Source organism: Nonomuraea sp. NPDC049750, from assembly GCF_040659625.1.
In the GTDB taxonomy this organism is placed as follows: domain Bacteria; phylum Actinomycetota; class Actinomycetes; order Streptosporangiales; family Streptosporangiaceae; genus Nonomuraea.
Genome location: NZ_JBFANB010000014.1, coordinates 113,916 through 227,558 on the forward strand (window position 1 = coordinate 113,916; position 113,643 = coordinate 227,558).

Consider the following 113,643-nt stretch of genomic DNA (forward strand, 5'->3'; position numbering starts at 1 on the left):
GGCCGTCGCGTTGTCGCCCTCGATCGTGGCGCGCAGCCAGGACAACAGGTCGTAGGTCAACGCTCTCCCTCAGTCGGCCCCGGCATAGGTCCAGGCGCCCTCGTGCCGGACGAAGCGGCTGTGCTCTTCCATGGAGCCCGCCTCGCCGTTGTCGGTGTAGTGGGCCCGGAATCGGACGGTGCCCTCGGTGGAGACGACGCTGCCCCCGGTGGTCTCCAGGATCTCCAGCCGGGTCCAGCGTGTCCCCCGGTCGAGGTCGAGCCGGGCCGGGCGGGCCGCCGGATGCCAGGTGCGCAGCAGATATCCGGCGTCGCCGACGCTGAAGGCGCTGAACCGGGACCGCATGAGCGCCTCGGCCGTGGGCGCGGCGGCGAGGCCGCGGTGCAGCCGCCCGCAGCACTCCCGGTAGGTCGCCGGCAGCCCGCATGGGCACGGGGCTGAGGCGGATTTCGAGTCACGTCGCGGCACGCCTCTCATTCTGCCCGGTGCCGGGGACGGTCAGCGCCCGCGCAGGATCAGGCGCAGTTGTCTGCCGGTCCGCTTGCGCCGGAACGCCTCGCGTTCGTTTGCCTGGGGGAAGGGCTCGTCCGGGACGGGCGTCCCGAGGAAGGCGCACAGTGGCTCCCATCCCTCCCGGACGTCGAAGACCAGCAGCCGCGCGGCCGGAATCGCCGCCTGGACCTCGGCGAGGTGCCGTTCGAAGACCTTCATGGCGTACGCGGGATCGTCGACGCGGCCGTCGAAGACCCGGTCCATGACGGTCGCCCTGGCCATGCGCGGGTACAGGGCGAAGTCCGGCGCCCGGCGCGCCACCAGCCACCGGATGACGCGGCGGCGGATCGGCATCGGGCGGCGTTCGGCCAGGGCGCCGGCGAAGATGGTCTGGCTGACGCTGTCGTACCACCGGCGCGGGTCGCGGACGGTGAGGATGATCTTCGCGTCGGGATAGTGCTCGGCCAGCTCCCGCCAGTAGGAGGCGGCGGGCCAGTCCACCGCCGACTGGAAGCCGGTGAACATCTCGTCCCAGTCGCGGGCGCGGCCCTCCCCCACGTCGAGCCACTGGCGGACCCGGTACGGCTCGGCTATGACCGTGGACATGTGGTAGCAGGGGCCGTACCCCAGCCGGTCCAGCGCCGCCTTCAGCGACCTCGTCCCCGTTCTGCCGAATCCCGCGCCGATCACCTTCACCTCGCGCTCCCTCCCGCCTCTGATCGGCCTCTGATCCGCGGTGCCTACCGTCGCAGTGGACGACAAGCCGGTTATATGACCAGATACATGTCGCAGCCGACCGCCGCAATGGTGAGGAGCCGACCATGCTGTTCCCGCATCCCCTTCTCGACGCGCTGCGGGACTCGCCCGGCGGCGTGGCGTTCGAGCACGGGTCCCGGACCGTCTCACGGGGTGAGCTGCTGGAGATGATCCGTAGGCTGGCCGGCGCGCTGGCCGATGCCGGGCTCGGGCCCGGCCGGGGTGTCGCCATCCGGACCGCCGTCTCGCCGGAGGCGTTCGCCGCGCACATGGCCGCGCACGCGCTGGGCTGCCGCGTCGTGGGCGTCCGGCCCGGTTACCCGGCCGCGCAGCTCGCCCACGTGCTGGGGATGGGGGTCGACGTCCTGATGGTCGACGGGTCGCTTCCCACGCTGGTCGGCGGGTCGAGCGCGATGCCTGAGGGGCCACTCGACCGGTTCAGCGCGGTACCTGTGCCGGCCGACCGGTCGAGCGCGGTGCCCGAGGGGCCGCTTCCTGTCCTGTCCTTGGCGGAGTTGCTGGCGCGCGCCGACGACGGCCGCCCCCTCGCCGTCACGGCGCGTCCGGACGACGTGGCCGCCCTGACCTTCACCAGCGGCAGCACCGGTCGGCCCAAGGGCTGCGCGATCACCTACCGCGCGCTGAGCGAGCACTGGGCGTGGCAGCCCCGCGTGTGGGGCCCGGTCGCGGTGGCGCTCGCCGAGTCGTTCGGGCGCTACCTGCTGTTCGGCACCCTGGCCAGCATGGTCGTCATGGAGTTCCTGGCGCCGTGCCTGCTGGGCGGCGGGACGGCGGTGATCCCGGAGGACGACGGGCGGCCGGTCTTCCCGTACGCGATCGAGCGCCACCGGATCACCGGCTCCATCATCACCGTGCCCAGGCTGTACCAGATGCTCCGGCTGCTCAAGGATGACCAGGTCGACGTCGGCAGCCTGCGCGCGCTGATGGTCTCCGGGTCTCCGCTCAGCCCGTCCCGGCTGGCGGCGGCGGTGGAACGGCTCGGCCCGGTCGTCTACCAGGGCTACGGCCAGACCGAGGCGGGCAACATCGCGATGCTCACGCCCGCCGACATCGCCCGGGGCAACGTGGCCTCGGTGGGCCGGCCGCATCCAGGGGTCGAGATCAGTGTCCGGGACGAGGCGGACCGGGAGGTGGCCGCGGGAGAGACCGGCGAGATCCACGTACGCAGCCCGTACCTGATGTCCGGCTACTGGGGGCAGCCGGAGGAGAGCCGCGACACGCTGCGGGACGGCCGGCTGCGCACCCGCGACCTGGGATACGTGGACGAGGACGGCTTCCTGTACCTGGTCGGCCGGACCCGGGATGTGATCATGGTGAACGCGATGGTGGTGTACGCGGGTCCGATCGAGCGGGTGCTGGCCGCCCATCCCGACGTGGACGAGGCGTACGTGGCCGGGGCGCCGGACGAGCTGACCGGCGAGGCCGTACACGCCTTCGTGGTGCCCGCCACCGGGCGGACCCCGGACCGCGACGCGCTGACCGCCCTGGTACGCGCCGAACTCGGCGACGACAGCGTGCCCCGGACGATCACGGTGGTGTCGGCCGTCCCGGTCGCCGCCAGCGGCAAACCGGACAAGCGCGCCCTGCTGGACCGGCCCGGCGGGCGGATGCTCTGAGCATTCTCTGAGAATCGCCCGCCAACACTGAGGTCGTCCGTTTCATGACATCGCTCGTTTCATGACATCGCTGTGACGGAGGCCTACGTGCCGGACAACGCCCTCGACTACCTGGTGATCGGCGCCGGCCCGGCGGGGCTGCAACTGGGATATTTCCTCGAAAAGGCGGGCCGGTCGTACCTGATCCTGGAAGCCGGTCCCACGCCGGGCACGTTCTTCCGCACCTTCCCGCGCCATCGCACGCTCATCTCGATCAACAAGAGGTACAACGGAACCTCCGACCCGGAGCTCAACCTCCGGATGGACTGGAACTCCCTGCTGTCGGACGACCCGGACCTGCTGTTCACCCGCTACAGCGACCGCTACTTCCCCGCCGCCGACGACATGGTCCGCTACCTCGCCGACTACGCCGCCGCGTGCGGCCTGCGGATCGTCCATGACGCCCGCGCCGTCCACATCACCCGCGCACCCGCTGTGGGCCCTTTCCGGGTGACCGACGAGCACGGCCGGACGTACGAGGCGAAGCGCCTGATCGTGGCGACCGGGGTCAGCCGGCCCAACATCCCGGAGATACCGGGCATCGAGACCGCCGAGCCCTACGGCACGGTCGCCACCGACCCGGCCGATTACGTGAACCAGCGGGTGCTCGTCATCGGCAAGGGCAACTCGGCCTTCGAGACGGCGGACAACCTGGTCGAGACCGCCGCGGTGATCCACGTCGCGGGCCCGAACTCCGTACGGATGGCGTGGCGCACTCACTTCGTCGGCCATCTGCGCGCGGTCAACAACAACTTCCTCGACACCTACCAGCTCAAGTCCCAGAACGCGGTGCTGGACGGCTCCGTCAAGCGGATCGAGCAGCAGGCCGACGGCTCGTACCTGGTGGCGGTGAGCTTCGCCCGCGCCGACGAGGTCACCAAGGACATCCCGTACGACCGGGTGATCGTCTGCACCGGCTTCCGGTTCGACGCCTCGATCTTCGACGACGGGTGCCGTCCGGAGCTGATGATCCAGGACCGGTTCCCGGCGCTCACCCCCGCCTACGAGTCGGTCAGTGTGCCCGGCCTCTACTTCGCCGGGACGCTGACGCAGTCCCGCGACTTCAAGCGCGGCACCAGCGGGTTCATCCACGGCTTCAGGTACGGCACGCGCTCGCTGCACCGCGTCCTGGAGCACAGGTACCACGACGTACCGTGGCCCGGCCGCGACCTCGCGGCAGAGCCGGAGGCCATGGCCGCGGCGGTGCTCGACCGGGTCAACCACTCCTCGGCGCTGTGGCAGCAGTTCGGGCTGCTGGCCGACGTCATCGTCCCCGACGGCCGGGGCGGGGCCCGCTACCTGGAGGAGTTACCGGTCGATCTGGAGGGCTCGCCGATCGGCGACGCCGGCCACTTCGCGATCACCCTGGAGTACGGGCCGGAACACGACAAGGTCGACCCCTTCGACATCGCGGTCGGCCGGATCCGGCAGAGCGACTCCGCCCGCGCCCACGAGGGCCACTACCTGCATCCGGTGGTCCGGCATCACCGGCCCGGCGCCCCGGCCGCCGTCCACCACATCACCGAGAACCTGGAGAACGACTGGACCTCCCCGGAGGTGCACGTCGCGCCGCTGCGAGCCTTCTTCGCCCGCCAGGCCGCCTCGGTGCCGGCGTGATGGAGACGCCGGGCGAGTTCGAGGCCGGCGAAATGGACACGCCCGGCGATTTCGAGAACGGCGGTATGGACACGCTCGGTGAGTTCGAAGCCGCCGCCCGCGCGCGTCTCGACCCCGCGCACTACGACTACTTCGCCGGCGGGGCCGGTGACGAGGTCACGCTGCGGGCCAACGAGGCGGCGTTCGACCGGCTGGCGCTGGTGCCCCGGGTGCTGCGCGGCGCCGGGAAGCTCCAGCTCGGCGTCACCCTGCTGGGCAGCCGCGCGGCCATGCCCGTGCTGGTGGCGCCGACCGCGTTCCACCGGCTGGCCGACCCCGAGGGCGAGCGGGCCACAGCGCGGGCCGCCGCCACCGCCGAGACGATCATGATCGTCTCCATGGCGTCCACGGTCGCCGTCGAGGACGTGGCCGCGGCGGCGCCGGGGGCCAAGCTCTGGTTCCAGCTCTACATCCAGCCGGACCTGGCCTTCACCGAGACCATCGTCCGGCGGGCCGAGGCGGCCGGCTGCACGGCGCTGGTCGTCACGGTGGACTCCCCCACCCTGGGAGCGCGGCCCCGGGACCGGCGCAACGGCTTCCACGACCTGCCCGAGGGCCTGTGCTGCGAGAACCTGCGCGACGGCGCGCGGGTGCGGCCGATCGTCATGTCACCGGAGATCTCCTGGGCGCACCTCGACCGGCTCAGGGAGATGACCGCGCTGCCGATCGCGCTCAAGGGCGTCGCCCATCCCGCCGACGTACGCCTGGCGCTCGACCACGGCGTCTCCGCGCTGGTGGTCTCCAACCACGGCGGCCGGCAGCTCGACACGGTCCCGGCCGCCGTCGACCTGCTGCCGGACATCGTGGCCGCCGTCGGCGGAACCGTCCCGGTGCTGCTGGACGGGGGTGTGCGGCGCGGCACCGACGTGCTGAAGGCGTTGGCGCTGGGTGCCGCCGCGGTCGCGGTGGGCCGCCCGGTGATCTGGGGGCTGGCGGCGGACGGGGAGCGGGGCGCGGGGCGGATGCTCAGCCTGCTGCGTACGGAGGTCGAGCGGGCGCTCACCCTGTGCGGCTGCGCGTCGATCGACGAGCTCGAACCTGGGATGGTGCGACGGCCGTGGTGACCGGGGTTTTGACGGGGGCTTTTACGGGGGCTTTGGCCGCAGTGGCCGCGGCGGTCGCCGTCGTCGCGGTCCTGAGCCTGCCGTGGTGGCTGCCGGGCCGGGTCGTGGCACTGCGCGTACGGGTCTTCAACCGGGTCAACGGGGACGAAGGCATTCCGGTGCCCGGCGATCTGGTGGGGATCGAGCGGTTCAAGGAGGTCTACTCCCATCCGGCGGCCGCTGGCCGGAGCAAGGGCGCCGCACTGTCGGACCTGTTCTGGTACTGGCTGGCGCCCGGCCCCGAGATGCACCAGGAACACCTGGAAGCGGGCGAACGGTATGACGCCGTCGCCCGGGCCACCCGCGGCTTTCTCTCCATCCCGCGTACGGAAGCGGAGGAGCTGACCCGCCGCTGCGTCACCCGAACGCTGCGGGAGGCGGGCGGGCTGGTCCGGCTGCGCGACCTGATGATGCCGCTCTGGGCGGAGTTCTCGTACGAGCTGGTCTTCGGCAGGCCATGCCCGCGCACGGCCCGCGACCTGATCGCCGGCAACGCGAACGACGTCGTCACCTCGCTCAAGTGCTGCGGGCTGCGGCACATGGACCGGCGCGACCGGCTGACCCGGTATCTCATGGACCGGCTGCCCCTGGTGCGCCAGCCGCTCCCCGACGGGTTGTCGGCCCGGGAGCAGGCGCTCTACCTGCAAGGGGCCTTCTTCAACACCGCGGTGGTCCAGCTGTCGGAGGCCATGGCCCACCTGCTGATGGTCCTCGCCCAGCACCCGGACGTACAGGCCAGGGCGTTGACAGGCGGTCCGCGCTACCTGGACCAGGTGATCGCGGAGACGCTGCGGCTCTACCCGCTCTTCGGCATCGCCCATCGCGTCACCACCGGCGACATCCCGCTGGACGAGCGCACGGTGATCCCGGCGGGCTCGGTGCTGTGCTTCAACTACCCGGAGTTCCACCGCGCGGGCTTCACCGACCCTGACCACTTCGACCCCAGCCGCTTCGACCCGGCCCACCCCCGCCCCCACCGGACCGCGGTCCGTGAGCTCAACCACATCCCGTTCGGCATCGCCGCCAATCGGCCGTGCCCGGCCTGGCGGCTGGCGCCGATCGCCATGCGGGTCGCGGCGGAGGAGATCCTGCGCCTGTACGCCCTGGACTCCACCGCCTCCCACACCCGGTCCCTGCCCAACCGGGGACCGTGCCTGCTCACCCCGCGCTACGCCCGCAGGATTGCCGCCCACCGGCCGCTGCTGCTGTTCGTGCGGTTCAGGGACCGCTGGGAGGACGTCTGGCGCAGCCTCGTCCAGCTCGTCCTCGGCACGTACATGGTCTGGGACGCGCGCAGGCAGCGGCTGTGCGAGCGCCACTTCGCGGACGACGGCCAGCCGGTCGCCCACTGACCGTCCCGCCCAGCCGATCACCCGCTGACCGCCCCAACCGACCCGCCACCCAACCGATCGTCCCGATTGTCCTGATCGTCCGGATTACGAGCGGAGGAATGGTATGCCCACGATGGCCCTGGTCGCCGCCGGTGACCCGAACCTCGAACTGATCCTCAAGGTGCTGCCCGCCCTGGTCGTCATCCTGCTGACCGCGGGCGTGTGCGGCCGGCTGGCGCTGATGGTCATGCAGCCGCGGGTCCTCGGCGAGATGGTGGCCGGCGTCCTGCTCGGCCCGACCCTGTTCGGCTGGCTGTTCCCGGAGGCCCAGGCCGCCCTGTTCCCCAAGGAGGTCCGGCCGGTCCTGTATGTGCTCAGCACCATCGGGCTGACGCTGTACATGTTCCTGGTCGGCGCCGGGCTGGACCACAGCGCGCGCTCGCCGGGCGAGGTCCGCCGGGGCTCGCTCCTGGCCGTCTCGGGCATCCTGCCCTCCCTGCTCCTGGGCTCCTGCACCGGCCTGCTCCTGTGGGACGTGCTCTCCCGCCCGGACGTCAGCCGGTGGGAGTTCGCCCTGTTCGTCGGGGGCGCGCTGTCGCTGACCGCCTTCCCCATGCTGGCCAGAATCCTGTACGAGCGGAAGCTGGAGAACTCCCCGCTCGGCCGGCTCACGCTGATCGCGGCCTCCATCGACGACGCCCTGGCGTGGTGCATCCTCGCGGTGCTGTCGGCGGTCCACCTCGGCTCGGGCCCCGGCGGCGCCCTGCGCACCATCGGCCTGGCCACGATCTTCGCGCTGGTGATGCTGACAGTGGTCGCCCGGCTGCTGCGTCCGCTGGGCCGCGGTCTCGCGCGAACCGGCCGGCTCGGCCCCGGCGCCATGTACGTCGTCATCCTCGTACCGCTCACAGCGGGCTGGCTCACCGACTGGATCGGTGTGTACTCGGTTTTCGGCGGCTTCCTCGCCGGACTGACCATGCCCCGCGATCCGGCGTTCCGTCAGGTGCTGCACGGCCGCATGATGGACGTCGTCTCGACGCTGCTGCTACCGGTCTTCTTCACCTTCTCGGGGCTGAACACCCATCTCAACGGCATCGCCGGGGGCGCCATGCTGCTGGCCTTCGCGCTGATCCTGGTGGCGGGCTTCAGCGGGAAGTACTTCGGCTGCTCGCTGTCGATGAGGGCGATGGGCTTCAACTGGCGCGAGTCGTACGCGGTGGGCGCGCTCATGAACGCCAGAGGGCTGATGATCCTCATCTTCATCAACATCGGCCTGGCTCAGGGCATGATCACGCCGGAGCTGTTCGCCATGCTGGTGCTCGTGGCCATCATCACGACCGCGGGCGCCCTGCCGCTCTACAAACTGGCGCTGCCCGAACGCCTCGAGCAGGCCAGGAGAACCGACCCCGAACAGCCCCGCCCTCTGGAGGAGCAGACAGCCGCCGCCCGGCCCACCATTTCCTGAAATGTCAACACTTGTCGGGACCCTGGTAATTCTGCGGCGGTGATGCAACGGTTGATCCGTGGCTGGGACATCGAGTACAGCCGGCTCCCCCGCCCGTCGGCTGCTGCTCGTGGAGGATGACCGCGAGCTCGGGGGCATGTTGGTGAACCTGTTCACCGACGAGGGCTACACGGTCGACCTGGCCCTGGAGGGGCAGCGTGGCCTGCACCTGGGCCTGAGCCGCGCCTACGACGCCATGATCGTCGACCGGGGTCTGCCGGTGGTCGACGGCATCGACCTGCTGCGGCGGCTGCGCAGGCAGGCCGTCACCGTGCCGGTGCTCGTCCTGTCCGCCTTCGGCACGGTCGCCGACCGGGTCACCGGGCTCGACGCGGGCGCCGAGGACTACCTGGTCAAGCCGTTCGAGATCGACGAGCTGCTGGCCAGGGTACGGGCGCTGCACCGCAGGAACCTCGACCAGGCCGGGCTGCTGCCCGTCGGCGCGGGCTGGCTGGATCCGGAGGCCCACACCGTACGGCTGCCGACCGGCGAGCAGGTGACCCTGTCCGGCCAAGAGGCGCGGCTGCTGCACGCGCTGGCGATCCGGCCGCGGCAGGTGCACACACGCGCCTCACTGCGACAGCGGGTCTTCGACGGCGCCCGCACCGATGCGATCGTGGACACCTACGTCTACTACCTGCGCGGCAAGCTGGGGGCGGGCATCGTCAGCACCGTACGAGGCGTGGGCTACCGCCTGGGTGAGCTGTGAGGGAGCAGCCGGCCGCCGATCCGGAGCGACGCCCGCTCCTCCGGGGTCGCCGCCGGGACACCGTGTCCGATCCGGAGCGACGCCCGCCGCTCCGGGGTCGCCGCCGGGACACCCTGGACGATCCGGAGCGACGCCTGCTGAACCGGGCCCGCCGGCGGGTCACCGTGCAGGTGGCGGGCGCGATCTCGGTGGTGCTCGCGCTCTTCGGGGTGATGGTCTACTGCGTCACCGTGAGCGACCAGAGCGCCTCCGCACGGCGTGACCTGGCCGCCGCGACGCAACACGGCTCCATCGCCCACCCGCCCCCCTGCGTCTGGCTGTTCGAACTGCGCGACGGCACCGTACAGGCCTCTCCCGGCGCACCGGCGGCGCTCCCCCTGCGCACCGCGCTGTATCTGGCCGCCGCCGGCGGCGAACCGCAGGTCACCCGGGCAGAGCTGGCCGGGCAGAGCTATCTCGTACGCACTGAGCGGCGCGGTGACGTGGCGACCCAGGCGGCGATCGACCTTCGCTACCAGGCCGCCGAACGGCAACGCCTGCTGCGCACGATCGCCGCCGCCGAGCTCGCCGGGCTGCTGGCCGCCCTGCTGATCGGCCAGGTCCTCGCCCGCCGGGCGATCGCGCCACTGGGCGAGGCCCTGGCCCGCCAGCGCAGGTTCGCCGCCGACGTCAGCCACGAGCTACGCACCCCGCTGACCCGTCTGCACACCCGCGCCCAGCTCGTGGCCCGCCAGCTGCGGCGCGGCACCGACCCGATCCTGGTCATCGACGAGGCCGACCAGCTGGTCACCGGCAGCCGCCAGCTGGGCGAGGTGGTCGAGGACCTGCTGGTGTCGGCCCAGTTCAGGCAGCTGCGCCGGCCGTTCGTAGCCGTGGACCTGGCGGCGCTGGCCGAGGAACTGGCCGTGGCCGAGGCGGCCCGCGCGGCGGCGCGCGGCGTGAGGATCGAGGTACACCGCCAGGGCCTCGACGCCCACACCGTGCGCGGGGCGCAGTCGGCGCTCCGCCGGGTGATCTCCGCCCTGCTGGACAACGCGCTCGGCCACACGAGTGCGGGCGGGCACATCTGGATGACGGTCGTCGGCGGCCCGGAGGTGGTGGAGCTCACGGTGCGGGACGACGGGGTGGGCCTGGATCCGGCCGACTCCGAGCGAGTGTTCACCCGGTTCGTCGGCCAGGGATTCGGGCTGGGGCTGGCCCTCGTACGGGAGGTGGTGGACGGGCACGGCGGCACGATCACGGCGGACGGGCGGCTGGGAGCCGGCGCGGTGTTCACCGTCCGCCTCCCGGCCGACCCCGACGTCACGCACCGCCCGCCGCCCAGAAACGAGCCCGCCGAACCCACCGAGCCTGCCGACCGCTCCCACCGCCCCCACAGCTCCGACCGCTCCGACCGCGAGCCTGAGCGGCGATTCTGATCGGCGCTCTCAGGATCGGTCAGCGGCGCGAAGCTTTCAGGATCCGGTCAGCGTACGAAGCCGTTGACGATCAGCGGCAGGGACGCGTCCAACCCGGCGACGTTGAGCACACCCGCGTCCCTGGGCTCGCCGATCGAGTAACCGGCGGCGGTCATCGCCACGACCACCACGCGGGCGTCCCGGTTGATCTGCCGGCGGTAGCCATCGAGCGCCTGCGTCGGGTGGGAGCGGCCGGCCCACGTCTCGTTGTCGGTGAAGACGATGATCCCGTCCACGTTCATCCGCTCCTTGGCCGCCCAGGTGAACGGCAGCGACAGGTCGGTGCCCCCGCCCGACGGCTCCCAGGAGGCGAGCTCCCGCAGGTTGGTGCGCGGTGTCACCTTGGAGGCGTGCACGGCGGTGTCCACGTCGATGACGTGCACGTTCTCCTCCATGCGGGCGAGCATGACGGCCAGCGCGCACCCGACCTCGTACGGCGACCCGACCGGCGACCCGCCAACGGCGACGCGGTTGCTCCAGCTCATCGACCCGGACGAGTCCACGGCGACCAGCAGCCGCTTCCCGGTCGGTGCGACGTTGCCGAAGGACAGCTCGTACGTCTGCTCCAACGCGTCCAGGATCGCCGGGACCGGCGTCCACGTCTGGACGTCGGCGCGCGGGTTGGGCTGGGCCCGGCCGGAGGCGTAGACGCGCATCGCGAGCCACGCGTCCATCGGGTGGATGCGGGCACGCAGCAGCGCCGCCCGGTCCGTCAGTCGGGCCACGGCGCGCCGGGTGGCCGCACCGAGCGGCGTCAGCGTGCCGAGACGGGTCATGCGGGCCAGATTTCGGATGAGCGCGGTCATCCCGACCGTGTCGACCAGGGCTTCCCACACCTTCGGCTCGCGCAGCATCGCGTCCGGCAGGAACTCCCACGGCACCCGCGACTCGTTCACGACCCGGATCGCCTCGTCGGCGCCCGTGACCGCCTTCGCCGCGAGGAACCGGTCCACGGCGGGCAGCATTTCGCGAGCCCGCTCGTCGGCGACGTTCCCGGCGATCCACCCGAACAACGCCTTGCGCTGCTCGTCGTCGGCGACCGGATGGGCCACCCGCAGCACGTCCCGCAGGCTGAACGCCTCACCCTGCGGCGTTCGGCGCTGGGCGGCCTTGCACGCCTTGAACGCGACGTCGTCGGCGCTCCCGGTGAGGAACCAGGAGCCGAGCGCCGTCCGCAGCGACCGGCCCACCACAGGCGAGGTGCCGCGACCGGTCGCCTTGCCGCCGAGGTTCTTGTAGTAGCCGAAGAACTGCGCGAGATGGTCGGTCGTACGCGCCACCTTCGCCAGCGCCACCTTCGCGGCCTGGCGGGTATCGGCGTCGCCCTTCGCGTACGCCGCAGCGAGAGCGAACAGGGCCGGGCGCTGCTTCGGGGCGCGGGGCGGGCGAGCCGCCGAAACCTCCGTCAGCAGAGCGACCACTCGCGGTCCGTCCTCAGCGATGGCCTGGAACAGCACGCCCGCGTTCTCCGCAGTCAGCTTGTCCTCGCCGACGTAGTAGGTGCCGCCGGATGTTCCAAGCAGGATGAAGGTCTTCAACACGCTCCCAGATATCCTTGCTGACGACATAACCACCAGCGCTGTTCTGGATTTGATCATTGCGACCGGGGATTGGGCGAGTCTGCGGAGTCGAGATCGTAGAGTACGTTGCGAGTGGATCGCGGGACATGGATATGTCCTCCCTCTAAAGCTGGCGGCGCTAAAGGGCGTCTACTCAGCACCGTCTGGTGGCAATTGATTGGCGGCGGCGCGCGTTCGTGCCCACCTGCGCAGGGCAGCCTGGCGAATGCGCTCTTTGTGTTCTGACGTCTTCGGCTTGCCGGTCAGGGCGGCGCTTCGTACGGCGCGCTCGGCTTCGGAGAGAACACGCCCGCGAGCCCAGCCCGGCCTACCTCGGTTGGCCTCCTGCACGCGCTTCAGATGCTCTTGCTGTGCAGGACTGCGCTCCATCGAGTGCGCGACCGGCATTGCCCGTTCAAGCAGCACTTCGCGACGTCGCTCCAGGATGTCCGGCGCCCAGTCATATCCGCGTTGATTCTGGGGCAAGTTGGCGACGTGCTCCGGTGATTTCTTCCGCCCCTTGAGCGCCTCCGAGATCGCCAGCCGCCGCTCAGGATGCCGACTGATCGCTAGCGACTGCTCACGGCGACCCCCAACCCAGCGCGCCCGTTGGGCGAGGGAGATCTTCAGCCGGGTTTCAGCAGATGCCCCGTGGAGCCCCTCGCCGCCATCGGTCCGGTTTGCGAGAACCACGCCCGCAGCGCGATGCTCGGCGATCCATCGCCGCTCAGCTTCGCACCAGTCACCAGTACCCTCTTCGAGAATCGACACGGCTGGTGCGAGCCCGGCCAGCCGCAGCGCCCGAATCCTCTGGGCCTTCTTGCTGTCAGTCCTGTCGTTCAGGTGTTCCCGGATCCGGACCCGCAGTCGGATGGTCTTGCCGACATAGAAGACAGCGCCGGTCAGCGGATCTGTCAGGGCATACACGCACCAGACGTAGCCGCCCGCAGCGTTCTTCACCTGCGTCTGGCCTGGGATGGGCTGAGACTGCGGCGTGGCGACCGTCGAGACAGCGGCAAGGGGATCACGCGCCATGGCGTCCTCCAAGTTCGACCCGCATGAGCGGATGTGGATATGCGAAAGGGGAGCGGATGACGACGTTCGACCCGCTCCCCTTGCTCGTCAGTCCTGCCGCAGGCACGGATGTGGAGATTCCAACCGGCTTCAGGTCGCAAGCGACCCGACAGGACTCGAACCTGTTATGCCAGATAACCGATCAGATTCGACCCGCGCCAACGGCAGGACTGACGAGCGATCAGGTCGGGAACCGGCACGGATGTGGGGATGCCCACCGGTGTTCAGGTGCTCTGCCGGCTGAGCTACCGAAGCCGAAGCCCCGGGCAGGACTCGAACCTGCGACCGCCCCATTATGAGTGGATAACCGACAGGACTTCGACCCGCGCCGGCACCGGACCTGACCAGTTCATCGGGCCGAGAGATGACGCGGATGTGGCGACGAGCACCGGTGTGATCTGGTTCGAAGAGATGACCGACGCCCTTCGACCCGCGTCCTGTCCGGGTCCGATGAACTGGTTCACGCTACCGATCAACGTGCCGCGCCACACCTGATCATCGGGCACGAGCGCTCGCAAGGAGCTCAGGAGGTTCCGTCCAAGCCCGCGAGCAATCGCTCGATCTCCGAGGCATCAGGCAGACTCTCCACCATCGGCGGCAGAACTGGGAGGGCGTCTCGCTCATCGACAGCCGCAAGCTGTGCGGCATCAGGCGGCAGTACGGAGCGAATCGCCTCAACGCAGCGGTTTTCGGCCTCAGCGCGGATGTTGAGCGCCTTGAGGGCGGAAAGTTTGGCCTCCTGGCGTTCTTCTTCCCACTCGCGCGCCTCTCGGGCGATCTCGAGGGATCGTTCCTTCCTGTGCGGATCGGACAGATCGCGGATGAGCTCTTCGGCCATGAACTCGTCCAAGGCGCGCCAGTCACCGCCCGGCGGAGCCGGCGCCCGAACCAGGGAACGGAAGTTCTGGACGGCCTGATCATGCGCCCTGTGCGCGCTCCCCGCCCAGATCCTTGCACCGGATGCCTGTGACCTGGCCAGCTCCACGCTGCGGGCGAAGTCCGACAGCGCGTCGGCGCAGGCACGATAGGCGGTCGCGAGTCTGGTCGTCTCCGCGTGGATCTCCACCATGATCTCGTGAAAGTCGGCGTCATCACCGTCTCGCACCCGCAGACCGGCGCTCCCATCGGCCGCCGCGTCGAACTGGCTGCCGTATTCGGCTGTGAGTTCGGCGTCATACTCCAACGTGGAGACCGCCAGGCGAAAACGAGAGACGTCATCAGGGATGGGATCGCCCTCCATGTCCAGGACGCTCCAGTCCAGATCCTGGGCAGGCGGGACCGGCTCCGGCATCGGATAATCGAATTTCTTCAGCTCGCCGGATAGCTGGCCTGTGTACAGATCCGCGCCAAGGCGCCCGGCGACCGAGCCGAACACGTCGAGGGCCCGTTCGAGCAACTTTTCCACCGTGATCCGAGACCTGGACGTCACAGCGAGGAGCTCGCGTACGGCCGCGTCGATCGGCGGGGAGCATGCGAGTCGTATCAGTTCGGTGATGCCGCCGATCGCCGGAGCGGACATCGACCGGGGATTCCGCTGCCAGCTGTCCCTGGCGATCCTCAGGTACCACCAGATCTCGCTGAGCGCTTTGGGGAGCGCGGCGCTCCTCGCATTGATCCGGGCGGCCGCGAGATAAACCGCCGCCGACTCGAGCGGACGACGGAGCAGGAACAGCAGGTCTGCCAGGCCCAGGGCGAGGCTCTCGTCGTTCGGATCGAGCCGGAGCCCTTCCCGGTACGCGCGTTCGGCCCCGGCCCAGTCGTTTCCAGCGCGCGCCACGTCGGCGAGCGTCAGGTAGGCGATCGGATCCTGCGGATCGGCTTCGACCGCCGCCTCGGCCGTGCGCCGCGCGTCGTCGATCCTGAAGACCGCCAGCTGACACTGCGCAAGCACACGGAGTGTCCATACGCCCGCCGGATCCAGTCGTGCCGCCTCCGTCGCCTCCCGGAGAGCGGCGGCGTTCCGGTAACGGTCCAGGAGCATGGAGGCCATCAGGCCATGCGCCCACGCTTCGTGTGGGTCGAGGCGCAGCGCGGCCTTCACGGCGTCGTGGGCTTCTGAACTCCAGAACTCGTTCAGTTCGGAGCGGGCGTTCAGCAGGCAGACGGCGCGCAGGCAGAGAGCTTCGTACGCGGTGTCCTCCGAGGCCAGCGCGGGACCCAAAGCCTTCGCCGCGTCTCGCCATCTCCCCAGCTGTACGAGGTTGCGTGCGGTCAGAAGCGCCTTCTGACCATCGTTCATGCCATGCCCCGCTGCCTGAGGTAGGCGAGGAGATCATCGAACTTGCCGGCGGAGTCGGCGAACATCACCACGTTGCGGGCGTCCTGCAGCCACGGCCCGATCGACGATTTCACCTCGGCGAACGCCTGATCGAAGTCGGCCATCCGGATCGGCCGTACCTCCTTCGTACGGACCGAGTCCAGCATGGCGTGCTCGGCCGCGGTGTCACAGAGGTAGGCCAGATCGGCGCCGGAGAAATGCCCGCTGCGCCGGACCAGCGTGGCGATCTCGATGCCTTCGAGAGGCCGGTCACGCAGGTGATACCGAAGGATGGCCTCGCGCGCGGAATCGTCGGGCGGGGCCACCAGCAGCAGGCGGTCGAACCGTCCCGGCCGCAGCAACGCGGTGTCCACGTCCCACGGATGGTTGGTCGCGCCCAGCATGAAGACGCCGTCGTTGGCGCTCTTCACCGAGTCCATCTCGGTCAGCAGCTGATTGACCGTCCCGCGCATCGCGGTGCTCGTCCGCAGATGCGTGCGCTTCTGGCCGAGCGCGTCGATCTCATCGAAGAACAGCACGCAGGGCGCGTTGCGGCGGGCGATCTCGAACATCTCATGCAGGTTGCGTTCGCTGGAGCCGATCCACATGTCCAGGATGTCGGAGATCGAGACCGCGTAGAAGCGCGCCCCCAGTTCCCCGGCGATGGCGCGAGCGAGAAAGGTCTTGCCGCATCCCGGAGGTCCGTACAGCAGGAGGCCACCAGGAAGGCTACGGCCATAAAGGCGACGCATTTCCGGATTGCGCATGGGAACGAGGAATGATGCCTCCAGGCGCTGTTTCACCTCTTCCAGCCCACCGACGTCCGACAAGGTCATGTCAGGCCGCTCGGCCTCGCCATCCGGAAGAACCCCGGGATCCTCGATCAGGGCGGGCTGGACGATGCCTGCTACCTCGCCCTCCGCGGCGTCCCAGTCAAACTTGGTCTTTCCCGATTCGGCCTTTGCCGCTTTCGCGGGCTCCGCTGGGGCCGACACGCCACGCAGACGATCCGTCGCCCGGGAAAGGACGGCAAGCGCCTCGGCGTTGCCGGGATCACGTTCCAGAGCGGCGGAGCAGTGCGCCAGCGCGGCCACCGAATCCCCCTGATCGACGAGCAGGCCCGCGACATGAACACGGAGAGGCACATCGTCTGGGCGGTCCTCCACCGCCACGAGAAGACTCCGCACGACAGCAGACAACCCGTCATTCTCCATGGCATCCCCCGAGGAATCGAAAACGCCGAGCTGCGCATATGCAACGGCCCGCCCCAAATCCGGAATAGAGTACATCGCCTGACCTTGAGGAGTTCAGGGAATTCCGTCGACGCGGGCTCTGCCCGATTCCTCACGGGCCAGGTCGATGGAGGCCTCGCCGACCGGGCTCGAACCGGCGTCCACCCGGTCTCAGAGCCGGGCGCTCTACCACTGAGCTACAGCAAGGCCATGCCATCGTGCGAGGCACCGCCGACCAGGCTCGAACCGGCGGCCGCCCGTACGAAGAGTCAGGCGTTCCACCGCTGAACCAAGCGGGCCGCCTCTCAACCTAATCGATCATCTCCACCGGCACCACGGATTAATGGCGACCGGGTTCGATTCATGGGGCGTCCTTGATCGGCAGGTCGCTGACCACCACCCCGGAGGCCAGCCCGCGCGTGGCGTCGTCGGCCAGTTCCGGCTTGACGTGCTTGCCGCTGAACACCCCGGCACGGCGCAGCAGCCCCGCCCAGACCGGGTCGGCGATGCTCACCCCGTGCACCAGCTCGGGCGTCGGCCGGAAGACGGCCACGCCGCGCCTGGGCGCGGGCGCCGTCCAGCCGGATCTTTCCGGATCCAGCCTCGCCGTACGGCACGCCGCCTCGACCTGGGTCCGCGTGCAGTCCGCGCTTCCGTCCAGCACCTCCCACGGCAGCGGCAACGCCGCCCACACCGCGGTATTGGGGTCGACGTCACCGCTGTGCCAGGCGACCAGGTCGCCGGCCATCAGTCGCATCGCCTTTCCCGGGCAGGCCACCTCCAGCAGGTCGAGCGCGCCGAGCGAGGCCAGAGACGCCAGCCAGCCGGAACGGGCCGCGTTGTAGGCGGTGGCGAGGTTGTTCCACGTGCTGGAGTCGTCGCCCCGCCGTACGATCATCGTTGTCCGGTCCGTGCGCGGGTTCCACCGCTCGCGCAGCAGGTCGGCGCTGTGGCGCATGACCGCCGACCACTGGCCCAGCAGCCTGCCCCGCTCCTGCTCGCTCAGGCGTTCCAGCACGTCCGGGGAGGTACGGACCTGAGCGATCAGCCACCAGTCGCTGTCGGCCGTACACCGCTCCAGCAGCATCGCGGCGATCTCGTCGAACGGATTCTCCCGCCCCGACAGGCTGAACTCCCGGCGCAGCTTACGCCGGGCTGTGAAGTAGGCCACGAAGCACGCCGCGTCGGCGTCGGCCAGGAAGCGCTCCAGCGGGATATCGGTGCCGAACCCGGTGACGCCCACCATGAGCAGGCGACGCTTGTCCTGCTCGATGCCGAGCGTGGCGGTCTTGGCGGCGATCCGGCGCAGCATCCGGAAACGACGGTTGTACTGCCGTTTGGACAGCTCCATGCCCGCCGTCTCGCGCGCGTCGCGGTTGAGCCGGTCGGCCAGGAAGTCGGTGCGCTGGGGCGTCCAGCGGATGTCGCGTCCCATGGCCGCGGCGAACTCGAGCAACGACTCCGGATCGTCCGGGTCGACCTCCACGGTCCGGTCGAACAGCCGGGTGGCGGCGGCGACCTGCCGGGCACCGCCGACCGGCCGGGCGTAGTCGGCGGACATCGAGGAGAACCAGCCCTGTCGACGGGCCGAGTGCTTGGCCGCCCGCTCCAGCAGCACCCGCTCACGGCGCGACACGCTCCCGTCCAGGGCCCGCAGCACCAGGTCGGCCACGTCCTCGGGCCGGTATCGACGATCCAGCGAGCCGTGCAGCTCCACCAGGACTTCCCGGCGGGCTGGAACGCGGCCGTCGGCCTCGCGATACTCCATGATCCCATCATCCACGTCCGCGCCATCCCGCCTCAAACGATTTGCCGGCGCGCGGGCCGGACCCGATGTCCGCCAAGCCCTGACCGTGTGACCGGAGGTCGTCCGGCACCGGTTCCAGAGATTCGGCAAGCCACTCTCATGACCAGGAAAGGTGGCCGGGTCGTTCCAGGGCGGATCACGACAAGGCTGAAAACCTCCCCGTGGGAGATGCAGTGACCCGCTGTCCGATCACCGCACGGAGGTGCGCCATGACGATCAACGCCAATCTCGACAAGCTGCTCGACAAGGCATTCGAGAAGTACGACCTGGAGAAGCTGCCCACCGCCCCCGTGAGCGCGCTCGCCGGGGTGAGCGACGCCGACGCCGAGTCGCTGGCCAAGGCGTTCAACATCAAGACCATCGGCGATCTCGGCCGCAACAAGCACTTCCGCGCCGCGGTGGCCATCGTCAACCTCGTCGACGCCGCCAAGTAGCGGTGCGCCGTGAAGACGCCCTGTCCATCTTGGGCGTGGGCGGGGCGTCTCAGCTCACAGGGCGCCTCGACATCCCAGGGGGACTCTGCTCACAGCGGGTGTCTCGGGCTGACCGGGTCGGTGTCCACATCCGGCCACCCGTGATCGCCGACCGCCATCTGGCGCCCGTGTGGCCGCACCAGCGACGCACACATGAGAAGAGGCCCGCTCCTCATGACGAGTAACGAGCCTCTGGCCTGCGGCAAGCGTGGTGGGCGATACTGGGATCGAACCAGTGACCTCTTCGGTGTGAACGAAGCGCTCTCCCGCTGAGCTAATCGCCCGCCCTGCGGCCCCTTGCGGCGCCGACGGGAAAACCATACCGCACTCCGGGACCAGGTGGCGAAGCGGCGGGAGGCGCGGAGGGCGATTCGGGGAAAGGGTGCGGTTGCCCATCGGCGTGACGGCTCGTTGGCATACCATCGTCGTGTTCCGGTAGGTGCCGATCGTGATCTTTTCTCAAGGAACGTTCTTGGTGGGCCCCCCGGAACAGGCTCCACGAACACGCAAAACCCTTGTAAATACGACCCGATTGATGCCGTTTAGCCAGGTAGATGCCTAAATGTCCAGCTGTGATGTGCGTTACAGAAGGGCCTAGGAGCGGAATCTTTCCTACAGGTTTCTTCGTTCCGCGTGATAGCTCAGGACGAAGTCCGTCAGAGCAGTGATAGCCCCGAAGAGGGGACCTTCGACGAAAAGGTTTGGCTGACGATGAACAGCACCACCGTCTCCGCCGAGCTTGGCCTTCGGCTTGTGGTCCCCGACCGTACTACCGTCCCCCTGCTCGCCGGACTGAGTTACACGGCCGACGACCCGTACGCCATCCGCATGGCCTTCCACGTAGGGAACGACGAACCGGTCGAGTGGATCTTTGCCCGTGAGTTGCTGACAGTTGGCATCGTGAGACGCGTCGGCGACGGCGACGTGCAGGTATGGCCCGCACGCGCCGACGGCGAACGCACCCTGCACATCAGTTTGACCTCGCCGTTCGGCCAGGCACTGTTCGAGGTGCCGCTGGCGCCGCTGACCGAGTTCCTCCACCGCACCTACGAGAAGGTGCCCGCCGGCCGCGAGACCGACTTCATGGACCTCGACGCCGAACTCACCAATATGCTCTGGCCGAGCTGACTTCTTTTCGATCTTTTACGGCAGAGCACGGTGGGCCCCACCCTCCACACAGGGCTGGGGCCTGTCCAGGGGCACGCTCCTCCGGTGGAGGTGGCCGGGCGCCGTTACGTGCGCATTCTTGACCCCGGTCCGGGGATTGGGCCGGGGTCTCATGATTTGTGCGGGGCCGCCCGGGGTCTGATCATTAGGTCGGGGTCCCGGTGAACGCGTGCCCGAGGTCCGCGCCAGAGACGACATGACCATAGACGGTATGTCGGGTTCCTGATGGTTTGCTGGGATTATTGGGTGATCTCGGTCAGAGCCGCCTTCATTCTCGTAATCTCGATGCTCTGACCCGAGTAGACGTCTCTCGCCATGCGCCTCATCGGCTGGTCCGTGCCGGCGGCGAGCTCTTCGCCGGCCATCTTCAGGGCGCCCCCGTGGTGTCTGACCATGAGTTGCAGGAACAGGCGGTCGAAGGCGGCCGCGCGGGCCGCCCGCAGGGCGTTCATCTCCTCCAGGGTGGCCATGCCGTAGCCCTCGGGGCCGTGAGAGTGCTCGGCGGGGACCGGGCGGCCGAGGGAGGCGAGCCAGGAGGACATGACGGTGATCTCGGGACGCTGCGCACTGGCGATCTGCTCGGCGAAGCGGCGTACGGCCGGTGTCGTCGTACGGTCCTTGACCAGGCCGGTCATCTCCAGCGCCTGCCGGTGGTGCGGGATCATGCCTTCGGCGAAACGCACGTCGGCGGCGGCCGGGGCGGGCGGCGGCTGGCCGAGGCGTTCGCCGGGCGTGGCCGTGCGGGCGGGGCTGCCCGGGCCCTGTGGGACGATCACCGGAGCGTCGGTGCCGATCGCGGACGGCTGCTCCGCCTCCTGGGCGCACGCCGACAGCACGGGCAGCACGAGTGCCGCCAAGACTGCGGGAATGAGCGCACGCGATCGGGACCTTTCTGACATAGCTTCCATAGTGACCCAGGAACGAGAGGGAAGTGCGTGATCTTCGGAAAGGTACGGGTGGCGGCAGCGTGCGCGGCACTCCTGCTGATGGCCGCGTGCAGCGCCGGTCCGCGAGGGGAGGATCCCTCCGGAGACGGGGGTGAGCCCCTCACCACCGCCCAGCCGACCGGTGACGCGAAGACGAGCCCGAACGTCGAACGGGTCGCCCACGTGCCCCGCACGGCTCCGCTCAACGGCGCCATGGACTGGAACACCGACCTGGCCTTCCAGGGCGACTACGCGTACGTGGGCAACTTCGGCGGGTTCTCGATCTACGACATCAGCGACCCGACCAAGCCCAAGACCGTCAGCCAGGTCGCCTGCCCGGCGCAGCAGAACGACGTCTCGATCTACGGCGACCTGCTGATCCTGTCGATCGACGAGCCGCGCAGCGACGAGAGCTGCGCCTCCACGACGAAGAGTCAGGCCTGGGAAGGGCTGCGGATCTTCGACGTCAGTGACAAGAAGAACCCGAAGTACGTCTCGGCCGTCGCGACCGACTGCGGCTCGCACACGCACACGATGATCCCCGACGGGGAGACGCTGTACGTGTACGTGTCGTCGCCCGGCCCCGAGCCGGAGTCGGACACGTGCCCGCCGCCGCACGAGCTCCTCCAGGTCGTGGAGATCCCCACCAAGGACCCCAAGGCCGCCAAGGTCGTGGCAAGGCCGAACTTCTTCCCCGACCGCGAGGAGACGGGCGCCGGGTGCCACGACATCACGGCGTTCCCGGAGAAGAAGCTGGCCGCGGCCGCCTGCTTCGGTGACGGCGTGCTGCTCGACATCTCCGACCCGGTCAACCCGAAGCTGCTCCAGCGGATACGCGACGAGGAGAACTTCCAGCTCTGGCATTCGGCGACGTTCAACAACGACGCGACCAAGGTGGTGTTCAGCGACGAGCTGGGCGGCGGCTCCGCGCCGACCTGCGACCGGGACACGCCGCGGACCAAGGGCGCGGACGCGATCTACGACCTCACCAATGGGCAGCTGGAGCGGCGCGGCTACTTCAAGATCCCGCGCGAGCAGGAGCAGGACGAGAACTGCGTCGCCCACAACGGCTCGCTCCTCCCGGTGCCGGGCAAGGACATCATGGTCCAGTCCTGGTATCAGGGCGGCGTGTCGATCTGGGACTTCACCGACTCCGCCAACGCCAAGGAGATCGGCTACTTCGATCCGCCCCCGTTCGACGGCGTCGCGGGGTCCTGGTCGGCCTACTACTACAACGGCTACATCTACTCCAGTGACATCCGGGGCGGCCTGGACGTCATCGAGATCAAGGATCCGCTGACCGACCCGGCCAAGCGGGTCAAGATGGACGACTTCAACGTCCAGACCCAGAAGTCCTACTGAGGCGCCGTGATGGTCCCCGCCCGCCAGTTGCTGTAGGTGGTGGCGAAGGAGGAGGCCAGCCGGATGTTCTCGTTGAGCGCGCGCCAGGACAGGTCGAAGAAGACCGGCCTGTCGCGCGGGTCCAGTGTGAGCTTCCAGGTGAGCTGGGTGTCGGCGAGGTCATCGACGGTCCACCCGCCGGTGATCTCCGAGATCTTGTCCTGCAGGGCCCGCGGGCCCTTGCTGGTCACCAGGGAGCCGGAGTAGGACCGCCCCTCCGCGCTGATCCGCGGCGTCAGGCTGATCACGTCGAGCAGGGCGCCGATGCCCGCGGTCACGGGGAGCATCTCGGCGAAGTAGAGCGCCGCCGACGCCTCCTTGCCCTTCACCGGCTTGCCGTCCAGGTAGACGGTCGGCGTGTCGGAGCTCTCTATGACGACCACCTTCCGGCTGTCGCCGACCGACTCGACCCGCATGTCGAAGTCCGTGGTGGTGTCATCGCTCGCGCCGAACACGAGCCGGCCCTGGGCCTGGCCGGCGTACGCGCTCTCGCTCAGGCCGCCCGAGTAGGTGAAGTCGGCCAGCGGCGTCACGATGGTCGCCGCCTCCACGGCCGCGACCAGCTCCGCGCGCCTGGCCGGCGGCGGGGGGACCATGGACTCGGCCATGCCGGTGGAAGGCGACGGTGTACCGGTGGCGGCGGCCGGTGTGATGGGTGCCCGGCCGGCCGCCCGCTCCCAGAGCAGCACCCCGCTGACCAGCAGCGCCGTCGCCGCCAGGCCCGCCCCGGCCAGCATCTTCCTGCGCGCCAGCAGCGCCCGCACGGGATGGATGGGCGGCGGCGGCCCGGCCACCAAGGTGTCGGCCGCCGCCAGCGCGCCCTGTTCGAGCACGTCGGCCTCTTCCGAGCGCCGGTCCTCGCCCAGCAGCTCCAGCAGGACGCCGCGCGCCGTGGGACGGGCCGCGGGGTCCTTGGCCAGGCAGCGGGCCACGATCCCGCGCAGCGGCTCGGCCAGATCGCCCAGGTCGGGCTCGCCCTGCAGGATCCGGTAGGCGACCGCGGCGATCGTGTCCCCGCCGAACGGCGCCTGCCCGGTGGCCGCGTACGCCATCGTGGAGCCCCAGGCGAACACGTCGGCCGCCGCCCCGACGGGCCCGTCGCCGAACTGCTCGGGCGCCATGTAGCGCGGTGTCCCGGCCAGCCCGGTCTTGGTCGCGGTGAGCCCGGCGAGCCGGGCGATGCCGAAGTCGATGACCCGCGGCCCGTCCTGGGCCATCAGCACGTTGCCCGGCTTGAAGTCGCGGTGCACCACGCCCGCCCGGTGGATGGCCGTCAGCGCGGTGACCGTGCCGATGGCCAGGCGGGTGAGGGGCGTGCCGCGCAGGGGCGCGACCTCCTCCAGGGAGGGGCCGTCGATGTACTCGCTCACGACGTAGGGCGGGTCGTGGTCGAGGTCGGCGGTGATCACCCGGGCCGTGCAGAACTCGGCGACCTGCCTGGCGGCGGCGAGCTCCCGCTGCGCCGTGCGATCGACGCCGCCCGCCACGCCGCCCGCCATCACCTTGATCGCCACTCGCTCGCCACCCGGCTTCTCGGCCAGGTAGACCACGCCCTGCCCGCCCTGCCCGAGCCGGCCCACGATCAGATAGCCGCCGAGCCGCAGCGGGTCGCCCGGCCGGGGTGTATCGACGGCCATCCGCTCAGGGGTTGAGGTCGGCGGCGGCGTGCTCGGCGAAGATCCGCATCGCCTTCGCGGTGATCGGCCCCGGGGCCACCGGCAGCTCGGTCTCGTCGACGAGCCTGATCGGCTGGATGTCGCGGGTGGTGGAGGTCAGAAACGCCTCCTCGGCGGTGTAGAGGGCGGACAGCGGTACGTCGGCCTCCTCGCCGCCGCACCATTGGAGCACCAGCGCCCTGGTGACGCCGGCCAGGCAGCCGGACTCGAGGGTCGGGGTGAGCAGCCGTCCGTCGCGGACGATGAAGATGTTGGAGCCGGTGCCCTCGCACAGGTTGCCGGCGAGGTTGCCGAAGATGGCCTCACCGCCGCCGCGCGCCTTGGCGTGGGCCAGGGCCTTGGCGTTGTCGCCGTAGGAGGTGCTCTTGACGCCGGCCAGGGCGCCGTTCTCGTTGCGCGGCCAGGGGACGACGGTGACGTTGGCGGTGCCGGGGAACGGCTTCTGCTCGTCGACGATCACGATCGAGGTGGTGCCCTGGTCGCCGCGGTCGGAGCCGAGGGGGCCCGGGCCGCTGGTGTAGGTGACGCGGATGCGGCCGAGCGGCCAGTCGGGGGCGGCGGCCAGGCACTTGCCGACGCCGTCCTCGATGGCCCCGAGGTCGGGCTCGGGCAGGTCCATGCGCTGAGCCGACAGCGCGAGCCGGTCGAGGTGCCTGGTGAGCGCGAACGCCTCGCCGTGCACGATCTTGATGGTCTCGAAGACTCCGTCGCCGACCATCAGCCCATGGTCGAACACCGAGACGGTCGCCTGCGCGGGGTCGATCAGTTCCCCGTTGACCCAGACAGGGATGGTCATCTATTTCCTCCTGAGGATGCCAGTGCGATGAGCCTGGACGCCTTCAGCTCGGTCTCGAGCCATTCACGCCGGGGATCGCTGCCCCAGGTTATGCCCGCGCCCGTGCCGAAGCGGATCTCGCCTGCTTCGATCCAGAACGTACGGATGCCCACAGCCAGCGCCGCCCGTCGACGGTCGGCGTCGACCCAGCCCACGGCCCCACAGTACGGCCCGCGCGGCTCCGGTTCGAGCTCATTGATGATGCGCAACGCGGACGACTTGGGCGCGCCGGTGACCGAGCCGGGCGGGAAGGTCGCCGCGAACAGCTCCGGCCAGCCCGCCTCCGGCGCCAGCCTGGCCCGTACGGTCGACACAAGGTGGACCAGCCCGGGATGCTCCTCGACGGCGCAGAGCGACGGCACCTCGACGGAGCCGACGGCGGCGATCCGGCCGAGGTCGTTGCGGACCAGGTCGACGATCATGACATTCTCAGCGTAGTCCTTCTCCAGCAGGTCGTCCGCCGTGGCGCCGGTGCCCTTGATCGGTCTTGACTCGATCAGGTCCCCCTCGCGCGACAAATACAACTCGGGCGAGGCCGACACCACGCTCAGTCCGGGCACCTGGACGACGGCCGCGTAGGGGGCCGGATTGCCGGTGGCCAGGCGGGCGGCCAGGGCCAGCGGGTCGGCGTCGTGGGGCAGCGGCGCGGTCAGGACGCGGCAGAGGTTGGCCTGGTAGACCTCGCCCCGCTCGATGTAGTCGCGGATGGCCTGGACCCCGCGCTCGTAGGCGGCCTGATCGAGGGAGCTGTGCCACCGGTCGGGGGCGGGGCCGTGCCACGGGGTCCTGGGGGTGGGCAGGGGCCCCTGGCGTACGTGGTCGAAGCGGGCGCACGTCACCTTGCCCTCATAGTCGACCACCACCGCCCACCAGCCGTCGCCGTCGAGCGCGGCCAGGTCGGTCGTCAGGTCGCGCAGGCCGGTGGCCAGGAGGTTGCCTACGGAGGCGAAGCCGTCGTACACACCTGCCATTCTCCCAGCAATCGGACGAACTCCCGCGCGGACGGCAGCGGCACTTCGGGCAGGGCCGCGTACACCTTGCGCGCCGGGACCAACCCCCTCAGGGGCCGCAACACCAGATCGGCGGGTACGGCCCGCGCCGCGAGCTCCGGCACCAGCGTCACCCCGAGCCCGGCGGCGACGCAGCCGAACTTGCCGGTCCATTCGGCCACCCGCAGCCCGCTGCGCGGCGTGAACCCGGCCGCGGCGCAGGCGGTGACGAGCAGCGTCGGCTGTCCGCGCGGCGCCGCCTCGATCCACGTCTCCTCGGCCAGGTCGCGCAGGTCCACGTCGGGCTCGGCGGCCAGCCGGTGCGCCCGCGGCAGCGCCACCAGCAGCCGGTCCTCGCGCAGCGGCACGATCCGGCCGCCGTCGGCGGGCAGGCCGGCGGGATAGTCGCTGATCACCGCGACGTCCAGCGCGCCCGCCTGCAGCCGCTCCATCAGCCTCGTCGTCAGCCCCTCGACCAGCCGCAGCCCGACCTCCGGCCGGCGCTCGGCGAACCGCTTGAGCGTCACGGGCACGAGATCGACGTTGGCCGTGGCGAACGCGCCCACCCGCAGCGTGCCGCCGCTGCCGCCGTGGATCGCGGTCAGCTCCTCGCACGCGCGGTCGAGCCGGTCGAGCACGGCGACGGCGTGCCGGTGCAGCGCCACTCCCGCCGGCGTCAGGCGTACGCCCCTGGCCAGCCGCTCGAACAGCGGCCCGCCGGTGGCCCGCTCAAGGGCGGCGATCCGCCGCGAGACGGCCGACTGGGTGTATCCGAGCAGCTCGGCGGCGGCGGTGAACGAGCCGCTCTTGGCCACCTCGTCGAAGAGGCGGAGCGCGACGGTGTCGAAGGCATTCGTGTCTGTCATGGCTGACATGCAATCTAGTCGGTGGTGGAATGCCTCGCATGTCAGTTAACTAGGGAACGTGATTGCATTTCTCGGACAGGGACGCATGGGCGTCCCCATGGCCCGGCGGCTCAGCGAGGCCGGGCATCAGGTGACGACATGGCGGCGCGGGACCGGTGTCCCGGTCGCCGAGGCGGTCGACGGGGCGGAGCTGGTCATCACGATGCTGCGTGACCCGGCCGCCGTGCGCGAGGTGCTGACGGCCGCGCTGCCGGGGCTGCGGCCCGGCGCGACGGTGGTGGAGATGTCCACGATCGGCCCGGAGGCGGTGCGGGAGCTGCGCGCGCTGCTGCCCGCCTCCGTGAAGCTGGTGGACGCGCCCGTCCTGGGCAGCGTCGCTCCCGCGGCCGACGGCACGCTGACCGTGCTGGCGGGCGGTGATCTGGCGGGCGTGCGCGACGTGCTGGCGGTGTTCGGCACGGTGCGCGAGTGCGGGCCGCCGGGGGCGGGCGCGGCGATGAAGCTCGCCGTCATGAGCGCCCTCGTGCCGGCCCAGGTGCTGCTGGCGGAGACCTACGCGTACGGGGAGGCGCACGGGGTGGACCGCGACGCCCTGGCCGAGGTGCTGTCGGCCACCCCGCTGGGCGTCCTGGCCGAACGCCTGCGCACGCCCGCCCCCGAGACCCGCTACGCGCTCGGCCTGGCGGCCAAGGACCTGACGCTGGCCGCCTGGCCGGGCGCCACCCTGGCCAGCGCGGCCCGCGCACGCCTGCAGGAGGCCGAGGCGGCCGGGCTCGGCGACCACGACGTGACGGCCATCGCCGCCCACGTAGGCGGGCGGCCCGCGCACCGGGCCGTGCCGATCAACCCCTCGACCGTGCCGGCCACGAACGGCTTCTACTCCCATGCCGTACGGGTGGGCGACATGCTGTACGTCTCGGGGCAGGCGGCCTTCGACTCGAACGGGCGGCTCGTCGGGGAGGGGGACATGGCGGCTCAGGCGGAGCACGTGTTCCAGTGTCTGGGACGGATTCTCGCCGATCAGGGGGCGGGGTTCGAGGACGTGGCGTTCCTCCGGACGTACCTGACGAACATGGACGATCGGGTGGCGTACGGGCAGGTGCGGCGCAAGTACTTCCCGGGGACGCCGCCCGCGAGCACGACGGTGGAGGTGTCGAAGCTGTTCATGCCGGGGCTGCTGCTGGAGATGGACGCGATCGTCGCGCTGCCGTAGCAGCGCGAGACCCGAAATACGGCGATAAATTACGCCAGGCGGCCCGTGACGGACTCGGCGGCGGCGACCACGCCGCCGTCGGCGACCAGGCGGACGGCGTACTCGATCTCCGGCGCCAGGAAGCGGTCGGGGCCTGGCCCCGGGACGGTCTCGCGCAGCGCCTTGACCACCGCGCCGGTGGCGGGCGCCGGCTCCAGCGGGGCGCGCAGGTCGAGGGCGCGGGCGGCGGTGAGCACCTCGACGGCCAGCACCCGGGTGAGGCCGTCGACCGACTTGCGCAGCTTGCGGGCCGCCGACCAGCCCATCGAGACGTGGTCCTCCTGCATGGCGGAGCTGGGGATGGAGTCCACGCTGGCGGGCGCGGCGAGCCGCTTGAGCTCGGAGACGATGGCCGCCTGGGTGTACTGGGCGATCATGTGGCCGGAGTCCACGCCGGGGTCGTCGGCCAGGAACGCCGGCAGGCCATGGTTGCGCGCCACGTCCAGGAAGCGGTCGGTGCGGCGTTCGGACATCGAGGCCAGGTCGGCGGCGACGATGGCCAGGAAGTCCAGTACGTAGGCGACGGGGGCGCCGTGGAAGTTGCCGTTGGACTCGACGCGGCCGTCGGAGAGCACGGCGGGGTTGTCCACGGCGCTGGCCAGTTCCCAGGTGGCGACGTTCGCGGCGTGGGCGATCGTGTCGCGGGCGGCTCCGGCCACCTGGGGGGCGCAGCGCAGGGAGTAGGCGTCCTGGACGCGGGTGCAGGCGGTCGGGTCGCGGTGGCTCGCCATGATGCCCGATTGATCCAGAATTTTCGTCATATTGGCGGCGGAGAGGGCCTGGCCGGGCTGCGGCCGGAGCGCCTGCAGTTCGGGGGCGAAGACGCGGTCGGTGCCCAGCAACCCCTCGACACTCATCGCGGCGCTCACGTCGGCGGTCCTGACGAGCATGGTCAGGTCGTCGATGGCCAGGATGAGCATGCCGAGCATGCCGTCCGTGCCATTGATGAGCGCGAGGCCCTCCTTGGCGGCCAGCTCGACGGGCTCGATGCCCGCCTGCTTGAGCGCCTCTTCCGCTGCGGTGATATTTCCGGACCCATCCCGTACGACGCCCTCGCCCATCAGCGTGAGCGCCACGTGCGCCAGCGGCGCCAGATCGCCCGAGCAGCCGAGGCTGCCGTATTCGTGCACGACCGGCGTGATGCCCGCGCTGATGAGCGCGGCCAGCGTCTTCGCGGTGGTCGGCCGGATGCCGGTGTGACCGGTGGCCAGGGTGTGCAGGCGCAGCAGCATGAGCGCGCGCACCACCTCGGTCTCGACCTCGGGACCGTTGCCCGCGGCGTGGCTGCGGACCAGCGAGCGCTGGAGCTGGGCGCGCAGAGCCGGGTCGATGTGCCGCGTGGCCAGGGCCCCGAACCCGGTCGAGATCCCATAGGCGGGCACCGGGCTCTCGGCCAGCTCGTCGACCAGCTGCCGGGCCGCGGAGATCGCGGCGATGGCGTCGTCGGTGAGCTGTACGGGGGCGCCGTGACGGGCCACCCGGATGACGTCGTCGAAGGTGAGGGGCTCTGGACCGACGTTCACGACTCCGTTGTCGCGCATGATGACTCTCCCGCTTAGGTAACCGGCGTATGTGATGTTAGCTCCTTACCGGCGAACGCAGCGGCCTGCCCCTCCCCGCCCTCGCCACTGGAGAACCGGGCGGCCCGCCCGTCCCTGGCCTCATCACCGGAGAACCGGTTGGCCAGCCCTTCCCTGACCTCGCCACCGGAGAACAGGGCGACCAGCCCTTCTCTCCCCTCATCGGTCAGCACCACGGCCCGTGGAACGGTGCCGTGCCGGTACCAGCCGCGCTCGAGCAGCGCCCCGGTCACCGCCGCGCCGAGAGCCCCGCCGAGGTGGGCCCGGCGCTCGGTCCAGTCCAGGCATTCCGGGGCGAACCGCCGCCTGGTCTTCCGTACCCCCGCCATGTCCACCCCGAGCCCCGCCAGCAGCCGCTCCCCCTTGTCCGTGACCTCCTGGTTCACCAGGAAACCGCCCTGGACCAGCTGGTCGAACAGCGCCACACCGGCCCGCCCGGCCAGGTGGTCGTAGCACGTACGCGCCTCCTCCAGCTGCCTGGCCTGACGCGACTGGCGCAGAGACCGGATGGGCGGCCGGGTGCTCACCCTGGCGAGCACCTCCAGCACCTCGGCGACCTCGTGGCCGGCCAGGCGGTAGTAGCGGTGGCGGCCTTGCCGTACGACGTCGACGAGCCGCCCGTCGAGCAGGCGGGACAGGTGCGCGCTCGCGGTGGCGGCGCTCACGCCGGAGAGCCTGGCGAGCTCCCCGGCGGCCAGCGCGCGACCGCCCAGCAGCGCGGTGAGAATGGCCGCCCTGGTGGGATCGGCTATGAGCGCCGCGACGGGCGCGATGTCGGAGTCTTGGGCGATGTATTCGGCGGCCATACTTGACGTTAACCCACGGACATTTCGCCGGCCGTCGAAGCATCGTCCCCTTCGGCCGCACCGGGCGCCCGGTTAGGCTGCGGGTGAGCCTAACCAGGGGGTCCCGTTGGCAGTCCCGTCGACAGCAGATACCGGCGTCTCGGCAGGAGTAGCCGACGCCTCGGCAGTGGGAGCCGGCATCGCGCTCGTCACTGGAGCGTCCCGCGGTCTGGGCGCCGTGATCGCCCGCAGGTTAGGCGCCGACGGCCACACCGTGGCCGTCAACTACTACTCCGAACACGAGAACGCCCGCCGGGTGGCCGCCGACATCCGCGCCGCCGGTGGATCGGCCGAGGCGTTCGCGGGGGACGTCACCGACGAGGCCGCGACGGCCGAACTGGTCGCCCAGGTCACCGACCGGCTGGGCCCCGTGGAGGTGCTGGTCCTGAACGCGACCGGCCCCCAGCCGAAGGTCGCGTTCGAGGATCTCACCTGGCAGACGCACCTGGACCAGCTCCACTTCTTCGTGAAGAGCCCCACGCTCCTCATCCAGGCGGCCCTGCCGGGCATGAAGGCACGGGGCCGGGGCCGCGTGATCCAGATCGGCTCGGACATCGTGGACCGCGCCCTGCCCGGCATGTCCGCGTACATCGCCGCAAAGGCCGCCCAGCACGAGCTCACCCGGGCATGGGCACGCGAGCTGGGACCGTACGGCGTCACGGTGAACCTCGTCGCGCCCGGCTTCATCCCCGTCGAACGGCACGCCGAGATCGGCGCTGAGGAGCTGGCGACGTACCGGGCGCATATCCCACTCGGCCGGATGGGCACGCCTGACGACGTGGCGGGCGCGGTGTCCTTCCTGGCTTCGGAGGCGGCGGCGTTCGTTACGGGAGAACGCATCACCGTCAACGGCGGCCACACCATCGGCTGACCCGGCCCTCGAGACGCTCGGCACGACGGCGAGCCCCACGGCCCGGCCCCTGTGCCGCCGCAGCGCGCTCCAGTCGCCACCACGCTTAGACGCTGCCCCAACCATTCCACGACCACGATCGACCCATGACAGACAACGCCACCAATCCCGCGCTCCTTGTCGCCGAAGCCGTCGACCGGTGCCTCACCATCGCCGAGACCTGGCTCGCCTGGGACGGCACCCCCATCGTGACCGACGGGGCCAACCTGTGGACCCCGGCGAAAGCCGTACGCCGCATCCAGGACCACCTCATCGACCACCTCGCCGAAGTCGAGGCGCTCCTGGCCGGCGCCACCCCGCAGGACGACCACTGGCACGGCCGGATGGTGACGCTGGAGGCCGACTGGGCCCGCTTCACGGAGCTGGACCTGGCGGAGGCCCGCTCCCGCTGGACCCGCCTGAGCCAGTCCTACGTGAACCGCTACACCACCGCCCCGGACGCCTGGGATCTACCGCGCTCCCCCAACTGGACCCTGCGCGAGATCGCCGAGCACGTGTCCGGGATCACCTGGTACGCCGAACAGGTGGGAACCCTCCGGTTTGGGGACTCGGCCAGGATTCGCTAGAGTTCTCTCGTCGCCGCACACCAGCGGAGACAACGCGGAAGTGGCTCAGTGGTAGAGCATCACCTTGCCAAGGTGAGGGTCGCGGGTTCGAATCCCGTCTTCCGCTCGGAGCTTCCGGCTCGGTGGAGTGGCCGAGAGGCGAGGCAACGGCCTGCAAAGCCGTCTACACGGGTTCAAATCCCGTCTCCACCTCCCAGGACGATTAGCTCAGCGGGAGAGCACTTCCCTGACACGGAAGGGGTCACTGGTTCAATCCCAGTATCGTCCACCATGCTCCATGGCAGACCTGCTCACGCAGGAGCCATAGCCCCAGCTCACGGCAACCGCCGAGAGTCTGGGGCTTCTTGTTGTTCCCGGTTGATCATGGTTGTTGTCCGTGCCTGCGCCGACGTTGTGCCGCACCGGGCCCGCCGGTTCGTAGCGGCGAGGGGAGCAGGACATTGACGCCGGCGGCCACCGCCAGGTCGCTCCGGCCCGCGCGCCCGCGCGGCTGCCGCGCAGCGACCTGGGCCAGATAAGAGATTGACTTTCCGACTGGATCCCGGGATCTGACACGCTGGAGACAGGTCCGATCTTGGCTCTGGTCAAACAAACCCGCACGGGTTACCATCCGGGAACACATCCGATGTATGCGGCCCTCAGGAGCTGTCATGCCGACCGCCACACCGATACGTCTGTGCGCCGCCCTCCTCCTGTGCCTTTTCCTCCTGCCCGCCCTGCCTGCCTCTGCCGCCCCAGCCACGAGCTGGACGATCTCCGCCTTACCCGGCGGTCCGGCGGCGGAGCTCTCGCTCGACCCCCAGGCGGGCAGCCTCACCTTCGCCGCGACCCGCCGCGGCGTCCGGGTCCTGGAGCCGAGCCCGGTCGGCATCGTCACCGAACGGGCCGACCTGTCCCAGGGATTGAGCTTCCTGCGTCGCCGCGACCGTCTGGTGACCGAGCACTACACCACCACGGTGGGCAAGCGGCTCAAGCGGTCGGCGCTCATGCGCGAGGCGACGTTCGCCTTCGCCAACGCCGCCGGCGCCCGGCTCGACCTGGTCGTCAGGGTCGCGCGGGACGGTGTCGCCTACAGGTACCGGCTGCCGGCCGACTACGGTCCCGTTCTGCGCGAGACGTCCGCGTACGCGCTGCCCCAGAACGCCACCGCCTGGCTGGCCCAGCACCGGCGCGACTACGAGAACCCGTTCGTCCAGTACACGGCCCTGACCGCGCCCGCGGCCGACTACATGGTGCCCGCGCTGTTCGAGACCGGCGGCGACTACCTCCTGATCACCGAGTCCGGCCTCGACGGCGGCTACTCCGGGCCGCGACTGGCGCACGAGGAGGGCACCGGCACCTACGCTCTGCGGCTCTGGGATGAGAAAGTGCAGGCCGGCCAGACCCCATGGCGGGTGCTGATCGCCGGGGACCTGGCCACGGTCACCGAGTCCACGCTGGTGGACGACCTCGCGCCCGATTCCCGGGTCCGCGACACCTCCTGGATAGCGCCGGGTCAGGTGCTGTGGACGTGGCTGGCGGGCGGCAGGGAGGCGGGGCAGAGCCTGGAGAAGCAGCAGGCGTTCGTCGACTACGCCTCGGCGCGCGGCTGGCCGTACGTGGCGGTGGACGCCGGGTGGTACTTCCTGAAGGACCAATGGGACGTCACCGATCCGAACTGGCCGACCACCAGCTGGATGCCGCGACTCGTGGAGTACGGGCGGGCCAAGGGCGTGGGGATCGTGGTCTGGATCCACTTCCGCGACCTGGACACACCGGAGGAACGCGGCCTGTGGCTGCCCACCCTGAGCCGCTGGGGCGTGCGCGGCGTCAAGATCGACTTCATGGACTCCGAGTCGCAGGAGCGGCTGCGCTGGTACGACGAGATCCTCCCGGCGACCGCGGCGAACCGGCTCCTGGTCAATTTCCACGGCTCGACCATCCCCAAGGGCATCCACCGCACCTGGCCGCACGTGATGACCATGGAGGGCGTGCACGGCGGCGAGAAGCGCACGCTCACCACCGCCCACCTCACCACCCTGCCCTTCACCAGGAACGTCGTGGGCTCGATGGACTACACGCCGATGGCCTTCCACCGCGCGGGGCGGCCCACCTCCGACGCGCACGAGCTGGGCCTTGCGGTGACGTACGAGTCCGGCCTGCAGGATCTGGCGGGCACCGTCGAGTCCTACCAGGCCAGGCCGGAGGCCGAACGCTTCCTCGAGCAGGTCCCCACCGCCTGGGACGAGACGCGTTTGCTGTCTGGCCGCCCGGCCGACCACGTGGTGCTGGCCCGCCGCAGCGGCGACCGCTGGTTCGTGGGGGCCGGGATCTCGGGCGCGGCGCGCACGCTCGACGTGCCGCTGAGCATGCTGCGCGGCCGATGGCTGGTCGAGGTCGTCCGTGACGGCCCGACCGGCCTGGTACGCGAGAGCCACGTGGTCAACGGGCCCCGCGGCCGGCTGTCGGTGCCCGTACCCGACGAGGGCGGATACGCCGCCGTCGCCTGCCGCTGGCATCCCCGGATCACGACCTGCGACCGCTAGACCTCCGATCAGCGCTCCACCCACACCTCCGATGTATAGGTTGCATTTTGATGAGAAAACGGTTTCTGGCAGGGCCGATCGTCCTGGTTCTCGGCGCGGCGCTGACCGTGGCCCCGGCCGTACCGGCGCAGGCTCGTGAGCCCGCCGCGGAGCCGTACACGCTCTGGTACGACGAGCCCGCCCCCGACACGAACGAGGGCTGGGAGACGCGGTCGCTGCCGATCGGCAACGGGGCCATGGGCGCGACCGTGTTCGGCGGGGTGGGAGCGGAGCGGCTGCAGTTCAACGACAAGACTCTGTGGACCGGCGGCCCCGGCGTGGCCGACTACAACTTCGGCAATTGGGACGCCCCGCGGCCCGGCGCGCTGGAGGCCATCAGGGAGCGGATCTGGAAGGAGGGCGGTATCCCGCCCGAGGACGTCCTGGCCGCGCTCGGGCTGAGGTCGGACACGCCGCGCCAGCGCCGGTTCGGCGCGTACCAGAGCTTCGGCGACCTGCGCCTGGCCTTCCCCGGCCTGCCCGAGCAGACCGGCGACTACCGCAGACGGCTCGACCTCGCGCGCGGGGTGGCGGGCGTGTCGTTCACGGCCGGCGACGTCCGCCACAGCCGCGAGTACTTCGCGTCCGCGCCCGCGGGCGTGATCGTGGCCCGGCTCGCCACCGACCGGCCGAGCGGCGTGACCTTCACCGCCGGCATCGCCGTGCCGGCCAACCGCTCGGTGAGCGCCACGGCCGAGCGCGGCCGGCTCACCGTGAAGGGGGCGCTGACGAGCAACGGGATGGCGTACGAGGCCCAGCTGCGGGTGCTCAACCAGGGCGGGAGCCGGACCGACAACCCCGACGGCACCGTCACCGTGACCGGCGCGGACTCGGTGGTCCTCATCCTCGGCACCGGCACCGACTACGCGGCCGACTACCCCACCTACAAGGGCGAGGATCCGCACGCCAAGCTCACGGCGCGGGTCGACGCCGCCGCGCGCCAGGGTTACGCCAGGCTGCTGGCCGCGCACCGGGCCGACCACGCCGCGCTGTTCGACCGGGTACGGCTGGATCTGGGGGGAAGCCTGCCCGCCATCCCCACCGACGAGCTGCTCGCCCAGTACGGCAACGGCGCGTCCCCGGCCGCCGACCGGGCGCTGGAGCAGCTCTTCTACCAGTACGGGCGCTACCTGCTCATCGCCTCCTCCCGCCCCGGTTCGCTGCCCGCCAACCTCCAGGGTGTGTGGAACCTCCAGGAGGCCCCGCCATGGCAGTCGGACTACCACCTCAACATCAACCTGCAGATGGACTACTGGCCCGCCGAGATGACCAACCTGGCCGAGCTCGCCCGGCCGCTGCACGACTACGTGAACGAGCTGCGCGAACCCGGCCGGGTCACCGCCAAGCAGATGTACGGGGCGCGCGGCTGGGTCGCCCACCACGCCTCGAACATCTTCGGCCAGACCGGCGCCTGGGACCACCCCGCCTACTTCTTCCCCGAATCGGGGGCCTGGCTGTCCGAGCAGCTCTACGACCACTACCGCTTCACGCTGGACGAGCGCTTCCTGAAGCGGACCGCGTACCCGATCATGAAGGAGACCGCCCAGTTCTGGCTCGACTTCCTGCGGACCGACCCCAAGGACGGCAGGCTCGTCGCCATCCCCAGCCGCTCCCCCGAGCTCGGCCCGGCCACCGCGGGGGCGTCGATGTCTCAGCAGATCCTCTTCCAGCTGTTCACCGACCTGCGTGAAGCCGCGGGCCTGGTGGGCGACCGGCAGCAGGCGGCCGCGGCCGCCGACTTGCTGGGCAAGCTGGATCCCGGCCTGCGGGTCGGCCGGTGGGGGCAGCTCCAGGAGTGGAAGGAGGACATCGACGATCCGGCTGAGACTCACCGGCACGTCTCCCACCTGTTCGCGGTGCATCCGGGGCGGCAGATCTCCCCGCGTACGACGCCGGAGCTCGCGGCGGCGGCCAAGGTCTCGCTCAACGCCCGTACCGACGTGGGCACCGGGTGGAGCAAGGCGTGGAAGATCAACTTCTGGGCGCGGCTGCTCGACGGCGACCGCGCGCACAAGCTGCTGCGCGACCAGCTCCAGACCAGCACACTGGCCAACCTGTGGGACACCCACCCGCCGTTCCAGATCGACGGGAACTTCGGCGCGACCTCCGGCATGACGGAGATGCTGCTGCAGAGCCACCTGGGAGCGATCGACCTGCTCCCGGCGCTGCCCGCCGCGTGGGCGGACGGCCGGGTGACGGGCCTGCGTGCCCGTGGCGCGCACACGGTGGGGGTGAGCTGGGCGTCCGGGCGGCTGTCGGAGGCCCGTCTGACCTCCGACCAGGGCGGCGAGGTCAAGCTCCGTAACGACGCGTTCCGGGGCGGGGTGCGGGTCACGGCGGGGCACGGTCGTCCGGTCGCGTACAAGGTGGACGGAGATACCGTGACGTTCCGGGCGCGGGGCGGTGATGACTACCGAATCGACGTCATCGACCGGTAGTGCGCCGGACGTCGGCACGGCATACGGCCGGGGCCGTCGCTAGGGGTGGGCGTCCTCTGGCGGGGGCCCGGCCTTGCGGCCGACGCCGACCATCACCCACGCCTTCTCCGGTCTCTCGGACTGGAAAGGGCTGTCGGGCCGCCACTCCCGGACGTACACCAGCCCGGGTTCGACCAGTTCGAGCCCGTCGAAGAAGGGCAGCACCGTCTCGCGCGTACGGGCGCCGCCCTCGGCGTGGCCCAGCATCCTCCGGTAGAGGGCGACGATCGGCTCCGCCACCTCAGGGCGGGAGTCGAAGACGACGTGCGTGATGACGATGTGGCTGCCGGCCGGCAACGCGTCACGCAGCTCGGCCACGTGCCGGAAGGGCTCATGGCTGTCCGGGATGTACTGCAGGACGCCGAACAACAGCACCGCCACCGGCTGGTCGAGGTCGATGACCGCCCGCAGGTCGGGGTCGGCCAGCAGTTCGGCGGGATGCAGGATGTCGCCCTTGACGACGCCGGTCCCGGCGCCTCGGGCCAGGATCGCGCGGGCGTGCGCGAGCACCACCGGGTCGTTGTCCACGTAGGCCACGCGGGCGCCGGGGGCCAGGGATCGGGCCAGTTCGTGGGTGTTGGGTTCGCTGGGGAGCCCCGAGCCCAGGTTGATGAACTGGGTGATGCCCTGCTCCACCAGAAACGGGATCACTCGTCCCTGGAACGCCTGGTGCTCCTGCGCCATGACCCGGACCTCCGGCGCGGTGGCCAGCACGGCCTCGGCCGCCTCCCGGTCAACGGCGAAGTTGTCCTTGCCTCCGATGAAGTAATCGTGCATCCGGGCGAGGTTCGGTGTGCTGGAGTCGATTCCTGCGATCCACCGGGCCTCGTCACTCATGCGGCGTCTCCTCCACGTGTCGAATAGCTCCTTGATTATGCCCAACAACAGCAAGCTACGCCCAACCCGTAAAGACCGGACATAGCGCATCTAACAGCGGTGATGAGATGGGCTCACGTTTGGGCCTTGTTGGAGTGGCGCGGGCGGCGGATGCTGGCGGCAGGCCCCCCAGCCGTGTGAGGTGTCCGTGATGCGTCGCCGATCCATCGCCGTCGTCCTCCTCCTTCTGACCGCCTTACTGGCGCCGCCGGGGGGAAGATCGTCGGCGGCGTCCTCACCGGCCACTCCGGGAGACAGGTCGGCGGCGGTCGCGGCGGAAGGCAGGTCGGCGGCGGCGGCGTCTGATGTGCGTGGGTTCGTCGACGCGCACAGCCACCTGTTCTCCTACGAGGCGTTCGGCGGCATGCTGCTGTGCGGGAAGCCCTTCGACCCAGGTGGCATCTCCCGCGCCCTGGCGGACTGCCCCGATCACTATCCCCATGGCGAGCTGGCCTGGTTCGAGAACTTCACCCGGACCGGCTCAGCGACCGGCACCCACGACCCGGTGGGCTGGCCCACGTTCCGCGACTGGCCGGCGCACGACTCGCTGACCCACCAGCAGGCGTACTACACGTGGGTGGAGCGGGCCTGGCGCGGCGGGCTCCGGATCATGGTCAACGACCTGGTGGCCAACCGCCAGCTGTGCGCGATCTACCCGCTGAGGAAGAACTCCTGCGACGAGATGACCACGATCAGGCTGGAGGCGCAGCGGGCCCGCGAGCTGCAGGACTACATCGACGCCCAGTACGGCGGGCCCGGACGGGGCTGGTTCAGGATCGTGCTCGACCCGGCCGAGGCCAGGCGGACGGTCGAGGCGGGCAAGCTCGCCGTCGTTCTGGGGATCGAGACCTCCGAGCCGTTCGGCTGCCGCCAGATCCTCGGCATCCCGCAGTGCACCCAGGGGCAGATCGACCGCGGGCTGGATGAGATGTACGCGCTCGGCGTACGGAGCATGTTCGTCTGCCACAAGTACGACAACGCCCTGTGCGGCGTGCGCTTCGACTCCGGCACCCAGGGCGCCATCGTCAACCTGGGCAACCTGCTCAGCACCGGCTCCTTCTGGCAGGCGCGCACCTGCACCGGGCCCGAGCACGACAATCCGATCGATCCCGGCGGAGTCCTGCCCGACCAGCTGGCCGGGCTGCTGCCACCGGGCGTCTCGCTGCCGATCTATCCCCCGGCGCCGCACTGCAACACCAGAGGGCTGACCGCCCTGGGCGAGTACATGGTCAAGGGGATGATCCGCCGGGGCATGCTGGTGGAGCTCGACCACATGAGCGCGAAGGCCGCCGGCAGTACGCTCGCCATCCTCGAGGCGGCCGGCTACCCGGGCGTGATCTCCTCCCACAGCTGGGCCGACCCGAGCTACTTCGACCGGATCTACGCCCTTGGCGGGATGATCACGCAGTACGGGCACGACGCGCGGGACTTCGTCGCCGAGTGGCGCCGTACCCAGCCGCTCAGGCAGGCGCACCAGATCCCCGGCTACGGCTACGGCCTGGACGCCAACGGCCTGGGCCGGCTGCCCGCGCCTCGTACCGGCAACGCCGCGAACCCGGTGACGTACCCCTTCACGTCCTTCGACGGAAGCGTTTCCCTGGACCGGCTGCGTACCGGCGATCGGGTCTGGGACGTCAACACGGACGGCGTCGCCAACTACGGCCTGGTGCCCGACTGGATCGAGGACATGCGGATCATCGCCGGCCCGGACATCGTGCGGGACATGGCCGCGGGCGCCGAGTCCTACCTGCGCACCTGGACGGCCTCCGCGGCCCACCGCATCCCCTAGCCCCATTACTGGGTACGGTCGTAGCGCATCACCACCACGCGGGAGTCGCAGGTGCGCGAGTCGGCGAGCCGCAGGTTGATCCGGTCCTCGCGGGGCACGAACAGCGGCTTGCCGCCGCCCAGCACGACGGGATGCACCGCGACGTGGTACTCGTCGATCAGGCCGTGGTCGGTCAGGGCGGCGGCCAGGCGGGAGCCGCCGGTCAGCAGCAGGTCCTTGCCGGGCTGCCGCTTGAGCTCGGCGACCTCCGCGGCGAGGTTGTCGCCGATGACCCTGGTGGCCCAGTCGGTCTCCTTCAGCGTGGTCGAGAAGACGATCTTCGGGGTGTCCCGCCAGATGGGCGCGAACCTGAGGACGTGCGGGTGGTTCGACATCGACTCGGCGTTCGGCCAGAAGTTCGCCATCCCCTCCCACACGCCGCGCCCGTACAGGAAGGTGTCGGATCTGTCGGTCAGCGCGTCGGAGTAGTCCGACAGCTCCTCGCCCATCTCGGGCCAGTCGAACTCGCCCTTCGGCCCGTCGATGTGGCCGTCGATCGACGTGTGCACCCAGTAGATGATCTTGCGCATGTCCCGCTCCTTCGCTCGGTGTTCTTCGCTTTCGTGGTGGAGTCGGAGTCGCGCGGCCGTTCTCTACATCCGGCCGGAAGTTTTTTCCTGGCTTCCGCGAGCCAGGGGCTTCAGGCCAGGAGTTGGCGGGCCGGCACTCATGCCAGGAGTTCGCGAGCCAGGGCTTCGCTCCACCACTGCTGGACCCGATCGGGCGACCAGCCACGTTCGGTGGTCAGCGTGGTGTAGACGTCGATGGTGCACAGGGCCGCGTAGATGTCGACGGCCGATCGTACGTCCAGCCCGTCCCGCAGCACACCGACCGGCCAGGAGGAGAACACCTGGACCCGGGTCTCGTCGCCCCGTCGGCGGGCGTCGCGGTAGGCCGCCGCCAGCTCGGGCTCGGTGCGACCGGCCTCGCGCACCAGCGTGATGACGTCGCCCGCGCGCTCGAACAGCCGCCGGTCGTAGGCGGCCATCGCCGCCAGTTGCCGCCGGGGGTCCGTCGCCGCGGCTTCCAGCTCGGCGAGCTCCCGGGCGACGTCGGCCGACAGGTCGGCGGCGTCCGCGAGGGCCTGGGTCAGCCCCGCCTTGTTCCCGTACACCGCGTAGACCGTCGGCACGGAGACTCCCGCCTCGCGCGCCACGTCGCGGACGGTCGTCGCCGCCCACCCTTGGGAGACGAAGAGCCGGCGGGCGGCCCCGGCGATGTCGGCCCGCGTCTCCCGCGCCTGCGTCGCCCGGCGCAACGAGTCGTAGCGGCGCGGCCCCGGCTCTGCACTCATGATTTCCCCGACTTTCCGCTGTTTATAATGAATATATGACAACGACTCGCGAAGGACAGCACCGCGAGCTCGGTGACGGCCCGTCGTGGCAGAGGTCCCCAGGAGGGAGACGGTCTGTCACGCCTGCGGGGACGCCCCCTCCGGAGGGAGAGGAGGCGAACGGTCGTGGACATCGCGCTAGTGGCCGCGTACGGCCTGGATCGCGGCGTCACGTGTGAGTGCGGCACCGCGGTCGTAGGCCGTGGTGAAGGCCGCCTCGCCGAGTAGGGCGCGGGCGCGTTCGGTGGGTCGCAGCAGGTTGTCGAAGCCGCTCAGGTCCGTCGTTCCCCGCAGTGCGGTGGCCAGGCCGAGCAGGTGGGCGGCGCGCGTGGGGTCGGCCTCGGCCAGGGCGAGCGCGGCGCGCAGGTGTGCCGCGCCGGCCAGGGTCGGCATGTCCACCGCGTCGGCGGCCAGCTCGATCGCGGTGTCGAGGAGCGGCCGGGCGCCGTCGGCGTCGCCGTCGAGCAGGGCGGCCATGGCCCGGTAACAGCCGGCCGACGCCCGAACCGGAGAGTGGAGGGCCATGGCCTCCACCGCATCGAGCTCGCGCCGGGCAGCTGCCCGATCGCCGCTTCTGAGCAGGATCTCGGCCCGCGCCAGCCGGATGTATTCGAGGCCTTCCTGCTTGCGCAGCTGCTCCGCGAAGTCCCAGGCCGCGAGCATGTCGCTCTGTGCCCGGTCGAGCTCGCCCAGCCGCGCGCGGGTGATCGCGAGGCCGGCCAGGATGGCCGCCTGATCTTCGAGGATGCTGAGCTCGCCGGCCAGGCGGAGCGCCTTCACCCGCGCGTCGATCGAGGCGCTCAGGTCGCCCTGGCGGGCGTGGTGCTCGGCGAGTACGCGTAACGCCGAGGACAAGGCCCAGCGTTCGCCGAGGGCCTCCAGTTCTCGGCGGGCCTCGTCCAGGAGGGTAAAGGCGTGAGCGACCTCGCCCTCGTACTCCGCCACGATCGACTGCGTCATCAGCGCCGTCGCGCGCTCCCAGCCGGTGAGCCCCGGCAGCAGCCGATCGGCCGAACGGGCGGCGCCCGCGGGATCGCCCAGCCAGATGGGCGCGAAGAGCAGCAGAACCCACCCCGACACCCCGCCGCCCAGCCGGTCACGCAGCTCCAGGCCGGTGGACATCGCCCGCTGGGCCGCCTCGACCGCACCGAGCCCGTGGTGGGCGAACGCCTCCAGCACCAGCCGCACCGGGCGCTGGGCCTCGGGCACCTCGCCGGGCAGGTCGAGGACGCCGCGCGCCCAGTGCATGCCTTCGAGGGACCTGCCCTCCAGGTACCAGAACCACCAAACGGCCGCGAGGAGCCGTACGCCCAGCTCCGCGTCCCCGGCCTCGGCCGCGAGCCTCATCGCGGCCAGGAGGTTGTCGTCCTCGGCCCGCAGCCGCGCCAGCCAGTGGAGCTGGTCCGCCTTGCGCAGCTCGGGGTCGGCGGTCTCGGCGAGCCGGAGGAAGTGGCGGGCGTGCCGGTCACGGACGGCCCGGTCCTGCCCGGCCTCGGTCAGTCTCGCCATCCCGTACGACCGGACGGTCTCCTGCATGCGGTAGCGCTCACCGGACGGCTCGACCAGGGACTTGTCCACCAGGGCAGTGAGGACGTCCAGCACGTCGGCGGTGTCCAGCCCACTGGCCCCTTCGATCGTGCCGTCGGCGGCATGCGGTCCGCTGACACCTTGGGGCGTGTCGGCGACATGTCCGCTCACCGCTTCGAGCGCGTCCAGCGTGGCGCCGCCGGGGAAGGCGGCCAGGAGCATCGCGAGTTCGCGTTCGCGGCCGGACAGCAGGTCCCAGCTCCAGTCCACGACCGCCTGCAGGGTCTGATGCCGGGGCAGTGCCGTACGGCTGCCGCTGCTGAGCAGGCGGAACCGGTCGTCGAGCTTGGCGGCGATCTGCTCGACGCTCAACGCGCGCATCCGCGCGGCGGCCAGCTCGATGGCCAGCGGCATCCCGTCGAGCCGTCCGCAGATCTCGACGACCGTGCCCGTGTTCTCCTCGTTCAGTACGAAGCCGGGGCGGACCAAGGCCGCGCGCTCGACGAAGAGCCGCACGGCCGGATAGGTCTGCGGATCCCGCACCGCGGCCGCCGGCCACTCCAAGGGCGGAATGGGATAGAGGCTCTCCCCCGCGATGGCCATCGACTCCCGGCTCGTCGCCAGGACGCGCAGGTCGGGACAGGCGCCGAGCAGCCGGTCGGCCAGGTGCGCGACGGCCGACACGACGTGCTCGCAGTTGTCCAGGACGAGCAGCACCCGCCGGCCGTCCAGCTCCTCGGACAGCCGGTCCAGCGCCTCTGCCAGCCGGTCCATGACATCGCGAGCCGGGGCATCGTGAGCCGCGGCCTCGCGGTCCGGGGCGTCACGGTCCGGGGCGTCGCGAGCTGGGGTGCCGCGAGCCGGGGTGCCGTCGGCGGGCGCGGGCTCGAACCAGCCGGAGTCTCTGGCGCCGATCGCCGTGAGCACCGCGTGGGCGACGTCGAGCGGCTCGGTCACCGCCGCCAGCTCGACCAGCCAGACGCCGTCGGGGGCGAGCTCGGCGGAGCGCTGGGCGACCTCGGTGGCCAGCCGGGTCTTGCCTGCGCCGCCCGGCCCGACGACGGTGACCAGGCGGGCGGCTTCCAGCGCCTTGGTCAGCTGCGCCAGCTCCTCCTCCCGGCCGACGAAGCTGGTCACCTGAGCGCGCAGATTGCTACGCCGGGTCCGACGGCGAGGCTGATGCCGAGGGTCGTGCCGGAGGAGGCTCAGGTGGACCTCGGCCAGCTCCGCCGACGGGTCGACGCCCAGCTCGTCGGCCAGGGTGCGCCGGGTCCGCTCGTAGGCGTCCAGCGCGTCCGCCTGCCGTCCGGCCGCGTACAGCGCCCGCATCAGCAGGCCCTGCAGGCGCTCGCGCAAAGGGTGGGCGGCGGCCAGTGGGCGCAGCTCGGTGAGGACGTCAGTGCCTTCGGCCAGTTCGAGCTCCAGTCGTTGTTCGGCGGCCGACAGGCGCAGCTCGGCCAGGCGTACTCCCTCGTGCGCGGCGAACGGCAGGTCGGCGAACTCCGCGAACGCGGGCCCGCGCCACAGTCTTTCGGCCGCTCGCAGCGCCGCGAGGTCGCCGGTGCTCACCAGCCTCTCGAAGCGTGTGACGTCGACCTCGACGGGCTCGATCGCCAGCCGGTAGCCGGGCGGCTGCGACTCGATGGTCGCGGCGCCGACCAACCGGCGGGTGCGGGAGACCAGGGCCTGCAGGGCGTTGGCGCTGCCCGCCGGCGGCTCATCGGCCCAGATGGCCGCGATGAGAACCTCCACCGGCACGACCCGGCCCGCCTCCAGCGCGAGCCTGGCCAGCAGCGCGCGCAACTTCGTGCCCGGGATCTCGATCGGACGGCCGTCGTCGGCCCGCGTCTCGAATGGACCCAGCAGCATCACACGCACGCCCCAAGCTTCCCACTCGCCGGGCGACGCCCGTCCACGACGCCAGCGGATGCCGGTCTTCGAGCCCAGCGGGTGCCGGTCGTCGCGCCGCGTTGACGTCAACCAGGTACCGGTCGTCGCGCCGCGTTGGCTTCCACCAGTCCTTCACCGGTGCTAGCTTTCGCCCCGTGATCCTGAATGTGGTCTTTCTGCTCGGGGCGCTGGCCTTGATCGTGGCCAACGGGATCTTCGTCGCGGCGGAGTTCTCCCTGGTGACGGTCGAGCGCGTACGGGTCCACCAGCTGGCCGAGTCCGGAGACCGGGGCGCGCAGGGGATCGAGGCCGCGGTGCGGCGGCTGTCGTTCCACCTGTCCGGGGCGCAGCTGGGCATCACCGTCACGTCGCTGCTGCTGGGCGTCGTGTCCGAGCCCGCCATCGCCGGCCTGCTGGAGCCGCTTCTGGGCGGCGTCCCCGCCGCTCCTGGCGTCGCCGTCGCCCTGGCGATCGTCATCTCCACGGTGGCGCAGATGGTCCTGGGCGAGCTGGTGCCCAAGAACGCCGCCCTGTCGAGGCCGATGGCCGTGGCCAGGATGGCGACGCCGCCGCAGCGGGTGTTCTCCGCCGCGTTCGGGCCGCTGATCAAGCTGTGCAACGCGGTGGCCAACGGCATCGTCCGATGGCTGGGGGCCGAGCCGCAGGAGGAGCTCGCCTCGGCCCGCTCCCCCGAGGAGCTGAGCCTGCTCGTACGCCTGTCGGCGGAGGCGGGGGCGCTCCAGCCGAGCACGGCCGCCATGCTCCAGCGGGCCCTGCGCTTCGGTGGCAAGATCGCGGCGGAGGCCATGACCCCCCGTACGGACTGCGTGACCATAGCCGGATCCACCAGCGTCGCCGAGTTCCTCAGGCTGGCCCGCCGCACCCGGCATCTGCGCATCCCCGTATGCGGTACGGAACTGGACGACATCCTCGGCGTGGCGAGCGTGCCGCGCGCGTGCGCGGTGCCGGAGCAGGAGCGGGAGCGGACGCCGGTGTCCGCGATCGTCCGGCCGGCGGTTCAGGTGCCCGAGTCGGTGAGCCTGGAGGTGGTCCAGGAACGGCTCAGCTCCACGGGCGTCGAGATGGCCGTGGTGATCGACGAGTACGGCGGCTTCGCGGGCGTCGTCACCGCGGAGGACCTGGTGGAGGAGCTGATCGGCGACATCGCCGACGAGTACGACCTGCCGGAGGAGGAGTCGGCGGAGCCCGAGGCCGCGCTGCTCGCGCCGGGCGCCTCGGTGAGCGTGCCGGCCGTGCTGACGGCGGACGAGGCCGAGGAACGTACGGGCTTCCGCATGCCCGAGGGGCCCTACGAGACGCTCGCGGGGCTGGTGCTGGCCCGGCTCGGCCGCATCCCCGATCCGGGTGACGAGGTGGAGGTGGGCGGGTGGACGCTCCGGGTGGAGGCCATGCGTAGCCGGCGGATCGAGCAGGTCACCCTCACCGCGCCGAGGCGGGAGCATCCGTGACCATCGGCGACGGCTTGGCCCTGGTGCTGCTCCTGGCGGTCAACGGGTTCTTCGTGGGCGCCGAGTTCGCCCTCATCTCGGCGCGCCACACCCAGCTCGAGCCGCAGGCGCGGGCGGGTTCGCGCCGGGCGCAGGCGGTGCTCGCCGCCATGAACACGGTGCCCAAGATGCTCGCCGCGGCCCAGCTGGGCGTGACGCTGGCCTCGCTGATGCTCGGCGCGTTCGGCGAACCGGTGGTGTCGCGGGCGGTGGAGCCGCTGTTCGCGGCCGTGGGGCTGCCCGAGAAGATGGTGCATCCGGTCGCCTTCACGCTGGCGCTGCTCCTGGTGGTGTCCGCGCACGTGATCATCGGGGAGATGGTGCCGAAGAACCTGGCACTGTCCGGCCCGGACACGGCGGCGCTGTGGCTGGTGCCCCCGTTGTTCGTTCTCGCCCGGGCGATCGGCCCGGTGCTCACGTTGATCCAGGCCATGGCGGGCGCGGCGCTGCGGTTGCTGCGGATCCCGCCAGCCGACGAGATCCACACCGTCTACACCTCGGCGGAGCTGCCGGTGCTGATCGAGGAGTCCCGCCGGCACAAACTGCTGCGGCAGGACGAGCGGGACCGGATGATCGCCACGCTCGCGCTGCAGGCCCGGCCGGTCCACACGGTCATGGTGCCCATCGGCGAGGTGGTGAGCGTCCCCGCGACGATCGACAGCCTCGGGCTGCAGGAATACTCGGGCCGCCACGGGCATTCCCGCTTCCCCGTGCACGGTGACAGCCCCGCCGAGCTGCGCGGCTACCTGCACGTCCTGGACGCGCTCAACGGGCACGGAACCCGTCAGCCGCTGCCGATCCGCGCCCTGCCGCTGATCGCCGGCACGGCGACGCTCGCGGACGTCCTGGCGACCATGCGTCAGCGCCGCGCCCAGCTCGCCGCCGTGACCGGCGACAAGGGGCAGGTGCTCGGCGTGGTCACCCTGGACGACGTGCTCAGCGGGATAGTTCGCCAGCCTTCCAGAGGCCCTTCATGACGATATTCACGGCATCTTGTACTCCGCGGCCTTGCCGCAGTAGCTGACCCCGATCGGCGAGCTGCTGAACCGGCACACCTGTACGACCACGCGATCGATGGCGGCGACCCCCGCCGGATCCGAGAGCCAGAAGGAGAGCGGGACCTGGGCGTCGTCCGCCTTGTAGGTCTCCGAGTCGACGAGGGTGGTGCCGTTGTAGGCGTTGAAGACGGCGCGGGAGTACATGCCGTCCCGAGAGCAGGGCGAGAGGGCGGCGTCATCGGACAGATACCCGTCGACCTTGACGGTCGGCCAGTCCAGCGTCCCTTCGGTGATCCCGCGAAGGCATGAGTCGCCGGAGTCGGCGTGGAACCTCACCGCCGCCTGGGCCGACGCCACGGGCTGGACCGTCAGCGGAGCGGCGGCGACCAGGGCGACCAGCGCCAGGTGAACAGGTAAACGCATGCGATTTGACCCTTCCCTGTCATGGTGATCCGAGCCCTCATCGTGAACGACAGATCCGGGCCGCGCCACCCCCTCACGGCGGTGCGTGCCATGGCCGAGCAGGCTCCCGCTCAGCGGGACAGCCCGTCGGCCTTCCCGAGCTTGTTCATGACGTCGTCCTTCATGACGACGCCCGCCTGCATCACGATCTCGATGTGCGCGGGATCGGCCAGCGCGTGGATGTCGCGCAGCGGATCGGCGTCGGTGACCACGAGGTCGGCGAGCTTGCCCGTCTCCAGCGTGCCCACCTCGTCGGAGATGCCGAGCGCCTCGGCCCCGGTCCGGGTACCGGCGACGAGGGCGTCCATCGGGGACATGCCGAGCTCGACGAGATGACCGAGCTCGCGCAGGTTCCGCGCGTGCGGGCAGACCCCGGCGTCCGTGCCCAGGGCGATCTTGGCCTTGCGCGCGATCGCGTGACCGATGTTCTTCTTGGTGATCTCGGACCACTTCACCTTCTTGGCGTAGTGGTAGGGCTGCATCTTCTCCTTGTCGATCGCGAACACGGTCGACAGGGTCGGGACGAGGAAGGCGCCGCGCTCCTCCAGGAGATCGAGTCCTTCGTCGTCGATGCCGTACCCGTGCTCGACGCTGGTCACCCCGCCCCGCAGGGCGGTCAGGATCCCCACGCGCCCCTGCGCGTGCGCGGCGATCGGCTTGCCGCCGTGCCGGTCGAGCTCGTCGACGATCGCCCGTACCTCGTCCAGGCGCAGGCCCTCGTCGTCGGGATGGTCGTGCCTGCTGCCCATGCCACCGCTGGTGCAGATCTTGACGAGGTCGGCCCCCTGGCGGAGCACCCGGCGCGTCGCCCGGCGGACCTCCTCGACGGTGTCGGCCAGCTCGATCAGCTCGGGCACGGTGTAGGCGACCTCTCCGCCGGGCACGTGGAAGTCCCCGTGGCCCGCGGTGTGACTGATCGGGCTCACCGCCAGCTTCAGCCGGGGTCCGGCGATCAGCCCGCGCTCGATCGCCTCGCGAAAGCCTGCGGACAGCCCGCCGAGATCGCGCGCGCTGGTGATGCCCGCCTCGAGCGTCTCCCGGATCCGCGCGGCGGACTCCAGGTGGATCAGCGCCGGATCGTTCTGGAGGCGGTGGTAGGGCCCGTTCGCCAGGGCGAACCCCAGATGCACGTGACAGTCGATGAATCCGGGCAGCAGCGTCCGGCCCCGTAGATCGCGTACGTCCGCGTCGCGGCCGTCCGGGGCCTCGGCCGCCCTGCCGACGAACCCGATGACGCCGTCCGAGGTCACCTCCAGCACGCCGTCCTCGATGGGCGGCCCTCCCCTGCCGTCGATGATCCTGACGTTGGTGAGCCGAAGATCGCGCTGCAGCCTCAAGAGGCGTCCTTCCGTGGCCTGGGCCGGATGTCGAAGCCTGGCGCGCCCGGCACCGAGTCGAGCAGGGCGCGGGTGTACTCGTGCCGCGGGCGCTGATAGAGATCCGCCGCCGGGGCCTGTTCGACGATGTCGCCGTGGTAGAGCACCACGACCTCGTCGCTCACGTGCCGGATGACGGCGAGGTTGTGCGAGATGAACACCATGGTCAGATCGAGTTCGCGGCGCAGGCTCGCCAGGAGGTTGAGGATCTCCGCCTGGACCGAGACGTCGAGCGCCGAGGTGATCTCGTCGGCGATCACCACCTCGGGCCGGATCATCAGGCCGCGGGCGATGGCGACCCGTTGCCGCTGCCCTCCGGAGCACTCGTGGGGATAGCGGTCGATGGTGTCGGCCGGCATCCTGACGGTCTCCAGCCAGTGGACGATCTCCTCCTGGTGAGTCTTCACCTTCGCCCGGCGCGGGTCCACGGCCTCGGCGAGCGCCTCGCCGATCGTGCGGCGGGGATCGAGTGAGGAGTAGGGGTCCTGCGGGATCATCTGGACCTTGCGCCGCATCGCCCGGCGGTCCGCGCCGCGTGCGGAGGACACGTGCACGCCGCCGACCTTGACGCTGCCCGCCGTCGGACGGACGAGCCCGACCAGCGCCTTGGCCAGCGTCGACTTGCCCGATCCTGACTCTCCGACGATGCCGACCGTACGGCCCCGGGCGACGTCCATCGAGATGCCGTGCAGGATGCGCGTCGCGTTGCCGCCCCAGCCGTAGCCCACCTCGAGGTCGCGCACCTCGACGGCGATCGCCTCATCCATGCGAGTGCTCCTTCGCGTGCTCCGGGTCGCCGGGCCGGCCGCCCACGGGGCCGTCGATGTCGGGTGCGGCTTCCAGGAGTTTCTTCGTGTACGGGTGGCGGACGGTCTCCACGGCGAGGTCGGCCGCGGCGATCTCCTCCACGATCTCCCCGTGGTACATCACGAGGACGCGGTCGCACAGCGCGCGTACCACCCCGATGTCGTGCGAGATGAACGCGATCGAGGCGCCGAACTCGCTGTTGACCCGCTTGAGCTCGCGCAGGATCTCGGCTTGGACGGTCACGTCCAGGGCCGTCGTCGGCTCGTCGGCGATGATCAGGCGCGGCTCGACGGCCAGCGCGGTCGCGATCATCGCGCGCTGCCGCATGCCACCCGAGAGCTCGTGCGGGTGCTGCTTCATGCGGTGTTCCGGCCTGGTCATCTGGACCACCTTGAGCGCGTCGAGCACGCGCTGCCTGGCCGCCTGCGCGCCGAGCCCCTTGTGGGTACGCAGCACCTCGGTGAGCTGACCGCCCATGCGGAGCGCGGGATTGAACGTCGAGCCCGGATCCTGGTAGATCAGGCTGACCGCCTCCGCCATGCGCGCCGGCGCGACGGGCCGGCGCAGGTCCAGATCGCCGATGGCCATACGGCCGGCCGTCGAGGTCAGGCCGTCCGGCAGCAACTGCGCGAGCGACATCGCGGTGAGGGTCTTGCCCGAGCCGCTCTCGCCCACGATGCCGACGATCTCACCGCGCCTGATGCCGAAGGAGATGCCCTTGACCAGCGGTTGGTCGCCCGAGTGGATCCACAGGTCGCGGATGTCGGCGAGGTGGTCGCTCTCCGGCGCCGCCTCGTCCGGGGTGGTGGAGGGTGCCGCGCTCCGGCTCGCCGTCGTGCGCCCCCGCGGGTTCGCCGCAGCGGCGAGTCCGTCGCCGATCAGGACCGCGCCCAGCCCGGTCAGGATGACCAGGGCCGCCGAGCCCGCCATCTGGAAGGGCCGGCCCGCCAGGAGCGACGGCAGGGCCTCGTTCAGCAGCTTGCCCCAGTCGTAGGAGGGCGACTGGACGCCGAGGCCCACGAACGACAGCGCGGAGATGGCCGTGAGCGTGGCCGCGAACGTCGAGGCCGACAGCACGAGCAGCGGCTCGGCCATGTTGGGCAGCATGTGCCTGATCGCGATCCGGCCGTGGCTGACGCCCAGGAGGCGGGCGGTCGAGACGTACTCCTGCTGGGAGACCTTCGCGGCGAGATTCGCGGTCAGGCGCGCGAAATAGGGAATGCCGGACAGGCCGATGGCGATCACCGCGGAGGAGCCGCCCGCGCCGAGCACGGCCGCCACGACGAGCGCGAGCAAGAGCCCGGGGAAGGCCACCATCGCGTCGATCACCCGCAGACAGATCTCCCTGACCCGGGGCGGTACGAGCCAGACCCCCGTACCCAGGACGACACCGAGGACGACCGCTATGGCCGTCGCGCCGACCGTCATCAGCAGGGTGAGGCGGGTGGCGACCAGGCTGCGCAGCAGCACGTCATGGCCGGCCGCGTCGGTGCCGAGCGGGTGATCGGACGAAGGAGCGGCGAACCGCGGGCCCAGCGCGTTCGCCTGGCCGGCGAACAGGATCGGGGCCAGTACGGCGATCAGCACGACGCAGCCCAGCACGCCCAGGCCGAGCACGAGACCGGGGTTCCAGCGGCGCGAGCGGCTACGTGGAGACATGTGACCCCCCGAGGGTCCGTGGGTCGATCAGTCCGAGCAGGACGTCTACGAGGAGGTTGATGATCGCGGTGATCATGCCGATGACGAGGACCATGCCTTGGATGACCGGATAGTCGCGGTCGAGGATGGCCTTGATGATGCCGCTGCCGAGGCCCGGCAGCGCGAACACCGATTCGATGATGATCGCGCCACCGACCATGCCCGTCAGGATCAGCCCGCTCAGGGTGAGCGTGGTGGTGAGCAGGTTCGGCAGCGCCCAGCGGACGTGACGCCGCAGGGCGGGCAGCCGCCAGCCCCGGGCCGTCCGCATGTAGTCGGTCTCCAGCACGACCGCCATCTCGCGACGGACGACACGGGAGATGGTGCAGATCGGGCCGATCGCGATGGCCACGACCGGGAGCACGAACGACGCGGCCCCGAAGCGGGGTGTGTAGGCCGGCGGGAACAGCGGCACCAGCCCGATGCCGAGCGCGAACGTCACGACCAGGAACGACGCCATGATGTAGCCGGGAATCGAATCCAGGAAACCGGTGACCATGCCGAAGGCCACGTCCAGCCACTTGCGCCGGCCGCCACGCGTGAGCACCCCGACGACCATGCCCAGCGGGACCGAGATCACCAGGACCACGAGGATGCCGGTCACCGCGATGGTCGCGGTGAAGGGCAGGCGGTTCACGATGAGCGACGACACCGGCTGCCGGTACATGAAGGACGTACCGAGGTCCCCGGAGAGGACGCCGCCCACGTGGTCGAGGAATCGCTCCCAGATCGGGCGATCGAGTCCCAGCTCTCCCCTGATGCGCTGGATGTCGGCGAGGTCGGCGTTGGCGCCGGCGATGCCGACCGCCGGATCACCGGGGATGAGCTGGACGATCAGGAACGACACGACCAGCAGCGCGACGAAGATCACCACCAGGCTGGCGAGCCGCCGCACGGCGAACCGGAGCCAGGCGGAGGAGATCCGCGCCGGACGCTGCCGCGCTCCGGTCAGGGGGTCCGGTGGGGGGACTCCCAGAGCACGCGTGGAATCGAGAGAGGCCATGACTGACGCGCCTTCCGGCTGTTTGCTTATTTGACGATGCGGAGCGTGGCGGGGTCGAGGTAGTCGTCGAAGGTCCGGATGTCGAACCCGGCGGCGGCGACCGTGGTGGCGGGCAGGGTCGCCAGCGGGATCGCGTCGACCCGCTCCAGGAACGACTTCTGCGCGGACTGCAGGGCCGAGCACTGCGCGTTACGGTCGATCTCGCTCATCGCCTTGGTGACGAAGCCGTACCCCTCCTTGTTGGGCTCGCCCGTCTTGTTGCGGCCGCCGTCCTCGGTGGCCGGGCCCATCACCCGCAGCAGGGAGGAGGTGAGGACGCCCAGCTGGTTGTTGTCGCCCTGGACGTTGATGTCCCAGTCCTTGCCGCCGGCCGTGGTCAGCGTGGCCCAGTTGGCGTTGTCGAGGGAGTCGACGGTCACGGTGGCGCCGGCGTTGCGCAGCGCCTCGGCGATGTAGTCGTTGCCGCTCTGCAGCAGGGTGGTGCCGACGATGCGGAAGCGGACCCCGGTCAGCTTCTTGCCGGCGGCGGCGGCATCCTGGGCGACCAGCAGCGACTTGTCGGTGTTGACGCAGGCCAGCTTGGCCGACCCGACCGACAGGATCGTGCTGCCGCGCTTGCCGCTGATGATGTCGCTGAAGGCCTGGGCGTCGATGGCCTGGGCCACCGCGGTGCGCAGTTCCGGCTTGTCCGCGAACACCGTCCCCGGACGCTCGTTGAACAGCAGGTACGTCGTGGTGTTCGAGGCGACCGACGAGGTGAACCCCTTGTTGCCGTCGAAGCGGGCCACGTTCTCGTCGCTGACCGTCCCGACGTCCAGGCTGCCGGCCAGCAACTGGGTGGCGATCGTCGCGTAGTCGGTGATCGGCGTGAGGATCACCTGCTTGGCGGCCTCGCCCGTCAGCGGCTTGGCGAACTTCGGCCAGGCCGCGTAGCCCTCGCGCAGCGACAGCTGGTAGGACACCGCCGGCTGCGAGGCCGTCAGGGAGTAGGGGCCGGAGAACGCGCCGGCGACCTTGCCCGCCGCGAGCCCCTTGGTGTCCTTCAGGCCCGCCGGGCACACGATCCCGGCCTGCGGCAGGGTGAGCCCGGTGAGGAAGTCGGACCACGGAGCCGACAACTCGGCTTTCACCGTGCCCGCCTTGTCATCGGGGGTGAACGTCGCGGTGGCCCCGCCCAGGGCCAGCGTACGGCCCGAGGAGCTCGTCTCCTTGGCCGCGAACCGCGTCAGTGAGGCCGCCACCACGGTCGGCGTGATCGGCGAACCGTCCGAGCAGTTGAGCCCGCTGCGGATGGTGAGCGTGTAGTGCGCGGCGTCCTCGGCGGTCCACGAGGACGCGATCCCGCCCGCGAGGGTGTTGCCCGCGTCTTTGCGTACCACTGTGTCGAACAGCAGGCGCGCCACGGTGAAGTCGTCGCCGCCCTTGGCGAGCGCCGGGTCGAAGGTCGCCGGATCGGTGTTCAGCGACATGTTGATGGTGTCGGTGGTTCCCCCACCGGCACCACAGCCGACCGCGCCCAGCGCGACCGCGGCCGTCACCGACAGCGCAAGAATCGATTTGCGATACACCAATCCTCCAGGTCCAACCGCGAAAGGAATGGCGTGAGCTTAGGTTCTGCGTGCTACGTGGCGGGTTTTCGCGACCCATTTTGCACGGAATTGAGGGATAAGGCGGGTCGGGTGCACGATCCTTCCGGAAAGGCCGCCTACCGCAGGTTTCCCGCGTGTTACCGGCACACGATGCTTACTTGATCTTGTGGTGACATCTGCGGAGGTGCCCGATCGTGGGGGGGGACCTGGCCTTTCCTGCATGATGGACGGATGGTGGACGGGCTGGACTTTCAGATCATCAACGCGCTCCAGATCCACCCTCGGGTCACTTGGGCGCAACTGGGGAGGATTCTTAGGGTTGATCCTTCGACGATTTCTCGTCGCTGGTCGGCGCTCACCCACGAGCGGCAGGTGTGGACGAGTTGCTTCGAGGCCGACGGGCAGCGGTCCCATGGGCGAGAGATCTCGGCTCTGGTCGAGATCCGGTGCGCCCCCGGCCGACGCGTCGACGTGATCGCCGAACTCGGCCGACAGGGACCCATTTTCAGCGTGCACTGCACCTCGGGTCCCCGCGATCTCTACATCATGGTCTCGACGCACACCCTGCTGTCCATGGACCGTTACATCGATGAGCACATCGCCGTGATCCCCGGCATCGTCGGCACCCAGACGCACTATCTGCGGCGGATCTTCCTCGAAGGATCGGGCTGGCGGCTCAACGCGCTGTCCGACCAGCAGGTCGAGGCGTTGCGCCTGCTCCGGCCGTCCGAACCACCCGAACACCGCAAGCCCATCCACCGCGACGTGATCACCGCGCTCAGCACGGACGTACGCCGGACGGCCGCCGACATGCAGCGAGAGCTGGGCCGTTCGATCTCGGTGATCTCCCGGGACATCGACACGCTGCTCGCCGCGGACTGGGTCAGATGGCGCGTCGACTTCGCGCACACCCTCATGGGCTGGTCGGCCGCGGCGGTGCTGTGGCTCGACGTCCAGCATTCCGAGCTGGAGCGCCTCGTCTCCATGCTCCGGTCGCTGGAGAATGTACGGATGTGCGCGTCGGTGACCGGCGCCACCAATCTGGCGGTCTTCCTCTGGTTGCGCGATCTCCAGGAGCTGGACGAGATCGAGGGCAAGCTGGCCTCGCTGTTCCCGAAGGCGCCGATCAAGGACCGATGGATCGTGCCAAGGATCGCCAAGCGCACCGGCTACATCCTCGACCTCGACAGCCGGCGCCTGCGTTACGTGCCGGTCGGCGGTCAGCCGGTATTCGAGGACTAGCTCGACGCGACTTCGTGCGGACCATGCTCGGAAATTTGGTGTTTCGTGCAGAATCGCGCGCGATCGACCCCGCTCCGCGGTGCCTTCCCTAGCCTGAGCGAGGCGGCCGCCCGGCCGTCGATCATCGTGGCGAGAAGGAGTCTTGTGGACTTCGAGCAGCTCAGGGCGCTTCGGCGAGAAGTGCACCGCAATCCGGAACCCGCGTTCGTGGAGATCGGGACAGCGGCCCGGATCAAACAGGCCATCGACGGCCTGCCGGTGCGCGTCCTGACCGGGAAGGACGCCCACGACCTCTCCCCCGTCGTGAACTACCCGTCACCGCAAACGCTCGACGAGTGGGAGGCTCGCGCGGTCGCGTCCGGCGTTCCCGCCGAAAGCGCCAGATACTTCCGGGAGAACGGCACCGCGATGGTCGTCGATCTGGCCGGCGACCGGCCGGGCCCCCGATGGGGCCTGCGGATCGACATCGACGCGCTGCCGATGCGCGAATCAGACGATCCCGCTCACTTCCCGGTCGCGAACGGCTTCGCCGCGACGAACGGCGCGATGCACGCGTGCGGCCATGACGCGAACGTGGCCATGGGCGTGGGCCTGCTGCACCGTCTCGCCGACCGCGACTTCGCCGGCTCCCTGCGGATCCTGTTCCAGCCCGCGGAAGAGGGCGTACGGGGCGCGCAGACGATGATCGACGCCGGGGCCGCAGACCCGATCGACACCATGCTCGCCGTGCACATGGCGGGCGAACTGGCCCTGGGCTCGGTCGTGGGCAGCTTCACCGGCGGCATGGCCACCCGCAAGCTGAAGGTCGACTTCACCGGCAGGGCCTCCCACGCCGCCGGTTCGCCGGAGACGGGCCGCAACGCGCTGCTCGCCGCCGCCATGGCCGCACTGGGGATCATGGCGATCCCGCGCTTCAGCTCCGCGGACACCCGGCTCAACGTCGGCACGCTCGTCGCCGGCGAGGGAGTGAACATCGTGCCGTCCGCGGCGGTGCTGACCTGCGAGGCGCGCGCCACCGATGACGAGGTCGTCGACGAGTTGGTGGACCGGATCCGGGCCGTCGTGGAAGGAGCCGCCCGCACGCAGGGCGTCGAGGTGACGCTGGCCGTGATGGGCCAGTCCTCGACCGTGTCCCCTGACGACGAGGTGATCGACCGCATCGTCGAGGTGGCCGGTGCGCTGCCCGAGGTGGCGGAGGTGATCAGGACCCAGGCGTTCGCCGGGAGCGACGACGCGAACCTGCTGATCCGGCATGTGCAGCGGCGCGGGGGCAAGGGCGCGTACCTGATGATCGGCGGCGCCAGCCCCGGGCCGCACCACAGCGCGAACTTCGACGTGGTGGAGGAGGCGATCCCGATCGGCATCGACATCCTCGCCTCACTGATCCGCCAGAATTGAGCGTCGCTTCTCTGGAGTACGGGTTGTGCCGCCGGGCCCGCGGGCCCGGCGGCACCTGACTGAGTGCCCCGCGCGGCGTGTGACAGTTGCGCCAACCCCCGAGAATCAGTCAAGATCAGTTCATCTGCGCACGGTTCTGGGCAGAAAGCGCCAACCAGACATCTGTCTTAAGCGGCAACTTTTATCTGGAAGGTTAGGAGATCCCGCTTTAAGGCGTGACAGCGCGACGAGACGCCAGGACACTCAGCTTAGATATATATAAGCGACAAAAGAGGAGACGATGTCGTGGCGGATGAATCCTTCGACAACGATCCCGCACTCCCCTCCAAGATCGACGCCGACAAGCCGCATCAGGCCCGGGTGTGGAACTATTGGCTGGGCGGAAAGGACAACTACCCGGTAGATCGCGAGCACGCAGAGCAACTCCGGCAGATCTATCCGGGAATGGAGGATATCGCCCGCCACGCCCGCGCGTTCCTGGGCCGCGCCGTCCGCTATCTGGCAGAGGACGCCGGCATCCGGCAATTCCTGGACATCGGCACCGGGCTGCCGACGGTCGACAACACCCATGAGGTCGCCCAGCGGGTGGACCCGTCCTGCCGCATCGTCTATGTCGACAACGATCCCCTGGTGCTGGTGCACGCCCAGGCGCTGCTGGCCAGCGACCCTCGGGGCGCCTGCGACTACATCGAGGCCGATGTGCGCGAGCCGGCCGCCATCCTGGAGTTCGCCGCCAAGACGCTGGACTTCAGCCGGCCGACCGCGCTCATGCTCCTCGGCGTGATGGGCACGATCTTCGACGACGACCAGGCGCACGCGCTGACCCGGCAACTGCTGGACGCCCTGCCGTCGGGCAGCTACCTGGTGTTCGAAGACGGTACGAACACCGTCAAGCCCGACGCGGCCGCGGAGGCCGGACGGCTCCACGACGAGGAGCAGTCATACTCCTACCGCCTGCGCACCCCGGACGAGATCGCCCGGTTCTTCGACAGCCTGGAGCTGGTGGATCCGGGCGTCGTCTCCGTCTCCCGGTGGCGGGTGGAGTCCTCGGTGTTCGGCGTGCCCGACGAGGTGGACGCGTTCTGCGCCGTGGCCCGCAAGCCGTAGCCCTACGAGGCGCCGTCGATCTCCTCGTCGATCTCCTCGATGATCTTGTTGATGATCCTCGGGGTCGCGGCCGACGGCTGCGCGTGGATGCCCAGCTCGTCCATCAGGTGCTGGTACGGGTGCACGTCGGATGCCCTGGTGAGATATTGCGCGCTGGCGATCTGCTCGAGGTAGACCACGTCGTCGAGCTCGGCCTGGGCGAAGCGCAGCATGGTGATCGGACCGACCCCGCCGATGTGACCGCAGTAGCTGAACGGAAGCACCTGGATGGTGACGTGCGGCAGCTTCGCCATCTCCTTGAGGTGCTCGAGTTGCCCGCGCATCGTGGCGCCGTCTCCGACCCGCCGGCGCAGGGCCGCCTCGTCCAGCACCACCCAGAGCTTGGGCGCCATGGGCCGCGACAGGATCCGCCGGCGGCGCGTCCGGAGCGCGAGCCGGCGCTCGATCGCCTCGGGCGGGCAGCCCGGGTGTCCGCAGGTGATCACCGCGCGGGCGTAGTCCTCGGTCTGGAGCAGGCCGGGGACGTATTGGACCTCGTACGTACGGATCATCGCCGCGTCCTGCTCCAGCCCGAGGTAGTCCTCGAACCAGTCGGGCACCACATCGCGGTATTCGTGCCACCAGCCGGGCGCGTTGGCCTGCTTGGTCAGCGAGAGCACGGCCTCGCGCTCGGCCTCCTCGACCACGCCGTAGAGGGTGAGCAGGTCGGCCACGTCGCGCAGCTTGAAACTGGTCCGCCCGCATTCCAGGCGGCTGATTTTGGAATGCGAACCCCGGATGGCGTATCCCGCGGCTTCACGCGTGATCTCCCGCGACTCGCGCAGCCGGCGTAGTTGCCTCCCCACCAATATCCGCAGCGCTGTCGGCCCGGACTGACGAGTCTCCCAACCTGGAATTTCGGTCAGGTCGTCAATATTCCGAGCATTCGGCATATACGCTCCTAGATCGGAAACTGTGGCAGTCTGACGCATCGACAATCCTGCCACGCTAGCCAGCTCCGCCGCCACGAGCCAGGTTAATAGCGGAAATACCAGGTCACGGGATGGGCACAGCGCCTGGCTACCTTCTGGCCACCGTTTGACCGCGGCCGGACCGGCCCCTGACCACTGCCGGTCTGGCTCCGGCCGGCCGATAGCATTCGGGCTGGGAACGGAATTCGCATGAAAGTCATCATCTTCGGCGCCACCGGCATGGTCGGGCAGGGCGTACTCCGGGAGTGCCTGGCCGACGACCGGGTGACGGCCGTGCTCACGGTCGGCCGCACCCCCACCGGGCATGCCCATGACAAGCTGCGCGAGCTCGCGCATCCGGATCTGCTCGACCTCACGCCGATCGAGGCCGAGTTGTCCGGCTACGACGCGTGCTTCTTCTGCCTCGGTGTCTCCTCGGCGGGCATGAGCGAGAAGGACTACCGGCGCGTCACGTACGGCTTCACGCTGGCGGCCGGCGAGACGCTGGCCAGGCTCAACCCCGGCTCGGCGTTCGTCTACGTGTCCGGGGTGGGCACCGACGCGCACGGGCGGGCGATGTGGGCCCGGGTCAAGGGCCAGACAGAGAACGCGCTGCTGGCCCTGCCGTTCAAGGCGTACGTGTTCCGGCCCGGCTACATCCAGCCCATGCACGGCGTCACCTCGCGGACGACCTGGTATCGGCTGGCGTACGTGGTGACGGCGCCCTTCTACCCGATACTGCGGCTGCTCTTCCCCACGGCGGTGACCACGACCGAGCGGATCGGCCGGGCCATGATCACCGTCGCGGCCCAGGGTGCGCCGAAGCGGATCCTCGGGCCGCTGGAGATCAACGCCCTCCAAGGCTGACCCGCGCGGAATAACCTCGGACCGTCCGCTGCTTGGGTGGTCGTTGAACTTTCAATAGTAAGAGGAGATGAACGATATGCAGTTCGGGATCTTCAGCGTGGGCGACGTGACCACGGACCCCACCACCGGCAGGACGCCGACGGAGCATGAGCGCATCAAGGCGATGGTGGCCATCGCGGTCAAGGCCGAGGAGGTGGGGCTGGACGTGTTCGCGACCGGCGAGCATCACAACCCGCCGTTCGTGCCGTCCTCCCCCACCACCATGCTGGGCTACATCGCGGCCAAGACCGAGCGGCTCACGCTGTCCACGGCCACGACGCTGATCACGACCAACGACCCGGTCAAGATCGCCGAGGACTTCGCGATGCTGCAGCACCTGTCCGACGGCCGGGTCGACCTGATGCTGGGCCGGGGCAACACCGGGCCCGTCTACCCGTGGTTCGGGCAGGACATCCGGCAGGGCATCCCGCTGGCCGTCGAGAACTACGCGCTGCTCCACCGGCTCTGGCGCGAGGACGTCGTCGACTGGGAGGGCCGTTTCCGCACGCCGCTGCAGGGTTTCACGGCCACGCCCCGGCCGCTGAACGGGGTGCCGCCCTTCGTGTGGCACGGCTCGATCCGCAGCCCGGAGATCGCCGAGCAGGCCGCCTACTACGGTGACGGGTTCTTCGCCAACAACATCTTCTGGCCGAAGGAGCACTTCATCCGGCTGATCACCCTCTACCGCCAGCGGTACGCCCATTACGGGCACGGCACGCCGGAGCAGGCCATCGTGGGGCTCGGCGGGCAGGTGTTCATGCGGAAGAACTCGCAGGACGCGGTGCGCGAGTTCCGCCCGTACTTCGACAACGCCCCCGTGTACGGGCACGGCCCGTCGCTGGAGGAGTTCACCGAGGAGACGCCGCTCACGGTGGGCAGCCCGCAGCAGGTCATCGACCGGACGCTGACGTTCAGGGAGTCGTTCGGTGACTATCAGCGGCAGTTGTTCCTGATGGACCACGCGGGGCTGCCGCTGAAGACGGTCCTGGAGCAGCTCGACATCCTCGGGGAGGAGGTCGTGCCGGTGCTGCGCCGGGAGTTCGCGGCGAACCGGCCCGCCGACGTGCCCGACGGTCCCGTCCACACCACCCGCGACCGTCTGACCGCCTGACATGGAGAAGATCGGAGGAGTGTCCATGAAGCTCGTCGTCGTCACGGCGGGTCTGACCCAGCCGTCGTCCACCCGCCTGCTCGCCGACCGCCTGACGGAGGCGACCGTGCGGCGACTCGCCGAGCGGCCGACTGAGGTGACTGTGCGGGTGATCGAGTTGCGTGATCTCGCGGTCGACATCGCGAACAACTTCGTCACCGGCTTCCCCGGCGCCCGGCTGCGCGCGGCGATCGAGGCGGTGACGGAGGCCGACGGCCTGATCGCGGTCACGCCCGTCTTCAGCGCCTCCTACAGCGGCCTGTTCAAGTCGTTCTTCGACGTCGTGGAGCCCACCGCGCTGGCGGGCAAGCCGACGCTCATCGGGGCCACCGGTGGTACGCCACGGCACTCGCTGGTATTGGACCACGCGCTGCGGCCGCTGTTCGCGTACCTGAGGGCCATGGTGGCGCCGACCGGCGTCTACGCGGCGTCGGAGGACTGGGGCGGCGGCGGTGACGACTTCGCGGACGGCCTGGCGGAGCGGATCGACCGCGCCGCGACCGAACTGGCCGACCTGCTGAGCAGCCGTACGCCGGCACCCACTGGGACCGCGCTCGGCGACGCGCTCGGCGACACGGTCGGCGACACGGTCAGCAGCAGGCCGCGCCGAGGGCCGGGCCGCCAGCCGGAGCCGGAGCTGGATGTCGTGCCGTTCGAGCAGCAACTCGCCGCACTACGCCGATAAGGGGCCCAATTTCACAACAAAAGCCCCGAACGTTGACTCCTGTGAGTATGGTTCGTTAGGAAGCTTTCCTAACGAAGAGCAGGAGATCACGTTGCTCCGAACCACTCTCGTCACACTGGTCACCTTAGCCACCACTCTCGCGCTCACGGGCACCAGCCAGGCCGCGGTCGACCTCACCGATCCGCACAAGAAGGACATCGCCATGCAGCTGGTGTCCAGTGCCGAGAACTCCACGCTCGACTGGAAGTCCCAGTACGGCTACATCGAGGACATCGACGACGGCCGCGGCTACACGGCCGGGATCATCGGATTCTGCTCCGGCACCAGCGACATGCTGGCGCTCGTCGAGCTCTACACCAACCGCAAGCCGGGCAATGTCCTGGCCAAGTACCTCCCCGCCCTCCGCAAGGTCAACGGCAGCGACTCGCACGCGGGCCTCGACCCGAACTTCACCAAGGACTGGAAGACCGCCGCCAAGGACACCGCCTTCCAGACGGCGCAGAACGACGAGCGCGACCGCGTCTACTTCAACCCGTCGGTCAGCCAGGCCAAGACGGACGGACTGCGGGCGCTGGGCCAGTTCATCTACTACGACGCGATCGTCATGCACGGCCCCGGCACCGACAAGCTGAGCTTCGGCGGCATCAGGAAGACCGCGATGTCCAAGGCCAAGACCCCCGCGCAGGGCGGCAACGAGACGACGTACCTCAACGCGTTCCTGGACGCCCGAAAGGCCGCGATGAAGGCCGAGGAGGCGCACGAGGACACCACCCGCGTCGACACCGAGCAGCGGGTCTTCCTCAAGAACGGCAACCTCGACCTGAATCCGCCGCTGACCTGGAAGGTGTACGGCGACAGCTACACGATCAAGAGCTAATAGACGTACGGCCCGCGCCTCTGCCACGCTCTGATCATGACCCGTGCTGGGACGATCTTATTGACAGGGGCGACGGGCGGCATCGGCTCGGCCATCGCCACGACGCTGCTGGACGCGGGCTACCGGGTCCTGGCCCTGGTACGCGACCCGGCCCGCCTGAGCGAACTCGCCGCCTCAGGCGAACTCGCCACATCGGGCGGACTCGCCACATCGGGCGAACTCGCCACCGTGGACCGACCGGCCGGGCCCAATGCCATGGACGAGGTCACCGGACCTGACGGCACGGACCGGATCGCCGGGCCTGATGCCATGGATGGGATCGCAGGGCTGGGCGAGATCACCCCGGTCGCGGCGAATCTCCCGTGGCCGGAGATCATGACCCCGGCCGTACCGTCCGCCGCCGTCGCCGCTGCCGGGAGCGCCCCCGCAGCGGCCACCCCCACGGTCACACCCGCCGAGGTCACTCCCGCCGAGGTCAGGCCCACCACCATCACGCACCTCGATGTAACGCCCGCCGGTTTCACCCCCGGCAGTGTCATCGCCATCGTGGCGGACCTGGCCCGGCCGGAGACGCTGGCCGCCGCGCTGCCGCCCATCGGGGAGTTGGACGGGTTTGTACACTGCGCGGCCATCGCCGAGGTGACGACGACCGCGGACAGCACGGTGGAGCTGTGGCGCGACACGTTGAACGTCAACGTCGCCTCGGCCGCCGAACTGCTGCGCCTCCTCCTGCCCGCCCTGCGCAGGAGCCGCGGCCGGGTGGTCCTCATCAACGCCGCGCCCGGTCTGAGCCCCACCGGCTGGCCTGCCTACGCGGCCAGCAAGGCGGCACTGCGCGAGCTGGGCGACGCCGTACGGGACGAGGAACAGCCCCATGGCATCCGGGTCACCACGATCTACCCGGGGGCCACGGCCACCGAACTGCTGCGCAAGGTCCGGACCGACTTCGGCTCGTCGTACGACCCCGACCGGTGCCTACCCCCGGCCGCGGTCGCCTCCATGGTCCTGACGGCCCTCACCGCCCCACCGCGAGCCCACCTCGCAGAGCTCTCCGTCCTCCCGGCCCCCTGACTCTCTGGCCCACTGGCCCCTCTGGGCCCACTGACCGTCAAGGACGCGGCCGGACCGGACGCAGCCGCCGGTCGGCGAGGGAACCGCAGCCCCACCGACCCCTCAAGGCCCACTGCCCCCTCACAGCCCCCTGACCGGCAGGCCGGGCTCGGTGACTTCGACCGACAGTTCGGGGTCGGCCACCTCGACCGACAGGCCAGGTGGGAGGCCCGTTACCTGGACTCCGCCTGCCCGGTCGATCGACACGGTCACGTCGGCGCCCGCCACCCGCAGGCCGCGCACCGCGACCGCGCCGAGCGGGGCCCCCGCCAGAGGACGCACCAGGACCTTGCCACCCGGTACGTCCGGATACAGGCCCACAGCCGTGTGCAGCAGCGTCACGGCTGCGGCGGCCGACCACGCCTGGGGACGGCAGGCGGCCGGGTAGGCCACCGGCTGGCCGACCGTGTCCCGGTCGTCGCCCGCGTGCAGCTCGGGCAGGCGGTAGTCGAAGCCCTCCGCCGCCGTCAGCAGGCCCCGCGCCAGCTCCGCCGCCAGCCGGCCATGACCGGTCCTGGCGAGTCCGGCGATGACGATGGCGGTGTCGTGCGACCAGACGGACCCGCAGTGGTAGGACAGCGGGCTGAACGCGCCGTCGTCCGCCGACATCGTCCGCAGCCCGAAGGCGCCGGACATCGCCGGGGTGCCCAGCAGCTCCGCCACCCTCGCCTCCTCCCCCGGCGACAGCAGTCCGGTGCCGAGGAGGTGGCCGATGTTGCTGGTCAGCGAGTCGACCGGCCGTTTGTCGCGGTCAAGGGCCAGCGCGGGAAAACCGCTCTCCCGGCCCGCCACCGACGCGGGAGGACCGCTCTCCCAGCTCCTGACCGACGTGGGATGGCCACTTCCCCCAGGCGCGAGATGACCACTCCCCCGCTCGGTGGCAGGCGCGGGGTGGGTGACCCAGAAGCGGGCGCGGAAGCGGTCGGCCATCGTGCCCGCGTAGTCCAGCCACCGCTCAGCCCCCTTCCGCCCGAACGCCGTCAGCAGGGCGGCCCCCTGGTGGGCGGCGGCGCAGGCGTACCCCTGGACCTCGGCCAGCGCGATGGGCGGCTCCGCCTGGCGGCCGTCGCGGAAGCGAACGGCGTCGCCCGAGTCCTTCCACCCCTGGTTGGCCAGGCCGTGGCCGGTGGAGTCGATGTACTCCAGGAAGCCGTCCCCGTCCGGGTCCGCGTGGTCGCCGAGCCAGCCGAGCGCCGCCTCCAGAGCGGGGAGCAGGGGCTCGATCTGGGCGGTGGGCATGCCCCAGCGCCAGGCGTCGTGCAGCAGGCCGATCCAGAGCGGGGTGGCGTCGATGGTGCCGTAGTAGGCGGCGGGCAGCCGCAGGTCGCCGCCGCTGTGCTCGTGGCGGCGCAGCTCATGCATGATCTTGCCGGGCGCCTCACCGGTGGCCGGGCCGACGTGGGTGCCCTGTCGTCTGGCCAGTACGCGCAGAGTGCTCGCCGCCAGGTCGGTGCCCAGGGGCAGGAGCATCCTGGCGGCCCAGAGGCTGTCGCGCCCGAACAGCGTCAGGAACCACGGCACCCCCGCCCCCAGGAACGTGTCACCCGGCTCACCGGTCTCGGCCAGCCGGAGGGAGCGCAGGTCTTCGAGCGAGCGGGCCGCCAGCCGTACGAGGCGGGCGTCGTCGGCCGTCACCTGCGGGACGTTCCACTCCAGCGGCTTGACCGGCGCGGTCACCACCGCCTCGGGGTCGTCGATCACGACGGCCCACCGCAGCGTGACGCGCTCGCCGGGCGCCAGCGCGACCTCCCACCGAAACCGCCCTTCGGTCTCCGGCTCGGCCGTGGCGTTCTCGGCGGTCGCCCGTACGCGGATGCGGCCGGACCGCCACTCCAGGCAAGCGCCATCGGTTGACGAGGCGGGCGTGACGGCGGCCGGAGGGGCGCTGCCGCCGGACTTCACCAGCTCGATCGGGGCGAAGTCGCAGCTCAGGTCGAGGGTGACGGTGGCCGTCACCGGGCGGGTGGCGGTGGAGGCGATCTCGATGAGCTCCGCCATCCGTCCGGGCGCGACCTCGCGGGTACGGTCGACGCGGACCGTGGGGTCGGCGATCGGGTCGCCCAGCCAGCGGACCAGCGACACGAACCTGGTACGGCCGGCGGCCTGCGCCGCGTGCCCCACCGCCTCCGGTTCCCTGCCGTCCACGGCCAGCTTCACCTGCGACAACGCCCTCGCGTCCGCATGGAAGAGGCCCTGCACCCCGGCCGCCCTGATCTGCCCGTCGGTCCCGCTCAGCGCGGTCGTCGGTGCCAGGACGGTGCTGACGAGGTCGTGCAGCAGCGGTTGCAGGCGGTGCGTGGCTTGGTCGAGCACGAGCGGCCCCCAAAATCTTGACAGGCGAATCATCCAAGGGAGATAGTTCGTAACACTCCGTTTACTTGAACGATCCAATCCTGCCATACCGCCGTTTGAACGTTCAAACCATTAGAAAGCGACATGATGCCCGAAAAGGTGACGATCGCCGACGTCGCGCGGCGTGCCAACGTCTCCCGGCAGACCGTCTCGAACGTCCTGAACTCCCCCGACCTCGTCCGCGAGGAGACGCGTGAGCGCGTACGGCAGGCGGTCGAGGAGCTCAGCTACCGGGTGAACCAGGCCGCGCGCCGCATGCGGACCGGCCGGTCACGGCTCCTGGCCGTCCGGATCGAGCAGACCCAGGATGGCATGAACGTGTTCGACCGGTTCCTGCACGGGCTGACCGAGTCGGCGGCCAAGGCGGGGTATCGGGTGATCCTCTACTCGGCCGACGATGACCAGTCGGAGATCGCCACGTTCGACGACCTGCTCGGGGCGTACGAACCGGATGCGTTCGTCCTGACCGGCACCCATTACGGCGATGTGCGCACCTCGTGGCTGGCCGAGCGGGAGCTGGCGTTCGTCACGTTCGGGCGGCCGTGGGGCATGCCGGAGGGCGGCGACCATCCGTGGGTGGACGTCGACGGCGCGGCCGGTACGGCCGCCGCCACCCGGCACCTGCTCGACGCGGGTCACGGGCGGATCGGTTTCATCGGCTGGCCAGAGGGCTCCGGCGTGGGCGACGACCGCAGGAGCGGCTGGGCCCGGGCACTCGAAGCCGCGAGCCTGACGCCGCGCGCGAAAAACTCCGAAGCGCGCACAAAAGATGGCGAGGCGGGCGTCCTGGAGCGGCGGACCGATGGGTCGGCGGCCGAGGGTGAGACTGCGGCGCGGGAGCTGATCGCCGCCGGCGCCACCGCCCTGGTGTGCGTGAGCGACTCCGTCGCCCTGGGCGCCATGCAGGCCGGGCCGGTGCCCGTGATCGGGTTCGACGACACGCCCGTGGCGGCCGCGATCGGCCTGACCAGCCTGAGCCAGCCGCTGTCGGACGCCGCCGTGCGCTGTGTCCGCGTGCTGACCCGGCTCCTCGAAGACGACAGCCCGGACAAGCCGGATCACGTACTGCTTCAACCCTCCCTGGTCATCCGGCGTACAGCGTGAAAGGAAACGCGATGAAACACCTCCCCCTGGCGACGCTCGCCGTACTGGCGCTGGCCGCGACCGCGTGCGGCAGCGGCTTCGAGGACAAGCCGTCGGCCGCGCCGCAGAGCAGCGGCCCGGCCTCGCTGAAGATCCTCATCGCCTCCTCCGGCGACCCGGAGACGACGGCGGTCAAGCAGGCCGCGGACGCGTGGGCGAAGGCGAGCGGCAACCAGGCCACGGTCACCCCGGCGCAGGACATCCACCAGCAGCTCGGCCAGGCGTTCGCCGGCGGCACCCCGCCCGACGTCTTCTATGTGGACGCCTCGCGGTTCGCCGACTACGCCAGTGTCGGCGCGCTGGAGCCGTACGGGGACAAGATCTCGAACCCGGACGACTTCTACCCGAGCCTGCGCACCACCTTCACCCGGGACGGCAAGTTCTACTGCGCGCCGAAGGACTTCTCCACGCTGGCGCTGATCGTCAACGACGGCCTGTGGAAGAAGGCGGGCCTGGCGGCGGCCGACGTGCCGACCACGTGGGAACAGCTCACCGAGGCGGCCGGCAAGCTCAAGGCCAAGGGCATCACCCCGCTGGCGATCGGCGACACCCGCGACCGGATCGGCGCGTTCATGGTGCAGGCGGGCGGCTGGATCACCAGCGCCGACGGCAAGCAGGCCACCGGCGACAGCCCGGAGAACCTCAAGGCCCTGGAGTACGTCAAGACCCTGCTCAAGGACAAGCTGGCCCAGTCCCCCAAGCAGCTCGGCGCGGAGTGGGCCGGTGAGGCGTTCGGCAAGGGCAAGGCCGCGATGACGATCGAGGGCAACTGGATCAAGGGCGCGCTGAAGGCCGACTACCCCGACATCCACTACACGGCCCACCCGCTGCCCGCCGGGGCCAAGCAGGGCACGCTGTCGTTCACGAACTGCTGGGGCATCGCGGCCAAGAGCGCCAACAAGACGGCCGCGATCGCCTTCGTCGAGGCGATGACCAAGGCCGACCAGCAGCTCGCGTTCGCCAAGGCGTTCGGGGTCATGCCGTCGCGGCAGTCGGCCAAGGACGCCTACGTCAAGGAGTTCCCCGCGGACACGGCGTTCGTGGACGGCGCCGCCTACGCCCAGGGCCCGGTCAACGCCGCCAAGATGGACAGCGTCCTGTCCGACTTCGACGCCGGGCTCCAGCAGCTCACCTCGCAGGACCCGAAGGCGCTGCTGGCCAGACTGCAGAAGAACACGCAGTCCGCGCTGGGCGAGTGATGCGCCGCAGCCGGGCCAAGGACGACGTGACGGGGTGGCTGTTCGTCGCGCCGGTCGTGGTGATCCTCGGGGTGTTCCTGCTGCTGCCGATCCTGATGGCGATGTGGGTCAGCCTCACCTCGTGGAACGGCCAGGGCAGCCCGTTCAAGAGCGGCGTGCCGTTCGTCGGGCTGGAGAACTACGGCCGCCTGTTCACCCGTGACGACCTGGCCCGCGAGAACTTCATGATCAGCGTCCGGAACAACGCCTACTACGTGGCGATCGTCGTACCGCTGCAGACGGCGCTGGCGCTGGGCCTGGCCCTGATCGTGAACAGCCGCCTGCTCAAGGGCAAGTCGTTCTTCAGGAGCGCGTTCTACTTCCCGTCGGTCACCAGCTCGGTGGCGATCAGCGTGGTGTTCCTGTTCATCTTCAGCAACTCCGGGGCGCTCACGCAGCTGCTCGGTTTCTTCGGCATCCAGGGGCCGCAGTGGTTCTCCGACGCCAGAGGGGTCATCCACCTGCTGCTCGGCATGGACACGCCGCCGGCGGCGCTCGCCGGGGCGGGACCGTTCGGCCTGTCGTGGTGGGAGTGGCTGTCCGGGCCGAGCGTGGCGATGTGCGCGATCATCGCGCTAGTGGTGTGGACGACGTCGGGCACGTTCATGCTGATGTTCCTGGCGGCGTTGCAGGACATCCCGGTGACGCTGGAGGAGGCGGCCGTGCTCGACGGCGCGGGGCGGTGGCAGCGCTTCCGGTACGTGACGCTGCCGATGCTCAGGCCGACGATGTTCCTGGTGCTGACGCTCGGGACGATCGGGAGCTGGCAGGTGTTCGACCAGATCTACGTCATGAGCAAGGGCGCTCCGGCCAAGACCACGCTGACCCCGGCGTTCCTGTCGTACCGGACGGCGTTCCGGGACTTCGACTACGGGGCTGGGACGGCGATCTCGTTCGTGCTGTTCCTCATCATCGTGCTGCTGACGCTGTTCCAGCGGCGCGTTATGCGGGAGAGGAGGATCTCGTGACGCTCCCGATTCGGGACAGGACGGCGGGGGGTGGGGTGCGCAGGCTCGCGAGCACCTTCACCGGCTACGCGATCCTGATCTTCTTCGCGCTGGTGTTCATCTACCCGTTCGTCATCCAGATCGCGAACTCGTTCAAGACCGAGCCGGACGCGGCCGCCTCACCGCTGTCGCCCATCCCGCAGCCGCTGACGCTGGCGGGGTTCGAGCGAGTGTTCAGCGGCACCGACATGCCGGTGTGGCTGGGCAACTCGCTGCTGGTGACGCTCGTGCTGACGGTCGGGCGGGTGTTCCTCGACTCGCTGGCCGGGTACGCGCTGTCCAGGCTGAGGTTCCGCGGGCGGGCGGCGCTCTTCGGGGCGATCATCGCGGTGATGGCCGTTCCGGGCGTAGTCCTCTTTATCCCGAAATTTCTGGTCCTCAAGCAGTTGGGGATGTATGACAGCTATCTGGCGTTGATCCTGCCGGTCCTCGTGGACGCGGCGGGGGTGTTCATCATGAAGCAGTTCTTCGACTCGATCCCGGCGGGCGTGGAGGAGGCGGCCCGGATCGACGGGGCGGGCGCGTTCCGCACGTTCTGGTCGGTAGTGCTGCCGATGGCGCGGCCTGCGCTGATCACGCTGACGATCATCTCGTTCCAGAGCGCGTGGAACGAGTTCCCGCACACGCTGGTGGCCGTCCAGAACCCGGCGCTGTTCACGCTGCCCCGGGGGCTGGCCGACCTGGTCAGCGGGTCGCTGGGAGGCGGCACGCAGTACCCGCTCAAGCTGGGGGCGGCGCTGCTCGCGACGATCCCGGTGGCGGTGATCTTCGTGATATTCCAGCGCCGCTTCGTCCGCGGCGCCAACGAGGGCAGCGACAAGGGCTGACCAATCGACAAGCACAAACCCTTCTCTTCTTGTACGGCACAGCCGCCCCCACCGCCACCCGCCGCACATGGCTCAGGACCTCCAGGAATACGGCCGCTGAACCCGCACGGCGCCGGGCGCCGTTACGCGCGCACGGGCACCATCTGGGTGGTTTCAAGGCTTCACATACTTCGCTGCCCGATATATCGTCGCCCGTATGGTTAAAAGATCGCCAGTGATGAGCGAGCCCACGTACTTCGTACTGGCCGCGTTACTCGATGGGCCTTCGCACGGCTACGGGATCATCAAGCGGGCCGAGGAGCAGTCCGGTGGGCGGGTGCGGCTCGCCGTCGGCACCCTTTACGGCGCGCTGGACCGGTTGGCGGGCGACGGACTGATCGCCGTGGACCGCGAGGAGACCGTCCAGGGCCGCCCCCGCCGCTACTACCGGCTGACCGAGGACGGACGTGCGGCTGTCATCAAGGAGGCGGCGCGGATGGAGCAGGCCGCCCGGGTCGTCACGGGACGGATCGCCCCGGCGTTGGGGACGGCACGGGCATGAGCGAGGCGTTCACCGAAAGCTGGTACCGGCTGTTCCTGCGGGCCTTCCCCTCCGGTCACCGTGCCGAATACGGCGCCGAGATCCTCGGCACGTTGATGAACGACTCGCCGCGCCGCCTCCCCTCGCCGCGGGAGACGGCCGCCCTCGTCACGGCGGGCTTCGCGGCCAGGACCCGCAAGGCCGCCGAGGGACCCGCACCATGGTGGGCCGACGGCGTACATCTCGGCCTCCTGACGCTGGCCCTGGCCAATCTGTCGTACAACATCGCCGACCACGCCTCCCCCTGGTGGCTGGCCACGTCGGCGGCGCTGGTGGTCGCGCTGCTGCGCGGCTGGGCGCGGGCGGCACTGCCTTTGGCCTTGGCCGTCGCGCTCTCGACCGGCCGGGCCATGCTCCTCGGGACCGAGGCGACGGGATGGGCGCCGTTCTTGGGCCCGGCGTACCACAACTGGGTCTCGTTGACGCCCTACGGCCTGCTGGCGGCCGGGGCCGTGGTCCTCGCGGTCAGCAGGAGGTCGCGCGGCCTGCGCACGCGACCGTGGTGGTGGCTGGCGATCCCGGCGGCCGCCTTCGTCCTCACCTACGCGCCCGGTTTCGTGGAGTACGGCGAGACCTGGCAGCTGGTCAGGGCGGGCATGGAAGGCGTCCTGCTCTTGACAGGGGTGTGGGCCACCACTGTCGCGCGCAGCCCGCGCTGGGCGTTGGCGGCGGCGATCTACGTCCTGCCGGGCTTGGCATCCGCGCTCACCAACCCACCGTCGAGCCTGCGGTACACGGCCTATTGGTCGGCCCTTGCGACGCTCCTGCTGATCATGGCCGCGACGGGATGGAGGCGCGCGGCCAAAGCCAGACAGTGATCACTGGCTGTCGTACTCGTCATGGCGGCGCCACCAGAAGCCGGTCTCGTTGCGGCCGAGTGGCGCGCGGTCGAGCCACTGGAACATGCCCCAGAGACCGTCCACCCCGCGCTCGTACGTCGAGTAGGTGTGATAAACGACGTCATCATCGAGCACGAACGCGCTCATACCGGGCCCTTGCTGCCGGTACGTCGGCCAGTCCGTCCCCACGCTCGACGCGAACTCGACGCGGATGGGATTCTCCTCACCCGACTCCGATGGCCGGACGTCCATCGAGCGGAAGTTGTACTCGACGACCCCCGACTGCCACTCCTCCTTGGTGTGCGTCACCCGGAAGTCGTAGTTGAAGTCGCTTCCGAACGATGAGGCCCAGGGGAAGCTCCAGCCCATCCGCCGCTTGTACGCCTGCAGCTTGGCGAGCGGGGCCTGCGACACCGCGCACAGCGTGACGTCGTGGTTGGCGAGGTGGACGACGGAGCCGTTGAAGCCGTCCGCGATCGCCGAACAGGACGGACATCCCGCCTGGTAATCGGGCCCGAACATGAAATGGTAGATGAGCAGCTGCGAGCGTCCCTCGAAGAGGTCGGCGAGGGACGCTGTGCCCTCATCGGTCTCGAAGCGGTACTCCTTGTCGACGCGGACCCAGGGCAGCTCCTGCCGCTGCCGCGCCACTTGGTCACCCTGCCGCGTCAGGGCCTTCTCGGCCTCGAGCAGCTCCAGCCGGGCCGCGAGCCACTCTTCACGCGCTCCGGTCTTGTGATCGATCATTGTCTTCTCCTTGTCGTTACCACGCGATCAAGTCACGGGCACCGGCGCCCGCGACACGATCCGATGTCGTCACGACTCCCCCTGCCCCTCACGTACCCAGATGCCGCCTGAGGGCGTCGAGACTGGAGTCCCAGTCACGGGCCAGCGCGGCGAGAAACTGCTGCGCAACCTGGATGGGGGCTGACTGGAGCCGGTAGCGGACGCGGCGCCGCTCGCCGGGCTCGGCGATGACCAGCCCGGCCTCGGCGAGCAGGCCGAGGTGCTTGGCGATCGCCTGCCGGGTGATCGGCAGGCCGGCCGCCAGGTCCGTCGCTGTGGCCGGCCCGCGGGACGCGAGCGCGGCCAGGATGCTCCGCCGGCTGGGATCGGCCAGCGCGGCGAAGACCTCTTCCGCGACGGCCTCCGGCTCACGCTCGGGCATCGAGGTATTCGACGAGCTCGTCCAGCTCGCTCTGCCATCCCTTGACGTTGCCGCCGTACGCGCCGGAGTAGAGGTCGTCGGGCAGTTGCGCGAAGCCGGATTCGACCACGGTGAGCCGGGTCCCTTCGGCCTCCGGCTCAAGGGTGAACTCGACATAGGTACGGCGCGGATCCTCGGCCGGCAGGCCGTTGATGCCCCACGTGTAGCCGAACACATGCGGCGGCTCAAGGCGCTCGATGCGCAGGTAGGCGTTGTGGCCACCCTCGAAGGTCAGCTGGGCGAGGCCGCCGACACGCAGGTCGACGGTCGCCTTGTGACCGAACCACGTGCCCAACCCCTCAGCCGTCGTGATCGCTTCCCACACCTTCGCGGGCGGGTGGGCGACGCTGATGCTGCGCTCGATGCGATCGGGAAAACCCATGACACACCTCCATCTGTTGCAACCATTCGGTTGCCACAACACTATGGCAACCATTCGGTTGCGTCAACCGGCCGGCGGGGTGGGCCGACTTCCGATGGCCCTTCGTCGACTGCTATGAAGGTCGCCGTGACCCTTGTTGAGACTCGTGCTGGTACGGTCCGTGGCGTCGATCTCGGTGATGTGCTCGTCTGGCAGGGGATCCCCTATGCCGCTCCCCCCGTGGGCGAGCTCCGGTTGCGGCCACCGCAGCCACCGGCGCCCTGGCAGGGAGTGCGGGATGCCACCGCGCCGGGAAACGCGGCCACGCAGTCCGTCCTGCCCGGTCTACCGGCGCCGGCCATGGACGAGGACTGCCTGTACGCGAACGTGGCGGCTCCTCCCCCGAACGGCCGGTTGAGGCCGGTGCTGGTGTGGGTGCACGGAGGTGGCTATCTCGCCGGCAACGGTACCGACATGTACGGTGACGGGGCGCTCTTCGCCCGCACCCATGATCTCGTCGTGGTCAGCTTCAACTACCGGCTGGGCAGCCTGGGCTTCCTCGACATCGGCGACTCCTCAAGCGTCTCAGGACTGCTCGACCAAATTCAGGCGTTGCGCTGGGTACGGGAGAACATCGCGGCATTCGGCGGCGACCCGGAGCGAGTGACCCTGTACGGGCTGTCCGCCGGCGCCAAGAGCGTGGCCAACCTGCTGGCCACCCCGCTCACCCGAGGGCTGATCCACCGGGCCGCGTCCAGCAGCGGCGGCGGCGACCACGTCGCCACCCCGGCGCAGGCCAAGGCCGTGACCGTACGGTTCCTTCGGGAGCTCGGTGTGAGCGCCGACCGAGTGCGCGAGGTGCCCGCCGCCGAGATGCTCGCGGCGCAGGACGCCATCGCCACCGGAGCGAAGGCCCTCTGGATCTGGCGGCCCGTCATCGACGGGACCGTGCTGTCCGGCAGGCCCATCGACGCCATCGCCGCGGGTGCCGCCGCCGGTATCCCACTGCTCGCCCAGACCTGCGGGAACGAGGGCGGCACCTTCCAAATGCTGGACGCCAGTACTGCCGAGCAGGCACCGAGGGTGCTGGCCGAGCTGTTCGGCGCGGCCGAGGCGGACACGATGCTGGCCGCGTACCGCGAGAGCCGACCCGAACTCGACGACACCGCGCTCGGCCTGGCCATCCTGAGCGACGAGCGGTACGGCATCCCCACAACCCGGCTGGCCGAAGCGCAGGCGCGACACGCCCCGGTGTGGCGATCCCGTTACGACGGCCCCTTTCCCGGGGTACCCGCCACGACTCCCCTGGGCAGGCTGCTACGGGGCGGGCACAGCGCGGACGCACCGATGATCTGGCAGTCGACCCCACTCACCGAACCCGCCGACCAGGCCCTGTCGGCAGAACTGCACGACACCTGGGGGCACTTCGCCCGGGGTGCCGCGCCCGGCTGGGCACCCTACGACGCCGAACACCGCCAGACCATGATCTTCGACGCCGGCCAGAGCCGAGTCGAACCCGATCCCCGACCGCTCGAGCGCCGCGCCTGGAACGGCCGCACCTGGCCTTCAGGCACCTGGTGGCGCCTCGACGGCCTCACCTGAGACGGTCTCACCCAGCTCGAAGCGGATCCGAGCGGCTTCGTAAGCGGCTCCGGCGCCCGGACGGCTCATGATTTCGGCGCGCTTGTCGATCCATGCCTTGCGCTCGCCTCTCCCCATAACACGGGACGTTATAGCGCAGGAAAGCGCGGCGTCCATGAAATGAGAGATCAGCCCAGGTCACCGGCTATGCTCGCCCATTATGGCGACGGTCCCGTCCGACCCGGCGCCGATGGACGACCCTCTGTCAGCAGTCGTACACAGTGAACCAGTTGCTCGGGGCGCCATAGGCTCGCAGTCGCGCGGGGGCGTGGCGGGCCAGCCAGGCGGACAGTTTGGCGCGCTTGTCCTCCTCCTCATCCCAGGCGTCCCAAGGGAGCCGGTCTGCCGGCAGGTCGGACTCCCAGTGGGCCACCGCTTCAGCCAGGCGCTGGTCGGCGACGGGGTGGGCCACCGCCTCCCAAGCGGCCAGCCACGGGTCGAGCGTGCCAGACGCCTCGGTGCACAGCACGAGCACCTCATGCGCGGGCACGGCGATCTCGGATGTGGTGAGGCTGTACGTCCACCACGCGTGCAGGAATGCCCAGATCGCCGACACCTGCTCCGCGGGCCAATCCCGCCACTGACCACGAACGAATGAGCGACCAACCTCCTCCATGCCGGACAAATTCTCCACGTAACCGTCGACGAGGTCGGACGCCAGCTGGGGCAGGATGCGGCGCAGCACCGATCCATGGTCATCCCAGTCGGTGGCCCTCAAGGTGCGCCCCAGAAGGTCGAGGCTCAGCCACACGTCCGGCACCTTCAGACGAGCGAGGTCTTCCGCGCTGCCCCAATGGCACTCGCAGTTGTGCTCGTCGGGGCGGGCGGTCATGCCACGAAAGGTGGTGGCCACGCCCTTCAGCGCCGCGTCGAGGCGAAGGCCGGTGAGCGTTTGAGAGAGGTGCTTCATGGGCGTACGCCTTTGAGGGCTCCGGAAGCATGAGCCAGCCGAAGATCACTACCTTACCCTCCCGGCAGGAGCCGCGCTCGGACGGTCCTTCGTCGGATTCAGAGGAGGAACGGATCCGCCCGCCAGGCGTACTCCTCGGGTAGGTGGATGTCGGTCAAGGGGATCACTTGGCTGGTGGGCGACGTGCCGCGCGAGGTGACCAGCCCCAGCCGCTTCTGGCACAACGCGGTCGAGGGTTGCCTGAGAACGAGGCTGGTGTAGCCCTCTTTCCGCAGTTCGAAGCAGAGCGCCTTGATCAGCCGAGCGGACAGCTCCGCATGGTGGCGGGGTTCGACCAGGTGGATATAGCGGAGTTCGCAGACGTCGGGGGTCGGATGCCCCAGAACGGCGCCGATGACACCGAACAGCTCGCGCCGATGGTCCTGATCGAGGACCAGCAGGAGGCGCTGCTTGCCGGTGCCGGTGTTCTGGAAGATTTGATGGCGTAGTTCAGCCACGCTGCGCAAGCCGGTCAGCTCGGTCACCAACGGTTCGTCGTAGGGCTCGTAGTCGCGAACGCGGTCTGCCCAACGCAGGTGGAGATCCAGGTACTCCTCGTGCGCGCAGGGCATCATCCACCCGTGCTTACGCGTGCAGCCGGGATCCCAGTGGTAGGCGTAGTGGATAAGAGAGGCGGCCAGGTCGGGGTGGGCACTGGCCCAGATGTCGTCGAAGATGTACCAGGGCCGATGGCCGTTGAAGTCCGTGTGAAGGGCCATCTGCGCCAGGTGCTCGCCGACCTGGATGAGTGTCCGCTCGGGCAGACGACCGTTGTCGGGGGTGAAGCTGCGCAGGTGTTCCAGCGCCGTCTGGTGCGCCTGGTCGTGCGGCTCAGGGACATCTCTGGCTTCGCCGGCAAAACGGTTGAGACGTTCGAGGGCAGGTGCGATGCCGTCTTCGTCCGGGGCTACCAATGCTCTGAGATCGAGGAGGTGGCCGGGCCAGGTGTCCAGATTCTGGATGGGCCGGCGCAGTGCGGCGCCGAGTTGAGGCAGTCGCACACCGGGAAAAGCGTAAGTCCGATCCCAGCCAAGGGTGTCGTGCCTGGCATTTAGAGCAGTGAACAGCAAGTAAGTGGTGCCAACATCGCCAGCTGTTGAGGCGGCGAGCTCCGCGCAGGGGAAGGGCGCGACGAACGGCGTCGGGCCGGGAGCAACGGCGTCGGGCAGCGGCCAAGAGGGGTGGACGGGGTAGGCCCAGCGGTCCGGCTGCTCAGCGACACGGGCGTCGTCGACGAAGTAGAACGCTTCCTCCAGATTCGTGCCCATGCTGCTGATGCGGATGCTGTGGGCATCGATGTGCAGCTCATTGTCGGCCCACAGCTGCATCCGAATCCGGCGGCGTAGTTCGACCATGTCCTCAGGAGGGGTGTCGCCGCATTCCCTCAGCCATTCCAACGCGTAGGGTGCGTCGTTCAGGTCGGAGTGCGCCCGGTCGAGGCCGTCCGGCTCCCACAAGCCGCGAAACCACTCAAAGACGGTGGGGCCGGGCACGTGCTGGACTCTCTTGCACAGCGGCCCGGCTTCCCAGTCGCGATGGATGAAGTACATCAGACGTGGACCCCTGGGGTGATGACGGCGTGGCCGGCCATGTCACTGACCTTCCGGGTGCGTGATTGGATGTTCGCGGTCCAGCACCCGGTCAACAGTGGCGCGTGCGACAGAGAACACCTCCATCCATGCCAGGACCTCACCGTCGCGCACACGAGTACGGAACAAGACGCACGGTAGCGCAGAGGACGGACAAGCTGGTGCTACCGTCCTCTGCCCAGATTCCCGAAAGCTTAGGACGCCTGTGCGGAAAGTGACATCGCCTCCACCCGGCCAAGCGACTGGGCACAGTCGGGGTCATGTCCGCATGACGGACGCGAGGAGCGCCAGCTTGTCGGCGCTGTCGGTGCCGGGGTCCGGGTGGAGGACCACCAGTGTCTGGCCTGTCGCGCCGCTGACGACCAGTCTCTCCCGGTTCAGCCTCAGGCCACCGAGCTGGGGGTGGTCGATGTGCTTGGGTGTGCCTTCGCACGTGTTCACGTCGTGGCGGGCCCAGAGCCTGCTGAAGCGAGGGCTGGCGAGGGAGAGCTCGCCGACGAGCTCGATGAATCGGGGGTCGTCCGTGTCGGTGCCGACGGACTCGCGGAAGCCGGCTACCATGCCCTGCGCGGCGTCCTCCCAGTCCGGGTAGAGAGCCTGCTCGGCGGGGTCGAGGAACACGTCCCGCAGGCGGTTGCCCCCCGCCACGAGCCGCGGTGACAGAGCGGTCGCCAGCGCGTTGGCGGCGAGGACGTCGAAGTAGCGGCCCTCCACGTACGCGGGGAGCGCAAGCGTGTCGACGAGCTTGGCGACGCCCGGAGGGACAGTCTCCTTCCGGGAGCGCCGCCGACGCCGCCGGGGCTTGTCCGCCCCGAGGCGTAGCAAGTAGGCCGTCGCGTCGTCGTCGAGCAGCAGCACGCGGGCGAGCGACTCGAGGACCTGCGCGGAGGGGTTGCGGTCGCGGCCCTGCTCCAGGCGTAGGTAGTAGTCGGCGCTGATGCCGGCGAGCATCGCGACCTCCTCCCGGCGCAGGCCCGACACGCGCCGTACGCCCACGGAGCGAATACCGGCCTGGTCAGGAGTGACGAGCTCCCGGCGGGCGCGTACGTAATCGCCAAGAAGGTTGGATTCGTCGCTCATGTCCCCAAGGTAGTTCGCGCACCTTCGTGCGTGCCTGGTCCTGTCACCCCCAGGATCGCGGGGGCGCTGGCTCCGTCGGCGGGTGAGCGGAAATCTCGCTTCCGGCACGAACACCGGCGATATCGGCCGGTGGTCCCTCCCGCGAGCAAGGAGCTACACCATGTCAACATATTTGCTGGTACACGGGGCCTGGCACAGCGGGCAATGCTGGGAGCGGGTGGTCCCGTTGCTGGCGTCGGCCGGGCATCGGGTGCTCACGCCGTCGCTGACCGGCTTCGGCGACAAGGCGCATCTGCTCGGCCCCGAGGTGGGGCTGGACACGCACGTCGACGACATCGTCAGGGTGATCACCGAGGAGGGCCTCACCGACGTGATCCTGGTGGGCCACAGCTACGCCGGGCTGGTCATCTCGTCCGCCGCCAATCGGATCCCGGATCGGATCACCCATCTGGTCTATCTCGACGCGATGGTCCCGGAGGACGGCGAGAGCGCGATGGATGTGCATCCCATGACCCAGGCCCTCATCGACCGTGCCGCGGAGTCCGGGGTCGGGTGGCGGATCCCGCCGATGCCCGAGTTGCCGCCGCCCCTTGGTCTGTTCGGGGTCACCGAACCGGCGGACGTGGCGTGGCTGCGGATGATGTTGTCGGATCAGCCGGTGCTCTGCTTCCGGCAACCGGTACGGCTGGACAATCCGGCCGTACGCACGATCGCGCGGACGCACATTCACTGCGTCGCCCGCGCACCGGAGGGCATCAAGCGGCGGCCCGTCCCAGCGATCCAGCCCAACGGCAGCCCGGCACAGGTGTGGGAACTGGAGACGGGCCACGATTGCATGATCACCATGCCGGCCGAGCTCACCGAACTGCTGCTCAAGCTCGGCTGACCCGCCCCGCAGACGGTAGATGCGGGCAGAGCGATAACCGCCCTTAGGTGGGCTCGGCCGGTTGATCAAGACCGAGCTTCGTGCGTAGGCGGGTGACGCCGGCGTGGAGGGCGGGGGGCACCGTGATCAGGATGGCTATGGTGGCGCCGAGGCTGTTCCGGGCGGTTTCCACGATCATCCAGCCGAGCAAGACGGTCAGTGGGGTCCAGGTGCGCAGGTCCGTCCGTAGGATCCAACGGAGAACGGACAGCAGATGATCGGCCGGCATGTGCCGTATGGGGCGGCGCAGGGTCAGAGCCAGAGCGGGCATGCCGAGAGCCAGCCTGAGCGCGAAGCGGGTGCGGGCCCGCGGGTCCCCCAGCACGTCGAGCTCGCCGAGCCATTCGTCCACATAGCTCGCTCTCACCGCCGCCGGGAGAAGCAGCGCGCCGAGGACGAGCACCTGGTACGTCGCGCCGGTGTCCCCGAGCAGGTGGGTCAGGCGGCCGCGGGCGATCGATTCGAGTTCGTCCGCGATGGCGCGCAGGCCGAGGTGCCCGGCGAGCGGTGCGATGATGTCCAGCGTCTGCTTGCTCTTCAGCCGCTGTTTGTCCTGGTCGAGGTGCTGGATGGTGCGCATGTTGTGCAGCCGGTCGAGCACCTTCAGGGCGAGGACGCGGTTGTCCGCGGCGTCGATGGCCGCCTGATCGTGCCTGTGGTCGAGCTCGGTCATGCTCTGGACCAGCGTGGTGATCTCGTCGCCGAACTCCGCGCGGAGCTGTGCGGCGTCACATCCGGTGTCCTCGATGACATCGTGGAGCAGGGCGGCGCAGACAGTGGCGCAGTCCAGACCGGCGTCGATCGCGATCTCCGCCACGGCGACGGGGTGGGTGATGTACGGGTCACCGCTCTTGCGCACCTGGCCCTCATGGCAACGGGCGGCGAACTCGTAAGCACGCTGAATCCGGCCACGCTCCACAGCCGTCGATTCGGCGGGCAGCCGAGCCAGCAGCGGCTCCAGCAAGCCGGTCATGACGTCACCGGCCGGAGGTTCACGGCGGGTCCGCGGGACCGCTCGGCTCGCTCGAGGGCGGCGCGAGCCCGGAGAGCGCCCTCCTCGGTCAGCGTGTAGTAGTAGCGGGCGCGGCGGCCCTGCGCCAGGTGCTCGGCCGCAGACTCCTTGTGGCGCTCGATCCAGCCGAATTCGCGCTCCAGCCTGGCCAGGATCGGGTAAATGGTGCCGCTGGGCTGAGCGGTCTTCTCGCACAGTTCCAGCCCGTAGCGGCGCTTGGTCGGGTCGGACAGCATCTCTTCCAGCACGAGCATCGTCTGCAGGGTCATCCGCGGACCATCCGTCATGTGTAGAACTCTAGATATCCAACACGGACCGTGACATTACCTCGCGGGTGACAACCATGTACCGCGCGCGCCACGAGAGCCGTCCCAGCCCGCGGCCACGGCACAAATTCCTGTTTTCGCAGCTGGACCGCGTCTCGCGTGTCCCACCGTGTCCCACGGACGCCGCGCCCGACCTTGCTGCGGTGGTCGGATGAGTCCTGTCACCACGTACCAGCACCAACCCGATGAGAAAGGCAGTGACAGGACATGGGCCAGCACGTAAGCGACGGCGTTAAGGACGACGGTGTTAAGGACGTCGAGCAGCAGCCCAAGGGGCGCGGAATGAGGTTCACGCTCAACGGCGCACTCTGGTCGCTTCAAGCGTTGTTCGGCTTCTTCTTCGCCGGCAGCGGTTTCGGCAAGGTGCTGCTGTACGACGGAGCTCTGTATGCGGCGGCGCCCCGGGCCGTGGCGTGGTACGCCGCCGTGCCGCAGCCCCTGATCGTCTTCATCGGAGTCTGTGAGGTGCTTGGCGGCGTCGGCCTGATCCTGCCGGCGATGACGGGAGTCAAACCGAAGCTGACGCCACTCGCCGCCGCCGGCCTGACGCTGACAATGATCCTCGCGGCTGGTTTTCACATCACGCGCGGCGAATACGCATTGGTGCCGGCGAATGTCTTGCTGGGCGGCGTTTCGGCGTTCATCGCGGTCGGACGGGGGAAACTGCGGCCCGTCGCGCCCGCGACCATCACCACCTCACGCGTACTCAAGTCGTTGGCGGTCCTCGGCGTGCTGGCCCTGCTGGCTTTCGCTCCGACGTGGTACACGATGACCAACGTCCAATTCTGATCGCTCCGCCGGGGCGCACGTCTACCCGAGGAACTCCCGTAGCGATCGCGGTTCGCGGCCCAGGATGTCGGCCACGGTCGTGGTCGTGCTCGCCCAGCGCCCATCCCCGATCTGGGCCATGAGTTCGGCCAGGTCACGGGCCGCTGGGGCGGGCATGCCGCGCTTCTCCAGGTGAACGGCGGCCTCCTCGACCGACTGGTCCACATAGCGTACGGTCCGGCCGAGTGCTCGGGTGAGCTCGGCGGCGATCTCGTCGTGCGTAGGCGCCACCGGGCCGGTGAGCTCGTACGTGGCGTCGGTGCCGACGGGACGCGTGAGCAACGCGGCCGCCACCGCCGCGATGTCCCGCGCGTCGATGTAGCCGACCCTCCCTCTGCCGTACGAGCCGAAGATCCGCCCCTCCTCGTCGACGTCGCCCGCGAGATTCTGCATGAAGCCGACGGGCGCCAGGATCGACCACGGCACCCCCGACGCCTTCAGATGCTCGTCGACCTGCCCGTGCATGCCGAACCCGAGCAGGCTGCCCGACGTCACGCCGTACACGGACACGGTCACCACCTGCGCCACACCCGCCGCCGCCGCGTGATCGATGACCGCCTTGTGTGCTGCCACGAAGCCCGGCCACAACCCGCTGTTGAGAAAAAGCCTGTCACCCGGCTCGAGCGGGATGCTCTCCGGCCGCTCCAGGTCGCCGACCACGTACCCGCAGCCCAGCTCCTCACCCTGTTCCGCGCGCCGTACCACGGCTCGCACCGCACCGCCGAGTTCCTCGACCAGCGCGCGCCCGATCGTGCCCGTCGCACCCGCCACCATGATCATCGCAACCTCCTAAGTGGAATGTCAGATTCCGGTTGTATACTAAGCGGAAGCCTGTCGTCCACTTCAACGGGAGTTCAATGCGCGCCGATGCCCGCCGCAATCGGGACAGGATCTTGGAGGCGGCCCGCGAGGCTGTGGCCGAGCGCGGCGCGGACGCGCCGATGGAGCTGATCGCCCGCCGGGCCGGGGTCGGCGTCGGCACGCTCTACCGCCGCTTCCCCGACCGCGGTGTGCTGCTCGCGGCCCTGGCGGAGCAGTATGTTCACGAGCTCATGGACGCCCTCGACCGCGCCGTGGCGGCCGAGCCTGACGCGTGGTCGGCCATTCGCGCCTTCGTCGTCTACAGCGTGGAGAAGGGCCGCGGCGCCATCGCGGCCGCGCTGGCCGGGACCACCGCGCCGCAGGCGAGGCAGGCGCTGGTGCGTCGGCTTGATGAGCTGGTACGACTGGCGCAGGCGGACGGCGCGCTGCGACCAGATGTCGGCACCGATGACCTCATGGAGTTGCTCAACGTGTTCGCCTGTCACCCCGACGTCATCCCGAAGCGCTTCCTCCCCCTCATGCTCGACGGCCTCGACCGGCGTTAGCCTTACCGCCGCAGCGGGGAAAGGCGATGTCATGAAACGCGAGTAAGCGAGAGCGGAGTCGATGAGCATGCACAGGGCCGGCCTGGGGAGCAGAGTACTCGCGGTGGCCGGCCTCTTGCTGGTTTCGGCGGGATGCGGTACATCGGCGTGGCGCGAGGTTGAAAACGTGACGCTGGCACCCGACGGACGGATGCTGACCGTGCAGGTCGCGTTCAGCCGCCCTCCCTCGGATCCCGAGCAGTGCGAAGGTGTGGCCGACACCTCGGTGGAGGAATCCGCGTCGACGGTCGTCATCGGTGTTCTCGTAGACGAGGACATCTGCGATCGGCCGTGGCCATGGGAAGAACCGACGTACAGCATGTTGACCGCGTATTGGCATCGGGTGCAACTCCAGTTGAAGGCACCGCTGGGCAACCGGGTCGTAGTAAATACCGCGACCGAGAAACCCGTGGCGGTCAGGCCGCAGTAAGGGTAGGAGCGCGGCGGTCGTGCACGTGACAGGCCCGCAGTTCGCTGCGGGCCTGTCAACGCCCCGGCCTTTCCCACGTCGCGCCATGAACCACTGGGGACTGAACGTCGCCACCAGTACCCGCGGTTCGACTTCCGGAGCCGGATCGTCCTCCAGCAGATCACTCAGCCGGAACCGCTACGCCACCTGCTGCCCGGCGCGGGCCCGCTCCAACTCGGCGCCGGTCCTGCCGGCCTGATCACGTGCGGGTCGTGAGTGCGAAGATCTTGACGTTCGGCGCCGTGGGGCTGGTGAACGAGACCGCCTCGCGGGTCGCGTCCAGGTGTAGGTGGCGCTGGTGCCTTGGGCGAATCCGGCGTCGGAGGTGGCCGAGAACGGCCACAGCCAGGTGCCGTCGGCCTTGCGTGCCTGCTGGTAGCCGCCCTCCTGGCCGGCCGACGGGTTGAACGTGTTGCGCCACCAGCCGGCCCGGGGCATCAGCACGTCGTGTTCGCGGTCGCGGCCGAGCCGTCGTGCCCAGTCCGCGAGCGCGAAGTCGGCGGTCGCGTCCTCGAGTGTCTCCGCCGCGCCGCCCCAGCAGTGGCAGGTGTCCTGGGGGGCGTAGCCGAGCCGCAGGTATTCGGCGAGGTTGGGGCGCTGGCCCTCGCATTGTCCGGGGCAGCCCTTGGTATGAACCGTTATTCATATTCGCTAGGAAAACCTGGGATTCTACTCTGGGCCCGTAGTCCGTGCTGTGCTGGTGGAACGTGTGGTGACCGCGAGGTCGGTCTTGACGCCGGAGTCCAGCGTGACCGTGTATCGGCCGGGCCGTGCGCTCTCGTTGTCGTGGCTGAAGGTGCTCGCGTAGATCGCGTCTGTCGTGTCCGCGGTCGGTGAGGACGTGATCGGGCCGGCGAACGGCATGATCGGGATGTCGCCCGCGGCCCCCGGATGGCACCCCGCGCCGTTGACGTGGGTGAGCGCGAAGCCTCTCACGCGGGGGGGTGTTGTAGGAGTAACCGTTGGCGCCTGCGGCGTTGGTCTGGTCGCCCGCCGTGTTGGTCGGGCTCCACGAGATCATCCCGAACGGCAGGACTGCGCCGGGGTAGGTGTTGCCGCCGTTGGCCGATCCGATCAGCGGATCGACGTGGCGTACGGGATCGGTGACCTTGGCGGGAGAGGAGGTTGCGGCTGCCGGGACGGCGACGGACGTGCTGAGCACAGCGCCGAGGAGCGCGGCGGCGAGCCACGAACGGGGAGAGAACACCTCGTGATCACACCGGCCCACACTAACCGAGCCATGAACGCTCACGTAAACCTAGAAGTCCGGACAGATAATCCCGGACGGAAGCACGGTGATGTGCTCATTCCGCGATCACGGGTTACGGCTTGCGGCCGACGCCCCCGTACAGCCATCGCGTGGCCTCGGGGGCCAGGTCGTCCGGGTCGGGGTGCCAAGTGTCGATGGTGACCAGGCCGGGAGGCACCAGCTCGAATCCCTCGAAGAAGCGTGCGACCTCCGCGTGCTCGCGGAAGTAGATCGGCGTCGGCGTGGCCGCGTAAACAGCCTCGATCGCGGCCACCGCATCCGCCGGGTGACCGTCGCGGGTGACGTGGGTCATCGTGAGGTAGCTGCCGGACGGCAGGGAGTCGCGCAGCTGGGTCATGACCGCCTCCCGCTCGTCCATGGTCAGGAAGTGCACCATGGCGATCATCAGGACGCCTACCGGCTGGCTGAAGTCGAGGAGCTTGACGGTATGCGGGTGTTCGAGGACCTCGGCGGGGCGCCGCATGTCGGCGGCGGCCACGGTGGTGTTCTCGTCGGTCGCGAGCAGGGCGCGGCCGTGTTGCAGCACGACGGGGTCGTTGTCGACGTAGACAACGCGGGCGTCGGGGATGATCTCCTGGGCGATCTCGTGCGTGTTGCCGACCGTGGGCAGGCCGGAACCGATGTCGATGAACTGCCGAATCCCCTGCCTTGCCATGTGGCGTACGGCGCGGCGCAGGAACGCCCGGTTCTCCAGGGCCAGCTGGCGGACCTCCGGCATGGCCTTCTCGACTCGGCGTACGGCATCCCGGTCGATCTCGAAGTTGTCCTTGCCCCCCAGGTAGTAGTCGTACATCCGGGCGACGCTCGGCCTGGTGACGTCGATGCCGCTAGGTCCGCTTGCGCCGTGCTCCGTCATGAACGGCCTCCATCGCCTAGATCATTTCCCTGAAATTAGCGCAAACACCGGCAGAGCGCGCCAAGCGCTGATCGACCGTCGAAGCATATCGATCTTCTCGACCAGGACGTAGAGGACATTGACCAATATCTTTACACAACGCATGTGAATCGAGTCAGAAGCTTCAGCCGTCTCGCTGAGATCGTCAGGTCGATTCCACTCGCCGCCCACGAGCGGCCACCATCGTGGACATCGCCACTTTGGGGCTGGCGCACGGGAATGATCTCGATATAGTGTTCGATTCAACCGCTGATCACATCCACCGCCGTGCCGATTTCGAGTCTGAAAGGGAAAGTGTGATCGAATCCCCTGTCGGTTTCGGCGAAGGCGTGGACGATCAAGCCCGCGACACATGTCGCCTGTCCGCTACGAAGATCACGAGAAAGGAATGCCTGTGGGTTTATGGACTTCGGCAGGACGTCGTCTCGGGGGGCTGGTGGCCGTCGTGGCCCTGGCTCTCGGCGTCCTCGCCACGGAGGCAGAAGCCACCACGACGAACGTGGTGAGCAAGCTGGACATCGTCTTCGAGCGCACCACCGCGTCGAAGTGCCCGGTCACCTTCGACGTCCACGGCTACTTCGAGGGGCTGCCCTCGGGCGCGCAGACGATCGAGTACCGCCTCGTCGGCGCCCAGGAGTGGAAGACGCTCGTCATTCCCGCCGAACGCGACGCCGTCTACCAGGCCGTGCTGGAGACCGTCACGTGGGAATCGGCGTGGGACTCGCGTTACTACGCGGTCCAGATCGAGATCAACCAGCCCGACGGCCTGCGGTCCAACGCCCTCTACTACTTCAAGTGCGGCACTCCGCCATCCGGTGAGACGTTCGGTGTCGCCGCCGAGGACATCACCCGCACGGCGAGCGGCGGCCCGCTGGCCGAACTGGTGGCCGACGCGCAGCTCGCGTCGGTGCGGGCCAGGTCCGGCGCGCAGGTCGCGCTCGTCAACAGGTACGTCGTCAGAGCGGACCTGCCCGCCGGACCGATCGGCTTCGAGCAGCTGTGGAACGCGCAACCCGCCGGGCTGGCCATCAACGTGCAGACGATGACCGGCGGCCAGCTCAAGAAGCTGCTGGCCGCACCCAACGCGGCGGGCACGGTGCTGACCCCGTCTGCCGGGCTGCGCTACACCCTCGGTAGCGGGAAGGTCCTGTCGATGACGCTCGACGGGGTTCCGGTGAGGGCCGCGCAGGAGATCAAGGTCGCGGGCGGCTGGAGCCTCATCGCCGGCTTCGACGGCTGGCCGCGCTGGGAGGGGACGACCACGTACACGAGCGGTGCCGACGACACCGGGGCGCTCGCGTCCTACCTGGTCGCCCACTCGCCGGTGACGGCGCCGCCGGGCGACCGCGTCACCGTCCGCCAGCCAGGGGCCTGGCCGTGCACCCGCAGCGCGCACGGCCAGGTCAGTGGTTGCGTGGGGCCGTGATCGCGTTCACCGTGTACGTCGTGTCGGGGGCGGGAGTCGTGGTGAAGCGGGCGTTGGGCAGGTAGAGGCGGTTGCCGAACGACGCCACGGTGCTGGGGACGTCGAAGCGCGGGTCCGTCAGCCGGTTCACGACCTGGCCGGACGAGCCGTCGGCGGTCAGGCGGATGACGGTGACCGTGTTGAGCCGGTTCTGCACCACGTACAGTGTCCGGCCATCCAGCAGCAGGCCGTCGCCGTTGACCAGGGACTCGCCGCCCAGGTTCACCTCCGTGGTGACGCCGGTGGCGGGGTCGGTCTTGAAGAGCTTGCCGACGTTGGACTGGACGATGAGCAGGCCCTTGCGGTCGGGGGTCGGGGCTATGCCGTTGGCGTTGTTGCCGGTCGTGTACTGGATGGCGCCCGTGAGCGGCACCGATACCGCCTGGTCGGGCAGTGCGCCGTGCCGGCCGAGCGCCAGCTTGTACAGGACGGGGTTGGTGGAGTCGGTGAACCAGGCCGCGTCCCGCGTGAGCACGACGTCGTTGACGAACGACGCCCCGTTGGCCAGCGAGTACGACTTGAGCACCGCTCCGGTACGGACGTCGACCACCCGGGCGTTCCCGGCGGCGCCACCGGAGACGAACAGGCGGTTCCGCGAGTCGAGCTTGAGCCCGACCGAAGGGGTGCCGGGGCCCTTGCTGACGACGGCGCCCTGGCCGGTGCGCAGGTCGGCGCGGTAGATGTCGCCGTTCGCCAGGGAGCCGAGGTAGGCCAAAGGCCGGCTGCCGATCGCTATCCCCTCCGGCCGGAAGCCGTTGGGGAGCGCGATCGTGCCGGGTAGCGTGGCCGCCTGCGCCAACGTGCCGGGCAACGTCGCCACCTGCGCCAACGTGTCAGGCTGCGTGGCCGCCGACATGCCGGGCTGCGTGGCCGCCGACGCGGGCGCGCCGGGCAAGGTAGCGAGCAGGGCGCAGAGCGCGGTCGTGAGGATCGCTGATCTCATGCGGCCCACGATGCCCCCGCGCCCCAGCCCGGCAAAGGCCCAAAGAGCCGGTTCACAGCTATTTCTGAGGAAATAATGCGAAATGTCAGACTTCGACTACTTCCACGCCCATGAGGTCGGCCAGGGCGCGCAGTTCGGCGGCGCGGTGGCCGGTGCCGAGGGACCAGTGGTGGGAGATGCCGGTGGCGCTCCAGTCGTCCGTCCACTCCCCCGGATCGCGGCCGAAGTCGACGCGCGACGTGGTGTTGCCGATCTTGAGGTGCGGCCCGTCCACGGTCTCACCCTCCGACACGGCGAAGCCGAACCGGCCGTCACGCCGCTGAAGCAGCCCGAACGCCGTCACCGGCCCGTGCGCGACGTCGAACTCGACCGACACGCCCCATCCGCGCTTGCCGTGGAAGACGCCCAGGCCGCGCAGCAGCGGCTTGCGCGAGCTGATCGCCAGGTGGGCGGGCCCGTCGTGGCCCATCTCGACATGGCCGCGCAGGAAGTCGAGCGCCTGCAGCTCGGTGAACGAGCCGCCGCCGCCCAGCCGATCCATGATCAGCATGGCCAGCGAGGTCCGCAGCTCGTACTCCCCCGCCGCCGGGACGCCCCGCGCGGTGAGCAGGGACGAGCCGAGGATCATGCCCGCGCCGAGCCGTTCGTGGATCTCGCCGTCGAGCCCGCGGTGGTAGTAGGCGAGGCTGTCCAGCTCGAAGTCGGCCACCAGCTGGTCCAGCCCGGCCGAGACGCGGGCCGCCCACTCGAAGTCCTCGGGCACGACCGTGTCGGCCAGCTCGAACACCTCCCGCGCGAGCTCCATCCGCTCCTTGACCTGGGTGTCGGTGACCTTCTCGACGCGTACCCGCAGGTCGTCGAACTCCAGCACCTCCACGTGCCCGCCCAGGTTGACCGGCACCAGCGTCAGGTCGGTGGCGACGTCGAGCATGCCCGGGTAGAGGTGGCCCATCAGCCCGTGCCGCCCGTCGCGCAGCGTGGCCCGTACGCCCGCCGCCTTCACCCACCGCTCGATCCGCGCCCAGGCCCGCTCGTCCTCCAGGTAGCCGGACACCGAACGGAACGGGATCCCGGCCCTGGTGAAGGTGTTGGCCATCTCCGGCAGCGGGCACGCGCCGCAGTAGGCCAGCCACTGCCCGGTGTCGAACGTCTCGTGGTCCATCGACTCCGACGGCTGCAGGTTGATCAGCAGCACCGGCGCGCCGCTGCGCTGGGCGATCGGCAGCAGCATGGTGGCGGTCATGTAGGTGGTGAGGAAGCCGACGATGAGGTCGCAGCCCGCCTCCCGCAGCCGTTCGGCCGCGGCCGCGCCCTGCTGGGCGTCGGAGATGAAGCCGACGTCGACCACTTCGCAGCCGAGCGTGCCCATGCGCTCGGAGACTCGCGCGGACGAGCGCTCCAGTTGCGGCAGCAGGTCGGGGAACTGCGGCCAGTACGCGCCGAGCCCGCCCGCCACGAGCCCGACCTTGGTGGGCCGCGCGGGGATCCGTTCGAGCGTCATGTCTTCTTGGTCTCCTCTTCCGGTCTTTCGGTCGTGGGCGGGGTATGCCGCCGTGACAGGTCGGGGCTTCGGCGGGAAACGCGCCCCCAGAGCGGAGGGGGCGCATTTCCCGGCGTACGAGCGTCAGCGCAGGAAGGCGGCGGCCACTCCCGCGTCGACCGGGATGTGCAGCCCGGTCGTCAGCGACAGTTCCCCGCCCGTGAGCGCGAACACCGCCGCGGCCACGTGCTCCGGCAGTACCTCCTGCTTGAGCAGCGTCCGCTGCGCGTAGAACTCGCCCAGGCGCTCCTCCTCCACCCCGTAGACGGCCGCCCGGTTGGCGCCCCAGCCGGAGGCGAAGATCCCCGAGCCGCGTACGACGCCGTCGGGGTTGACCCCGTTGACCCGGATGCCGTGCGGGCCCAGCTCGGCCGCGAGCAGGCGTACCTGGTGGGCCTGGTCGGCCTTGGCCGCGCCATAGGCGACGTTGTTCGGCCCGGCGAAGACGGCGTTCTTGGAGGAGATGTAGACGATGTCGCCGCCCATGGCCTGGCTCAGCAGGACCCGCGCGGCCTCCCTGGAGACCAGGAACGAGCCGCGGGCCATCACGTCGTGCTGCAGGTTCCAGTCGTCGAGCGTGGTCTCCAGCAGCGAGCGCGACAGGGACAGGCCCGCGTTGTTGACCACCAGGTCGACGCCGCCGAAGGCGAGGACCGCCTGGCGTACCGCCTCGGCGATCTGCTCCTCGGACGTCACGTCCACGCCCACGGCGATCGCGACGTCCTGCGGCCGGTAGGCGGCGCCGCCGAGTTCGGCGGCCACCTTGTCCGCGGCGCCCAGGTCGCGGTCGGCGACCACCACGCACGCGCCCTCGGCCGCCAGCCGCCTGGCAGTGGCGGCGCCGATGCCGGAGCCGCCGCCGGTCACGAACGCGACGCGCCCGGCCAGCCGCTTGGGCGCGGGCAGGCGGCGCAGCTTGGCCTCCTCCAGCTCCCAGTACTCGATGCGGAACTTCTCCGACTCCTCGATCGGCTGGTAGCTGGACAGCGCCTCGGCGCCGCGCATCACGTTGATCGCGTTGACGTAGAACTCCCCGGCGACCCGGGCGGTCTGCTTGTCCTTGCCGAAGCTGAACATGCCGACCCCGGGCACCAGCACGATCGCCGGGTCGGCGCCGCGCATCGGGGGCGAGTCGGGGGCCGCGTGACGCTGGTAGTAGGCGGCGTACTCCGCGCGGTACTGGGTGTGCAGCTCGCCCAGCCGGGTCAGGACGTCCGCGAGCGGCGCGTCCGGCGGCAGGTCCACGACGAGGGGGGCGACCTTGGTGCGCAGGAAGTGGTCGGGGCAGGAGGTGCCGAGCGCGGCGAGCCTGGGATGCTCGGCGCGGGCCAGGAAGTCGAGCACCTCGGGCGAGTCGGTGTAGTGACCGACCTGGCGGGCGTCGGTGCTGGCCAGGCCGCGGATCGCGGGGAAGAGCTCGGCCGCGCGCCGGTGCCTGGCCTCCTCCAGCAGGGGTTCGTGGACGACGGCGCCGAACGGGTCCGGGCGGCCGTGGTCGGCGATGTACTGCTCGGCGGTACGGATGATCTCCAGGGAGTTCGCCTGGCACTCGGCGCTCGTCTCGCCCCAGGCGGTGATGCCGTGGCCGCCCAGGATGCAGCCGATGGCCTGCGGGTTGGCGGCCTTGATCGCGGAGATGTCGAGGCCGAGCTGGAAGCCGGGCCGCCGCCACGGCACCCAGACGACCCGGTCGCCGAAGATGCGCGCGGTCAGCTCGGGGCCGTCGGCGGCGGTGGCGATCGCGATGCCGGAGTCGGGGTGGAGGTGGTCGACGTGGGCGGAGTCGACCAGGGCGTGCATGGCGGTGTCGATCGACGGTGCGGCGCCGCCCTTGCCGTGCAGGCAGAAGTCGAAGGCCGCCACCATCTCGTCCTCGCGCTCCTCGCCCGGGTAGACGCCGGTCAGCGCCCTGAACCGGTCCAGGCGCAGGACGGCCAGGCCGCCGGCGGTGAGCGTGCCCAGGTCGCCGCCGGAGCCCTTCACCCAGAGCAGCTCCACGTCCTGGCCGGTGACCGGGTCGTTCTCGGTGCCCTTGGCGGAGGCGTTGCCGCCGGCGAAGTTGGTGTTGCGCGGATCGGAGCCGAGCGTGTGCGCTCTTTCGAGCAGTTCGTTCTTGGCGTTCGACATCAGGCCCCCCAGCCTGCCTGGTTACCGCCGACACGGTCGGCGGCGATCTTCTCGAAGTATCCGGACTTGGCGTAGGCGGCCATCGGGTCGGGCGCGAGCCCCATCTCCTCCCGCAGCTCACCGAGCAGCGGGCGGACATCGGTGTTGTAGGCGTCCATGAGCACGGCGTTGGCGCCGAGCACGTCACCTTCCCGCTGGGCGGCGGCCAGCGCGTCGCGGTCGACGAGCAGCGCCTTGGCGGTGGCCTCCTGGACGTTCATCACCGAGCGGATCTGGCCGGGGATCTTGGGCTCGATGTTGTGGCACTGGTCGAGCATGAAGGCGGTCTCGGTGGTGTAGCCACCGCCGCCGATGACCTCGAACATGATGCGGAACAGCTGGAACGGGTCGGCCGCGCCCACCATCAGGTCGTCGTCGGCGTAGAAGCGCGAGTTGAAGTCGAAGCCGCCGAGCTTGCCCTCACGCAGCAGGAACGCCACGATGAACTCGATGTTGGTGCCGGGCGCGTGGTGCCCGGTGTCGACCACGACCTGCGCCTTATCGCCGAGCTTGAGGCAGTGCGCGTAGGCGGTGCCCCAGTCGGGCAGGTCGGTCATGTAGAAGGCGGGCTCGAACAGCTTGTACTCCAGGAGGAACCGCTGCTCCTCGCCCAGCCGCTCGTAGACCGCGGCGAGCGCTTCGGCGAGCCGGTCCTGACGGGCCCTGATGTCGTCCTGGCCCGGGTAGTTGGTGCCGTCGGAGAACCACAGCTTGAGCGTGTCGGACCCGGTGGCGTCCATGATGTCGACGCAGTCGAGCAGGTGCCGCAATGCTTTGCGCCGCACCTCGGGGTCGGGGTGGGTGACGCTGCCGAGCATGTAGTCGTTGTCCTGGAACACGTTGGAGTTGATGGCCCCGATGGTCACCCCCTGCTCGGTCGCGTGCCGGGCGAGGTCGGCGTAGTCGTCGACCTTGTCCCACGGGATGTGCAGCGCCACGGTCGGCGCGACGCCGGTGTAGCGGTGCACCTGGGCCGCGTCGGCCAGCTTCTCGTACGGGTCGCGCGGCACGCCCTGCTGGGCGAACACCTTGAACCTCGTGCCGGAGTTACCGTACGCCCAGGACGGCGTCTCGATGCGCTGCTGCCGCAGCTGATCCTTGATCATCTTTTTTCCCCGATTTCAAGCCAGATGGAAAACTTCGGCCAGCGTGAGCAGCCCCTCGTCGGGCCGTCCGGCCTCGAAGAAGGGAGCCATCTCCGCCTGCCAGCGCGCGTTGACACCGGTCTCGGCCATCGCCTGCTGAGCCGCCTTGAAGTCGTCGGTCTCCAGGTAGCCCACCAGCAGTCCGTCGTCGCTCAGGAACAACGAGTAGTTGCGCCACCCGGCCTTCGTCAGCGCTTCGAGCATCTCCGGCCAGACGGCCTGGTGCCGCTCGGTGTATTCGTCGAGCCGCTCGGGCCGGACCTTCAACACGAAACACACCCGCTCCATAACCAACCTCCTCTCATATCCACCCCGCACGGACCCTCGCGGCGCCGGGGGGCCCGGCGCCCACAACGGCGCCGGGCCGACTAGGAATCAAAAACCGTCAGTAGTCGAACTGGTCGATGTTCGCCGCCTCGAACGTGAACGGCGGGCCCAGGATGACCTCGCCCTGCTTGCCGATCGTCCGCTCGCCCAGCTTGCCCGCCTTGAACGTCTCCCCCTCAGCCCCCGTGATCTGCCCCGACACCAGCGCCGCGGCGGCGTAGGAGGCCAGGTAGCCGAGGTCCTTCGGGTTCCACAACGCGAACTTCGCCACGGTCTTGTCCTTGACGAACTGCCGCATCTGGTTCGGCGTCCCGAGCCCCGTGAGCACGACCTTGCCCTTGTACTTGGAGCCGGAGATGTACCGGGCCGCGGCCGAGATGCCGACCGTGGTCGGGGAGATGATCCCCTTCAGGTTCGGGTACGCCTGCAGCAGGCCCTGCGTCTGGGTGAACGATTTCTGGTCGTCGTCATCGCCGTAGGCCACCTTGACCAGCTTCATGTCCTTGTACTCGGGCTTGCCGAGCTCGTCCTTCATGAACTTGATCCAGGTGTTCTGGTTCGTGGCGTTCGCGGTGGCCGACAGGATGGCGATGTCGCCCTTGTTGCCGATCATCCCGGCGAGCAGCTTGACCTGGCTGCGGCCGACCTCCTCCGAGCTGGCCTGGTTGATGAACAGGTCACGGCACTCAGGGGCGGCGTCCGAGTCGTACGCGACGATCTTGATGCCCTTGGCGCGGGCCTGCTGGAGCGGCCCGCAGACGGCGTTGGCGTCGTTGGCGGCGATGAGGATCGCGTCGTGGCCCTGCTGGGTGAGCGTGTTGATGTAGGAGATCTGCGACGAGGCGGAGGCGTCGGACGGGCCGACCTCCTTGGCCTCGCCCTGATACTCCTTGGCCGCCTCGATGCCGGCGTTGTCGACGATCGTCTCGTAGGGGTTGTTGATCGCCTTGGGAAGGAAGGCGATCTTCAGTCCCTGCTTGATCGGGGCGTTCGGGTCGGCCTTGGCGGCGGCGGAAGAGGAGGCGGGCGCCGGCGCGGGCGCGGAGGTCACGTTCGACTTGGTCGTACCGCTGCAAGCCGCCACGCCAAGAGCAAGCAGCGCGGTCACAGCGGTCAGGCGCATCGGGGTCATGGGGATCCTTTCAGAGCTGGCCTGACGAGCGAGACGAGACGGGGGGTGAGCACCGAGACGATGAGGAGCAGTCCAGTGACGATCGACTGGATCTCGGTCGAGACGTCGCCGAGCATGAGCAGATTGCGCAGCAATCCGATGAGCAGCACGCCGGCGATGACGCCGCCGAGCGTGCCCTTGCCGCCGTCGAAGTCGACGCCGCCCAGCAGGACGGCGGCGATGACGGCGAGTTCGATGCCCACGCCGTTGTCGGCGCGGGCGGAGCCGTACCTGAGCGTGAAGACGACGCCGGCGAAGGCGGCGACGGTGCCGGAGATGACGAAGAGCAGCAGTTTGATGCGCTTGACGCGGATCCCGGCGAAGAACGCGGCCTGCTCTTGGGCGCCGATCGCGTACAGCGCCCGGCCGAAGCCGGTGGCGTGCAGGACCACGCCCACGATGGCGGCGAGCAGGACGAACACCGCTATCGGGTACGGGATGGGCGTCCCGGGCACGTCATTGACGGCGAGCGCGGTGTAGTCCGGCGGGAACTGGGCGACCGCCCGGTCCCCGAGCACGACGTAGGCGAGGCCGCGGTAGAGGGCGAGCGTGCCGATCGTGACGGCCAGCGACGGCAGCCCGAGCCGGGTCACCAGCAGGCCGTTGACCAGCCCGCACACGGCCCCGGTCAGTACGGCGATCGGGATGATCGCCTCGATGGCCATGCCGCCGTCCCAGAGCGAGCCGACCAGCGCGCTGGAGAGCCCGAGCACGGAGGCGACCGACAGGTCCACCTCGGCGGCCACCACCAGCATGGTCATGGCCAGCGCGATGAGCGCGATCTCGCCCAGGTCCCCGAGCGCGAACGACAGGTTGTCGACGGTCGCGAAGCCGGGCGAGGTGAGCGAGCCGGCCGCGAACACGGCGATCAGGAGCGCGCCGACCAGCACGTCCCAGCGCAAGACCTTAGCCATGACGGCTCCTGTTCCTGAGCAGGCGGGCCAATCTGAGGGCGAGCACCCGGTCGACGCTGATCGCCAGCAGGAGCAGCGCGCCGGTAATGGCCTGCTGCCAGAACGGGTTGACCCGGAGCACGACCAGCGCGCTGCCGATCGTGGTGAGCAGGAGGGCGCCGAGCGCCGCTCCGTACACGCTGCCGACGCCGCCGGTGATCGCGACGCCGCCGACCACGACCGCGCTGACCACGAGCAGCTCCCAGCCGTGCGCGGAGTCGGCGATGACCGTGCCGAACCTGGCCAGCCAGAGCACCCCCGCCAGCCCCGCGAGGCAGCCGCTGACCAGGTAGGCGAGCAGGACCCGCCGCCTGACGGGCACGCCGGCCAGCCGGGCGGCCTCCGGGCTGGAGCCGATCGCGTAGAACTCCCGGCCGCTCGGGTACGACCGCAGGTAGTAACCGATCGCCACCATGATCACCAGCGTGATGAGCGGCAGGTACGGCACCCCGAGCACCGAGCCGTTGCCCAGCGACAGCAGCCCCGGCGGCAGGTTGACCGCGTTGATCTGCCGCCCGTGGGCGATGTAGTGGTCGATCCCCTGGATCACGTAGAGGGTGCCGAGCGTCACCACCAGGGCGGGGACCCGGCAGAAGCTGACCAGCAGGCCGTTGATCAGCCCGCAGGCCGCGCCGATCGCCACCCCGAGCAGGACGGCGGGCAGGATGCCCATGCCGCTCGCCAGCTGGTCGCCGGTCACGAAGGCGACCAGCCCCACCACCGAGCCGACAGACAGGTCGAGGTTGCGGGTGATCACCACCATGGACTGGCCGACGGCCAGCAGCGCGAGGGTGGCGGTGTTGAGCAGGATGTCCTCGACTCCCTGCCCGGACAGGAAGTTGCCGTTGACGCTGGCTGTGACGCCGACCAGCGCGGCCAGCGCGATGACCAGGCTCAGCTCGCGGGCCCGGAACACCAGGTCCACGAGACCGCGGGCGCTGCGCGCGGGCGTCGTCTGCTCGGGTGGCGCGGTGGCGGTCGTCATGCCGCTCCCCCAGTCATGCGGCCCTCCCGGTGGCTGCGCTCATCACGCTCTCCTCGGTCGCGTCGGCGCGCGAGAGTTCGGCGGTCAGCCGCCCCTCGTGCATGACCAGCACGCGGTCGGCCATGCCCAGCACCTCCGGCAGGTCGGAGGAGATCATGAGCACCGCGATGCCCTGCCCGGCCAGCTCCGACAGCAGCCGGTGCACCTCCGCCTTGGTGCCGACGTCGATGCCGCGGGTCGGCTCGTCCACGATCAGTACGGACGGCTTCGTGGCCAGCCATTTGGCCAGCACGACCTTCTGCTGGTTGCCGCCGGACAGCACGCCCACCCCGTCGCTCAGCCGGGCGAACTTCAGTCGCAGCCGCACCGCCCAGTCCTTGGCCCGGTCGCGCTCGGCCGTACGGGAGATCGTCAGTCCCCTGCGCAGCGAGCCCAGCCCGGTCAGGCCGATGTTGCGCTCGATCGACAGCTCCATGACCAGCCCCTGCTGACGGCGGTCCTCCGGCACCAGGGCCAGGCCCGCGCCCATCGCCGCCGTGGGACTCCCGGCGGGCAGCGGCCGGCCGTCCACCGAGACCGAGCCCGCGTCCCAGCGGTCCACCCCGAACACCGCCCTGGCCACCTCACTGCGCCCGGCGCCCACCAGCCCGGCCAGCGCGACGATCTCGCCCCGCCGTACCTGGAAGGAGACGTCGGTGAAGACGCCTTCGCGGGTCAGCCGGTCCACCTGGAGGGCGACCTCGCCGAGGGTGGCCTCCTCCTTGGGGTAGAGGGTGCCGAGTTCGCGGCCCACCATGCGCCGTACCAGGTCGTCGTGGGTGAGCCCGGCGACCGGCTCGCTGGCGATCCACGCGCCGTCGCGCAGCGTCGTGACCCGCTGACAGAGCGAGAAGATCTCGTCCAGCCGGTGCGAGATGAACAGGATCGCGCAGCCGTGCTCGCGCAGCGCCTCGACCACCGAGAACAGCCGCGCCACCTCGTTGCCGGACAGCGCGGCCGTCGGCTCGTCCATCACCAGGACGCGAGCCTCGCGGGACAGGGCCTTGGCGATCTCGACGAGCTGCTGGTCGGCGATGGACAGGCCGCGCGAGGGCTGCTCGGGATCGAGCGCGACGCCCAGCCGTTCGAACAGCCGCCGTGCCTGGCCGTGCATCTCCTTGCGGTCGATGCGGCCCAGGGTGCGGCGGGGCTGGCGGCCCATGAAGATGTTCTCGGCCACGGACAGGTCGGGGAAGAGCGTGGGCTCCTGGTAGATGACCGCCACGCCGGCCTGCTGAGCGTCGGCCGGTCCGGCGAAGACGACCGGCTCGCCGTTCAGCAGGACCTGGCCGGTGTCCGGCCGGTGGACGCCGGCGAGCGTCTTGACCAGGGTGGACTTGCCCGCGCCGTTCTCGCCCGCGAGCGCGTGCGCTTCGCCGGCGAACAGTTCGAGTGAGACGTCGCGCAGCGCTCTGACGGCTCCGAACGACTTGCTGACGTTCGCGAGCGCGAGGGTGGGGGCACCGCTCATGCATCCTCCGGACAACAAACGTTTTAATCGCGACGAACCCGGAATCTAAGCGCTGGACCAGCAGGCGTCAATGCCTTCACGCGTCTTCTGGCGTCTTTGTGATTGTTACGTTTTAATCGGGGGGTGCGATTCACTGCAGTGGACCTTGGCGCCTCCAGCGGGCGGGTCATGAGTGCCGACGTCTCGGCCGACAGCGTGCGGCTCGTAGAGGAACACCGCTTCGTCAACCGGCCCGTACGCGTGGCCGGGACGCTGCACTGGGACATCCTCTCCCTCTACCAGGGGGTGCTCGACGGGCTGCGCAGAGCCGGGCCCGCCGAGTCGGTCGGCATCGACGCGTGGGCCATCGACTACGGCCTGCTCGACCGTGACGGGGCGCTGATCGGCAACCCGGTGCACTACCGCGACGGGCGCACCGAGAAGGTGACCGAGCGGGTCGACCCGTACGAGGTGACCGGGCTGCAGTTCCTCCGGTTCAACACGATCAACCAGCTCGCCTGCGACCGGCTGGACCGGGCCGAGACGATGCTGCTGATCCCCGACCTCCTGGGCTACTGGCTGACCGGCGAACGCGGCGCCGAGCGCACCAACGCCTCGACGACCGGCCTGTACGACGTCACCAAGCGGGACTGGGCCTGGGACCTGATCGACCGCCTCGGCCTCCCCAGCCGGATTTTTCCCGAAATTTCGGATGGCGGCGTCGCGGAGCTGCGGCCCGACGTGGCCGCCGAGATCGGCTACACCACCTCCCTGGCCCAGGTGGGCTCGCACGACACCGCCTCGGCCGTGGTCGGCGTGCCCGCCACCGGGGACCGCTTCGCCTACATCTCCTGCGGCACCTGGTCCCTGGTCGGCGTGGAGCTGCCCGGCCCGGTGCTCACGGAGGAGAGCCGCCTGGCCAACTTCACCAACGAGGCCGGCATCGACGGCACCACCCGCTACCTGCGCAACGTCATGGGCCTGTGGATCCTGCAGGAGTGCCTGCGCGTGTGGGGCGACCCGGCGCTGGAGCCGTTGCTCGCCGCCGCCGCCGAGGCCAGGACCGAGGCGGTCATCGATCCGGATGATCCGTCGTTCCTGCCGCCGGGCGACATGCCCGCCCGGATCGCGGACTACTGCGCGCGTACCGGGCAGGCGGCGCCGGAGGATCGGGCGCAGGCCGTACGATGCATCCTGCAGAGCCTCGCCCTCGCCTACCAGCGGGCCGTCGCCGACGCCGTCCGGTTGAGCGGGCGGCCGGTCGAGGTCGTCCACCTGGTGGGCGGCGGATCGCGCAACGCGTTGCTGTGCCAGCTCACCGCCGACGCCACCGGCCTGCCGGTCGTCGCGGGGCCCGTCGAGGCGGCCGCCCTGGGGAACGCGCTGGTCCAGGCGCGGGCGCGCGACCTGGTCGGCGACCTGGCCGACATGCGGGCTCTGGTACGACGAAGTGAGAGCCTGCGCACCTACGAGCCACGGGGGCACCCATGACCGAGCTTGCTCCCCTGACCGAGCTTGCTCCCATGAGAGGGATGGAGGAGGGGTCGTGACCACGGTGAGCATCAAGGATGTCGCGGCCCGGGCGGGCGTGTCGCCCGGCACGGTGTCCAACGTGCTCAACCGTCCGGAGAAGGTGGCCGACTCCACCCGGATCCGGGTCGAGTCGACCATCAGGGAGCTCGGCTTCGTCAGGCACGGCTCCGCCTCGACGCTGCGGGCCGGCCACAGCCGCACGGTCGGCCTGTCCGTGATCGACATCGGCAACCCGTTCTTCACCGACGTGGCCGCCGGGGTGGAGGACGTGGCGAGCGAGCGCGGCTACGCCGTCATCCTCGGCAACTCCTCGGGCAGCCGGATGAAGGAGGAGCGCAACCTGCTGGTGTTCGCCGAGCAGCGGGTGCGCGGGGTGCTCATCACACCGTCCGACGAGGACCCCGGCCGGCTCGACCAGTTGCGGGGACGCGGCATCTGCGTGGTGCTCGTCGACCATCCGGCCGAGCGCTCCGACCAGTGCGCGGTCGCCGTGAACGACGTGACCGGCGGCTCGATGGCCGTCGCCCACCTGCTGGAGGGCGGCGCGGGCAGCCTCGGCTACGTCACCGGGCCCCCCGTGATCCGCCAGTGCCAGGACCGCAAACGCGGCGCCGAACAGGCGATGGCCGCCGCCGGGCGCGAGCCGCGCGAACTGCTCGAGGTCTCGATGCCCGCAATGACGGCAAAGGCGGGCCAGCAGGCGGCCGAGAATCTGCTCGCTGAGGGGACGCTTCCGGACGCGCTGTTCTGCGCCAACGACCTGCTCGCGCTCGGCATGCTGCGCGGCCTGCTCCAGGCGGGTGTACGGGTGCCTCAGGACGTGTCGCTGATCGGCTATGACGACATCGACTTCGCCTCGGCCTCCACGGTGTCGCTGACCTCGGTCCGGCAGCCCACGTACCAGCTCGGCCGGGTGGCCACCGAACTGCTGCTCGACGAGTGCGACAACCCGGGGACGCACGCGCACCAGCAGATCATGTTCCAACCGGATCTCGTCGTCAGGGAGTCCACGCGGTAGGTTGTCCCGCAAAACCGACAAACGGGGTTGATCATGCCAAATGGTGCCCGTCATGCGCTCGGGCTGGTCGCGGGGCTGCTCCTCCCTCCGCTGATCGCCGTCGGACTGTTCTACGGCGTCGGTGAGTTCAGCCTCAACTACCAGCAGTTCACCATCTCCTGGGCCGGGATCGGCGCGATCGTGGCCTCGGGGGGCCTGCTCGCGCCGCTGCTCGCCTCGCGGCTGTCGCCCGTCGCCTCGCTGGTGGGCGGGCTGGAGTTCACCGCGTTCGGACTCCTGCCGATTCTGGACACCGTCGGCCTCCACTTGATGCCTGAGCGGATTTTCTCCGCGGTCCTCTGGAACGGGTTCCTGACCCTGACCTACTCCGGGGTGCTGCTGATGATCGGCGTGCTGCTGCTGGTGGGTTCGGCCTTCCCTTCGCGCTGGCGGTCGACGCCGCGCCCCCTTCCGGCCGGGCCCACGTACGGCGTGATCCCGCCGTACCGGGGACCGGAGGACGCGACGCGGCCGATCCACCGCGAGTGAGCGGTACGGGATCGTGGCCTGGCAGAATGCCGCCATGCGCGACTCCAGGATCACCGACTTCCTCGCCCAGCTCGCCGCACACGTGCCTGCGCCGGGAGGAGGCGCCACGGCGGCCCTGCACGCGGCGCAGGCCGCCGCGCTGCTCGGCATGGTCGCCCGCTACACCACCGGGGAGAAGTACACCGACCACGCCGAGACCATCGTCGCGCTGATCGCCGAGACCGACACGATGCGCGCGCGGGCGCTGCGCCTGCTGGAGGAGGACGCGGCGGCCTTCACCGCCGTCACGGACGCCTACCGGCTGCCGAAGGGCCCCGAGCGCAGCGCGGCCATCGCCACGGCCCTCATCGGCGCGGCCGAGCCGCCCGCCAGGGTCGTCGAGACGGCCACGCGACTGGTCGACCTCTGCGAACAGCTCCTGCCGATCGGCAACCCCAACGTGGTCACGGACGTGGCGGCGGCGGCCGAGGCGGCGCGCGCCGCGCTCACGACCGCACGGGTGAACGTCGAGGTCAATCTGGGCGGCATCAAGGACGAGAAGGCCCTCCATGGGCTCCGGGCCCGGCTGGCCGACGTGGACGCGACGGTGGCCAGAGCGGAGTGGGTGACGGCCAGGGTCCGCGAGGGCCTCACCGCCACGTGACCGGGTCGGCGAGCCGTGCCGCGCCGGGGGATGGTCACGTGGTCGGCGAGCCGTACGAGAGGATCTATGGGTGAAGACGCTCACGGGTAAGGAACTGGCCGCCGCCATCAGGGCGGAGACGGCGGCGCGGGTGGCCGCCGGGCCGCAGCCGAAACTGGCCGTCGTGGTCGCGACCGCCGACGAGGCGAGCCTCTGGTACGTACGCTCGATCGCCAAGTCCGCCGCAGGCGTGGGCATCGCCTTCGACCTCGCCGACCTCGGCCCCGAAGCCACGGCCACCGGCATCCGCGAGACGCTCGAACGGCTCAGCGCCGACCCCGATGTGCACGGCGTCATGCTGCAGACCCCGCTCCCCCAGGGCGCGTCGGCGCAGGAGCTGGCCGCCGCCATCGACCCGGCCAAGGACGTGGACGGCGCGAACCCGCTGTCCCTGGGCCGGCTGGCCGCCGGGCTGCCCGCGTTCGCCCCGGCCACCGCGGCCGCCGTGCTGGCCCTCCTCGACCACTACGACGTCGAACTGGCGGGCCGCCGGGCCGTGGTCGTCGGCCGTTCGACCGTGGTCGGCAAGCCCCTGGCGCACCTGCTGCTCGACCGGAATGCGACGGTGACCATCTGCCACTCGCGCACCCGCGACCTGCCGGCCGTCACGTCCACGGCCGAGGTGCTGGTCGCGGCCGTGGGCCGGGCCGGGCTGATCGGGGCGGAGCACGTGGCGCCCGGCGCGGTCGTCATCGACGTCGGCACCAACCCGACCGAGGACGGGGGGCTGGCCGGCGACGTGGACTTCACCGCGGTCGCGGACCGGGCCGGGGCGCTGACGCCGGTCCCGGGCGGCGTGGGCCCGGTGACGACAGCGCTCCTGCTGCGGCACACCGCGCAGGCGGCGGGCCTGATGTGAGCGGAATCGCCGCATGACGTACCGGATGACCGAGATGGCGACGCTGGAGGGTGTCGATGCGTGACGTGCTGATCGTGCAGAACAGCAGGAGCGGCGGCCCCGGCCGCCTCGGCGGCTGGCTGGAGGAGGCCGGGCTGCGGCTGGACGTCGTACCCGCCTATGACGGCGCCCCACTCCCTGCCAGGCTGTCGCACGACGCCATGATCATGCTGGGCGGCGGCTTCCTGCCGAGCGACGACGACCGTGCGCCATGGCTGGCCACGGCCAGGAGCCTGTTCGCGCAGGCGCTGGACGAGGGCGTGCCGCTGTTCGGCATCTGCCTGGGCGGTCAGATGCTGGCCGAGGTCGCAGGCGGCGAGGTGACCCCCGACGCGGGCGCTCCGGAGAACGGCAGCCTCCCCGTGACGCTGCGGCCCGAAGCCGCCGACGACACTCTCTTCCACAGCCTGCCCGAGGTGGTGCCCGCCATCGAGCACCACGTCGACGCGGTCACCGCCCTGCCGCCGGGGGCGGTCTGGCTGGCGCAGACCACCGCCTGCCCGTACCAGGCGTTCCGGGTCGGGGAGCAGGCGTGGGGGGTGCAGTTCCATCCCGAGGTGCTGCCGGCGCGCATCCGCGAGTGGCGGGTCGACGGCTTCGACCCGGACGAAATCTACGCGCGGGCGGTGGCCGACGAGCCGGTCTCGACACCGATCTGGCGCGAGGTGGCCACCCGCTTCGCCAAGCTCGTATGAGTCGCGCTCAGGGGATGGACCGTTATCCGGCCGGACTCACGGCGCTGGTGGTGCCGGTCCCGGAGACCGAGCCGGTCGTAGGCCGGTGGCGGACCACGCTCGACCCGTCCGCGACGTACGGGGTACCGGCGCACGTGACGGTGATGTACCCGTTCCTGCCGCTCGACGCCGTCGACCGGGCGGCGCTGGCCGGGCTCTTCGCCAGGTACGCGGACTTCGAGGTGGTGTTCGCCAGGTGTGCGCGGCTACCCGGGTTGCTGTATCTGGAGCCGACGCCCGGCGAGCCGTTCGTCCGACTCACACACGCGGTGACCGAGCGCTGGCCCGAGGCCCGGCCATACGGGGGAAAGTACGAGACGGTCATGCCGCACCTCTCGGTCGGCTACGACAGCGACGGCTCCACCTTCGACGAGGCGGGGACAGCGATCGAGCAAGAGCTGCCGGTCACGGCGCGGGTGGCGGCGGTGCAGCTGGTAGCGTACGACGGCACGGTCTGGCAGGTGGTCGAGGATTTCCCGTTGACGGCGGCGGGCCCGCCTCCCTAAGCACACATCAGGCCACCGACACCACACGGGCGCGTCAGCTCACGTACGGCCTCGCGCTCCCTGACCCGTCAGCTCACCGGGCCGCACCTCTGAGCAGCACCCCCAGACCCGCTCCGCCTCGGCCGCCATCGTCCACGCCGTCTCGTGGATCACGCCATCGGTGGAACGCCGGACGAACGCCGGCCCACCCGCGACGCAGAACTCGTAGCAGGGCACGCAATAGCTACACGTGTGCCGACGCACCCGAACCCACCCACACCGAGCGTGCGGGCTCATCCATGCGAGCCGCTCGTGATCCCTCCGGAGAAGGGCCACGTGGAGGCCGTGATACTCCTCGCTCTGCCCGGACGCTCCGCTACGCGATGAGAGGGCGCCGACTTCGGGCACGAACCGGAGGCGAGGCACTGATCTACCAGTCCTGACCTCCGGTCGCACTCCCGCGATCCCTTCGCAGCCATAAAGAGCTCCACATCATGCGTGAGCTGCTGGCAGATGAGATGAGCCGCTTCCCCGAGGACGACGCGCGGCTTTTGGAGTTGCGTCGCCAGATAGGCGAGCTGGAAGTCGGCGGCGACGTGGGCAAGGAGGCGACCGGGCAGGAGTTCGCCAAGGAGACGGTAGACCGGGTCTTCGAGCTGTCACAGGGACAGCCGTGCGCACCCCCGCTCTCGACGACGACACGGGCCGCGACCTGCGGGGGGTGGATGGTGGACATGCTCGCCGACGCATTCCGGTGGTGACAGCGAGGAGTACGCCCACTACCTGGAGGTACCCGACGCTGCAACGAAGAATGCCGGTCGAGCTGGGCACTCGAAACCGTCTGCCGCCCGCACGAGCAACGGATTCGTCAGAGGCGACGAAGTCGTACACTCTCTCACTCAGGGCGGGTAGTGCGACCTGGCCCGCACAGTGACGATCCGTTTCAGCAGCCCAGGAGGTCGGTCGGCGTGACTGTGCCAGTTCATTCAGGGAGTGGCGAGGTCGCATCGGTGGTCGGCAACGGCCTACGGCTGCAGATTCTAGGTCCGTTACGGCTGTGGCGGGGCGATGAGGAGCTCGATGCGGGTCCGCGGCAGCAGGCCTTCTTACTCGCGCTGCTGCTGGCCCGGGAAGGGCGGCTGATCAGCACGGCCGAGCTGGTTGATCTGATCTGGGACGACGACGCTCCCGCCAGCGCGGTCAACGTCATCCACAAGTACGTCGGCACGCTGCGGCGCCTGCTGGAGCCCCCGCTGCCGGTGCGCGGCGGCGGCTCCTACCTGCACCGCCGAAGTAACGGCTACATGTTCGTGGCCAGGGATGGCATCTTGGATCTGGCCGTCTTCCGGCAGTCCGTACAAGCCGCCGGACAGGCCGTCGCGCGGCAGCAGCGTGAGGCGGCGCTGGAGTGCTATGTGAAGGGGCTGGGATTGTGGCAGGGCTCCACGGGCGAGGGCCTGGCCTACGGACCGGCCGCGATGCCGGTTTTCGCGGGGCTGGACAGCGAGTTCCTGTCCACGTGCGTGGCGGCTGCCGAACTCGCCATCTCGCTCGGCCGGCCTGAGCGCGTGCTACCGCCGTTGCAGCTGGCCGCCACGATGTCGCCATTGCACGAGCCCGTACTGGCGAGCCTGATCACCACCCTGGGCGCCACCGGGCAGCAGGCACAGGCCCTGTCGGTGTATCAGACGGTCCGAGCCCGCCTGGCCGAGGAACTCGGCATCGATCCCGGCCCGGCACTGCGGGCCGCGCACCAGCGCGTACTGAACAACACCCCGGCCCCGCCGGTGCGGATGACCGACGGACAACCACCCGCCCCTTGGGGGCGAACACCCGGCAAGCCGCCCGCTGTGGGTCTGGTCGGCCGCGCCGCGGAGCTCACCGTGCTGCGGCAGGCGACCGAGACGGCACTGGCCGGCGGCAAAGGGCTCATCATCATCGAGGGTGAGCCCGGGGTGGGCAAGACCCGCCTGCTGGAAGAGAACACCGCGGAAGCGGAACGGCGCGGTGCGCTCGTCGTGTGGGGCCGCTGTCTGGAGGGCGACGGCACGCCCTCGATGTGGCCCTGGGTGCAGGCGGCCGGCACGGTGCTTGACGCGCTGCCCGTCACAGCACGGCAGAACTGGCTGACCACCGAACTCGGCCGCCTGCTCGACCCGGGCGACGAAGCCGTCGCCCCACGGGCCCTGCCGGACGGCAGGGCCCAGTTCCGGCTGTTCGAACAGGTCGCGGCCGCGATCGGCGAGGTCTCCGCGCTGCGGCCGGTCCTGCTCGTCATCGACGACCTGCAATGGGCCGACGTCACCTCGCTGCAGTTGTTCAGCCACCTGGCGGCACGGTTGCCGACCGGCGCGACAGTCATCGGCGCGCTGCGTGACCGTGCGCCCGTGCCAGGTACGGAGTTGTCGCGGATGCTCGCCGCGGTCAGCAGGGTCTCCGGCCAGCGCCGTCTCCGCCTGGGCCCGCTCAGCCAGGCCGAGGTGGCCGAACTCGTCCACGAGGAGACAGGCCAGGCGCCCAGCCCGGACACCGCCCGCGACATCCACGCCCGAACCGCGGGCAACCCGTTCTTCGTCCGCGAACTGTCGCTGCTCCTCAGCACCGGCGGCATGCTCGGCGAGAACCAGGCATCGGCTCGGGCCGGAGTGCCGTCCACCGTCCTTGACGTGGTGCGCGACCGGCTGGCCGACCTCGACGACGGCGCCCGGGGGCTGCTGCAGGTCGCCGCGCTCATCGGCCGCGACATCGACCTCCGCCTGCTGGCCGATGTCGCCGGCCTCGACGTCCAGGTCTCTCTTGACCATCTGGGGCCTGGGGAAGCGCTGGGCCTGCTCGAACCCGCGCCCGGGAACCCGTTCTCCCTGCGCTTCTCGCACGACCTGGTCCGCGAAGCAGTCGCCAGGACGACCCCGCAGTCGCGCACATCCCGGCTGCACCTACACGTCGCCGACGCGCTCGAGCGCACCGACGCGCTTGGCGACCACGCCGCCGAGCGAGTCGCCCACCATCTGTGGTCGGCCGGCCCGCTCGCCGATCCGCACCGGACCGTGACGGCGCTGGTGCGCGCGGGCCGCCGGGCCGCGACCAAGTTGGCGTTCGAGGCCGCCGAGCGGCAGTTGCGGACCGCCGTGCAGGTCGCGCGGGCGGCGAGTCTGGCCGAGCTGGAGTTGTCCGCCCTGTCCCAGCTGATCGCGATCAGGGGAATGCTCACGATGTACGGCACCTCGGCGGTCGATCTGCTGGAACGAGCGGAGCACCTGGCCAGGGGTCTTGGGCGGGAACTCGACGCCACCGTCTTCCTCTACTCCCGCTGGGCGGCGCATGCCCAAGGCCTCGAGCGCGATCACAGCAGACCGCTGGCGCGACGGATGCTGGAGCAGGGCGAGACGTCCTCCGATCCGCTCGTGCGCGCCTACGGCCTGCAGACGTGGGGACTGCAGCAATTCACTGAGGGAGATAACGAGGATGCCTTCCGCTGCCTGAGCGAGGCGGGCCGCATCCTGATGACCCGCAGCGGCCCGCGCGAGCAGGACCCCGTCTGGTACGACCTGAAACTGCTGATGATCGGAAAGCTCGCTGAGACGACCGCGCTGCACGGGGACGTCGACGGGGCGCGATCGTTGCTCGACATGCTGGAGGCCGCAGGCGACGCCCCCTTCACGGTCGCTGTGTGGGCCGCCCACACCTCGAGGACGGAAGCGTTCATCGGCGACCCGGTCCGAGCCCTGCGCGCGGCGGAACGTGGGATCGCCGCGGATCCTCACTTCTCCTTCGTGTTCCTCGGCACCTACCAACGGCTGGTCCGGTACTGGGCGCTGGCCAAGACCGGCCGGGATCCGGCCGGCGCGGCGGCGGAGGCCGAGCGGCTCATCGCGACCAACCTCCTCAATCCGCAGCGCGCGAGTGTCACGATCTTCATCGGATATCTCTGTGAGATGTGGCTGGTCGCCGGGGCGCTCGACCAGGCCGCCGCGGTCCTCGACCAGGCCGAGGCCTGCCTCGATCGCTACAATGAGGGCTTCGCGGAGGGCTTGCTCCTGCTGCTGCGGGCCCGGCTGCTGCACGCGAGCGGGAAACCCGTCGCCGAGGTCAGGGCGGCCGCCGACAGATCCCGTACGGTGTCTATCGAACGGGGTACCCACCTGTTCGCGCGGCATGCGGAAGAGTTCCTGGCCACCTTGGACCACCCACCGGCTGTCGGCTGACAGGTCTCACCCGTGGCTCCAGAGATGATCGACCTCCGACCACTACGCTGCGCCTCACTGCCGGCCGGCGCGAGGCGGGGTGGCGGTGCCGTAGAGGCGGTTGGCATGCCGAGCGTACAGGCGCGGGGCGACCAGCGGCATGATCAGCCTGGCCACCAGCGGTGCGTGAGAGAGTACCTCCTTGACCACGTCGGGATCGCCCTCGTACATGGCCATGCCGAGGACGAGTGGCAGGTCCTTTTTGGGGCTGTTCGACAGGCTGTGCTCACCGAGCTGGGCCCATTCGGCGGCGGTGACGACCTTTTCCGCGAGAGGAAGGACCTCCTCCTCTTCCAGGGTCATGTGCTCCAGCAGCCGGTCGCGCAGCACGTCGAAGGCCGCGGCGAGGCTCTCGCCGTTGCGGGCCGTGTGCTTCCACGCCGGCAGCAGCGCGCTCACCTCATCGAGGCCGGCCTCGATACCGTGGTGCTGCTCCTCCATCTCCGTCACGATGGCCGACGCCTCCGCACCGCCGCGCTCCATGAGGAGCGGCCAGAGAATGATGTCCTCTCCCTCATGGTGCAGATGCAGAGCGAGAGAAAGGCGCTCGGCATGTCTCGCGACGACCGCAGAACGTTCGGTGTCCCCCGAAGCCACGTCCCGGACGAGCTGAGGCAGGAGTGTGAACTCCCGGCGCATCATCGTGTGCACCATGAACATGTCACGCACGTCAGCCATAGGCTGGTTCACTGCGACCTCATCAACTAAATCTATGGATATTCCGGATGGCGACGAACCTCTTCCCGCAGAGGGCCCCAGCGATGGGCTCGCTGGAGGCCCTCAGGCCGCCGGATCACGCATCCGGCAAGGCAATCGCAGCCGATGAATCAGCTCTCGGTGTGCAGGCTGTACGTCAGGGAACCGTAGCTCATGGAGCCGAGAATCTTCGAGACCGGCGAATAGGTCGATATAGAGTTCTTGTCGCAGATCTCGGTGCCCGCATTGTTGATTTGAGAGAGAATTCCGTACGCCGTGTGGTCGTTCTCGCTGAACAGCGGGCCACCGCTGTCGCCCTGCCTGCGGCAGATGTCCATCCACAACCCGCCGTCCTTGGCGATGACCTTGCCGCAGGCGGTGCTGTTCGACACCGCGCCGGTCGAACACGCGACCCAGCCAAGCTGGATCTGTTCATATGGCCACAGGCCCGTGATCTTGAACTGGGTGGTATTTTTCGAGATCACCATGTTCCTCGGCTGCTGCGACCAGTACTTCGAGTACTCCATTCCCCCTCTCGTGACGTACGGCGTGATGGCCGCATCCACCGGATACCCGTTGAAATACGAGTTACCGTCCCAGTGCCCAACGGGTTGGCCCGTGTGGAAGGAGTAGTATTCGTCATTTTCGAAACAGTGTCCCGCCGTAAGCGTGTACACCCAGCCGTTCGTACCCTTCACGTTGAAGCCGTTGGTGCACGTCTTGTAGAGGCGTCGGTAGTTCTGGTCGTACATTTCCAGCCTTACGCCACCGCGCATCGGAGCGGTGCAATACGAGATGTTGCAAGCCGCATTCGTCATGGGCGGTGTATCGACCACGGCGACGTCCAGGTCAGCGACCGCGGCCAGCCGGCCGGCCGAACTGCGTGCCGCGGCGGCGGCCTGGTGATACAGCTCCACGCGGTTCTTCTGCTCGTTGATCACCGGTGCCTGCTCGGGCTTGAGTCCCAGACGGGCACTGATGTCGGCGGCCTTCGCCTGAAGGTCCCTCAGTGAGTGCTGTGCGGCCACGACGCGGATGTGACCATGGTCCGGGACCGCGCTCAACGCGGGAGCGAGCGCGTCGGGGGCGGTGCTCGCGATCGCAAGCACACCGCCGTTGTCCTGGTCGATCCAGGACCCCGCATAGGTCTCGGCATAGTCGCGGGCGAGAACCTTCTGCAGAGCCCCCGCGGTCTGCTGCAACTCCAGACGGCGTATCGCCTCGCCGACGCTGATGCCGTAGGTCTTGGTCAGATACTCGACGGAACCGGGAACATCCGCCGGTCGCAGCGCGGTGGGCGCGGCCAGCCGGACGGCGGGGGCGGCCAGCGCCGTATCGGGAACGGTGACTAGGCCGGCGACCACGACCAGGCTGAACGCCGCGGCCACCCTCCAGATCGCTCTTCTTCTTCGCACGGGGGTCGTACCTTTCTTCTGTTTCCGGAACTCGGCTCTTTCACGTGCACCTTGTCAGGCGGGTGTGGAGCCGAAGTTGATGGATACTTGATGACTTCTGAAGCGGACCAGCGCAGCCTCGAAGTAGTACTTCCTGAACAAGCCGACCGACCCGGCCGCCAGGGCCGTGAGGGCGTGAGCGTGCGCGCCGGACAGAGACACGGCACTGGCGGGCGCGGCGACAAGAAAAAACGCCCTGCTCCCCGGACACTTCGCCTCAGGACGCACTCACGACAGTTTCATCGCCGGACGATCCAATTCCCGCATCAACGCCACCGAAATCGCCGGCCCGTGCCGATCTGGCAGCCGACTGAAAATGCCAAACAGCATCGACGGGTGGCCTCACCACAAGTGTCCGTACTCAGGATGTGAGACCTCACACGATCCACAGCGAAGGCGGCGTGGGGGCGCAGTTCCATCCGGAGGTGCTGCCGGCGCGCATCCGCGAGTGGCGGGTCGACGGCTTCGACCCGGAGGAGGTCTATGCGGGGGCGGTGGCCGACGAGCCGGTGTCGACGCCGATCTGGCACGAGGCGGTGCGGTCTGTCCGAGGTACGGCCCGACACCGATCCCACCCTCGCCCATTGAGCCGTTCGCGGTCTTGACGACGCGGGGAAGGCCAGGCATCTTTCTGTAAGAAGCTTTCCTAAAAGTGCACTGCCCACCTGCTGGAGGACAGCGAATGCGCACGAGAAAGCCTGCGGCTCTGGCCGCCACAGCCCTCCTCACCGCCGCCCTCGTCGGCATCGCCACCCCCGCTCACGCCGCGCCCACCGACTGCACCACCGGCCGGGACGGCAAGACCGTCTGGGTTTACTGCAGCGGCGGCTACGGCCAATACCGCGTGAGCATCTACGTCATCAACCCCCCGACCGGCTCCTGGCCCGAGTACGGCCCCTGCGTGTACCCCGGGCAGCAGCGCTCGGAGTACACCCCCTACCACAACTACTCCTTCCTCGGGCCGGCGGTCGCCTACTGCTGACAGGGCCAGGGCCGCCCAGCGTGGCGTTCGATGACCGGCACCCATCGATGAGGACAGCTCAAGACCATGTGCTTTGCGCCCAGCAGGGGCGATCAGCTGGGGTCATACCGCTCCCGACCGGCTCACAATGAGAGCCGGTACGCGGGCCGCCGGGGGTGACCTGACGCTGTCGCGGCGACTCGTACGCCAGTGGCAGCGCGATCGGCTCGGCGGGGTTCTGGGAGGCGCTCGCCGTGGCCGCGTACATAGTCGTACAGCTACTGCTCGACGTCGACGGCACCTACGCGAGGACAACGGCCGCAAGATCAGTGCTCATCGCATCAAGAATCGAGCCGGTTCCCTCAATACGTGCGCGGCTGAGACGACGTCCGCCATACGAGACTGCAATGTGTCGAGCGCAAGATCGACAGGCAGAGCCGCACTGAATTTCAGCCCGTTCAGCGCTTTCAGATCGATATCCGGGAGGCACAACGAAAGGTCGCGCATGGCCATGCGCCAGTTCTGGGCGTCCAGGTCGTTGCGAAGCCGGAGACTCAGGGCGTCAGCCCGTTGAGCGGGATCGGACAGCGGGCCGAGCGTCGCTCTCAATGTCGCGTTGGCCCGATGTCCAGCCCACGTCCACCAGCGCAGGCCCCCTCCCTCTTTGGCCACGACTGTGCCACCCGCGTGGACCAAATCCGCATACTCCTCTCTGACCTTTTCCAGCCCTCTTCTGGCCCGCTTTGTGAGGCGTACTGGCGGATCTGCGCCGAGTACGACGTCGCGCATCGCCTGCGCCAGATGAAAGGAGGTCCCGCCGAAAGCGGAAGAAGACCAGCGAGCTTCGCCCCCCAAGCCTTCGACGGGGTCGACGAAACAGCGGCGCCGCTTCCAGTCGACCCAGTCGACCTGCCAGGTACGGCCGGCGAGCAACAGCATCCGTGGCCCAGTAGACGGCGCGGTCAGCAGGCCGGGATCCATCCTGCCGATCTCCGCATTCTTGTGCAGCACGGTGAATTCCGGGGGTGCGGTGAACACCGCGACCAGGTCTCTGAAGTGTTGACGGCCAAAGCGCTGCTCGGCTTTGGTGCCGACGAACAGCATGCCCCCGTCCCGCTCAAGGAAGCCTGCGGAGACAAGAAAGTCGAGGATCGGCTGTGCGTCTTTGAACGGTTCGAGCCCATTCCACCAGTCCGGCCACATCTGGTCGCCGATCCTTCCCTCCTGCAGGGCGAGTGCCAGGAGTTGCTGAGCGACGATGTGACGGGGTTGAGGCGGCGGCTGTGTCGGCTCCACGTAACCCGTGCCCCAGAGTTGCAGGAGTCCCGCCGCGCCGAGGAGATCGTCATGATCGAGTGCGAGCAGCAGGCAGTTGCGCGGTGTGTTGGAGCGACGGCCTGTACGGCCGAGGCGTTGCAGGAACGAGGCGACCGACCATGGCGCGTTGATCTGGATGACACGGTCCAGGTCACCTATGTCTATGCCCAATTCGAGAGTCGAGGTGGAGACGATGACGCAGTCACACGCCTGCTCGAACGCCTCCTCTGCCCGCTGCCGCTCCTGCGCGGAGAGGGAGGCGTGCGAGAGGAATGTCGTCACCCCGTGCTCACGAAGCAGGGCACCGAGTTCCTCCACCATCTGCCGCGAGTCACAGAAGACCAGCCGTTTCTCGCCGTGGTGCAGCGCCGCGATGAGCTTGGCCGCGTTTGAGACCGTTCCCACGTGATCCAGTTCGAGGTCCGGCTGAACGACCAAGTGACCCTCCTCAGGACCGACGACCTGCGCGCGGCGTCCCACTCCTGATCCCTGCAACCACGAGAGCAGGTCCTGCGGATTGCCCACGGTGGCGGAGAGGCCGATTCGCTGAAGTGGCCGGCCTGCGAGCCTGTGCAGGCGTTCCAGCACTGCCAGCAGATGCCAGCCCCGGTCGTCTCTGGCGAAGGCGTGGACCTCGTCGACCACCACGACCCGCAAGTCCCGCATCAGACGCCGCTGGTCGACCCTGGTCGAGATGAGCATCGCCTCCAGGGACTCAGGAGTAGTCAGCAGGACGTCCGGTGGGTTTCTGAGTGTCGACTGTTTCCGAGAGGCGGAGATGTCACCGTGCCATACCGCCACGTCGCGCCCCAGCCAGGCCGCATATCGCTCGAGCCGGTGGTGCAGATTGTTCAGCAGTGCCTTCAACGGACAGATATAGAGAACCGTCAAGCCGCTCCAGCGCTGCTCCTCCATCATGGTCAGGATGGGAAAGGCCGCCGCCTCGGTCTTGCCTCCTGCGGTCGGAGCCAGGAGGAGCGTGTCGTCACCGCGCTGGATCGCTTCGCCCGCCGCCGCCTGCAGCGGGCGGAGCTGGGACCAGCCCAGCGTGTTGGTCACGTGGTACGCCAGCGTGGGGTGCATGCTCAGAAGTCGAGCTCTACGTCATCGGCGGATCTGAGCTGCCGTCCACCTCGTGCCGCGTTGCGTTCCTCGTCGGTCAGTTCGGTGTCCCGTACGGTGAGCCGGTAGTCCCTACGCGGGTCGAAATCAGGGTGTTCATCCACCTTGTAGAGCACGTCCGTGACTAGTTTGCGGAGGAAGACCCGCGGTGAGGTGCCGATCTGCCCGCCGAGCCGGCCCGCCACGGCGAGTGCCAGCTCGGCAACATATGCGTCGTCGACCAACGTCCTGATCCTCGCCTCTTCTGAGGCACCACGTGCGTACAGATCCCGTACGGTGCAGCCGAGCATGACGAGCTTGCCTTGGTCCAACCCTGTGAGCCGGATCTGCGGAGCGCGTGTGGCGTCGAAGCGCGGATCACCGCCGAAGTCCACAGTCAGTCG

Annotated in this window: 102 protein-coding genes, 5 tRNA genes and 1 pseudogene (2 of these 108 running past the window's edge); 52 read left to right on the top strand and 56 right to left on the bottom strand. The window is 69.7% G+C overall.

Going from position 1 to position 113,643, the window contains the following annotated elements:
* The 3 genes in view from AB0J16_RS31910 to AB0J16_RS31920 are tightly spaced (at most 30 nt apart) and all read right to left on the bottom strand, a layout consistent with a single transcriptional unit that may run on beyond the window.
* Positions 1-60: the 5' portion of a DUF6221 family protein gene (locus tag AB0J16_RS31910; protein WP_358546008.1), read on the bottom strand. 396 nt of this gene lie to the left of the window's left edge; only the first 60 of its 456 coding nucleotides appear in the window; its start codon is at positions 58-60; its stop codon lies off the left edge, out of view.
* Positions 61-69: 9 nt separating this feature from the next.
* A complete protein-coding gene (locus AB0J16_RS31915) occupies positions 70-468 on the bottom strand; it encodes a YchJ family metal-binding protein (RefSeq protein WP_358546011.1) in 399 nt (132 codons plus the stop codon).
* Positions 469-498: 30 nt separating this feature from the next.
* Positions 499-1,188: a sulfotransferase family protein gene (locus AB0J16_RS31920; RefSeq protein WP_358546013.1), complete on the bottom strand. Its 690-nt coding sequence runs from the start codon at positions 1,186-1,188 to the stop codon at positions 499-501.
* A 125-nt stretch (positions 1,189-1,313) separates the two neighbouring features.
* Here AB0J16_RS31920 and AB0J16_RS31925 point away from each other — a divergent pair, with 125 nt between their 5' ends.
* The 7 genes from AB0J16_RS31925 to AB0J16_RS31955 all read left to right on the top strand — a co-directional run bounded on the left by AB0J16_RS31925 (position 1,314) and on the right by AB0J16_RS31955 (position 10,645).
* A complete protein-coding gene (locus tag AB0J16_RS31925) occupies positions 1,314-2,885 on the top strand; it encodes a fatty acid--CoA ligase family protein (protein ID WP_358546016.1) in 1,572 nt (523 codons plus the stop codon).
* A gap of 72 nt (positions 2,886-2,957) precedes the next feature.
* Positions 2,958-4,541, top strand: a complete 1,584-nt coding sequence (locus tag AB0J16_RS31930; protein ID WP_358546018.1) for an NAD(P)-binding domain-containing protein — start codon at positions 2,958-2,960, stop codon at positions 4,539-4,541.
* Positions 4,541-5,644 (top strand): alpha-hydroxy acid oxidase, encoded by a 1,104-nt coding sequence (locus tag AB0J16_RS31935; RefSeq protein ID WP_358546397.1) that lies wholly within the window; start codon positions 4,541-4,543, stop codon positions 5,642-5,644. Before AB0J16_RS31930 ends, AB0J16_RS31935 begins: the two co-directional genes overlap by 1 nt.
* Before the next feature lie 41 nt (positions 5,645-5,685).
* Entirely contained in the window at positions 5,686-7,035 is a 1,350-nt protein-coding gene (locus AB0J16_RS31940) for a cytochrome P450 (protein WP_358546400.1), read from the top strand.
* 103 nt (positions 7,036-7,138) lie between these two features.
* Entirely contained in the window at positions 7,139-8,479 is a 1,341-nt protein-coding gene (locus AB0J16_RS31945; protein ID WP_358546021.1) for a cation:proton antiporter, read from the top strand.
* Between the two features lie 58 nt (positions 8,480-8,537).
* On the top strand, positions 8,538-9,227 hold the full coding sequence (locus AB0J16_RS31950; RefSeq protein WP_358546024.1) for a response regulator transcription factor: 690 nt from the start codon (positions 8,538-8,540) through the stop codon (positions 9,225-9,227).
* Positions 9,224-10,645: a HAMP domain-containing sensor histidine kinase gene (locus tag AB0J16_RS31955; protein ID WP_358546026.1), complete on the top strand. Its 1,422-nt coding sequence runs from the start codon at positions 9,224-9,226 to the stop codon at positions 10,643-10,645. Before AB0J16_RS31950 ends, AB0J16_RS31955 begins: the two co-directional genes overlap by 4 nt.
* A 47-nt stretch (positions 10,646-10,692) precedes the next feature.
* On the opposite strand, the gene AB0J16_RS31960 is transcribed toward AB0J16_RS31955, so the two are convergent.
* From AB0J16_RS31960 to AB0J16_RS31985, 6 genes are all read right to left on the bottom strand, one after another.
* Entirely contained in the window at positions 10,693-12,225 is a 1,533-nt protein-coding gene (locus AB0J16_RS31960) for a TROVE domain-containing protein (RefSeq protein WP_358546029.1), read from the bottom strand.
* 168 nt (positions 12,226-12,393) lie between these two features.
* Positions 12,394-13,278, bottom strand: coding sequence for a GIY-YIG nuclease family protein (locus AB0J16_RS31965; RefSeq protein ID WP_358546031.1), 885 nt, complete (start codon positions 13,276-13,278; stop codon positions 12,394-12,396).
* Positions 13,279-13,840: 562 nt separating this feature from the next.
* Positions 13,841-15,556 carry a tetratricopeptide repeat protein gene (locus AB0J16_RS31970; RefSeq protein WP_358546033.1) on the bottom strand — a complete coding sequence of 572 codons (1,716 nt, stop codon included), beginning with the start codon at positions 15,554-15,556 and terminating at the stop codon, positions 13,841-13,843.
* A complete protein-coding gene (locus AB0J16_RS31975) occupies positions 15,553-16,863 on the bottom strand; it encodes an AAA family ATPase (protein ID WP_358546036.1) in 1,311 nt (436 codons plus the stop codon). Before AB0J16_RS31975 ends, AB0J16_RS31970 begins: the two co-directional genes overlap by 4 nt.
* Before the next feature lie 71 nt (positions 16,864-16,934).
* A tRNA-Gln gene (locus AB0J16_RS31980) sits at positions 16,935-17,016 on the bottom strand.
* Positions 17,017-17,167: 151 nt separating this feature from the next.
* Complete coding sequence (locus AB0J16_RS31985; RefSeq protein ID WP_358546038.1) at positions 17,168-18,574, bottom strand: hypothetical protein; 1,407 nt, start codon at positions 18,572-18,574, stop codon at positions 17,168-17,170.
* 248 nt (positions 18,575-18,822) lie between these two features.
* On the opposite strand from AB0J16_RS31985, the gene AB0J16_RS31990 reads away from it, so the two are divergent.
* Complete coding sequence (locus tag AB0J16_RS31990; protein WP_358546041.1) at positions 18,823-19,047, top strand: hypothetical protein; 225 nt, start codon at positions 18,823-18,825, stop codon at positions 19,045-19,047.
* A gap of 248 nt (positions 19,048-19,295) precedes the next feature.
* Here AB0J16_RS31990 and AB0J16_RS31995 read toward each other — a convergent pair.
* Positions 19,296-19,370: transfer RNA gene (locus AB0J16_RS31995), tRNA-Val, on the bottom strand.
* Between the two features lie 427 nt (positions 19,371-19,797).
* Between AB0J16_RS31995 and AB0J16_RS32000 the strand changes: the two genes are divergently transcribed.
* Positions 19,798-20,214 (top strand): SsgA family sporulation/cell division regulator, encoded by a 417-nt coding sequence (locus AB0J16_RS32000; protein ID WP_020547189.1) that lies wholly within the window; start codon positions 19,798-19,800, stop codon positions 20,212-20,214.
* 278 nt (positions 20,215-20,492) lie between these two features.
* Here AB0J16_RS32000 and AB0J16_RS32005 read toward each other — a convergent pair whose 3' ends face one another.
* Complete coding sequence (locus AB0J16_RS32005; RefSeq protein WP_358546043.1) at positions 20,493-21,110, bottom strand: DUF305 domain-containing protein; 618 nt, start codon at positions 21,108-21,110, stop codon at positions 20,493-20,495.
* Between the two features lie 78 nt (positions 21,111-21,188).
* On the opposite strand from AB0J16_RS32005, the gene AB0J16_RS32010 reads away from it, so the two are divergent.
* Positions 21,189-22,541, top strand: a complete 1,353-nt coding sequence (locus AB0J16_RS32010; protein ID WP_358546045.1) for a hypothetical protein — start codon at positions 21,189-21,191, stop codon at positions 22,539-22,541.
* On the opposite strand, the gene AB0J16_RS32015 is transcribed toward AB0J16_RS32010, so the two are convergent.
* From AB0J16_RS32015 to AB0J16_RS32030, 4 genes are read right to left on the bottom strand one after another with little or no spacing between them, the layout of a single operon-like run.
* Positions 22,535-24,217: a serine/threonine-protein kinase gene (locus AB0J16_RS32015; protein WP_358546048.1), complete on the bottom strand. Its 1,683-nt coding sequence runs from the start codon at positions 24,215-24,217 to the stop codon at positions 22,535-22,537. The genes AB0J16_RS32010 and AB0J16_RS32015 overlap by 7 nt on opposite strands.
* A gap of 4 nt (positions 24,218-24,221) precedes the next feature.
* Positions 24,222-25,052, bottom strand: a complete 831-nt coding sequence (locus tag AB0J16_RS32020) for an aminotransferase class IV (RefSeq protein ID WP_358546049.1) — start codon at positions 25,050-25,052, stop codon at positions 24,222-24,224.
* Entirely contained in the window at positions 25,049-26,062 is a 1,014-nt protein-coding gene (locus AB0J16_RS32025; RefSeq protein WP_358546051.1) for a chorismate-binding protein, read from the bottom strand. Before AB0J16_RS32025 ends, AB0J16_RS32020 begins: the two co-directional genes overlap by 4 nt.
* Positions 26,029-26,946, bottom strand: a complete 918-nt coding sequence (locus AB0J16_RS32030) for a LysR family transcriptional regulator (protein ID WP_358546054.1) — start codon at positions 26,944-26,946, stop codon at positions 26,029-26,031. Before AB0J16_RS32030 ends, AB0J16_RS32025 begins: the two co-directional genes overlap by 34 nt.
* Before the next feature lie 58 nt (positions 26,947-27,004).
* Between AB0J16_RS32030 and AB0J16_RS32035 the strand changes: the two genes are divergently transcribed.
* Positions 27,005-28,159, top strand: coding sequence for a Rid family hydrolase (locus tag AB0J16_RS32035; protein WP_358546056.1), 1,155 nt, complete (start codon positions 27,005-27,007; stop codon positions 28,157-28,159).
* Positions 28,160-28,188: 29 nt separating this feature from the next.
* On the opposite strand, the gene hutH is transcribed toward AB0J16_RS32035, so the two are convergent.
* Positions 28,189-29,739 (bottom strand): histidine ammonia-lyase, encoded by a 1,551-nt coding sequence (hutH, locus tag AB0J16_RS32040; protein ID WP_358546058.1) that lies wholly within the window; start codon positions 29,737-29,739, stop codon positions 28,189-28,191.
* A gap of 14 nt (positions 29,740-29,753) precedes the next feature.
* Positions 29,754-30,584: a helix-turn-helix transcriptional regulator gene (locus AB0J16_RS32045; protein WP_358546060.1), complete on the bottom strand. Its 831-nt coding sequence runs from the start codon at positions 30,582-30,584 to the stop codon at positions 29,754-29,756.
* Positions 30,585-30,690: 106 nt separating this feature from the next.
* Here AB0J16_RS32045 and AB0J16_RS32050 point away from each other — a divergent pair, with 106 nt between their 5' ends.
* The 7 genes from AB0J16_RS32050 to AB0J16_RS32080 all read left to right on the top strand — a co-directional run bounded on the left by AB0J16_RS32050 (position 30,691) and on the right by AB0J16_RS32080 (position 37,101).
* Entirely contained in the window at positions 30,691-31,494 is an 804-nt protein-coding gene (locus AB0J16_RS32050; protein ID WP_358546062.1) for an SDR family oxidoreductase, read from the top strand.
* Between the two features lie 125 nt (positions 31,495-31,619).
* Positions 31,620-32,099, top strand: coding sequence for a hypothetical protein (locus tag AB0J16_RS32055; protein ID WP_358546065.1), 480 nt, complete (start codon positions 31,620-31,622; stop codon positions 32,097-32,099).
* 34 nt (positions 32,100-32,133) lie between these two features.
* Positions 32,134-32,205, top strand: a tRNA-Gly gene (locus AB0J16_RS32060).
* A gap of 15 nt (positions 32,206-32,220) precedes the next feature.
* A tRNA-Cys gene (locus tag AB0J16_RS32065) sits at positions 32,221-32,291 on the top strand.
* 4 nt (positions 32,292-32,295) lie between these two features.
* Positions 32,296-32,370, top strand: a tRNA-Val gene (locus AB0J16_RS32070).
* 379 nt (positions 32,371-32,749) lie between these two features.
* Positions 32,750-34,624, top strand: coding sequence for a glycoside hydrolase family 97 catalytic domain-containing protein (locus AB0J16_RS32075; RefSeq protein ID WP_358546068.1), 1,875 nt, complete (start codon positions 32,750-32,752; stop codon positions 34,622-34,624).
* Between the two features lie 50 nt (positions 34,625-34,674).
* The gene (locus AB0J16_RS32080; RefSeq protein ID WP_358546071.1) at positions 34,675-37,101 is read left to right on the top strand and encodes a glycoside hydrolase family 95 protein; all 2,427 of its coding nucleotides are present in this window, start codon (positions 34,675-34,677) and stop codon (positions 37,099-37,101) included.
* Between the two features lie 39 nt (positions 37,102-37,140).
* Here AB0J16_RS32080 and AB0J16_RS32085 read toward each other — a convergent pair whose 3' ends face one another.
* Entirely contained in the window at positions 37,141-37,977 is an 837-nt protein-coding gene (locus AB0J16_RS32085; RefSeq protein WP_358546074.1) for an SAM-dependent methyltransferase, read from the bottom strand.
* 190 nt (positions 37,978-38,167) lie between these two features.
* Here AB0J16_RS32085 and AB0J16_RS32090 point away from each other — a divergent pair, with 190 nt between their 5' ends.
* The gene (locus tag AB0J16_RS32090) at positions 38,168-39,805 is read left to right on the top strand and encodes a Coagulation factor 5/8 type domain-containing protein (protein ID WP_358546076.1); all 1,638 of its coding nucleotides are present in this window, start codon (positions 38,168-38,170) and stop codon (positions 39,803-39,805) included.
* A gap of 5 nt (positions 39,806-39,810) precedes the next feature.
* On the opposite strand, the gene AB0J16_RS32095 is transcribed toward AB0J16_RS32090, so the two are convergent.
* The 3 genes from AB0J16_RS32095 to AB0J16_RS32105 form a co-directional block, all read right to left on the bottom strand.
* Complete coding sequence (locus AB0J16_RS32095) at positions 39,811-40,374, bottom strand: dihydrofolate reductase family protein (RefSeq protein ID WP_358546078.1); 564 nt, start codon at positions 40,372-40,374, stop codon at positions 39,811-39,813.
* A 137-nt stretch (positions 40,375-40,511) separates the two neighbouring features.
* Complete coding sequence (locus AB0J16_RS32100; RefSeq protein ID WP_358546080.1) at positions 40,512-41,138, bottom strand: helix-turn-helix domain-containing protein; 627 nt, start codon at positions 41,136-41,138, stop codon at positions 40,512-40,514.
* Between the two features lie 177 nt (positions 41,139-41,315).
* Positions 41,316-44,573 carry a BTAD domain-containing putative transcriptional regulator gene (locus tag AB0J16_RS32105; RefSeq protein WP_358546403.1) on the bottom strand — a complete coding sequence of 1,086 codons (3,258 nt, stop codon included), beginning with the start codon at positions 44,571-44,573 and terminating at the stop codon, positions 41,316-41,318.
* A 176-nt stretch (positions 44,574-44,749) separates the two neighbouring features.
* Here AB0J16_RS32105 and AB0J16_RS32110 point away from each other — a divergent pair, with 176 nt between their 5' ends.
* Positions 44,750-46,063 carry a hemolysin family protein gene (locus tag AB0J16_RS32110; RefSeq protein ID WP_358546083.1) on the top strand — a complete coding sequence of 438 codons (1,314 nt, stop codon included), beginning with the start codon at positions 44,750-44,752 and terminating at the stop codon, positions 46,061-46,063.
* Positions 46,060-47,079 (top strand): hemolysin family protein, encoded by a 1,020-nt coding sequence (locus AB0J16_RS32115; RefSeq protein WP_358546085.1) that lies wholly within the window; start codon positions 46,060-46,062, stop codon positions 47,077-47,079. The genes AB0J16_RS32110 and AB0J16_RS32115 overlap by 4 nt, the downstream gene beginning before the upstream one ends.
* 6 nt (positions 47,080-47,085) lie before the next feature.
* On the opposite strand, the gene AB0J16_RS32120 is transcribed toward AB0J16_RS32115, so the two are convergent.
* The 6 genes from AB0J16_RS32120 to AB0J16_RS32145 all read right to left on the bottom strand — a co-directional run bounded on the left by AB0J16_RS32120 (position 47,086) and on the right by AB0J16_RS32145 (position 54,014).
* Complete coding sequence (locus AB0J16_RS32120; RefSeq protein ID WP_358546088.1) at positions 47,086-47,523, bottom strand: hypothetical protein; 438 nt, start codon at positions 47,521-47,523, stop codon at positions 47,086-47,088.
* Positions 47,524-47,633: 110 nt separating this feature from the next.
* Positions 47,634-48,899: an amidohydrolase family protein gene (locus AB0J16_RS32125; protein ID WP_358546090.1), complete on the bottom strand. Its 1,266-nt coding sequence runs from the start codon at positions 48,897-48,899 to the stop codon at positions 47,634-47,636.
* The gene (locus tag AB0J16_RS32130; RefSeq protein WP_358546092.1) at positions 48,896-49,705 is read right to left on the bottom strand and encodes an ABC transporter ATP-binding protein; all 810 of its coding nucleotides are present in this window, start codon (positions 49,703-49,705) and stop codon (positions 48,896-48,898) included. The genes AB0J16_RS32125 and AB0J16_RS32130 overlap by 4 nt, the downstream gene beginning before the upstream one ends.
* The gene (locus AB0J16_RS32135; RefSeq protein WP_358546095.1) at positions 49,698-51,404 is read right to left on the bottom strand and encodes a dipeptide/oligopeptide/nickel ABC transporter permease/ATP-binding protein; all 1,707 of its coding nucleotides are present in this window, start codon (positions 51,402-51,404) and stop codon (positions 49,698-49,700) included. Before AB0J16_RS32135 ends, AB0J16_RS32130 begins: the two co-directional genes overlap by 8 nt.
* Complete coding sequence (locus tag AB0J16_RS32140) at positions 51,391-52,446, bottom strand: ABC transporter permease (protein ID WP_358546097.1); 1,056 nt, start codon at positions 52,444-52,446, stop codon at positions 51,391-51,393. Before AB0J16_RS32140 ends, AB0J16_RS32135 begins: the two co-directional genes overlap by 14 nt.
* 26 nt (positions 52,447-52,472) lie before the next feature.
* Positions 52,473-54,014 (bottom strand): ABC transporter substrate-binding protein, encoded by a 1,542-nt coding sequence (locus tag AB0J16_RS32145; protein ID WP_358546099.1) that lies wholly within the window; start codon positions 54,012-54,014, stop codon positions 52,473-52,475.
* A 252-nt stretch (positions 54,015-54,266) separates the two neighbouring features.
* On the opposite strand from AB0J16_RS32145, the gene AB0J16_RS32150 reads away from it, so the two are divergent.
* The 3 genes from AB0J16_RS32150 to AB0J16_RS32160 all read left to right on the top strand — a co-directional run bounded on the left by AB0J16_RS32150 (position 54,267) and on the right by AB0J16_RS32160 (position 57,782).
* Positions 54,267-55,277 (top strand): Lrp/AsnC family transcriptional regulator, encoded by a 1,011-nt coding sequence (locus AB0J16_RS32150; protein WP_358546102.1) that lies wholly within the window; start codon positions 54,267-54,269, stop codon positions 55,275-55,277.
* Between the two features lie 144 nt (positions 55,278-55,421).
* Positions 55,422-56,675: an amidohydrolase gene (locus tag AB0J16_RS32155; RefSeq protein ID WP_358546104.1), complete on the top strand. Its 1,254-nt coding sequence runs from the start codon at positions 55,422-55,424 to the stop codon at positions 56,673-56,675.
* Positions 56,676-56,960: 285 nt separating this feature from the next.
* The gene (locus AB0J16_RS32160; RefSeq protein WP_358546107.1) at positions 56,961-57,782 is read left to right on the top strand and encodes an SAM-dependent methyltransferase; all 822 of its coding nucleotides are present in this window, start codon (positions 56,961-56,963) and stop codon (positions 57,780-57,782) included.
* A gap of 2 nt (positions 57,783-57,784) precedes the next feature.
* Here the strand turns inward: AB0J16_RS32160 and AB0J16_RS32165 are convergent, their stop codons facing one another.
* A complete protein-coding gene (locus AB0J16_RS32165; RefSeq protein ID WP_358546109.1) occupies positions 57,785-58,714 on the bottom strand; it encodes a helix-turn-helix transcriptional regulator in 930 nt (309 codons plus the stop codon).
* A 228-nt stretch (positions 58,715-58,942) separates the two neighbouring features.
* Here AB0J16_RS32165 and AB0J16_RS32170 point away from each other — a divergent pair, with 228 nt between their 5' ends.
* The 5 genes from AB0J16_RS32170 (at position 58,943) to AB0J16_RS32190 (ending at position 63,421) form a co-directional block, all read left to right on the top strand.
* On the top strand, positions 58,943-59,599 hold the full coding sequence (locus tag AB0J16_RS32170) for an NAD-dependent epimerase/dehydratase family protein (RefSeq protein WP_358546111.1): 657 nt from the start codon (positions 58,943-58,945) through the stop codon (positions 59,597-59,599).
* 76 nt (positions 59,600-59,675) lie between these two features.
* The gene (locus tag AB0J16_RS32175) at positions 59,676-60,749 is read left to right on the top strand and encodes an LLM class flavin-dependent oxidoreductase (protein ID WP_358546406.1); all 1,074 of its coding nucleotides are present in this window, start codon (positions 59,676-59,678) and stop codon (positions 60,747-60,749) included.
* A gap of 25 nt (positions 60,750-60,774) precedes the next feature.
* Positions 60,775-61,473, top strand: coding sequence for an FMN reductase (locus AB0J16_RS32180; RefSeq protein ID WP_358546113.1), 699 nt, complete (start codon positions 60,775-60,777; stop codon positions 61,471-61,473).
* Between the two features lie 91 nt (positions 61,474-61,564).
* Entirely contained in the window at positions 61,565-62,350 is a 786-nt protein-coding gene (locus tag AB0J16_RS32185; protein ID WP_358546116.1) for a chitosanase, read from the top strand.
* Between the two features lie 36 nt (positions 62,351-62,386).
* The gene (locus AB0J16_RS32190; RefSeq protein ID WP_358546118.1) at positions 62,387-63,421 is read left to right on the top strand and encodes an SDR family NAD(P)-dependent oxidoreductase; all 1,035 of its coding nucleotides are present in this window, start codon (positions 62,387-62,389) and stop codon (positions 63,419-63,421) included.
* A gap of 120 nt (positions 63,422-63,541) precedes the next feature.
* On the opposite strand, the gene AB0J16_RS32195 is transcribed toward AB0J16_RS32190, so the two are convergent.
* Positions 63,542-65,773, bottom strand: coding sequence for a glycogen debranching N-terminal domain-containing protein (locus AB0J16_RS32195; protein ID WP_358546121.1), 2,232 nt, complete (start codon positions 65,771-65,773; stop codon positions 63,542-63,544).
* Between the two features lie 123 nt (positions 65,774-65,896).
* On the opposite strand from AB0J16_RS32195, the gene AB0J16_RS32200 reads away from it, so the two are divergent.
* The 6 genes from AB0J16_RS32200 to AB0J16_RS32225 all read left to right on the top strand — a co-directional run bounded on the left by AB0J16_RS32200 (position 65,897) and on the right by AB0J16_RS32225 (position 71,425).
* The gene (locus tag AB0J16_RS32200; RefSeq protein WP_358546123.1) at positions 65,897-66,916 is read left to right on the top strand and encodes a LacI family DNA-binding transcriptional regulator; all 1,020 of its coding nucleotides are present in this window, start codon (positions 65,897-65,899) and stop codon (positions 66,914-66,916) included.
* Positions 66,917-66,927: 11 nt separating this feature from the next.
* On the top strand, positions 66,928-68,154 hold the full coding sequence (locus AB0J16_RS32205; RefSeq protein ID WP_358546125.1) for an extracellular solute-binding protein: 1,227 nt from the start codon (positions 66,928-66,930) through the stop codon (positions 68,152-68,154).
* Positions 68,154-69,161, top strand: a complete 1,008-nt coding sequence (locus AB0J16_RS32210) for a sugar ABC transporter permease (protein WP_358546409.1) — start codon at positions 68,154-68,156, stop codon at positions 69,159-69,161. Before AB0J16_RS32205 ends, AB0J16_RS32210 begins: the two co-directional genes overlap by 1 nt.
* Positions 69,158-70,027, top strand: coding sequence for a carbohydrate ABC transporter permease (locus tag AB0J16_RS32215; protein ID WP_358546128.1), 870 nt, complete (start codon positions 69,158-69,160; stop codon positions 70,025-70,027). The genes AB0J16_RS32210 and AB0J16_RS32215 overlap by 4 nt, the downstream gene beginning before the upstream one ends.
* Before the next feature lie 217 nt (positions 70,028-70,244).
* On the top strand, positions 70,245-70,568 hold the full coding sequence (locus tag AB0J16_RS32220) for a PadR family transcriptional regulator (protein ID WP_358546131.1): 324 nt from the start codon (positions 70,245-70,247) through the stop codon (positions 70,566-70,568).
* A complete protein-coding gene (locus tag AB0J16_RS32225; protein ID WP_358546134.1) occupies positions 70,565-71,425 on the top strand; it encodes a hypothetical protein in 861 nt (286 codons plus the stop codon). The genes AB0J16_RS32220 and AB0J16_RS32225 overlap by 4 nt, the downstream gene beginning before the upstream one ends.
* Here the strand turns inward: AB0J16_RS32225 and AB0J16_RS32230 are convergent, their stop codons facing one another.
* The 3 genes from AB0J16_RS32230 to AB0J16_RS32240 form a co-directional block, all read right to left on the bottom strand.
* On the bottom strand, positions 71,426-72,193 hold the full coding sequence (locus tag AB0J16_RS32230; protein WP_358546136.1) for a DUF899 domain-containing protein: 768 nt from the start codon (positions 72,191-72,193) through the stop codon (positions 71,426-71,428).
* 88 nt (positions 72,194-72,281) lie between these two features.
* Complete coding sequence (locus tag AB0J16_RS32235) at positions 72,282-72,614, bottom strand: metalloregulator ArsR/SmtB family transcription factor (RefSeq protein WP_358187549.1); 333 nt, start codon at positions 72,612-72,614, stop codon at positions 72,282-72,284.
* A complete protein-coding gene (locus AB0J16_RS32240; RefSeq protein ID WP_358546138.1) occupies positions 72,601-73,035 on the bottom strand; it encodes an SRPBCC domain-containing protein in 435 nt (144 codons plus the stop codon). Before AB0J16_RS32240 ends, AB0J16_RS32235 begins: the two co-directional genes overlap by 14 nt.
* Positions 73,036-73,161: 126 nt before the next feature.
* On the opposite strand from AB0J16_RS32240, the gene AB0J16_RS32245 reads away from it, so the two are divergent.
* Positions 73,162-74,616 carry a carboxylesterase family protein gene (locus AB0J16_RS32245; RefSeq protein WP_358546141.1) on the top strand — a complete coding sequence of 485 codons (1,455 nt, stop codon included), beginning with the start codon at positions 73,162-73,164 and terminating at the stop codon, positions 74,614-74,616.
* A 244-nt stretch (positions 74,617-74,860) separates the two neighbouring features.
* Here the strand turns inward: AB0J16_RS32245 and AB0J16_RS32250 are convergent, their stop codons facing one another.
* The 3 genes from AB0J16_RS32250 to AB0J16_RS32260 form a co-directional block, all read right to left on the bottom strand.
* Positions 74,861-75,565, bottom strand: coding sequence for a hypothetical protein (locus tag AB0J16_RS32250; RefSeq protein WP_358546143.1), 705 nt, complete (start codon positions 75,563-75,565; stop codon positions 74,861-74,863).
* Between the two features lie 98 nt (positions 75,566-75,663).
* Positions 75,664-77,154 (bottom strand): hypothetical protein, encoded by a 1,491-nt coding sequence (locus AB0J16_RS32255; RefSeq protein ID WP_358546146.1) that lies wholly within the window; start codon positions 77,152-77,154, stop codon positions 75,664-75,666.
* A gap of 297 nt (positions 77,155-77,451) precedes the next feature.
* Positions 77,452-78,273 carry a helix-turn-helix transcriptional regulator gene (locus AB0J16_RS32260; RefSeq protein ID WP_358546148.1) on the bottom strand — a complete coding sequence of 274 codons (822 nt, stop codon included), beginning with the start codon at positions 78,271-78,273 and terminating at the stop codon, positions 77,452-77,454.
* Between the two features lie 160 nt (positions 78,274-78,433).
* Here AB0J16_RS32260 and AB0J16_RS32265 point away from each other — a divergent pair, with 160 nt between their 5' ends.
* Positions 78,434-79,159: an alpha/beta fold hydrolase gene (locus AB0J16_RS32265; RefSeq protein ID WP_358546150.1), complete on the top strand. Its 726-nt coding sequence runs from the start codon at positions 78,434-78,436 to the stop codon at positions 79,157-79,159.
* A gap of 43 nt (positions 79,160-79,202) precedes the next feature.
* Here the strand turns inward: AB0J16_RS32265 and AB0J16_RS32270 are convergent, their stop codons facing one another.
* A complete protein-coding gene (locus AB0J16_RS32270; RefSeq protein WP_358546153.1) occupies positions 79,203-80,171 on the bottom strand; it encodes an HD domain-containing protein in 969 nt (322 codons plus the stop codon).
* A complete protein-coding gene (locus AB0J16_RS32275; RefSeq protein WP_358546156.1) occupies positions 80,168-80,497 on the bottom strand; it encodes a helix-turn-helix transcriptional regulator in 330 nt (109 codons plus the stop codon). The genes AB0J16_RS32270 and AB0J16_RS32275 overlap by 4 nt, the downstream gene beginning before the upstream one ends.
* Before the next feature lie 246 nt (positions 80,498-80,743).
* Here AB0J16_RS32275 and AB0J16_RS32280 point away from each other — a divergent pair, with 246 nt between their 5' ends.
* Positions 80,744-81,325, top strand: coding sequence for a DoxX family protein (locus tag AB0J16_RS32280; RefSeq protein ID WP_358546158.1), 582 nt, complete (start codon positions 80,744-80,746; stop codon positions 81,323-81,325).
* A gap of 21 nt (positions 81,326-81,346) precedes the next feature.
* On the opposite strand, the gene AB0J16_RS32285 is transcribed toward AB0J16_RS32280, so the two are convergent.
* Positions 81,347-82,144: an NAD(P)H-binding protein gene (locus AB0J16_RS32285; protein WP_358546161.1), complete on the bottom strand. Its 798-nt coding sequence runs from the start codon at positions 82,142-82,144 to the stop codon at positions 81,347-81,349.
* Between the two features lie 77 nt (positions 82,145-82,221).
* Between AB0J16_RS32285 and AB0J16_RS32290 the strand changes: the two genes are divergently transcribed.
* Positions 82,222-82,731, top strand: a complete 510-nt coding sequence (locus AB0J16_RS32290) for a helix-turn-helix domain-containing protein (protein ID WP_358546164.1) — start codon at positions 82,222-82,224, stop codon at positions 82,729-82,731.
* 103 nt (positions 82,732-82,834) lie between these two features.
* Positions 82,835-83,200: a hypothetical protein gene (locus tag AB0J16_RS32295; protein WP_358546166.1), complete on the top strand. Its 366-nt coding sequence runs from the start codon at positions 82,835-82,837 to the stop codon at positions 83,198-83,200.
* A gap of 177 nt (positions 83,201-83,377) precedes the next feature.
* Here AB0J16_RS32295 and AB0J16_RS32300 read toward each other — a convergent pair whose 3' ends face one another.
* The 4 genes and pseudogenes from AB0J16_RS32300 to AB0J16_RS32315 form a co-directional block, all read right to left on the bottom strand.
* Positions 83,378-83,881: a glycoside hydrolase domain-containing protein gene (locus tag AB0J16_RS32300; RefSeq protein WP_358546413.1), complete on the bottom strand. Its 504-nt coding sequence runs from the start codon at positions 83,879-83,881 to the stop codon at positions 83,378-83,380.
* 27 nt (positions 83,882-83,908) lie between these two features.
* Complete coding sequence (locus AB0J16_RS32305) at positions 83,909-84,175, bottom strand: hypothetical protein (protein WP_358546169.1); 267 nt, start codon at positions 84,173-84,175, stop codon at positions 83,909-83,911.
* Between the two features lie 67 nt (positions 84,176-84,242).
* Positions 84,243-84,491: pseudogene (locus AB0J16_RS32310) on the bottom strand (hypothetical protein); the annotation flags it as partial.
* Between the two features lie 70 nt (positions 84,492-84,561).
* Complete coding sequence (locus tag AB0J16_RS32315; RefSeq protein WP_358546172.1) at positions 84,562-85,365, bottom strand: SAM-dependent methyltransferase; 804 nt, start codon at positions 85,363-85,365, stop codon at positions 84,562-84,564.
* A 433-nt stretch (positions 85,366-85,798) separates the two neighbouring features.
* Between AB0J16_RS32315 and AB0J16_RS32320 the strand changes: the two genes are divergently transcribed.
* Positions 85,799-86,830, top strand: a complete 1,032-nt coding sequence (locus tag AB0J16_RS32320; protein WP_358546175.1) for a 5'-nucleotidase — start codon at positions 85,799-85,801, stop codon at positions 86,828-86,830.
* Here AB0J16_RS32320 and AB0J16_RS32325 read toward each other — a convergent pair.
* The 9 genes from AB0J16_RS32325 to AB0J16_RS32365 form a co-directional block, all read right to left on the bottom strand.
* Positions 86,808-87,812: a superoxide dismutase gene (locus AB0J16_RS32325; protein WP_358546178.1), complete on the bottom strand. Its 1,005-nt coding sequence runs from the start codon at positions 87,810-87,812 to the stop codon at positions 86,808-86,810. The genes AB0J16_RS32320 and AB0J16_RS32325 overlap by 23 nt on opposite strands.
* An 85-nt stretch (positions 87,813-87,897) precedes the next feature.
* Positions 87,898-89,313, bottom strand: a complete 1,416-nt coding sequence (locus AB0J16_RS32330) for an L-fucose/L-arabinose isomerase family protein (protein ID WP_225297993.1) — start codon at positions 89,311-89,313, stop codon at positions 87,898-87,900.
* Positions 89,314-89,436: 123 nt separating this feature from the next.
* Positions 89,437-91,479, bottom strand: a complete 2,043-nt coding sequence (locus AB0J16_RS32335) for a bifunctional aldolase/short-chain dehydrogenase (protein WP_358546181.1) — start codon at positions 91,477-91,479, stop codon at positions 89,437-89,439.
* Complete coding sequence (rhaI, locus tag AB0J16_RS32340) at positions 91,479-92,624, bottom strand: L-rhamnose isomerase (RefSeq protein ID WP_358546184.1); 1,146 nt, start codon at positions 92,622-92,624, stop codon at positions 91,479-91,481. Before rhaI ends, AB0J16_RS32335 begins: the two co-directional genes overlap by 1 nt.
* Before the next feature lie 15 nt (positions 92,625-92,639).
* Positions 92,640-92,951 (bottom strand): L-rhamnose mutarotase, encoded by a 312-nt coding sequence (locus tag AB0J16_RS32345; protein WP_358546187.1) that lies wholly within the window; start codon positions 92,949-92,951, stop codon positions 92,640-92,642.
* Positions 92,952-93,048: 97 nt separating this feature from the next.
* A complete protein-coding gene (gene rhaS / locus AB0J16_RS32350) occupies positions 93,049-94,122 on the bottom strand; it encodes a rhamnose ABC transporter substrate-binding protein (protein ID WP_358546190.1) in 1,074 nt (357 codons plus the stop codon).
* Positions 94,119-95,075, bottom strand: coding sequence for an ABC transporter permease (locus AB0J16_RS32355; RefSeq protein ID WP_358546193.1), 957 nt, complete (start codon positions 95,073-95,075; stop codon positions 94,119-94,121). Before AB0J16_RS32355 ends, rhaS begins: the two co-directional genes overlap by 4 nt.
* On the bottom strand, positions 95,068-96,099 hold the full coding sequence (locus tag AB0J16_RS32360; RefSeq protein ID WP_358546196.1) for an ABC transporter permease: 1,032 nt from the start codon (positions 96,097-96,099) through the stop codon (positions 95,068-95,070). The genes AB0J16_RS32355 and AB0J16_RS32360 overlap by 8 nt, the downstream gene beginning before the upstream one ends.
* A gap of 13 nt (positions 96,100-96,112) precedes the next feature.
* Positions 96,113-97,609 carry a sugar ABC transporter ATP-binding protein gene (locus AB0J16_RS32365; RefSeq protein ID WP_358546199.1) on the bottom strand — a complete coding sequence of 499 codons (1,497 nt, stop codon included), beginning with the start codon at positions 97,607-97,609 and terminating at the stop codon, positions 96,113-96,115.
* A 123-nt stretch (positions 97,610-97,732) separates the two neighbouring features.
* Here AB0J16_RS32365 and AB0J16_RS32370 point away from each other — a divergent pair, with 123 nt between their 5' ends.
* The 7 genes from AB0J16_RS32370 to AB0J16_RS32400 all read left to right on the top strand — a co-directional run bounded on the left by AB0J16_RS32370 (position 97,733) and on the right by AB0J16_RS32400 (position 103,487).
* The gene (locus AB0J16_RS32370; protein WP_358546202.1) at positions 97,733-99,079 is read left to right on the top strand and encodes a rhamnulokinase family protein; all 1,347 of its coding nucleotides are present in this window, start codon (positions 97,733-97,735) and stop codon (positions 99,077-99,079) included.
* 55 nt (positions 99,080-99,134) lie between these two features.
* On the top strand, positions 99,135-100,139 hold the full coding sequence (locus AB0J16_RS32375) for a LacI family DNA-binding transcriptional regulator (RefSeq protein WP_358546205.1): 1,005 nt from the start codon (positions 99,135-99,137) through the stop codon (positions 100,137-100,139).
* 33 nt (positions 100,140-100,172) lie between these two features.
* A complete protein-coding gene (locus tag AB0J16_RS32380; RefSeq protein WP_358546208.1) occupies positions 100,173-100,667 on the top strand; it encodes a hypothetical protein in 495 nt (164 codons plus the stop codon).
* A gap of 34 nt (positions 100,668-100,701) precedes the next feature.
* Entirely contained in the window at positions 100,702-101,310 is a 609-nt protein-coding gene (locus AB0J16_RS32385; RefSeq protein WP_358546211.1) for a cyclodeaminase/cyclohydrolase family protein, read from the top strand.
* 70 nt (positions 101,311-101,380) lie between these two features.
* A complete protein-coding gene (locus AB0J16_RS32390) occupies positions 101,381-102,208 on the top strand; it encodes a bifunctional 5,10-methylenetetrahydrofolate dehydrogenase/5,10-methenyltetrahydrofolate cyclohydrolase (protein WP_358546214.1) in 828 nt (275 codons plus the stop codon).
* Positions 102,209-102,264: 56 nt separating this feature from the next.
* Complete coding sequence (locus AB0J16_RS32395; protein WP_358546216.1) at positions 102,265-102,942, top strand: type 1 glutamine amidotransferase; 678 nt, start codon at positions 102,265-102,267, stop codon at positions 102,940-102,942.
* Positions 102,943-102,956: 14 nt separating this feature from the next.
* Positions 102,957-103,487 (top strand): 2'-5' RNA ligase family protein, encoded by a 531-nt coding sequence (locus tag AB0J16_RS32400; protein ID WP_358546219.1) that lies wholly within the window; start codon positions 102,957-102,959, stop codon positions 103,485-103,487.
* 39 nt (positions 103,488-103,526) lie between these two features.
* Here the strand turns inward: AB0J16_RS32400 and AB0J16_RS32405 are convergent, their stop codons facing one another.
* Positions 103,527-103,703, bottom strand: coding sequence for a hypothetical protein (locus AB0J16_RS32405; protein WP_358546222.1), 177 nt, complete (start codon positions 103,701-103,703; stop codon positions 103,527-103,529).
* A gap of 257 nt (positions 103,704-103,960) precedes the next feature.
* On the opposite strand from AB0J16_RS32405, the gene AB0J16_RS32410 reads away from it, so the two are divergent.
* Both AB0J16_RS32410 and AB0J16_RS32415 read left to right on the top strand, forming a co-directional pair.
* Positions 103,961-104,227, top strand: coding sequence for a hypothetical protein (locus AB0J16_RS32410; RefSeq protein ID WP_358546224.1), 267 nt, complete (start codon positions 103,961-103,963; stop codon positions 104,225-104,227).
* A gap of 249 nt (positions 104,228-104,476) precedes the next feature.
* On the top strand, positions 104,477-107,671 hold the full coding sequence (locus AB0J16_RS32415) for a BTAD domain-containing putative transcriptional regulator (protein WP_358546227.1): 3,195 nt from the start codon (positions 104,477-104,479) through the stop codon (positions 107,669-107,671).
* Positions 107,672-107,725: 54 nt separating this feature from the next.
* On the opposite strand, the gene AB0J16_RS32420 is transcribed toward AB0J16_RS32415, so the two are convergent.
* Together AB0J16_RS32420 and AB0J16_RS32425 are read right to left on the bottom strand one after the other, a co-directional pair.
* Entirely contained in the window at positions 107,726-108,388 is a 663-nt protein-coding gene (locus tag AB0J16_RS32420) for a hemerythrin domain-containing protein (RefSeq protein ID WP_358546230.1), read from the bottom strand.
* A gap of 149 nt (positions 108,389-108,537) precedes the next feature.
* Positions 108,538-109,794 (bottom strand): S1 family peptidase, encoded by a 1,257-nt coding sequence (locus AB0J16_RS32425; RefSeq protein WP_358546233.1) that lies wholly within the window; start codon positions 109,792-109,794, stop codon positions 108,538-108,540.
* A gap of 434 nt (positions 109,795-110,228) precedes the next feature.
* Here AB0J16_RS32425 and AB0J16_RS32430 point away from each other — a divergent pair, with 434 nt between their 5' ends.
* Positions 110,229-110,465, top strand: a complete 237-nt coding sequence (locus tag AB0J16_RS32430) for a hypothetical protein (protein ID WP_358546236.1) — start codon at positions 110,229-110,231, stop codon at positions 110,463-110,465.
* A 77-nt stretch (positions 110,466-110,542) separates the two neighbouring features.
* Positions 110,543-110,842 (top strand): hypothetical protein, encoded by a 300-nt coding sequence (locus tag AB0J16_RS32435; protein ID WP_358546239.1) that lies wholly within the window; start codon positions 110,543-110,545, stop codon positions 110,840-110,842.
* A 312-nt stretch (positions 110,843-111,154) separates the two neighbouring features.
* On the opposite strand, the gene AB0J16_RS32440 is transcribed toward AB0J16_RS32435, so the two are convergent.
* Both AB0J16_RS32440 and brxD read right to left on the bottom strand, forming a co-directional pair.
* Positions 111,155-113,221 (bottom strand): DEAD/DEAH box helicase, encoded by a 2,067-nt coding sequence (locus AB0J16_RS32440; protein WP_358546242.1) that lies wholly within the window; start codon positions 113,219-113,221, stop codon positions 111,155-111,157.
* A 2-nt stretch (positions 113,222-113,223) separates the two neighbouring features.
* Positions 113,224-113,643, bottom strand: partial view of a BREX system ATP-binding protein BrxD gene (brxD, locus tag AB0J16_RS32445; protein ID WP_358546245.1) — the 3' end only. The gene runs 924 nt beyond the window's last position; only the last 420 of its 1,344 coding nucleotides appear in the window; its start codon lies off the right edge, out of view — the gene reads right to left on this strand; the stop codon is at positions 113,224-113,226.

Excerpts from the sequence above, each read along its gene's own strand:
- AB0J16_RS31975 (WP_358546036.1), bottom strand. The coding sequence starts at position 16,863 with ATGTACTCTATTCCGGATTTGGGGCGGGCCGTTGCATATGCGCAGCTC.
- AB0J16_RS32120 (WP_358546088.1), bottom strand. The coding sequence starts at position 47,523 with ATGCGTTTACCTGTTCACCTGGCGCTGGTCGCCCTGGTCGCCGCCGCT.
- AB0J16_RS32355 (WP_358546193.1), bottom strand. The coding sequence starts at position 95,075 with ATGGCTAAGGTCTTGCGCTGGGACGTGCTGGTCGGCGCGCTCCTGATC.
- AB0J16_RS32140 (WP_358546097.1), bottom strand. The coding sequence starts at position 52,446 with ATGGCCTCTCTCGATTCCACGCGTGCTCTGGGAGTCCCCCCACCGGAC.
- AB0J16_RS32290 (WP_358546164.1), top strand. The coding sequence starts at position 82,222 with ATGCGCGCCGATGCCCGCCGCAATCGGGACAGGATCTTGGAGGCGGCC.
- AB0J16_RS32325 (WP_358546178.1), bottom strand. The coding sequence starts at position 87,812 with ATGAGATCAGCGATCCTCACGACCGCGCTCTGCGCCCTGCTCGCTACC.
- AB0J16_RS32075 (WP_358546068.1), top strand. The coding sequence starts at position 32,750 with ATGCCGACCGCCACACCGATACGTCTGTGCGCCGCCCTCCTCCTGTGC.
- hutH (WP_358546058.1), bottom strand. The coding sequence starts at position 29,739 with ATGCGCGACAACGGAGTCGTGAACGTCGGTCCAGAGCCCCTCACCTTC.
- AB0J16_RS32220 (WP_358546131.1), top strand. The coding sequence starts at position 70,245 with ATGAGCGAGCCCACGTACTTCGTACTGGCCGCGTTACTCGATGGGCCT.
- AB0J16_RS32270 (WP_358546153.1), bottom strand. The coding sequence starts at position 80,171 with ATGACCGGCTTGCTGGAGCCGCTGCTGGCTCGGCTGCCCGCCGAATCG.
- AB0J16_RS32240 (WP_358546138.1), bottom strand. The coding sequence starts at position 73,035 with ATGGGTTTTCCCGATCGCATCGAGCGCAGCATCAGCGTCGCCCACCCG.
- AB0J16_RS31985 (WP_358546038.1), bottom strand. The coding sequence starts at position 18,574 with ATGGAGTATCGCGAGGCCGACGGCCGCGTTCCAGCCCGCCGGGAAGTC.
- rhaS (WP_358546190.1), bottom strand. The coding sequence starts at position 94,122 with ATGACCCCGATGCGCCTGACCGCTGTGACCGCGCTGCTTGCTCTTGGC.
- AB0J16_RS32175 (WP_358546406.1), top strand. The coding sequence starts at position 59,676 with ATGCAGTTCGGGATCTTCAGCGTGGGCGACGTGACCACGGACCCCACC.
- AB0J16_RS32085 (WP_358546074.1), bottom strand. The coding sequence starts at position 37,977 with ATGAGTGACGAGGCCCGGTGGATCGCAGGAATCGACTCCAGCACACCG.
- rhaI (WP_358546184.1), bottom strand. The coding sequence starts at position 92,624 with ATGATCAAGGATCAGCTGCGGCAGCAGCGCATCGAGACGCCGTCCTGG.
- AB0J16_RS32100 (WP_358546080.1), bottom strand. The coding sequence starts at position 41,138 with ATGAGTGCAGAGCCGGGGCCGCGCCGCTACGACTCGTTGCGCCGGGCG.
- AB0J16_RS32210 (WP_358546409.1), top strand. The coding sequence starts at position 68,154 with ATGCGCCGCAGCCGGGCCAAGGACGACGTGACGGGGTGGCTGTTCGTC.
- AB0J16_RS32395 (WP_358546216.1), top strand. The coding sequence starts at position 102,265 with ATGCGTGACGTGCTGATCGTGCAGAACAGCAGGAGCGGCGGCCCCGGC.
- AB0J16_RS32335 (WP_358546181.1), bottom strand. The coding sequence starts at position 91,479 with ATGTCGAACGCCAAGAACGAACTGCTCGAAAGAGCGCACACGCTCGGC.
- AB0J16_RS32420 (WP_358546230.1), bottom strand. The coding sequence starts at position 108,388 with ATGGCTGACGTGCGTGACATGTTCATGGTGCACACGATGATGCGCCGG.
- AB0J16_RS32170 (WP_358546111.1), top strand. The coding sequence starts at position 58,943 with ATGAAAGTCATCATCTTCGGCGCCACCGGCATGGTCGGGCAGGGCGTA.
- AB0J16_RS32080 (WP_358546071.1), top strand. The coding sequence starts at position 34,675 with ATGAGAAAACGGTTTCTGGCAGGGCCGATCGTCCTGGTTCTCGGCGCG.
- AB0J16_RS32345 (WP_358546187.1), bottom strand. The coding sequence starts at position 92,951 with ATGGAGCGGGTGTGTTTCGTGTTGAAGGTCCGGCCCGAGCGGCTCGAC.
- AB0J16_RS32020 (WP_358546049.1), bottom strand. The coding sequence starts at position 25,052 with ATGACCATCCCTGTCTGGGTCAACGGGGAACTGATCGACCCCGCGCAG.
- AB0J16_RS32400 (WP_358546219.1), top strand. The coding sequence starts at position 102,957 with ATGGACCGTTATCCGGCCGGACTCACGGCGCTGGTGGTGCCGGTCCCG.
- AB0J16_RS31990 (WP_358546041.1), top strand. The coding sequence starts at position 18,823 with ATGACGATCAACGCCAATCTCGACAAGCTGCTCGACAAGGCATTCGAG.
- AB0J16_RS32165 (WP_358546109.1), bottom strand. The coding sequence starts at position 58,714 with ATGCCGAATGCTCGGAATATTGACGACCTGACCGAAATTCCAGGTTGG.
- AB0J16_RS32130 (WP_358546092.1), bottom strand. The coding sequence starts at position 49,705 with ATGGATGAGGCGATCGCCGTCGAGGTGCGCGACCTCGAGGTGGGCTAC.
- AB0J16_RS32030 (WP_358546054.1), bottom strand. The coding sequence starts at position 26,946 with ATGACAGACACGAATGCCTTCGACACCGTCGCGCTCCGCCTCTTCGAC.
- AB0J16_RS32250 (WP_358546143.1), bottom strand. The coding sequence starts at position 75,565 with ATGAAGCACCTCTCTCAAACGCTCACCGGCCTTCGCCTCGACGCGGCG.
- AB0J16_RS32280 (WP_358546158.1), top strand. The coding sequence starts at position 80,744 with ATGGGCCAGCACGTAAGCGACGGCGTTAAGGACGACGGTGTTAAGGAC.
- AB0J16_RS32235 (WP_358187549.1), bottom strand. The coding sequence starts at position 72,614 with ATGCCCGAGCGTGAGCCGGAGGCCGTCGCGGAAGAGGTCTTCGCCGCG.
- AB0J16_RS32315 (WP_358546172.1), bottom strand. The coding sequence starts at position 85,365 with ATGACGGAGCACGGCGCAAGCGGACCTAGCGGCATCGACGTCACCAGG.
- AB0J16_RS32385 (WP_358546211.1), top strand. The coding sequence starts at position 100,702 with ATGCGCGACTCCAGGATCACCGACTTCCTCGCCCAGCTCGCCGCACAC.
- AB0J16_RS32090 (WP_358546076.1), top strand. The coding sequence starts at position 38,168 with ATGCGTCGCCGATCCATCGCCGTCGTCCTCCTCCTTCTGACCGCCTTA.
- AB0J16_RS31945 (WP_358546021.1), top strand. The coding sequence starts at position 7,139 with ATGCCCACGATGGCCCTGGTCGCCGCCGGTGACCCGAACCTCGAACTG.
- AB0J16_RS32190 (WP_358546118.1), top strand. The coding sequence starts at position 62,387 with ATGACCCGTGCTGGGACGATCTTATTGACAGGGGCGACGGGCGGCATC.
- AB0J16_RS32205 (WP_358546125.1), top strand. The coding sequence starts at position 66,928 with ATGAAACACCTCCCCCTGGCGACGCTCGCCGTACTGGCGCTGGCCGCG.
- AB0J16_RS32260 (WP_358546148.1), bottom strand. The coding sequence starts at position 78,273 with ATGAGCGACGAATCCAACCTTCTTGGCGATTACGTACGCGCCCGCCGG.
- AB0J16_RS32255 (WP_358546146.1), bottom strand. The coding sequence starts at position 77,154 with ATGTACTTCATCCATCGCGACTGGGAAGCCGGGCCGCTGTGCAAGAGA.
- AB0J16_RS32365 (WP_358546199.1), bottom strand. The coding sequence starts at position 97,609 with ATGAGCGGTGCCCCCACCCTCGCGCTCGCGAACGTCAGCAAGTCGTTC.
- AB0J16_RS32105 (WP_358546403.1), bottom strand. The coding sequence starts at position 44,573 with ATGCTGCTGGGTCCATTCGAGACGCGGGCCGACGACGGCCGTCCGATC.
- AB0J16_RS32045 (WP_358546060.1), bottom strand. The coding sequence starts at position 30,584 with ATGGCCGCCGAATACATCGCCCAAGACTCCGACATCGCGCCCGTCGCG.
- AB0J16_RS31935 (WP_358546397.1), top strand. The coding sequence starts at position 4,541 with ATGGAGACGCCGGGCGAGTTCGAGGCCGGCGAAATGGACACGCCCGGC.
- AB0J16_RS32095 (WP_358546078.1), bottom strand. The coding sequence starts at position 40,374 with ATGCGCAAGATCATCTACTGGGTGCACACGTCGATCGACGGCCACATC.
- AB0J16_RS32180 (WP_358546113.1), top strand. The coding sequence starts at position 60,775 with ATGAAGCTCGTCGTCGTCACGGCGGGTCTGACCCAGCCGTCGTCCACC.
- AB0J16_RS32000 (WP_020547189.1), top strand. The coding sequence starts at position 19,798 with ATGAACAGCACCACCGTCTCCGCCGAGCTTGGCCTTCGGCTTGTGGTC.
- AB0J16_RS32410 (WP_358546224.1), top strand. The coding sequence starts at position 103,961 with ATGCGTGAGCTGCTGGCAGATGAGATGAGCCGCTTCCCCGAGGACGAC.
- AB0J16_RS32225 (WP_358546134.1), top strand. The coding sequence starts at position 70,565 with ATGAGCGAGGCGTTCACCGAAAGCTGGTACCGGCTGTTCCTGCGGGCC.
- AB0J16_RS32025 (WP_358546051.1), bottom strand. The coding sequence starts at position 26,062 with ATGGCAGGTGTGTACGACGGCTTCGCCTCCGTAGGCAACCTCCTGGCC.
- AB0J16_RS32275 (WP_358546156.1), bottom strand. The coding sequence starts at position 80,497 with ATGACGGATGGTCCGCGGATGACCCTGCAGACGATGCTCGTGCTGGAA.
- AB0J16_RS32440 (WP_358546242.1), bottom strand. The coding sequence starts at position 113,221 with ATGCACCCCACGCTGGCGTACCACGTGACCAACACGCTGGGCTGGTCC.
- AB0J16_RS32150 (WP_358546102.1), top strand. The coding sequence starts at position 54,267 with ATGGTGGACGGGCTGGACTTTCAGATCATCAACGCGCTCCAGATCCAC.
- AB0J16_RS32200 (WP_358546123.1), top strand. The coding sequence starts at position 65,897 with ATGATGCCCGAAAAGGTGACGATCGCCGACGTCGCGCGGCGTGCCAAC.
- AB0J16_RS32265 (WP_358546150.1), top strand. The coding sequence starts at position 78,434 with ATGTCAACATATTTGCTGGTACACGGGGCCTGGCACAGCGGGCAATGC.
- AB0J16_RS32285 (WP_358546161.1), bottom strand. The coding sequence starts at position 82,144 with ATGATCATGGTGGCGGGTGCGACGGGCACGATCGGGCGCGCGCTGGTC.
- AB0J16_RS32435 (WP_358546239.1), top strand. The coding sequence starts at position 110,543 with ATGCGCACGAGAAAGCCTGCGGCTCTGGCCGCCACAGCCCTCCTCACC.
- AB0J16_RS31925 (WP_358546016.1), top strand. The coding sequence starts at position 1,314 with ATGCTGTTCCCGCATCCCCTTCTCGACGCGCTGCGGGACTCGCCCGGC.
- AB0J16_RS32230 (WP_358546136.1), bottom strand. The coding sequence starts at position 72,193 with ATGATCGATCACAAGACCGGAGCGCGTGAAGAGTGGCTCGCGGCCCGG.
- AB0J16_RS32135 (WP_358546095.1), bottom strand. The coding sequence starts at position 51,404 with ATGTCTCCACGTAGCCGCTCGCGCCGCTGGAACCCCGGTCTCGTGCTC.
- AB0J16_RS32055 (WP_358546065.1), top strand. The coding sequence starts at position 31,620 with ATGACAGACAACGCCACCAATCCCGCGCTCCTTGTCGCCGAAGCCGTC.
- AB0J16_RS32380 (WP_358546208.1), top strand. The coding sequence starts at position 100,173 with ATGCCAAATGGTGCCCGTCATGCGCTCGGGCTGGTCGCGGGGCTGCTC.
- AB0J16_RS31970 (WP_358546033.1), bottom strand. The coding sequence starts at position 15,556 with ATGAACGATGGTCAGAAGGCGCTTCTGACCGCACGCAACCTCGTACAG.
- AB0J16_RS32330 (WP_225297993.1), bottom strand. The coding sequence starts at position 89,313 with ATGACGCTCGAACGGATCCCCGCGCGGCCCACCAAGGTCGGGCTCGTG.
- AB0J16_RS31965 (WP_358546031.1), bottom strand. The coding sequence starts at position 13,278 with ATGGCGCGTGATCCCCTTGCCGCTGTCTCGACGGTCGCCACGCCGCAG.
- AB0J16_RS32360 (WP_358546196.1), bottom strand. The coding sequence starts at position 96,099 with ATGACGACCGCCACCGCGCCACCCGAGCAGACGACGCCCGCGCGCAGC.
- AB0J16_RS32015 (WP_358546048.1), bottom strand. The coding sequence starts at position 24,217 with ATGGCCGTCGATACACCCCGGCCGGGCGACCCGCTGCGGCTCGGCGGC.